Source organism: Pelagerythrobacter marinus (assembly GCF_009827515.1).
Taxonomy (GTDB): domain Bacteria; phylum Pseudomonadota; class Alphaproteobacteria; order Sphingomonadales; family Sphingomonadaceae; genus Pelagerythrobacter; species Pelagerythrobacter marinus.
This window is the reverse complement of record NZ_WTYO01000004.1, coordinates 1-110,365: the sequence shown is the minus strand read 5'-3', so window position 1 is coordinate 110,365 and position 110,365 is coordinate 1. Positions and strand designations below refer to the sequence as shown.

At 70.2% G+C, this 110,365-nt stretch carries 112 protein-coding genes and 1 tRNA gene (1 of these 113 cut by a window edge); 62 read left to right on the top strand and 51 right to left on the bottom strand.

The features are described 5' to 3' along the window. Together GRI72_RS10020 and GRI72_RS10015 are read right to left on the bottom strand one after the other, a co-directional pair. Positions 1-1,477 carry the 5' portion of a S9 family peptidase gene (locus GRI72_RS10020; protein ID WP_337191169.1) on the bottom strand. 590 nt of this gene lie to the left of the window's left edge, so only the first 1,477 of its 2,067 coding nucleotides appear in the window; it begins with the start codon at positions 1,475-1,477; its stop codon lies off the left edge, out of view. A 79-nt stretch (positions 1,478-1,556) separates the two neighbouring features. Beyond that, positions 1,557-2,174 carry a DNA-3-methyladenine glycosylase family protein gene (locus GRI72_RS10015; protein WP_160733787.1) on the bottom strand — a complete coding sequence of 206 codons (618 nt, stop codon included), beginning with the start codon at positions 2,172-2,174 and terminating at the stop codon, positions 1,557-1,559. Between the two features lie 90 nt (positions 2,175-2,264). Here GRI72_RS10015 and GRI72_RS10010 point away from each other — a divergent pair, with 90 nt between their 5' ends. The 28 genes from GRI72_RS10010 (at position 2,265) to GRI72_RS09875 (ending at position 32,327) form a co-directional block, all read left to right on the top strand. Then, positions 2,265-2,582, top strand: coding sequence for a 2Fe-2S iron-sulfur cluster-binding protein (locus GRI72_RS10010; RefSeq protein WP_160733786.1), 318 nt, complete (start codon positions 2,265-2,267; stop codon positions 2,580-2,582). A 120-nt stretch (positions 2,583-2,702) separates the two neighbouring features. Further along, the gene (locus GRI72_RS10005; RefSeq protein WP_160733785.1) at positions 2,703-3,704 is read left to right on the top strand and encodes a cysteine synthase A; all 1,002 of its coding nucleotides are present in this window, start codon (positions 2,703-2,705) and stop codon (positions 3,702-3,704) included. Between the two features lie 30 nt (positions 3,705-3,734). After that, the gene (locus GRI72_RS10000; RefSeq protein ID WP_160733784.1) at positions 3,735-4,106 is read left to right on the top strand and encodes a hypothetical protein; all 372 of its coding nucleotides are present in this window, start codon (positions 3,735-3,737) and stop codon (positions 4,104-4,106) included. Then, complete coding sequence (locus GRI72_RS09995) at positions 4,087-4,863, top strand: Gldg family protein (protein WP_160733783.1); 777 nt, start codon at positions 4,087-4,089, stop codon at positions 4,861-4,863. Before GRI72_RS10000 ends, GRI72_RS09995 begins: the two co-directional genes overlap by 20 nt. 320 nt (positions 4,864-5,183) lie before the next feature. Continuing rightward, positions 5,184-5,687 carry a division/cell wall cluster transcriptional repressor MraZ gene (locus tag GRI72_RS09990; protein WP_322295670.1) on the top strand — a complete coding sequence of 168 codons (504 nt, stop codon included), beginning with the start codon at positions 5,184-5,186 and terminating at the stop codon, positions 5,685-5,687. Continuing rightward, positions 5,684-6,634: a 16S rRNA (cytosine(1402)-N(4))-methyltransferase RsmH gene (gene rsmH / locus GRI72_RS09985; RefSeq protein WP_160733782.1), complete on the top strand. Its 951-nt coding sequence runs from the start codon at positions 5,684-5,686 to the stop codon at positions 6,632-6,634. The genes GRI72_RS09990 and rsmH overlap by 4 nt, the downstream gene beginning before the upstream one ends. Next, positions 6,631-7,140 (top strand): hypothetical protein, encoded by a 510-nt coding sequence (locus GRI72_RS09980; RefSeq protein ID WP_160733781.1) that lies wholly within the window; start codon positions 6,631-6,633, stop codon positions 7,138-7,140. Before rsmH ends, GRI72_RS09980 begins: the two co-directional genes overlap by 4 nt. Then, on the top strand, positions 7,137-8,858 hold the full coding sequence (locus GRI72_RS09975; protein WP_160733780.1) for a peptidoglycan D,D-transpeptidase FtsI family protein: 1,722 nt from the start codon (positions 7,137-7,139) through the stop codon (positions 8,856-8,858). Before GRI72_RS09980 ends, GRI72_RS09975 begins: the two co-directional genes overlap by 4 nt. After that, entirely contained in the window at positions 8,855-10,324 is a 1,470-nt protein-coding gene (locus GRI72_RS09970) for a UDP-N-acetylmuramoyl-L-alanyl-D-glutamate--2,6-diaminopimelate ligase (RefSeq protein ID WP_160733779.1), read from the top strand. Before GRI72_RS09975 ends, GRI72_RS09970 begins: the two co-directional genes overlap by 4 nt. Further along, positions 10,321-11,793 (top strand): UDP-N-acetylmuramoyl-tripeptide--D-alanyl-D-alanine ligase, encoded by a 1,473-nt coding sequence (locus tag GRI72_RS09965; protein ID WP_251105204.1) that lies wholly within the window; start codon positions 10,321-10,323, stop codon positions 11,791-11,793. The genes GRI72_RS09970 and GRI72_RS09965 overlap by 4 nt, the downstream gene beginning before the upstream one ends. Beyond that, positions 11,794-12,864, top strand: a complete 1,071-nt coding sequence (mraY, locus tag GRI72_RS09960; RefSeq protein WP_160733777.1) for a phospho-N-acetylmuramoyl-pentapeptide-transferase — start codon at positions 11,794-11,796, stop codon at positions 12,862-12,864. It abuts the gene before it with no gap. Continuing rightward, positions 12,861-14,234, top strand: a complete 1,374-nt coding sequence (gene murD / locus GRI72_RS09955; protein WP_160733776.1) for a UDP-N-acetylmuramoyl-L-alanine--D-glutamate ligase — start codon at positions 12,861-12,863, stop codon at positions 14,232-14,234. Before mraY ends, murD begins: the two co-directional genes overlap by 4 nt. After that, positions 14,231-15,457, top strand: coding sequence for an FtsW/RodA/SpoVE family cell cycle protein (locus GRI72_RS09950; protein ID WP_160733775.1), 1,227 nt, complete (start codon positions 14,231-14,233; stop codon positions 15,455-15,457). Before murD ends, GRI72_RS09950 begins: the two co-directional genes overlap by 4 nt. Then, entirely contained in the window at positions 15,454-16,665 is a 1,212-nt protein-coding gene (murG, locus tag GRI72_RS09945) for an undecaprenyldiphospho-muramoylpentapeptide beta-N-acetylglucosaminyltransferase (protein WP_160733774.1), read from the top strand. The genes GRI72_RS09950 and murG overlap by 4 nt, the downstream gene beginning before the upstream one ends. Further along, positions 16,662-18,083, top strand: coding sequence for a UDP-N-acetylmuramate--L-alanine ligase (gene murC, locus GRI72_RS09940; RefSeq protein ID WP_160733773.1), 1,422 nt, complete (start codon positions 16,662-16,664; stop codon positions 18,081-18,083). The genes murG and murC overlap by 4 nt, the downstream gene beginning before the upstream one ends. A gap of 38 nt (positions 18,084-18,121) precedes the next feature. Continuing rightward, positions 18,122-19,048, top strand: coding sequence for a UDP-N-acetylmuramate dehydrogenase (murB, locus tag GRI72_RS09935; RefSeq protein WP_237487096.1), 927 nt, complete (start codon positions 18,122-18,124; stop codon positions 19,046-19,048). Continuing rightward, positions 19,045-20,031, top strand: coding sequence for a D-alanine--D-alanine ligase (locus GRI72_RS09930; protein ID WP_160733771.1), 987 nt, complete (start codon positions 19,045-19,047; stop codon positions 20,029-20,031). Before murB ends, GRI72_RS09930 begins: the two co-directional genes overlap by 4 nt. Continuing rightward, positions 20,018-20,923, top strand: a complete 906-nt coding sequence (locus tag GRI72_RS09925; RefSeq protein ID WP_160733770.1) for a cell division protein FtsQ/DivIB — start codon at positions 20,018-20,020, stop codon at positions 20,921-20,923. Before GRI72_RS09930 ends, GRI72_RS09925 begins: the two co-directional genes overlap by 14 nt. Continuing rightward, the gene (ftsA, locus tag GRI72_RS09920) at positions 20,924-22,204 is read left to right on the top strand and encodes a cell division protein FtsA (protein WP_160733769.1); all 1,281 of its coding nucleotides are present in this window, start codon (positions 20,924-20,926) and stop codon (positions 22,202-22,204) included. It begins immediately after the preceding gene. A gap of 124 nt (positions 22,205-22,328) precedes the next feature. Beyond that, entirely contained in the window at positions 22,329-24,059 is a 1,731-nt protein-coding gene (gene ftsZ / locus GRI72_RS09915; protein WP_160733768.1) for a cell division protein FtsZ, read from the top strand. Positions 24,060-24,223: 164 nt separating this feature from the next. Then, on the top strand, positions 24,224-26,002 hold the full coding sequence (locus tag GRI72_RS14945) for an SPOR domain-containing protein (protein WP_160733767.1): 1,779 nt from the start codon (positions 24,224-24,226) through the stop codon (positions 26,000-26,002). Between the two features lie 173 nt (positions 26,003-26,175). Further along, positions 26,176-26,661: a type III secretion system chaperone family protein gene (locus GRI72_RS09905; RefSeq protein WP_419880245.1), complete on the top strand. Its 486-nt coding sequence runs from the start codon at positions 26,176-26,178 to the stop codon at positions 26,659-26,661. 101 nt (positions 26,662-26,762) lie between these two features. Beyond that, positions 26,763-27,506: a Bax inhibitor-1/YccA family protein gene (locus tag GRI72_RS09900; RefSeq protein WP_160733765.1), complete on the top strand. Its 744-nt coding sequence runs from the start codon at positions 26,763-26,765 to the stop codon at positions 27,504-27,506. A 152-nt stretch (positions 27,507-27,658) separates the two neighbouring features. After that, positions 27,659-28,792: a hypothetical protein gene (locus GRI72_RS09895; RefSeq protein ID WP_160733764.1), complete on the top strand. Its 1,134-nt coding sequence runs from the start codon at positions 27,659-27,661 to the stop codon at positions 28,790-28,792. Positions 28,793-28,925: 133 nt separating this feature from the next. Beyond that, positions 28,926-29,001 (top strand) — tRNA-Ala (locus GRI72_RS09890). A 134-nt stretch (positions 29,002-29,135) separates the two neighbouring features. Continuing rightward, complete coding sequence (gene cgtA, locus GRI72_RS09885) at positions 29,136-30,197, top strand: Obg family GTPase CgtA (protein ID WP_160733763.1); 1,062 nt, start codon at positions 29,136-29,138, stop codon at positions 30,195-30,197. Between the two features lie 73 nt (positions 30,198-30,270). Then, positions 30,271-31,404: a glutamate 5-kinase gene (gene proB / locus GRI72_RS09880; protein ID WP_160733762.1), complete on the top strand. Its 1,134-nt coding sequence runs from the start codon at positions 30,271-30,273 to the stop codon at positions 31,402-31,404. Then, the gene (locus GRI72_RS09875) at positions 31,401-32,327 is read left to right on the top strand and encodes an NAD-dependent epimerase/dehydratase family protein (RefSeq protein WP_160733761.1); all 927 of its coding nucleotides are present in this window, start codon (positions 31,401-31,403) and stop codon (positions 32,325-32,327) included. Before proB ends, GRI72_RS09875 begins: the two co-directional genes overlap by 4 nt. A 61-nt stretch (positions 32,328-32,388) precedes the next feature. On the opposite strand, the gene GRI72_RS09870 is transcribed toward GRI72_RS09875, so the two are convergent. The 10 genes from GRI72_RS09870 to purM all read right to left on the bottom strand — a co-directional run bounded on the left by GRI72_RS09870 (position 32,389) and on the right by purM (position 41,691). After that, complete coding sequence (locus GRI72_RS09870) at positions 32,389-33,183, bottom strand: phosphoadenylyl-sulfate reductase (RefSeq protein WP_160733760.1); 795 nt, start codon at positions 33,181-33,183, stop codon at positions 32,389-32,391. Beyond that, positions 33,176-33,613: a DUF934 domain-containing protein gene (locus GRI72_RS09865; protein ID WP_160733759.1), complete on the bottom strand. Its 438-nt coding sequence runs from the start codon at positions 33,611-33,613 to the stop codon at positions 33,176-33,178. The genes GRI72_RS09870 and GRI72_RS09865 overlap by 8 nt, the downstream gene beginning before the upstream one ends. Then, positions 33,606-35,240 carry a nitrite/sulfite reductase gene (locus tag GRI72_RS09860; protein WP_160733758.1) on the bottom strand — a complete coding sequence of 545 codons (1,635 nt, stop codon included), beginning with the start codon at positions 35,238-35,240 and terminating at the stop codon, positions 33,606-33,608. The genes GRI72_RS09865 and GRI72_RS09860 overlap by 8 nt, the downstream gene beginning before the upstream one ends. Next, positions 35,240-35,536 (bottom strand): DUF2849 domain-containing protein, encoded by a 297-nt coding sequence (locus tag GRI72_RS09855; RefSeq protein WP_160733757.1) that lies wholly within the window; start codon positions 35,534-35,536, stop codon positions 35,240-35,242. The genes GRI72_RS09860 and GRI72_RS09855 overlap by 1 nt, the downstream gene beginning before the upstream one ends. Next, complete coding sequence (gene cobA / locus GRI72_RS09850) at positions 35,533-36,291, bottom strand: uroporphyrinogen-III C-methyltransferase (RefSeq protein ID WP_202389055.1); 759 nt, start codon at positions 36,289-36,291, stop codon at positions 35,533-35,535. The genes GRI72_RS09855 and cobA overlap by 4 nt, the downstream gene beginning before the upstream one ends. Positions 36,292-36,390: 99 nt before the next feature. After that, the gene (locus GRI72_RS09845) at positions 36,391-37,503 is read right to left on the bottom strand and encodes a mechanosensitive ion channel family protein (RefSeq protein ID WP_160733755.1); all 1,113 of its coding nucleotides are present in this window, start codon (positions 37,501-37,503) and stop codon (positions 36,391-36,393) included. Beyond that, positions 37,500-38,723: a cystathionine beta-lyase gene (metC, locus tag GRI72_RS09840; RefSeq protein ID WP_237487049.1), complete on the bottom strand. Its 1,224-nt coding sequence runs from the start codon at positions 38,721-38,723 to the stop codon at positions 37,500-37,502. Before metC ends, GRI72_RS09845 begins: the two co-directional genes overlap by 4 nt. Then, positions 38,720-39,565 (bottom strand): sulfurtransferase, encoded by an 846-nt coding sequence (locus tag GRI72_RS09835; RefSeq protein WP_160733753.1) that lies wholly within the window; start codon positions 39,563-39,565, stop codon positions 38,720-38,722. Before GRI72_RS09835 ends, metC begins: the two co-directional genes overlap by 4 nt. Before the next feature lie 61 nt (positions 39,566-39,626). Next, on the bottom strand, positions 39,627-40,592 hold the full coding sequence (gene purN, locus GRI72_RS09830) for a phosphoribosylglycinamide formyltransferase (protein ID WP_202389082.1): 966 nt from the start codon (positions 40,590-40,592) through the stop codon (positions 39,627-39,629). Next, complete coding sequence (purM, locus tag GRI72_RS09825) at positions 40,585-41,691, bottom strand: phosphoribosylformylglycinamidine cyclo-ligase (protein ID WP_160733751.1); 1,107 nt, start codon at positions 41,689-41,691, stop codon at positions 40,585-40,587. The genes purN and purM overlap by 8 nt, the downstream gene beginning before the upstream one ends. Positions 41,692-41,763: 72 nt before the next feature. Between purM and GRI72_RS09820 the strand changes: the two genes are divergently transcribed. The 4 genes from GRI72_RS09820 to GRI72_RS09805 are packed head-to-tail and all read left to right on the top strand — an operon-like array spanning position 41,764 to position 44,787. Then, positions 41,764-43,035, top strand: coding sequence for a heavy-metal-associated domain-containing protein (locus tag GRI72_RS09820; RefSeq protein WP_160733750.1), 1,272 nt, complete (start codon positions 41,764-41,766; stop codon positions 43,033-43,035). A 9-nt stretch (positions 43,036-43,044) separates the two neighbouring features. Further along, positions 43,045-43,671: a P-loop NTPase family protein gene (locus GRI72_RS09815; RefSeq protein ID WP_160733749.1), complete on the top strand. Its 627-nt coding sequence runs from the start codon at positions 43,045-43,047 to the stop codon at positions 43,669-43,671. Between the two features lie 43 nt (positions 43,672-43,714). Further along, positions 43,715-44,419: a serine O-acetyltransferase EpsC gene (gene epsC / locus GRI72_RS09810; protein ID WP_160733748.1), complete on the top strand. Its 705-nt coding sequence runs from the start codon at positions 43,715-43,717 to the stop codon at positions 44,417-44,419. Beyond that, entirely contained in the window at positions 44,419-44,787 is a 369-nt protein-coding gene (locus GRI72_RS09805) for a DUF2794 domain-containing protein (RefSeq protein WP_160733747.1), read from the top strand. Before epsC ends, GRI72_RS09805 begins: the two co-directional genes overlap by 1 nt. A gap of 91 nt (positions 44,788-44,878) precedes the next feature. Here GRI72_RS09805 and GRI72_RS09800 read toward each other — a convergent pair whose 3' ends face one another. Then, positions 44,879-45,814, bottom strand: a complete 936-nt coding sequence (locus GRI72_RS09800) for an SDR family NAD(P)-dependent oxidoreductase (protein WP_160733746.1) — start codon at positions 45,812-45,814, stop codon at positions 44,879-44,881. Between the two features lie 153 nt (positions 45,815-45,967). Continuing rightward, positions 45,968-46,651, bottom strand: a complete 684-nt coding sequence (locus GRI72_RS09795) for an HAD family hydrolase (protein WP_160733745.1) — start codon at positions 46,649-46,651, stop codon at positions 45,968-45,970. A gap of 60 nt (positions 46,652-46,711) precedes the next feature. On the opposite strand from GRI72_RS09795, the gene glmU reads away from it, so the two are divergent. Genes glmU through GRI72_RS09780 form a run of 3 tightly spaced genes read left to right on the top strand, consistent with a single transcriptional unit; the run spans position 46,712 to position 48,922 of the window. Continuing rightward, a complete protein-coding gene (glmU, locus tag GRI72_RS09790) occupies positions 46,712-48,070 on the top strand; it encodes a bifunctional UDP-N-acetylglucosamine diphosphorylase/glucosamine-1-phosphate N-acetyltransferase GlmU (protein ID WP_160733744.1) in 1,359 nt (452 codons plus the stop codon). Further along, the gene (locus tag GRI72_RS09785) at positions 48,067-48,630 is read left to right on the top strand and encodes a hypothetical protein (RefSeq protein ID WP_160733743.1); all 564 of its coding nucleotides are present in this window, start codon (positions 48,067-48,069) and stop codon (positions 48,628-48,630) included. Before glmU ends, GRI72_RS09785 begins: the two co-directional genes overlap by 4 nt. Continuing rightward, a complete protein-coding gene (locus GRI72_RS09780) occupies positions 48,617-48,922 on the top strand; it encodes an HNH endonuclease (RefSeq protein ID WP_160733742.1) in 306 nt (101 codons plus the stop codon). Before GRI72_RS09785 ends, GRI72_RS09780 begins: the two co-directional genes overlap by 14 nt. A gap of 44 nt (positions 48,923-48,966) precedes the next feature. Here the strand turns inward: GRI72_RS09780 and GRI72_RS09775 are convergent, their stop codons facing one another. The 9 genes from GRI72_RS09775 to GRI72_RS09735 form a co-directional block, all read right to left on the bottom strand. Beyond that, positions 48,967-49,554: an SAM-dependent methyltransferase gene (locus GRI72_RS09775; RefSeq protein WP_160733741.1), complete on the bottom strand. Its 588-nt coding sequence runs from the start codon at positions 49,552-49,554 to the stop codon at positions 48,967-48,969. A gap of 139 nt (positions 49,555-49,693) precedes the next feature. Further along, complete coding sequence (locus GRI72_RS09770; RefSeq protein WP_129523147.1) at positions 49,694-49,951, bottom strand: ATP synthase F1 subunit epsilon; 258 nt, start codon at positions 49,949-49,951, stop codon at positions 49,694-49,696. 3 nt (positions 49,952-49,954) lie between these two features. Further along, positions 49,955-50,443: a hypothetical protein gene (locus GRI72_RS09765; RefSeq protein ID WP_160733740.1), complete on the bottom strand. Its 489-nt coding sequence runs from the start codon at positions 50,441-50,443 to the stop codon at positions 49,955-49,957. 61 nt (positions 50,444-50,504) lie between these two features. Then, positions 50,505-51,962, bottom strand: a complete 1,458-nt coding sequence (gene atpD / locus GRI72_RS09760) for a F0F1 ATP synthase subunit beta (protein WP_160733739.1) — start codon at positions 51,960-51,962, stop codon at positions 50,505-50,507. A gap of 22 nt (positions 51,963-51,984) precedes the next feature. Further along, the gene (locus GRI72_RS09755; protein ID WP_160733738.1) at positions 51,985-52,335 is read right to left on the bottom strand and encodes an MSCRAMM family adhesin; all 351 of its coding nucleotides are present in this window, start codon (positions 52,333-52,335) and stop codon (positions 51,985-51,987) included. 25 nt (positions 52,336-52,360) lie between these two features. After that, positions 52,361-53,236, bottom strand: a complete 876-nt coding sequence (locus GRI72_RS09750) for a F0F1 ATP synthase subunit gamma (protein ID WP_160733737.1) — start codon at positions 53,234-53,236, stop codon at positions 52,361-52,363. Between the two features lie 30 nt (positions 53,237-53,266). Next, the gene (atpA, locus tag GRI72_RS09745) at positions 53,267-54,796 is read right to left on the bottom strand and encodes a F0F1 ATP synthase subunit alpha (RefSeq protein ID WP_160733736.1); all 1,530 of its coding nucleotides are present in this window, start codon (positions 54,794-54,796) and stop codon (positions 53,267-53,269) included. Between the two features lie 29 nt (positions 54,797-54,825). After that, on the bottom strand, positions 54,826-55,380 hold the full coding sequence (locus tag GRI72_RS09740; protein WP_160733735.1) for a F0F1 ATP synthase subunit delta: 555 nt from the start codon (positions 55,378-55,380) through the stop codon (positions 54,826-54,828). Between the two features lie 237 nt (positions 55,381-55,617). Then, a complete protein-coding gene (locus GRI72_RS09735; RefSeq protein WP_160733734.1) occupies positions 55,618-57,159 on the bottom strand; it encodes a S1 family peptidase in 1,542 nt (513 codons plus the stop codon). 65 nt (positions 57,160-57,224) lie between these two features. Between GRI72_RS09735 and GRI72_RS09730 the strand changes: the two genes are divergently transcribed. The 3 genes from GRI72_RS09730 to GRI72_RS09720 all read left to right on the top strand — a co-directional run bounded on the left by GRI72_RS09730 (position 57,225) and on the right by GRI72_RS09720 (position 59,295). Beyond that, the gene (locus GRI72_RS09730; protein WP_237487048.1) at positions 57,225-57,740 is read left to right on the top strand and encodes a DUF1203 domain-containing protein; all 516 of its coding nucleotides are present in this window, start codon (positions 57,225-57,227) and stop codon (positions 57,738-57,740) included. 1 nt (position 57,741) lies between these two features. Beyond that, positions 57,742-58,779 (top strand): bifunctional DNA-binding transcriptional regulator/O6-methylguanine-DNA methyltransferase Ada, encoded by a 1,038-nt coding sequence (ada, locus tag GRI72_RS09725; RefSeq protein WP_160733971.1) that lies wholly within the window; start codon positions 57,742-57,744, stop codon positions 58,777-58,779. Positions 58,780-58,845: 66 nt separating this feature from the next. Continuing rightward, positions 58,846-59,295 carry an isocitrate lyase/phosphoenolpyruvate mutase family protein gene (locus tag GRI72_RS09720; protein WP_237487044.1) on the top strand — a complete coding sequence of 150 codons (450 nt, stop codon included), beginning with the start codon at positions 58,846-58,848 and terminating at the stop codon, positions 59,293-59,295. Positions 59,296-59,317: 22 nt separating this feature from the next. Here the strand turns inward: GRI72_RS09720 and GRI72_RS09715 are convergent, their stop codons facing one another. The 3 genes from GRI72_RS09715 to GRI72_RS09705 all read right to left on the bottom strand — a co-directional run bounded on the left by GRI72_RS09715 (position 59,318) and on the right by GRI72_RS09705 (position 63,831). Further along, positions 59,318-59,944, bottom strand: a complete 627-nt coding sequence (locus GRI72_RS09715; RefSeq protein WP_160733733.1) for a glutathione S-transferase family protein — start codon at positions 59,942-59,944, stop codon at positions 59,318-59,320. Between the two features lie 25 nt (positions 59,945-59,969). After that, entirely contained in the window at positions 59,970-61,595 is a 1,626-nt protein-coding gene (locus GRI72_RS09710) for a hypothetical protein (RefSeq protein ID WP_160733732.1), read from the bottom strand. Between the two features lie 70 nt (positions 61,596-61,665). Next, positions 61,666-63,831, bottom strand: a complete 2,166-nt coding sequence (locus tag GRI72_RS09705) for a primosomal protein N' (protein WP_160733731.1) — start codon at positions 63,829-63,831, stop codon at positions 61,666-61,668. Positions 63,832-63,981: 150 nt separating this feature from the next. Between GRI72_RS09705 and fsa the strand changes: the two genes are divergently transcribed. The 7 genes from fsa to GRI72_RS09670 all read left to right on the top strand — a co-directional run bounded on the left by fsa (position 63,982) and on the right by GRI72_RS09670 (position 71,843). Then, positions 63,982-64,635, top strand: a complete 654-nt coding sequence (gene fsa, locus GRI72_RS09700) for a fructose-6-phosphate aldolase (protein ID WP_160733730.1) — start codon at positions 63,982-63,984, stop codon at positions 64,633-64,635. Between the two features lie 103 nt (positions 64,636-64,738). Further along, on the top strand, positions 64,739-66,559 hold the full coding sequence (gene cobT, locus GRI72_RS09695; protein ID WP_160733729.1) for a cobaltochelatase subunit CobT: 1,821 nt from the start codon (positions 64,739-64,741) through the stop codon (positions 66,557-66,559). Positions 66,560-66,593: 34 nt separating this feature from the next. Beyond that, on the top strand, positions 66,594-67,265 hold the full coding sequence (locus tag GRI72_RS09690; RefSeq protein ID WP_160733728.1) for a nitroreductase: 672 nt from the start codon (positions 66,594-66,596) through the stop codon (positions 67,263-67,265). A gap of 57 nt (positions 67,266-67,322) precedes the next feature. Next, positions 67,323-68,768 carry a cysteine--tRNA ligase gene (gene cysS / locus GRI72_RS09685; RefSeq protein WP_160733727.1) on the top strand — a complete coding sequence of 482 codons (1,446 nt, stop codon included), beginning with the start codon at positions 67,323-67,325 and terminating at the stop codon, positions 68,766-68,768. Between the two features lie 147 nt (positions 68,769-68,915). After that, a complete protein-coding gene (locus tag GRI72_RS09680; RefSeq protein ID WP_237487042.1) occupies positions 68,916-69,398 on the top strand; it encodes an endonuclease domain-containing protein in 483 nt (160 codons plus the stop codon). Then, on the top strand, positions 69,395-70,333 hold the full coding sequence (locus GRI72_RS09675; RefSeq protein WP_160733726.1) for a D-2-hydroxyacid dehydrogenase: 939 nt from the start codon (positions 69,395-69,397) through the stop codon (positions 70,331-70,333). The genes GRI72_RS09680 and GRI72_RS09675 overlap by 4 nt, the downstream gene beginning before the upstream one ends. Positions 70,334-70,397: 64 nt before the next feature. Continuing rightward, positions 70,398-71,843, top strand: a complete 1,446-nt coding sequence (locus GRI72_RS09670) for an aldehyde dehydrogenase family protein (protein WP_160733725.1) — start codon at positions 70,398-70,400, stop codon at positions 71,841-71,843. Between the two features lie 92 nt (positions 71,844-71,935). On the opposite strand, the gene GRI72_RS09665 is transcribed toward GRI72_RS09670, so the two are convergent. Beyond that, positions 71,936-72,334, bottom strand: coding sequence for a hypothetical protein (locus GRI72_RS09665; protein WP_337191168.1), 399 nt, complete (start codon positions 72,332-72,334; stop codon positions 71,936-71,938). After that, a complete protein-coding gene (locus GRI72_RS09660; RefSeq protein WP_160733724.1) occupies positions 72,324-72,521 on the bottom strand; it encodes a hypothetical protein in 198 nt (65 codons plus the stop codon). Before GRI72_RS09660 ends, GRI72_RS09665 begins: the two co-directional genes overlap by 11 nt. A 124-nt stretch (positions 72,522-72,645) precedes the next feature. Here GRI72_RS09660 and GRI72_RS09655 point away from each other — a divergent pair, with 124 nt between their 5' ends. Next, on the top strand, positions 72,646-73,287 hold the full coding sequence (locus tag GRI72_RS09655) for a S24 family peptidase (RefSeq protein WP_160733723.1): 642 nt from the start codon (positions 72,646-72,648) through the stop codon (positions 73,285-73,287). A 172-nt stretch (positions 73,288-73,459) separates the two neighbouring features. After that, positions 73,460-74,101, top strand: a complete 642-nt coding sequence (locus GRI72_RS09650; RefSeq protein WP_160733968.1) for an MBL fold metallo-hydrolase — start codon at positions 73,460-73,462, stop codon at positions 74,099-74,101. Between the two features lie 51 nt (positions 74,102-74,152). On the opposite strand, the gene GRI72_RS09645 is transcribed toward GRI72_RS09650, so the two are convergent. Further along, positions 74,153-74,545, bottom strand: a complete 393-nt coding sequence (locus GRI72_RS09645; RefSeq protein WP_160733722.1) for an MAPEG family protein — start codon at positions 74,543-74,545, stop codon at positions 74,153-74,155. 275 nt (positions 74,546-74,820) lie between these two features. Here GRI72_RS09645 and rpmF point away from each other — a divergent pair, with 275 nt between their 5' ends. From rpmF to GRI72_RS09620, 5 genes are all read left to right on the top strand, one after another. After that, the gene (gene rpmF / locus GRI72_RS09640; protein ID WP_047806539.1) at positions 74,821-75,000 is read left to right on the top strand and encodes a 50S ribosomal protein L32; all 180 of its coding nucleotides are present in this window, start codon (positions 74,821-74,823) and stop codon (positions 74,998-75,000) included. A gap of 19 nt (positions 75,001-75,019) precedes the next feature. Next, the gene (gene plsX / locus GRI72_RS09635; RefSeq protein WP_160733721.1) at positions 75,020-76,078 is read left to right on the top strand and encodes a phosphate acyltransferase PlsX; all 1,059 of its coding nucleotides are present in this window, start codon (positions 75,020-75,022) and stop codon (positions 76,076-76,078) included. Beyond that, positions 76,075-77,040 (top strand): beta-ketoacyl-ACP synthase III, encoded by a 966-nt coding sequence (locus tag GRI72_RS09630; protein WP_160733720.1) that lies wholly within the window; start codon positions 76,075-76,077, stop codon positions 77,038-77,040. Before plsX ends, GRI72_RS09630 begins: the two co-directional genes overlap by 4 nt. Positions 77,041-77,156: 116 nt before the next feature. Next, positions 77,157-77,456 (top strand): integration host factor subunit alpha, encoded by a 300-nt coding sequence (locus tag GRI72_RS09625; RefSeq protein ID WP_202389054.1) that lies wholly within the window; start codon positions 77,157-77,159, stop codon positions 77,454-77,456. A gap of 4 nt (positions 77,457-77,460) precedes the next feature. After that, on the top strand, positions 77,461-77,835 hold the full coding sequence (locus tag GRI72_RS09620; protein WP_160733719.1) for a MerR family transcriptional regulator: 375 nt from the start codon (positions 77,461-77,463) through the stop codon (positions 77,833-77,835). Between the two features lie 27 nt (positions 77,836-77,862). On the opposite strand, the gene GRI72_RS09615 is transcribed toward GRI72_RS09620, so the two are convergent. Next, positions 77,863-78,315 (bottom strand): Lrp/AsnC family transcriptional regulator, encoded by a 453-nt coding sequence (locus tag GRI72_RS09615; protein WP_160733718.1) that lies wholly within the window; start codon positions 78,313-78,315, stop codon positions 77,863-77,865. A 72-nt stretch (positions 78,316-78,387) separates the two neighbouring features. Between GRI72_RS09615 and GRI72_RS09610 the strand changes: the two genes are divergently transcribed. Next, complete coding sequence (locus GRI72_RS09610) at positions 78,388-78,990, top strand: LysE family translocator (protein WP_160733717.1); 603 nt, start codon at positions 78,388-78,390, stop codon at positions 78,988-78,990. A gap of 12 nt (positions 78,991-79,002) precedes the next feature. On the opposite strand, the gene GRI72_RS09605 is transcribed toward GRI72_RS09610, so the two are convergent. From GRI72_RS09605 to GRI72_RS09590, 4 genes are all read right to left on the bottom strand, one after another. After that, entirely contained in the window at positions 79,003-82,422 is a 3,420-nt protein-coding gene (locus GRI72_RS09605; protein WP_160733716.1) for a chromosome segregation SMC family protein, read from the bottom strand. 34 nt (positions 82,423-82,456) lie between these two features. Continuing rightward, positions 82,457-83,206 (bottom strand): thioredoxin domain-containing protein, encoded by a 750-nt coding sequence (locus GRI72_RS09600; protein ID WP_160733715.1) that lies wholly within the window; start codon positions 83,204-83,206, stop codon positions 82,457-82,459. A 118-nt stretch (positions 83,207-83,324) separates the two neighbouring features. Then, on the bottom strand, positions 83,325-84,002 hold the full coding sequence (locus GRI72_RS09595; RefSeq protein WP_160733714.1) for a thioredoxin domain-containing protein: 678 nt from the start codon (positions 84,000-84,002) through the stop codon (positions 83,325-83,327). Then, positions 83,999-84,535 carry a DUF721 domain-containing protein gene (locus GRI72_RS09590; RefSeq protein ID WP_237487040.1) on the bottom strand — a complete coding sequence of 179 codons (537 nt, stop codon included), beginning with the start codon at positions 84,533-84,535 and terminating at the stop codon, positions 83,999-84,001. The genes GRI72_RS09595 and GRI72_RS09590 overlap by 4 nt, the downstream gene beginning before the upstream one ends. A gap of 29 nt (positions 84,536-84,564) precedes the next feature. On the opposite strand from GRI72_RS09590, the gene GRI72_RS09585 reads away from it, so the two are divergent. Then, positions 84,565-85,608: an NUDIX domain-containing protein gene (locus GRI72_RS09585; RefSeq protein WP_160733712.1), complete on the top strand. Its 1,044-nt coding sequence runs from the start codon at positions 84,565-84,567 to the stop codon at positions 85,606-85,608. A gap of 212 nt (positions 85,609-85,820) precedes the next feature. Here the strand turns inward: GRI72_RS09585 and GRI72_RS09580 are convergent, their stop codons facing one another. After that, the gene (locus GRI72_RS09580; RefSeq protein WP_160733711.1) at positions 85,821-86,042 is read right to left on the bottom strand and encodes a hypothetical protein; all 222 of its coding nucleotides are present in this window, start codon (positions 86,040-86,042) and stop codon (positions 85,821-85,823) included. A 104-nt stretch (positions 86,043-86,146) separates the two neighbouring features. Here GRI72_RS09580 and GRI72_RS09575 point away from each other — a divergent pair, with 104 nt between their 5' ends. Genes GRI72_RS09575 through GRI72_RS09565 form a run of 3 tightly spaced genes read left to right on the top strand, consistent with a single transcriptional unit; the run spans position 86,147 to position 89,059 of the window. Further along, a complete protein-coding gene (locus tag GRI72_RS09575) occupies positions 86,147-87,466 on the top strand; it encodes a serine hydrolase domain-containing protein (protein WP_160733710.1) in 1,320 nt (439 codons plus the stop codon). 10 nt (positions 87,467-87,476) lie between these two features. Continuing rightward, entirely contained in the window at positions 87,477-88,394 is a 918-nt protein-coding gene (gene nudC / locus GRI72_RS09570) for an NAD(+) diphosphatase (protein ID WP_419880244.1), read from the top strand. Beyond that, a complete protein-coding gene (locus GRI72_RS09565; RefSeq protein WP_237487037.1) occupies positions 88,391-89,059 on the top strand; it encodes a DsbA family oxidoreductase in 669 nt (222 codons plus the stop codon). The genes nudC and GRI72_RS09565 overlap by 4 nt, the downstream gene beginning before the upstream one ends. Positions 89,060-89,081: 22 nt before the next feature. Here GRI72_RS09565 and GRI72_RS09560 read toward each other — a convergent pair whose 3' ends face one another. The 4 genes from GRI72_RS09560 to mgtE all read right to left on the bottom strand — a co-directional run bounded on the left by GRI72_RS09560 (position 89,082) and on the right by mgtE (position 93,207). Continuing rightward, positions 89,082-89,327 carry a hypothetical protein gene (locus GRI72_RS09560; RefSeq protein WP_160733708.1) on the bottom strand — a complete coding sequence of 82 codons (246 nt, stop codon included), beginning with the start codon at positions 89,325-89,327 and terminating at the stop codon, positions 89,082-89,084. An 81-nt stretch (positions 89,328-89,408) separates the two neighbouring features. Next, positions 89,409-91,178, bottom strand: a complete 1,770-nt coding sequence (locus GRI72_RS09555; protein ID WP_160733707.1) for a methyl-accepting chemotaxis protein — start codon at positions 91,176-91,178, stop codon at positions 89,409-89,411. A gap of 145 nt (positions 91,179-91,323) precedes the next feature. Beyond that, positions 91,324-91,716, bottom strand: a complete 393-nt coding sequence (locus GRI72_RS09550) for a DUF1489 family protein (protein ID WP_160733706.1) — start codon at positions 91,714-91,716, stop codon at positions 91,324-91,326. 42 nt (positions 91,717-91,758) lie between these two features. Further along, positions 91,759-93,207: a magnesium transporter gene (gene mgtE / locus GRI72_RS09545; protein ID WP_160733705.1), complete on the bottom strand. Its 1,449-nt coding sequence runs from the start codon at positions 93,205-93,207 to the stop codon at positions 91,759-91,761. 107 nt (positions 93,208-93,314) lie between these two features. Between mgtE and GRI72_RS09540 the strand changes: the two genes are divergently transcribed. Together GRI72_RS09540 and GRI72_RS09535 are read left to right on the top strand one after the other, a co-directional pair. After that, positions 93,315-93,779, top strand: coding sequence for a peptidylprolyl isomerase (locus GRI72_RS09540; RefSeq protein WP_160733704.1), 465 nt, complete (start codon positions 93,315-93,317; stop codon positions 93,777-93,779). A 5-nt stretch (positions 93,780-93,784) separates the two neighbouring features. After that, positions 93,785-94,738: a Tle-like phospholipase domain-containing protein gene (locus GRI72_RS09535; RefSeq protein ID WP_160733703.1), complete on the top strand. Its 954-nt coding sequence runs from the start codon at positions 93,785-93,787 to the stop codon at positions 94,736-94,738. Positions 94,739-94,810: 72 nt separating this feature from the next. On the opposite strand, the gene GRI72_RS09530 is transcribed toward GRI72_RS09535, so the two are convergent. Genes GRI72_RS09530 through GRI72_RS09515 form a run of 4 tightly spaced genes read right to left on the bottom strand, consistent with a single transcriptional unit; the run spans position 94,811 to position 98,211 of the window. Beyond that, entirely contained in the window at positions 94,811-95,701 is an 891-nt protein-coding gene (locus GRI72_RS09530) for a LysR substrate-binding domain-containing protein (protein WP_160733702.1), read from the bottom strand. Next, positions 95,701-96,618: a hemolysin family protein gene (locus tag GRI72_RS09525; RefSeq protein WP_160733701.1), complete on the bottom strand. Its 918-nt coding sequence runs from the start codon at positions 96,616-96,618 to the stop codon at positions 95,701-95,703. The genes GRI72_RS09530 and GRI72_RS09525 overlap by 1 nt, the downstream gene beginning before the upstream one ends. Before the next feature lie 5 nt (positions 96,619-96,623). Next, complete coding sequence (gene ybeY / locus GRI72_RS09520) at positions 96,624-97,127, bottom strand: rRNA maturation RNase YbeY (protein ID WP_160733700.1); 504 nt, start codon at positions 97,125-97,127, stop codon at positions 96,624-96,626. A gap of 55 nt (positions 97,128-97,182) precedes the next feature. Further along, positions 97,183-98,211, bottom strand: coding sequence for a PhoH family protein (locus GRI72_RS09515; RefSeq protein WP_160733699.1), 1,029 nt, complete (start codon positions 98,209-98,211; stop codon positions 97,183-97,185). A 236-nt stretch (positions 98,212-98,447) separates the two neighbouring features. Between GRI72_RS09515 and GRI72_RS09510 the strand changes: the two genes are divergently transcribed. After that, positions 98,448-99,368: a hypothetical protein gene (locus GRI72_RS09510; RefSeq protein WP_160733698.1), complete on the top strand. Its 921-nt coding sequence runs from the start codon at positions 98,448-98,450 to the stop codon at positions 99,366-99,368. Here GRI72_RS09510 and miaB read toward each other — a convergent pair. From miaB to GRI72_RS09470, 8 genes are all read right to left on the bottom strand, one after another. Continuing rightward, positions 99,341-100,693, bottom strand: a complete 1,353-nt coding sequence (miaB, locus tag GRI72_RS09505) for a tRNA (N6-isopentenyl adenosine(37)-C2)-methylthiotransferase MiaB (protein ID WP_160733697.1) — start codon at positions 100,691-100,693, stop codon at positions 99,341-99,343. The genes GRI72_RS09510 and miaB overlap by 28 nt on opposite strands. Positions 100,694-100,763: 70 nt before the next feature. Next, complete coding sequence (locus tag GRI72_RS09500; protein WP_160733696.1) at positions 100,764-101,612, bottom strand: lysophospholipid acyltransferase family protein; 849 nt, start codon at positions 101,610-101,612, stop codon at positions 100,764-100,766. After that, positions 101,612-102,043, bottom strand: a complete 432-nt coding sequence (locus GRI72_RS09495; RefSeq protein ID WP_160733695.1) for a transcriptional repressor — start codon at positions 102,041-102,043, stop codon at positions 101,612-101,614. Before GRI72_RS09495 ends, GRI72_RS09500 begins: the two co-directional genes overlap by 1 nt. 119 nt (positions 102,044-102,162) lie before the next feature. Continuing rightward, positions 102,163-102,606: a Ros/MucR family transcriptional regulator gene (locus tag GRI72_RS09490; RefSeq protein WP_160733694.1), complete on the bottom strand. Its 444-nt coding sequence runs from the start codon at positions 102,604-102,606 to the stop codon at positions 102,163-102,165. Between the two features lie 160 nt (positions 102,607-102,766). Continuing rightward, positions 102,767-103,222: a GNAT family N-acetyltransferase gene (locus GRI72_RS09485; RefSeq protein WP_160733693.1), complete on the bottom strand. Its 456-nt coding sequence runs from the start codon at positions 103,220-103,222 to the stop codon at positions 102,767-102,769. Next, a complete protein-coding gene (gene tsaB / locus GRI72_RS09480) occupies positions 103,219-103,863 on the bottom strand; it encodes a tRNA (adenosine(37)-N6)-threonylcarbamoyltransferase complex dimerization subunit type 1 TsaB (protein WP_160733692.1) in 645 nt (214 codons plus the stop codon). The genes GRI72_RS09485 and tsaB overlap by 4 nt, the downstream gene beginning before the upstream one ends. Before the next feature lie 9 nt (positions 103,864-103,872). Continuing rightward, positions 103,873-104,493: a malonic semialdehyde reductase gene (locus tag GRI72_RS09475; RefSeq protein WP_160733691.1), complete on the bottom strand. Its 621-nt coding sequence runs from the start codon at positions 104,491-104,493 to the stop codon at positions 103,873-103,875. A 22-nt stretch (positions 104,494-104,515) separates the two neighbouring features. Beyond that, on the bottom strand, positions 104,516-105,094 hold the full coding sequence (locus GRI72_RS09470) for a NifU family protein (protein ID WP_160733690.1): 579 nt from the start codon (positions 105,092-105,094) through the stop codon (positions 104,516-104,518). 99 nt (positions 105,095-105,193) lie between these two features. Between GRI72_RS09470 and GRI72_RS09465 the strand changes: the two genes are divergently transcribed. Both GRI72_RS09465 and GRI72_RS09460 read left to right on the top strand, forming a co-directional pair. Next, a complete protein-coding gene (locus GRI72_RS09465) occupies positions 105,194-108,172 on the top strand; it encodes a M16 family metallopeptidase (RefSeq protein ID WP_160733689.1) in 2,979 nt (992 codons plus the stop codon). A 112-nt stretch (positions 108,173-108,284) separates the two neighbouring features. After that, positions 108,285-109,658 carry a class II 3-deoxy-7-phosphoheptulonate synthase gene (locus GRI72_RS09460; RefSeq protein ID WP_160733688.1) on the top strand — a complete coding sequence of 458 codons (1,374 nt, stop codon included), beginning with the start codon at positions 108,285-108,287 and terminating at the stop codon, positions 109,656-109,658. Positions 109,659-110,365: the final 707 nt, after the last annotated feature.

The following is a 110,365-nucleotide window of genomic DNA, read 5'->3' as shown; positions in this document are numbered from 1 at the left end:
CCACCGCGTCGATCAGGTCGTCGTGCATCTTGCGGCCCCATTCGAGGTCGCCGGCGGAGATGAATTCCTTGCCGAAGCCGGTCGAGCCGCGGAAATTGACGCTGAGAACGGCGTAGCCGCGGTTGGCCAGCCACTGGTGCTGCGAATCGTAGCCATAGCCGTCGCGCGCCCAGGGGCCGCCGTGGACCAGCAGGACCATCGGCACCGGCGCCTCGGGAACGCCGTCGCCATCGGCGTCGGAGCCCGGCGGCAGCGTGAGGTAGGACGGCAGGGTCAGCCCGTCGCGCGCGGTCAGCTCCAGCGGGTGCATCGGCTGCAGCGGCGCGCCTTCCAGCTCGGGCCGGCTGACGTAGAATTCCTCCAGCGTGCCCGCCTCGCGGTCGTAGATGAACGTCCGCACCGGCGCGGTCAGCGGGTCGTTCCAGACCACCCACTTGCTGTCGTCCTCGGTCCGCGACTGGATTCCGAACTCGCCCTCCAGCCGCTGGTCGAGCCAGTCGAGCGCGCTCCCGATCTCGGGATCGATCGCGGTCCATTCGGTGGTCAGGTAGGTGAAGCTGTAGGCCTCGATCTCGCCGGTCCTCGGATCGGTCAGCGCGCCGCCGATATCGGCCTTGTCGTTCTGCGCGATCACGGTCTTTTCGCCGGTTGCGACGTCCTGCGCGATCAGCGCGGCGGTGTTCCGGCCGCGGCTGTCGATCCAGTACATCGTCTTGCCGTCGGTGGTGAAACCGGCCGGCTGGGTCGTCAGCGAATCTTCCAGCCCGGTGCTTTCGGCCGGCTCGTCGGCGATCTCGCCATCGACGATCGGGAAGAAATCCATCCCGCCCGCCGCGTTGGGGCGCAGCGCCATGCGCAAGTCGAGATTGTCGTCCGCCAGGAAGCCGGCATAGGCGTCGTTCTGCAGCACCAGGGTCAGTTGGCCGGTGTTGAGATCGAGCATGTGGACGTCGTGGTAGCGCGGATCGCGATTGTTGAGGCCGACCAGGATCCGGTCGCGGATATTCTCCGACGTGCCGACGATCTGGACCCGGGTATCTTCGAACGGGGTCAGGGTGGTTTCCTTCCCGCTGGCGATGTCGATGCCGTAGAGCAGGAAGTTCTCGTCCCCGCCCTTGTCCTGGATATAGAGCAGGCTGCGGCTGTCCGGGGCCCAGAAATAGGAACGGATCGGGCGCTCGGTCGCGCTCGTCATCGCGCGGGCGGCGGCGGGATCGTCGACGGGCGCGAGCCAGACGTTCATCACCCCGTCCTTCGGCGCGAGCCAGCTCAGCCACCGGCCGTCGGGGCTCAGGCGCCCGGCGCTGCGGGTCGGGTTGCCGAAAAGATCCTCGCGCGGGATCAGCGGTGCGGCGTGGGCCGGGTTGGTCATTCCCGAGGTGGTCTCCGTTTCCTGGGCCGTGGCGGTGGTGGGCAAGGTCATTGCCAGCGCGGTGAGCGCGGCGCCTGCGGCGAGCATGTTCGAAAGCGAACGCATGGTCTTTGTCTCCCCTGTTCCTGCGTCGGCACGCTACTGCAAACAGGGGAGGGATTGCATCCGTAAACCGACGAACGGTTCACAGGGCTGGATTGTTGTAACAGTGCCAGGTCAGGATCGCGACGGCGCCGCGATGGGGCCGCCAGTCTTCGGCAAGCGCGCGCGTTTCCTTCTCCGATGGGCGTTCCGGCAGGTCCAGAATGCGGCCGATGCCGGCCTGAACGGCCAGATCGCCGGCCGGCCAGATATCGGGCCGCCCCTCCGCAAACAGCAGGTAGATTTCGGCCGACCACCGGCCGATGCCCTTGATCTGCGTCAGTTCGGCAATCGCCTCCTCGTCGTCGGCCGGAAGGTTGTCGAGGTCGAGCGCACCGCTGACCACCCTTTCGCAGAGCGAACGGGCATAACCCTGCTTCTGGCGCGAGAGGCCGCAGGCGCGCAGAGTGTCGAAATCCCGCGCCAACAGGGCATCGGGGGCAATGTCTTCGCCCAGTTCGGCTTCCAGCTTGTTCCACATCGACGTGGCCGCCGCGACCGAAACCTGCTGCCCCACGATCGTGCGCAACAACGTGCGGTAACCCCGCTCGCGGATGCGGGTATCGGGGTAGCCGACACGGCCCAGCGCCGCGCCAAGCCGCGCTTCACGCGCCGCAACGAAATCGATCCCTTCGCGCAACTGGTCGGCTGTCAGTCCCATCCGCCCGGCTTGCCTTCCCCACTGCGATTGCCTAGCAGGCCGGCGCATCCGGCCCGTTCACGGCCGCACGCCATAAGGGAAACACGCGCAATGCCCAAGCTGATCGTCGTCAATCGCAGTGGGGAAGAATCGTCGATCGACGTCGAGGATGGCCTGACCGTGATGGAAGCGATCCGCGACAACGGCTTCGACGAACTGCTGGCCCTGTGCGGCGGGTGCTGTTCGTGCGCCACCTGCCACGTCCACGTCGATCCGTCCTTCCGCGACAAGCTGCCGCAGATGAGCGAGGACGAGGACGACCTGCTGGAATCGAGCGACCACCGCGACGACAATTCGCGCCTGGGCTGCCAGATCCCGTTCACGCCCGACCTCGACGGGCTGAAAGTCGCGATCGCGCAGGAAGACTGAGCCGACACCGCGGCCCGCGGCGGGTGCGCCCGGCGCGCCCGGCCGGGCATTAGGCGCGGTATGCAGTCGCAAACCGCAAATGCGTTGCGCCGATGGGCAAGCGATCCTAGCTCGGTCACCATGACACCACCTGCATCCCGCACCGACACGCTCGATCTCATCGGTAACACGCCGCTCGTCCTGCTCAAGGGGCCGAGCGAGGCGGCCGGTTGCGAGATCTGGGGCAAGTGCGAATTCGCCAATCCAGGCGCCAGCGTGAAGGACCGGGCGGCCCTGGGCATCGTCCGCGATGCCGAGGCGCGCGGCGAGCTGAAGCCGGGCGGCTGCGTGGTCGAGGGGACGGCCGGCAATACCGGGATCGGCATCGCGCTGGTCGCCAATGCCCTGGGCTATCGCACGATCATCGTCATGCCCGACAACCAGAGCCGCGAGAAGATGGCGACCCTGCGCGCGCTGGGCGCGGAACTGGTCCTGGTGCCGCCGACCAAGTATTCGGACTGCAACCACTTCGTCCACACCAGCCGCCGCCTGGCGGAGGAGACCGAAGGCGCGATCTGGGCCAACCAGTTCGACAATACCGCCAACCGCAAGGCGCACCTGGAAAGCACGGCGCCCGAATTGTGGGACCAGATGGACGGGCGGATCGACGGTTTCACCTGCGCGGCGGGCACCGGCGGCACGATCGCCGGCGTCGGCATGGGCCTGAAGGAGCGGGACGAGAACGTCACGATCGCGCTGACCGATCCGCACGGCGCCGCGCTGTTCAACTTCTACGCCAATGGCGAGCTGAAGGCCGAAGGCAGTTCGGTCGCGGAAGGGATCGGGCAGGGCCGGATCACCGCCAACCTGGAAGGCGCGCCGATCGACACGCAGTTCCGCATCTCGGACGAGGAAGGGCTCGAATGGGTTGCCCGGCTCCTGCGCGAGGAGGGGCTGTGCCTGGGCCTGTCGTCGGGGATCAACGTCGCCGGGGCCGTCGCGCTGGGCCGGCAACTGGGCAAGGGCGCGCGGGTGGCGACGATCCTTTGCGACACCGGCTTTCGCTATCTCTCCACCCTCTACAACCGCGAATGGCTGGAATCGAAGGGCCTGCCGCCCTTCGACTGGCTCGAACGCGATTGACTGGCGGCCGCGTTGGTCTAGCCTCGGGACATGCGCGGTATCGGCGGCATCATCGGTGAAAGGCGCCCGGACCCGGCGCGGCAGCCCGTCGAGCGATCGGGCCGCGGGCGGTCGGATTCGTTCCAGCGGCTGCAGGTCGGCCTGTCGGGCCTGATCGGGATCGTCCTGGTCCTGGCCCTGGCCGATGTCATCACCGATCGGGCCAACCGCACCGAAGCGGGCAGCGTGCCCGAGGCCGCGGCCACCGTCTCGGCCGGCCCGGTGGTGCACAGCCAGCAGAACGATCCCCTCGCCGAAGCCGGCGTCGTTCCCGACCCGAAGGCGAGCGCAACGGCAACCCCGGGACCGGTCGTGCCCATGCCGCCGATGCCCGAAGCGGACGATGCGATCCCGCCGCAGTAAGCTGGCGTGGCTGGGCGGGGCCTGCGCCCTGGCGCTGGCCGTGGCGGCCTGGGCCCTGTCCGGCGGCACCCGCGCGCGGGCGGAACTGGGCCTGTTCACCACGCTGCCGATCTACTGGGCCGAAGCGGCCGGAATGTCCGAGATGCTCAGCCTGGAAACGCGCACCGGCTGGACCCGCAGCGCGCTCGAACGGCGTTTCGACCTGATGCCGATCGACACGCTTGCGGGCGGGGACGGGGCGGCCAGCCCGGCGCTCGCCGATCTCGACCTGCTCCTGCTCGCGCAGCCGCGCGCGCTCTCCCCGCACGAGAACGTCGCGCTCGACCGGTGGGTGCGCGCGGGCGGGCACGCGCTGCTCTTCGCCGATCCGATGCTGACGGCGCATTCGCGCTTCGCGATCGGGGACCGTCGGCGGCCGCAGGACGTCGCGCTCCTCTCCCCCATCCTCGGCCGCTGGGGGCTCGAAATGCGGTACGACCCCGCGCAGGACGCGGCCGAGCGCATGATCGCGACCGATCACGCCGCGCTGCCGGTGCGGCTGGCCGGCACGCTTCACCCGGTGGACGGGTATCCGACGGCGCAGGAAAAGTGCTGGATCGCCTATGACCGGGTCTTCGCCCGGTGCGAGATCGGCCGGGGGCGTGTGACGGTGATCGCCGATGCCGCGGTGTTGGAAGAGGCCGCGGGCGCGGCCCTCGATGCGCGCAAGGACGCGCTCGACTGGCTGCTCGAGAGCGCGCTCGACACCGACCGCTAGGCACGACCGGGGATTTTCGGGGAACGGGCCGCACCGGCGGCGCAACTGCGTGAAATCGCGGGGCTTTTCGCGTGGTCTGTGTGAGCCTTTGCGTCAAAAATACTTAGGAAAATCAATATATTGCAGATCAATCCCCTGTAATCCCCGAATTTTCCCTTCCTTCCCGCCCTTCTCCGCGGTAGAAATGCCTTCCATCGGACAGGCTTCCCTGTGTCGCGCCCGCGATTCGCGAGGCGATCCGCTCTCGTTTGCGCGATTGCGGCGGCGCAGAAGGCATGCCCGGAACGGAGCAAACCCTGGGGTGATTGGGGGCGGGCCTGGTGCCGGAGGCGCAGAACTTCACAGGATTTAGCGGCCAGGCCTTTTCGCTGCTCGGCGAAAAGGGGCGCTACGTCCTGCCGCCCGCGTTCCGCAACCTGGTGAAGGAATCGAGCGGCGGGCGCACCTTGTGCATCGACAAGCATCCCAAGCTCGACTGCCTGGTCGGTTTCGGCCTCTCGCGCCACGACGAGCTGGAAGCGCAGCTCGACCGCGAGGAGGACCTCGCCTGGAAGCGCCAGCAGGATTTCGATCGCGACACCCGCGCCGCCCAGCTGTTCGGTTACCTGCGCGTGCCGTTCGACGACAGCGGCCGCTTCATCATGCCGCCGCACCTGATCCGCCTGGGCAAGATCGAGGACCAGCTCTACTTCCACGGCCTCGGCCGCTTCTTCACGATCTGGAACCCGACCGAGCTTGCCCGCATGAGCGACGACTGGGCCGGGGCGAAGGAAGCCTGCGCCGATTTCGTCGCCGAGCACAAGGCGAAGGCGAAGCGCAAATGAGCGGGCCGGAGCAATCCCCGCACGTCCCCGTGCTGCTGGACGAAGTCCTGGCCGCGCTCGCCCCGCGGCCCGGCGACGTGATCGTCGATGCCACGTTCGGCGCCGGCGGCTATACCCGCGCCCTGCTCGATGCAGGCGCGACGGTCCATGCCTTCGACCGCGATCCCGACGCGATCGCCGCCGGCCGCGCTTGGCCCGAAGCCGCCGAGCAGCCGCCGCGCCTCGTGCTCCACCCGCGGCGCTTCTCCGAAATGGTCGCCGCGCTCGCCGATGCCGGCGTGGCGCAGGTGGACGGGGTGGCGATGGATATCGGCGTGTCCTCGATGCAGCTCGACCAGGCGGACCGCGGGTTCGCCTTTTCCGCCGAAGGGCCGCTCGACATGACGATGGGCCGCACCCGTCCCAATGCGGCCGATTTCCTGAACGAGGCGGACGAACAGGCGATCGCCGACGTGCTCTATCGCTATGGCGAGGAGCGCCAGTCGCGCAAGGTGGCGCGGGCGATCGTCGCTGCGCGGCCGCTGGCGACCACCGGCGACCTCGCGCGCGTGGTCCGCAAGGCGCTCGGCTATCGTCCCGGTGCCCCCAGGGACCCGGCGACGCGCAGTTTCCAGGCCGTCCGCATCCACGTGAACGCCGAGCTGGACGAGCTTTCGGCCGGGCTGTCGGCGGCCGAGGCCCTGCTGCGCGAAGGCGGGCGGCTGGCGGTGGTATCGTTCCACAGCCTGGAGGACCGGATCGTCAAGCGGTTCCTGCGCGAAGCTGCCGCCCGCACCGGCGGCGGTTCGCGCCACTTGCCGATGGAAGAACCCGCGCCCGCGCTGTTCACCGCGGTTTCGCGCGCGGTCCGCCCCTCGGAAGCGGAGATCGCGCGCAACCCGCGGGCGCGCTCCGCCACCTTGCGCCACGCGGTGCGGACCGCCGCTCCGGCGCGGGAGGCGGCATGATGATCGGGGGCAGCCGCCTGCGCCAGATCGGCTGGGCCGTGGTTCTCGCGGTGTGCCTGGCCGTGTTCATGGTGCTGACCTTCCGCGTCAACGCGGTGAAGAGCCAGGTGCGCCTGGCCGAACGGCAGATCGTCGCGCTCGAGCGCGAGAAGCTGATGCTGGAAACCGAATTCGAAACCCGTGCCAACCAGCGCCAGCTGGCCGACTGGAACCGGGTGGAATTCGGCTATCAGGCGCCGCGCGCCGACCAGTACCTGGAGAACGAGCGCCAGCTTGCCGCGCTCGGCCTGCCGCGGGCGGTCGATGCGCCCGAACCGATCCGCGTCGCTCGCGCCCCCGCGCCCGAGGAGATGGACCTGCCATCGATCATCTCCCCCCTCGTCGGCCGGGACGAGGGCGATGGCGAGGCGGACGGGCGGCGCGACTTGTCCGCGCCGCGTTCGCTGGCCGAGCGGCTTTCCGGCGGGGCGCGGCTGGGTACCGGCCTGGCGGAGGTCGCCGAATGAACGCGCTGAGCATCAGCACCGCGATTTCGACCGGCCGCGTCAACCTGATCACCACCCGCCAGCGCTCGCTCACCGTCGCGCGCTGGCGTGCGCTGTGGCTGGCGCTGGTCTTCGCCGCGATCGCCGCCGCGGCCCTGGTGCGGATCGCCGTGCTCGGCGTCAGCGACCGCACGACGACGATCGCCTCGCTGGAAGAGGCGCTGCTCCCGCCGCGCGGCGAGATCACCGATCGCAACGGCGTGCCGCTCGCGCGGGCCTTCCCCGCCTATGCCCTGTGGTACAACCCGCGCGCGCTGGGCGAGGGCGGATCGCCGCTGGTCAAGAGCGCGGAGGAAGTCGCCGCCGAGCTTGCCGCGATCTTCCCCGACCTCGACCAGGCGAAAGTCGCGCGCCAGCTGGCGGCCGGCCGGCCCGGCTACATCCGCCGTCGCGTGCTTCCCGAAGATGCCAACCGGGTCCAGGCGATCGGCGAACTGGCGCTCGAGATGCCGCAGGAAACCGACCGCTATTACCCGCAGGGTTCGATGGGGGCCCACGTGCTCGGCTATGTCGATGCCGAGGGGCGGGGGCAGGTCGGGATGGAGCAGGTGCTCGACCGGCACCTGACCGATCCCGCGCTGCGCGACCAGCCGGTCGCCCTGTCGATCGACATGCGCGTCCAGGGCGCGCTGGAGGACGAGCTGCGCCGCGGGATGCTGGCGGTCAACGCGCTGGGCGCGGCGGGGATCGTGCTCGACGTCGATACCGGCGAGGTCATGGCGCTCGCCTCCCTGCCCGAGTTCAATCCGAACAAGATCGACGCCGAGGGCGAGAAGTACATGTTCAACCGGGTGACCAACCAGGTCTACGAACTCGGTTCGACGTTCAAGCCCCTGACCGTCGCCGCCGCGATCGACGCCGGGGTGGTGCGCGATTTCGGGCGCCGCTACAACGCGGAACCGGTCGCCATCGGCGGGTTCACGATCAGGGACAGCCACCCGCTCGGCGCGACGCTGAACGTGCCGGAAAGCTTGATCCATTCGTCCAACACGGTCACGGCGCGGATCGCCGACGAGCTCGGCCCCGAAAAGCTGCGGCAGACGATGATCGACCTGGGAATGAACGAGCGCCCCTATATCGAACTGCCCGCGCGCGGCCACCCGATCTGGCCGGGCGACGACTGGCCGCGCCTGCGCAACATGACCGTCAGCTACGGCCACGGGATTGCCGTCACCCCGCTGCACCTCGCCAGCGCCTATGCCGCGATGGTCAACGGCGGCGTCTGGCGCCCGGCGACGCTGCGCAAGCTCGAACCGGGCGCGGCGCCGCGCGGCCGGCGGGTGTTCAAGGCTTCCACCAGCGCGCGGATGCGCCAGCTGCTGCGGATGATCGCGGTCTACGGCACCGGGCGCAACGCCAATGCGGCGGGGTATCGCGTCGGCGGCAAGACCGGTTCGGCCGAGAAGCCCGGCGCCGGGGGCTATCGCCGGTCCACCCTGGTCTCGACTTTCGCCGCCGCCTTCCCGATGGATCGCCCGCGCTACGTCGTGATCGCCATGCTCGACGAGCCCAAGGGCACGACGGCCAGCTCGTTCCAGCGCACTGCGGCGTGGAACGCGGCCCCGATCGTGGGCAACCTTGTTCCCCGGATCGGCCCGCTGCTGGGCGTCAGGCCCGACGACGCGCGCGACGTCGACATCAGCGACTTGCGCCCGCTGATCCGTGGAGACGGCGAATGAGGCTGGGCAGGCTGGCCGCCGCCGCGGGCATCGCGCTCGACAGCGACCCCGACCGGCAGGTCACCGGGTTCGCGATCGATCACCGCAAGGTCGCCCCCGGCACCGTGTTCGGTGCCTTCCGCGGGGCATCGTTCAATGGCGAGGGCTTCATTCCCGCGGCTGTCGCCGCCGGTGCGGTCGCTGTCGTCGCCCGGCCCGAAGTGCGGGTGGAGGGCGCGCTCCACATCGCCGATGCGGAGCCGCGCCGGGCCTTCGCGCGGCTGGCGGCGGGCTTCTTCGCGCCGGTGCCCCCCACGATCGTTGCGGTCACGGGCACCAACGGCAAGACCTCGACCGTCGAGATGACGCGCCAGCTCTGGCGCATGGCCGGCGAACGGGCGGCCTCGATCGGGACGCTGGGGGTCACGACCTCGGACGAAAGCGTTTCGACCGGGCTGACCACGCCCGACATCGTGACCTTCCTTTCGAACATGAGCGGCCTTGCGCGCGAGGGGATAACCCACGTCGCCTACGAGGCGTCGAGCCACGGCCTGTCGCAATACCGCAACGAGGGGCTGCGCGTGTCGGCCGCCGCCTTCACCAATTTCAGCCGCGACCACCTCGACTATCACGGGACGATGGAGGAATACTTCGCGGCCAAGATGCGGCTGATCGACGAGGTCGTGGCCGACGATGCCACCCTGGTGGCCTGGACCGGCGCAGGCGAGTGGGCCGGCCGGGCCATCGAGCACGCGCGCAGGCGGCAGCTGCGCGTGCTGACGGTGGGCGAGCAGGGCGAGGACATTCGCCTGCTCGCCCATAGGCCGACCCAGCTGGGGCAGGACCTGACGATCGCTCACGACGGGGCGGAGCGGACGGTCCGCCTGCCGCTGATCGGGGCTTACCAGGTCGCGAACGCCCTGGTCGCCGCGGGGCTGGTGATCGCGACCGGCGGCGCGGCGCAGGCGACGTTCGACGCGCTCGGCCGCTTGCAGCCGGTGCGCGGGCGGCTGGAACGCGCGGCCATCGCGCCCGGCGGCGCGCCGGTCTACGTCGATTACGCGCACACGCCCGACGCGCTGGAGGCGGCCATTACCGCGCTGCGGCCCCACGTAAACGGCCGGCTGATCGCGGTCTTCGGCGCGGGCGGCGACCGGGACGAGGGCAAGCGGGCCGCGATGGGCCGTGTCGCGGCGGACAAAGCCGACTTGGTCATCGTCACCGACGACAATCCGCGCGGGGAAGACCCGGCCGCGATCCGCCGGGCCGTGCTGGAAGGCGCGCCGGGCGCGCGCGAGATCGGCGACCGGCGGGCCGCGATTGCCGAGGCGATCGCGATGGCCGGTGCCCACGACATCGTCCTGGTGGCGGGCAAGGGGCACGAACAGGGGCAGATCATCGGTTCGGGAGAGACAATGCGGGTATTGCCGTTCGACGACGTGGCGGTGGCGCGCGAATGCGCCGGGTCCGGGCGGGACCGGCCGTGAACGCCCATCGCGCCTTGCGCCCCTGGCCGGTCCGGCCGCGCGACCGCCTGCCGCTGGCCCTGTGGGACGCGGAAAGCCTGGCCGCGGCCATGGGCGGCACGGCGAGCGAGCCGTTCCAGGCCTCCGGCGTCGAGATCGATTCGCGCGACGTCCGGTCCGGCGACCTGTTCTTCGCCCTGGGCGGGGAGAACACCGACGGGCACCGGTTCGTGGACAAGGCCTTTGCCGCAGGCGCGGCCGCCGCGGTGGTGGAGCGCCCGATCGACTGGCCGCATATCCTGGTCGACGACACCGGCGCCGCGCTGCGCGCGCTGGCCGCCGCGGCCCGCCGGCGCAGCGCCGCGGTGCGGATCGGGGTGACCGGATCGGTCGGCAAGACCGGCGTGAAAGAGGCGATCTTCGTCGCGCTCGACCGGGCCAGCCGCGGGCAGGCCCATCGCTCGGTCCGCAGTTACAACAACCACGTCGGCGTCCCGCTCAGCCTCGCGCGGATGCCGGCGCGCAGCCGTTTCGGGGTGTTCGAAATGGGCATGAACCACGCGGGCGAGATCGCGGCGCTGACCGACCAGGTGCGCCCCGATGTCGCAGTGATCACCACGATCGCGCCCGCCCATATCGAGAACCTCGGCAGCGAAGAGGCGATCGCCGATGCCAAGGCGGAGATCTTCGCCGGGCTCGAGCCGGGCGGCTGGGCCGTCATCCCCGCCGATTCCCCGCATTTCGAGCGCCTGGCCGGCCATGCGCGGGCCGCGGGTGCGCGCATCCTCTCGTTCGGGCGCGCGGCCCATGCCGACGTGCGCCTGCTCGACGCGATTCCGTCTGCCAATGGCGGGGCGCTGGTGACGGCCGACCTCGGCGACCGGCGGGTCTGTTACTCGGTCGCCGAGCCGGGCGAACACTGGATCGCCAATTCGCTCTGCGTCATGGCGGCCGTGCGCGCGGCCGAGGGGGACCTCGCCGCCGCGGGGCTCGCGCTCGCCGAAATGGGCGGGCTCAAGGGTCGCGGCGCGCGCCACCGGGTCCCGGCCAGCGGCGGCCATGCCCTGTTGATCGACGAAAGCTACAACGCCAATCCCGCCTCGATGCGGGCGACGCTGCACCAGCTGGGGCAGACGCCGGCCACCCGGCGGATCGCGGTGCTGGGCAGCATGAAGGAACTGGGCGATTTCGCCCCCTCGTTCCACGCCCGCCTGGCCGAACCGCTGGCGGCGGCGAAAGTCGATCACGCGGTGCTGGTGGGCGACGAGATGCGCGCGCTCGCGCGGGACTTGGGGAAAGGCGGTGCCAATGCGCTTGCGGGCGGGATGAGCTTCGCCCATTGCGATGGGCCTGCCGAAGCGATCGCGGCGCTCGAGGAATACGGTATCGCCGCCGGCGATGCGATCCTGGTCAAGGGTTCCAACTCGGTCGGCCTGGGCAGGCTGGTGACACATTTCGCCTCCAGGAATGGTGGAGGCCGGGAAGGCTGAATGCTTTACCTTATCGCCGAATGGCTGGGCTTCGAAGGCGCTCTCAATCTCGTCCGCTACCAGACGTTCCGCGCCGGCGCGACGCTGATGACCGCGCTGCTGATCGGCCTGCTGATCGGCCCGCGGTTCATCAACATGCTGCGCGTGCGCCAGGGCAAGGGGCAGCCGATCCGCGAAGACGGGCCGCAGACCCACCTGGCCAAGCGCGGCACCCCGACGATGGGCGGGCTGATGATCCTCGTCTCGCTGCTGGTCGCGATGCTGCTGTGGATGGACTTGCGCAATCCCTTCGTCTGGGCCTGCCTTGCCGTAACCGCGGGCTTCGGCATGATCGGCTTCCTCGACGATTACGACAAGGTATCGAAGGCGAGCCACCGCGGCGTTTCGGGCAAGGTCCGCCTGCTGCTCGAATTCGCGGTCGCAGGCGTCGCGTCGTGGATCGTCGTCGGGCAGATCAACACGTTTCTCTACGTCCCCTTCTTCAACGACCTGGGGTTCGAACTCGGCTGGTTCTATTACGTCTTCGCCGCGATCGTGATCGTGGGGGCGGGCAATGCGGTGAACCTGACCGACGGGCTGGACGGGCTGGCGATCATGCCGGTGATCATCGCGGCGGGCACTTTCGCGATCATCGCCTACCTCGTCGGGCGGGTCGATTACTCCGAATACCTCGGCATTCCGCACGTGGCGGGGGCCGGCGAACTGGCGATATTCTGCGCCGCGATCATGGGCGGGGGCCTGGCCTTCCTGTGGTTCAACGCCCCGCCGGCGGCCGTGTTCATGGGCGATACCGGCAGCCTCGCCCTGGGCGGCGCACTGGGGGCGATCGCGGTCGCCAGCCATCACGAGATCGTGCTCGCCATCGTCGGCGGCCTGTTCGTGGCCGAAGCGCTGTCGGTCATCATCCAGGTCTTCTGGTTCAAGCGCACGGGCAAGCGGATCTTCCGCATGGCGCCGATCCACCACCACTTCGAACAGCTCGGCTGGAGCGAGAGCAAGGTCGTGATCCGGTTCTGGATCATCTCGATCGTCCTCGCGCTGATGGGGCTGGCCACGCTGAAGCTGCGATGATCGTTTCGCCCGCCTTCGCCGGCAAGCGCTACGCCGTGCTCGGCCTCGCCCGGTCGGGGCTGGCCGCGGCGGAGACGCTGCTGGCAAGCGGCGCCGAGGTGACCGCCTGGGACCGGCAGGACGTGGCGCGCGACAAGCTGGAGGGGCGGGCCCGCCTGGCCGACCCGCTGGAAATCGACCTGACCGGCTTCGACGGGGTGGTCGTGTCGCCCGGCGTGCCGCTCAACACCCACCCGATCGCCGCCCGCGCGCGCGATTTCGGCGTGCCCGTGATCGGCGACGTGGAACTGTTCGCCCAGGCGCGCGCGGCCTTGCCGCCGCACCGCGTGGTCGGCATCACCGGCACCAACGGCAAGTCGACCACGACCGCACTGGTCCACCATGTCCTCGACAGCGCCGGGGTCCCGGCGCGCATGGGGGGCAATATCGGCCTGCCGATCCTGGCGCAGGATGCCCTGCCGGCGGGCGGGGTCTACGTGCTGGAGCTGTCCAGTTACCAGGTGGACCTGACCCGCACGCTGGCCTGCGAGGCGGCGGCCCTGACCAATATCACCCCCGACCACCTCGACCGCTATGCCGACTTCGCGGCCTATGCCGCATCGAAGGCACGGCTGTTCGCAATGCAGGCGCCCGACCAGTTCGCGGTGTTCGGCTGTGCCGACGGGCCGAGCGAGGCGGTCCGGGCGACGGAGGCCGCGCGCCGCGGCCCCGGGCGCGCGGTCTGCGCCGATCGCGCTTCGCTCGCCGCGGGCCAGCGCGACTGGCCTGCCCTGCAGGGGCCGCACAACCTCGAGAACGCGGCCATCGCCGCGGCGCTCTGCGCCGAGCTGGGGGTGGAAGAGGACGCGATCCGCGCGGCCATGGCGACCTTCCGCGGGTTGCCTCACCGGATGGAGATCGTAGCCGAACATCGCGGCGTCCTGTTCGTCAACGACAGCAAGGCGACCAACCAGGCCTCCACCGCGCCGGCGCTCGCGGCCTTTCCGCCCGATCGCGCCGGCACGCCCGCGCGCCCGCGCGTTCACTGGATCGTGGGCGGCCTGCCGAAGGAAGACGGCCTGGGCGAGTGCGAGGCGCACCTGGGCAACGTCGCCGCCGCCTACACGATCGGGGAGGCGGGCCCGCGCTTTGCCGAACTGCTCGAAGGCCGCGTGAGGGTGGAGCGGGCCGAGCTGATGTGCCAGGCCCTGCGCCTGGCCTTCGCCGCGGCGGGGCCGGGGGACGTCGTCCTCCTTTCCCCCGCCTGCGCCAGCTTCGACCAGTTCCGCGACTACGAGAAGCGGGGCGAGTACTTCCGCGAGATCGTGGCCATGATGATTGGGGAACCGGCGCCGCCTGCCGATGCCTTCCCGGGGCGGTCCGCGGCATGAGCGCGACCCAGCCCTATATCCCCCGCGCCGGCGAGCGGGCCCCGCGGCCCGACCGGTTCCGCACCTCGCGCCGGGCGGAGCTGAAGATCTGGTGGCGCGAGATCGATCGCGTTCTCTTGTTCCTGATCCTGGCGCTGATGGCGATCGGCGCGGCGGCGGTGGCGGCCGCTTCGCCGGCGAGCGCCAGCCGCCTGTCTACGTCCGACCAGCAATTGCCCGATCTCTATTTCTACTGGGCGCACTTGCGCTGGCAGCTGCTCGGCCTTGCCGCGATGTTCGGCGCGGCCATACTCTCACGCGAGAACGCGCGGCGCGCGGGCATCGTGCTGTTCGCGGGGATGTTCGCGATGCTCGTCCTGGTGCCGATCGCCGGGTACGAGGTGAACGGCGCGCGGCGCTGGATCGACCTGGGCGTATCGTTCCAGCCGTCGGAATTCCTCAAGCCCGCTTTCGTCATCACGCTCGCCTGGATCATCGCCTGGCGCGCGCGCGATCCGAACATTCCGGTGGTCGCCATCGCCACCGCGATCATGGGCGCGGTCGGCGTGCTGCTGATGATGCAGCCGAACCTGGGCGACACGGTCCTGTTCGCCGGGGTCTGGTTCGCGCTGGTCGTGCTCTCGGGCGTTTCGACCCGGCGGCTGGGCGCGGTGATCGGCGGGGGGCTGGTCGCCGGGGTGCTGGTCTACCTGTTCTACGAGAACGGCCGGAACCGCATCAACGACTTCCTCGGCGGGGGGACGGCCTTCGACCAGGTGGACCTGGCCCAGCGCACGCTGCTGGCCGGCGGCTGGACCGGCAGCGGCCTGTGGCTGGGCATTCGCAAGATGAGCCTGCCCGAAGCCCATACCGATTACATCTTCTCGGTCATCGGGGAGGAATTCGGCCTGCTCGTCTGCGCGGTCATCGTCCTGCTCTACCTCGCCATCGTCGTGCGCGTCCTCGTGCGCCTGGCGGACGAGGAAGACTTGTTCACCCTGCTCGCCGGGGCCGGGCTGGCCGTGCTGATCGGGGGGCAGGCCTTCATCAACATCCTGGTGAACCTGCAGCTCGCCCCGTCGAAGGGGATGACCCTTCCGCTCGTCTCCTACGGCGGATCGTCGACGATCGCGGTGTGCCTGACGGTCGGCCTGCTCTTGGCCATCACCCGGCGAAATCCCTTTCTCAAGCGCGGCAGGCCCGGTGTATGGCAGCGTCTTTTCGGGCGGGAGTCACGGCAATGACTGGCGGAGCGAACCGGCACTATGTCCTCGCGGCAGGCGGCACGGGCGGGCATCTCCTGCCCGCTTTCGCCCTGGCGGCCGAGCTGGAGCGGCGCGGCCACCACGTCGCCCTGATCACCGATCGCCGCGGGGCCGAGATTCCCGGCAAGCCCGACTTCCTGCCCGCCCACGTCCTGCCGGCCGGGCGGTTCGGCAAGAACCCGCTGCGCTGGCCAGGCGCGCTGCGGGCGGTGCTGGAAGGGCGCAAGATGGCCCTGCGCCTGTTCGAAAGCTTCGAACCGAGCGCGGTGGTCGGCTTCGGCGGCTATCCGGCGCTGCCGGCACTTCTGGCGGCGACGTCCGCCGGCGTCCCCAGCATCGTTCACGAGCAGAACGCGGTCCTGGGCCGGGTCAACCGCCTCCTGGCCGGCCGGGTCGAGGCGATCGCCACCGCCTATCCCGAGATCACGCGCCTCAAGGGCCGCCACGCGGACAAGGTCCACCTCGTCGGCAACCCGGTGCGCCCGGCGGTCCTCGCCCTGCGGGAGGCGGAGTTTCCGCCGCTGGCCGAAGACGGCGTGCTCAAGGTCCTGGTGACCGGCGGCAGCCAGGGCGCGCGGGTCTTGAGCGAAGTCGTGCCCGACGGCCTCGCCATGCTGCCCCCCGCCTTGCGCCAGCGGCTGCAGGTGACGCAGCAGTGCCGGGCCGAGGATATCGAGGCCGTGCGCGAACGCTATCGCGGGCACGACATCCCGGCCGAGCTGGGCACTTATTTCGAGGACATGGCCGCCCGCCTTGCCGGCGCCCATCTGTTCATCGGGCGCGCGGGCGCCTCCACGATCGCCGAGCTTACCGCCGTGGGCCGGCCGGCGATCCTCGTGCCCCTGCCGATCGCGACCGACGATCACCAGGCGGCGAACACGCGCGAGGTGACGAAGGCGGGCGGGGCCCGGATGATCCGGCAGGACAAGTTCACGCCGAAGGAACTGGCCAAGCAGATCCAGGTCCTGGCGCAGGATCCCCGGGCGCTGGCCAATGCCGCCCACGCAGCGTGGAATTGCGGCCGGCCCGACGCGGCGAAGGACCTGGCCGACCTGGTCGAAAGCTTCGGCGGGGCGGAAATGATGGACGTTATCCGCGTCGGCGCCGGTTCGGCCCGGGCCGGCGCGCAGACGGCGGCCGCCGGGCAGGGCACGGCGCGTGGCAGCCTGGGGAAATCGACGGCATGAAGGGCGTGGCAACCGATATCGGGACGATCCACTTCGTCGGCATCGGCGGGATCGGCATGTCCGGCATTGCCGAGGTCATGCACAACCTGGGCTATAGCGTCCAGGGATCGGACCTCGCCGAAAGCGCGACGGTGGAGCGCCTGCGCGCGCGCGGGATCAGGGTCGCCATCGGCCAGGCGGCCGAGAACGTCGAAGGGGCCGCGGTCGTCGTCATCTCGACCGCGGTGAAGCGGACCAATCCGGAAGTCGTCGCGGCGCTGGAAAACCGCATCCCCGTCGTCCGCCGGGCGGAAATGCTGGCCGAGCTGATGCGGCTGAAGAACACCGTCGCCGTGGCCGGGACGCACGGCAAGACGACGACGACCAGCATGGTCGCGGCGCTGCTCGACGCCGGCGGGATCGACCCGACGGTGATCAACGGCGGGATCATCGAACAGTACGGATCGAACGCGCGGCTGGGCGACAGCGACTGGATGGTGGTCGAGGCCGACGAGAGCGACGGCAGCTTCCTGCGCCTCGACGGGACGATCGCGGTCGTGACCAATATCGATCCCGAGCACCTCGATCACTACGGCGATTTCGACGGGGTGAAGGACGCTTTCGTCGAATTCATCCACAACGTGCCGTTCTACGGCGCGGCGATCCTGTGCATCGACCATCCCGAGGTCCAGGCCGTGACCGGCAAGGTGCGCGACCGGCGGGTTGTCACCTACGGCTTCTCGCTCCAGGCCGATGTCTGCGCGGTCAATGTCGAGCCCGATCGCGGGGGCAACCGCTTCGACGTGGTCGTGCGCCAGCGCAGCGGGGAAGCCCGGCGGATCGAGGGGGTCCACCTGCCGATGCCGGGGCGGCACAACGTGCAGAACGCGCTCGCCGCGATTGCCGTGGCGATCGAGATGGGCTGCGACGACGAGACGATCTGCAACGGTTTCGGCCAGTTCGGCGGCGTGCGACGGCGCTTCACCCGCGTGGGCGACGTGGCCGGCGCGACGGTGATCGACGATTACGCGCACCACCCGGTCGAAATCCGCGCCGTCCTGTCGGCCGCGCGCGAAAGCGTGGCGAGCCAGTCCGCGGGCCGAGTGATCGCGGTTATGCAGCCGCACCGCTATTCGCGCCTCGGCGACCTGATGGACGACTTCCAGAACTGCTTCAACGATGCCGACAGGGTCTATGTCACCCCGGTCTATGCCGCGGGAGAGGAGCCGGTGCCGGGCGTGGATTCGCAGGCGCTGGTCGCCGGCCTGAAATCGCGCGGCCACCGCGCAGCGACGACGGTCGCCGACGCGCACGAACTGGCCCGCGTGCTCGCGGGCGAGATCGGCGAGGGCGACCTCGTGGTCTGTCTTGGTGCGGGCGACATCACCCGCTGGGCGGCGGACCTGCCCGAGGCGATCGCGCGGGAGCGCGGCGAATGAGCGACCGCGCCCCCGACTGGCCCGAACCGGATACCGGCATGGCGCCCGATTGCGCGGTCGAAGGGGGCGTGTCCGCCCCCGTGCCGGCTGGCAGCGTGCGCGGCAGCCTGACCGCGCAGGCGCCGCTGGCCAAGCTGGTCTGGTTCAAGACCGGCGGGCCGGCGGACTGGCTGTTCGAACCGGCCGACCTCGACGACTTGCGCGAGTTCCTCGGCCGCCTGGGCGGCGAGCTGCCGGTCATGGCGCTCGGCCTCGGGTCCAACCTGATCGTGCGCGACGGCGGCGTGCCCGGGGTCGTGGTGCGCCTGGGCAAGCCTTTCGCCGGGGTCGCGGAAGAAGGCGATTCGATCCTGCGCTGCGGCGGCGGGGCAAGCGGCATCCTCGTCTCCTCCACCGCGCGCGATGCGGGGATCGCGGGGCTGGAGTTCCTGCGCGGCATCCCGGGCACCGTCGGCGGCTTCGTGCGGATGAACGGGGGCGCCTATGGCCGGGAAGTGGCCGACATCCTGCTCGATTGCGACGTGATCCTGCCCGGCGGGGAGCTCGTGCGTCTGCCGGTGGCGGACTTGCGCTACAGCTATCGCCACTCGGCCCTGCCCGAAGGGGCCGTGGTCGTCTCCGCCCGGCTTCAGGGCGTCCCCGGCGATCCCGCGGCGATCGGGGCGGAGATGGACCGGATCGCGCAGGCGCGCGAGGATTCGCAGCCGCTGCGAACCAAGACCGGCGGCTCGACCTTCAAGAACCCCGATGGCGACAAGGCCTGGCGGCTGGTCGATGCCGCCGGTTGCCGCGGCCTGCGCATGGGCGGTGCGCAAGTGAGCGAGAAACATGCCAATTTCCTGATCAACACCGGCGATGCGACCAGCGCCGATATCGAGGGGCTGGGCGAGGAAGTGCGCCGCCGCGTCTATGCCGACAGCGCGATCATGCTCGAGTGGGAAATCCAGCGGGTGGGCCGGCCATGAGCGGCAGTACGACCACCGGGCGCGCGCTGCACGTCGCCGTGCTGATGGGCGGCTGGGCCAACGAACGGCCGGTCTCGCTGATGTCGGGCGAGGGCGTGGCCGAGGCGCTTGAAGCGCGCGGCCACCGGGTGACGCGGATCGACATGGACCGCCAGGTGGCCGCGCGGATCGCCCAGGCCGCGCCCGACGTGGTCTTCAACGCGCTGCACGGCGTACCGGGGGAAGACGGCACGGTCCAGGGGATGCTGGACCTGATGGGCATTCCCTATACCCATTCGGGCCTCGCCACCTCGGTCATCGCGATCGACAAGGAACTGACCAAGCAGGCGCTCGTGCCGCACGGCATCCCGATGCCCGGCGGGCGGATCGTCGAAAGCGCCAGCCTGTTCGAACAGGACCCGCTGCCGCGCCCCTATGTCCTCAAGCCGGTGAACGAGGGCAGCTCGGTCGGCGTCGCCATCGTCACGCAGGAAGGCAATCACGGCAACCCGATCGCGCGCGATGCGAAAGGCCCCTGGCAGGAGTTCGAGCGGCTCCTGGCCGAACCCTATATCCGCGGGCGGGAGCTGACGGTGGCGGTGATCGACGGTGCGGCCGGGCCGCGCGCGCTGACGGTGACCGAGCTGGTGCCCAAGTCGGGCTTCTACGATTTTGACGCCAAGTACACCGACGGCATGACCGAACACGTCTGTCCGGCCGAGGTGCCGGACGAGATCGCCCGGCTGTGCATGGACCTGGCCCTGCGCGCGCACCGCGTGCTGGGCTGCCGCGGGTGCAGCCGGACGGATTTCCGCTGGGACGACGAACATGGCGAGGATGGCCTGTTCGTGCTGGAAACCAATACCCAGCCGGGCATGACCCCGCTGAGCCTGGTGCCCGAGCAGGCGCGCCAGTGCGGCATGAGTTACGAAGACCTGGTGGAGGCGATCGTGGCGGAGGCGATGGACCGCGCGGCCCGGGGGGGCGGCAGTGGCGACGGTTAACCGCAAGGCCAAGGGGGTGCGCCGCTCGACCGCGGCCAAGGGACGCGCGCGGACCGCGCGGGCGGCGCGGGCCAGGACCGGATCGGTCCTCGATTCGCTGGTCTCCGCCCTGCCTTTCACCGAGGAGCAGCTGCATCGCATCTTCCTCGCCATCATCCTGGGCGGCGCTGTCGCGCTGACGCTGTTCGTCGCCAGCCTCGCCGGGGTTCCGGCAATGGCGCAGCAACAGGTCGCGCTGCTGGCGGCCGATGCCGGCTTCGAAGTCCGCAAGGTCCGCGTCACCGGGGTCGAGCGGATGAACGAGATGAAGGTTTACGAGCGCGCGCTGGCGCGGCGCGACCGGCCGATGCCGCTGGTGGACCTGGAGGCGCTGCGCGCCGAACTGCTCGAGCTGTCGTGGGTGAAGGACGCCCGCGTCTCGCGCCAGCTGCCCGATAGCCTGGTGATCGACATCGTGGAGCGCAGGCCCCATGCCGTCCTGCGCAAGCCCGACCGGCTGATGCTGATCGACGACAGCGGGGTCGAGCTGGAGCCGATCGCGGCCGACAAGGCGCAAGGCATGCTGATCGTCGCCGGGCCGGGCGCCGGCCGGCAGGTGGGCGCGCTGGCCGACCTGCTGGCGGCGGCCCCGGCGCTCGGCCCCCAGGTGGCGGAGGCGGAGTGGATCGGCAACCGCCGCTGGAACCTGACGTTCGACACCGGCCAGGTGCTCGCCCTGCCGCAGGGGGAGGACGAATCCGCCGGCGCGCTGGTCGCCTTCGCGCGGCTCGACGGGGTCAACCGCCTGCTGGGCGGCAAGGTCGCGACATTCGACATGCGCGCGCCCGATCGGATCTACATGCGCGTGCCCGGGCGCGCGGCGCAGGCCATGGCAACGCAGGAGGGGGAATAGATGGGGCTGCCGCGCATCACCCGCGTCTTCGGGGCGGTCAACATCGGCTCGTTCCGCATCTCGGCCATGATCATGGGGCTTTCCGAAACCGGCGAGATGATCGTCCTGGGGTCGGGGCACCGGGCCAGCCAGGGGATCAAGCGCGGTTACGTGACCGACATGGCCGCCGCGACATATGCCATTCGCGACGCGGTGGAACGGGCGGAGAAGAACGCGGGGACGAGCGTTTCCAGCGTGTGGATCGGCTGCGCCGGGGCGGGGCTGGCGAGCCAGGTCGCGAAAGTGGAAATCGACATCGGCGGGCGCCGGATCGAGGAGGAGGACATCGAGCTCCTGCTCGTCACCGCGCGCGATTCGATCGAGCCGGACGGGCGCATGGTCCTCCACGCCCAGCCCGCGCATTACACGCTCGACGGGGCGCACGGGGTCGCCAACCCCAAGGGCCTCCATGCCGAGCAGCTGGGCGTCGACGTCCACGTCATGCTGGCCGACGGGGCGCCGGTCCGCAACCTGATCGAGGCGGTGCAGAACGCGCACCTCGACGTGGAGGCGGTCGTCGCCGCGCCGATCGCGGCCGGTTACTCGTGCCTCACGCACGAGGAGCGCGAACTGGGCACCGCGCTGATCGAGATCGGGGGGGAGGTGACGAACGTCTCGCTCTATGCCGGCGGGATGCTGCTCGGCCTGGCCGCGATCCCCTACGGCAGCGCCGACATCACCGACGCGATCGCCTCCAGCTTCGGCATTCGTCGGTTCCAGGCCGAACGGCTGAAGTGCGTGGCAGGCTCGGCCATCGCCAGCCCGACCGACCACCGCGAGATGGTGCCGGTCAACGGGCCGGACGACGGATCGGTCCAGCCGGCCGCGCGCGGCGCGGACGACCGCAACCGCATCCCCCGGGCGGAGCTGGTTTCGGTAGTGACCGAGCAGCTGGCCAAGCTGACGGGCGAGATCGCCCGGTCGCTGAAGGCGATGGGCTTTTCCGGGTCGAGCGGGAGCCAGGTCGTCCTCACCGGCGGGGGCGCGGAACTGGCGGGCATTGCCGAATTCACCCAGAGCGCGCTCGGCCGCCCGGTCCGGATCGGCAAGCCGCCGGCGCTGCGCGGCTTGCCCGAGGCACATTCCACCGCAGGTTTCGCGACGCTGGCCGGATTGTGCCTCTATGCGGCCGACGACCCGGTTGACATTCGCTCGGTCGGTCCGAGCTACCAGCCGACGATGCGATATTCCGGCCTCGGCCTGGTCAACCGCGTCGTTCGCGCGGTGCGCGAGTATTTCTGACGCGATGGCCCGGAGGTTTAACCACTGTGGATAAGCGGTTGCGCCCTATGCAACGCCGATTCCGTTTGTGCCAGACTGTGTGGCCAGTAACCAAAGCGCATACCATCCCTTGGAGCGACACCCCATGAGTATCAATATCGGCCCCGCAGCATCCGACGATCCGCGCCCCCGCATCGCGGTGATCGGCGTGGGTGGCGCCGGCGGAAATGCCATTGCCAACATGATGGCGGCGAAGATCGAGGGGGTCGAATTCATCGTCGCCAACACCGATGCCCAGGCGCTCAGCAATTCGCCCGCGCCTACGCGGATCCAGCTCGGGCCCGACATTACCGGCGGCCTGGGCGCGGGCGCGCGCGCCGAAGTGGGCAAGGCCGCGGCCGAAGAAACGGTGGCCGAGATCGAGGAGGCGCTGGAAGGCGCCAACATGTGCTTCATCGCCGCCGGGATGGGCGGGGGCACCGGTACGGGCGCCGCGCCTGTCATCGCCGAGGCCGCACGGCGCAAGGGCGTGCTGACGGTCGGCGTCGTGACCAAGCCGTTCCTGTTCGAGGGGACGCGCCGGATGCGCGCGGCCGAATCCGGGATCGTCGAACTGCAGAAGCACGTCGATACCCTGATCGTCATCCCCAACCAGAACCTCTTCCTGATCGCCAAGGCGGAAACGACCTTCAAGGAAGCGTTCCAGCTGGCGGACGAGGTCCTGCAGCAGGGCGTCCGCTCGATCACCGACCTGATGGTCATGCCCGGCCTCATCAACCTCGACTTCGCCGATATCGAATCGGTCATGCAGGAAGCCGGCAAGGCGATGATGGGCACGGGCGAGGGCGAGGGCGAGAACCGCGCGCTCGAGGCGGCGGAGCGCGCGATCGCCAACCCCCTGCTCGACGGTGTCTCGATGCAGGGCGCGAAGGGCGTGATCATCTCGATCATCGGCGGCGAGGACATGAAGCTGCTCGAAGTGGACGAGGCGGCGAACCATATCCGCGAACTGGTGGACGAGGACGCGAACATCATCTGGGGTTCGGCCTTCAACGCCGAACTGGAAGGCAAGATCAGGGTTTCGGTGGTGGCCACCGGGATCGACGCCGCGGCCGAGGCCAGCCAGCCGGAAAACCGCTCGATGTCGCTCGGCGCGGCACGCGCGCCCAAGCGCCCGGTGCTCGAACTGCCGAGCGAGGACGAATTCGGCGACGGCGATGGCGACGGCGGCGCGCCCGCGCCTTCCGCTCCGCCCCCTGCGCCGCAGGGCGATCGCTTCGCGGCCCCGGCCGATGCCCCTTCGGCAGACCATGACGAGGAAGGCGAGGACGACGACGTTGACGGGATCGTCGATCCGCTCGCCGGCCTGCGCAACGAGATGGCCGAGGCGCAGCGCGCCGGCCAGGGCGACACCGACACCGGCGTGGCCGAGCCGGCCGACGATTCCGGCCACGCCGTGGTCGGCGAGGATGGCGGCTTCGCGTCCGACGAGGGCGCCCAGCGCGCCGAGCCGGCCGGGCGGAAGGAACCGCTCGACCTCGGTGCCGGTGCCGGGGCCGGGGCGGATTCCGGGGCGGGCGACCGGGGCGCGCAGTCGCGGCAGGACGAGCTGCTTCTCGATGCCGATCGCCTGGCGGAAGAAGACGGCCCGGTCCAGCCGCGCGTCGGCCCCGGGCGCCGCCGCGGGCTCGTCTCGGGTGAAGAGGGCGGCTCCGGTGGCGGATCGACCCTGTTCGAGCGGATGGCCAATCTTTCCCGCGGTTCGGGCGACAAGGGGGGCGGCAAGCCCGCTCCGCGCGATGCGGAGGACGACGGCGACGACGATGGCGGTTCGCTGAACATCCCGCGTTTCCTGGGGCGCCAGAACAACCAGTAACGCCGCCCGGCGTTGCTGGGCCACGCCTTGCCGGTCATTTCCGCCCGCGGCCCTATGAAGGCGTGGCGTCACGGGCTAAGTGCTGCTTCACGGCAATGCGAAACCGACCTCTCCAGATCCCGTTTGGCCGCCGCGCGCCCGGCTCCTCCCCGATCGGGCCACGTGTGATCGGGGCCGCCCTGCTCGGCCTCGCCGGGCTGGGTTTCGCCGCGCCGGTCGCGGCGCAGTCCGGCGATGCGGTGTCGCGTCCGGTGGTCCAGCCGCTGCCGCCCGCGGGGGTCAGCGATCTGACGTCCGCGCTCCAGCGGCTGGCGCGCGATTCGCGCGATGTCGATGCGCTGATCGATGCCGGCAACGCCTCGCTCGCGCTCGACGACATCGACGCCGCGATCGGCTTCTTCGGCCGCGCGCAGGAACTTTCGCCGCAAAATCCCCGGATCAAGCTGGGGCTGGCAGGCGCTTTCGTCCGCTCCGAGCGGCCGCTGGAGGCGCTGCGCCTGTTCGAGGAGGCGGAGCGTGCCGGCGTGTCCACCCGCGCCTTTGCCAGCGAGCGCGGTCTCGCCTACGACCTCGTCGGCGATTCCGCCGCCGCCCAGGCGCAATATCGCCTCGCGCTGGCCAGCGGCGCGGACGACGAGACCACGCGGCGGCTGGCGATCAGCCAAGCGATCGCCGGCGACAGGGAAGGGTTCGAAGAGACGCTCTACCCGCTCCTCGAAAGCCAGGACTTCGCCTCGTTCCGCGCCCGCGCCTTCGGCCTCGCGATCCTGGGCGAAGAGGACGAGGCGGTCGCCATTGCCGAGGCGGTCATGCCGCGCGACCTTTCGGCGCGGATCGCGCCTTACCTGCAGTACATGGGCCGCCTGACCCGGGCGCAGCAGGCGGCTGCCGCCAATCTCGGCATGTTCCCGCGCGCGGCGCAGATCGGGCGCGACGATCCGCGCATCGCGCAATATGCCGCGCGGCGCGGGTCGCCCGCCGCGGCCCCCGATGCCCGGCTGGCCCCGCAGGGCGAGCCGCTGGGGCCGCGCGCGCAGCGCCGGGCGGAGGAACGGCGCGAAGCGGCCACCACGCGCGAGAGCCGCCGTGCCGCGCGCAATCGCGGCCGCGCCGCCGCGGCGGCCCCCACCGAACCGCCGGCAGACGGCCCGGCACCGGGGCGGGTGGCCGCGACCTCGCAGGCGTCGCCGGGGGCGGGGCCCGAGCCGGCCGAACTGCCGCCGGCCGCGCAAGCGCAGGCGCCGGTTCCCGTCGTCTCGCAGCCCGTGGTCCAGCAAATCGCGGCGTCCACCGACGACGCGGGCGAGGGCGGCGCACCGGGCGCCGGGGCCAATGCGGCATCACCGGCCATGCCCGACGCGGCTCCGGCGGCGCTGGCCGCAGCCAGCGGCATCCCCGCCGCGCCCGGTTTCGACCTGGCGGCCGTGCCGGGCGCCGTGGCGGCTGGAGCCGAGCGAGGCGGGGCCGAACAAGGCGCTGCGACCGGCAGCCCGACCGCCCGTCCAGCCTCCGGCGCGACTCCGGGGCCCGCGGCGCGGGTGGAGGATGCCTTCGCCGATTTCCGCCTGCTCCCGCGCGCGAATGCGCCGCAGTCGCCCGACGTGGTCGATATCCGAACGATCGAGCCGCCGCGCGAAGTCGAGGAAAAGCCGGCCGCCGAACCCGCGCCGCCGGCCCATCCGCGGCGTTTCTGGGTCCAGGTGGCGACTGGCCGCGACCTCGAGGCGTTCCGTTTCGACTGGCGCCGGATCAGCCGCAAGGCACCTGAAATCCTGGGCGAATTCAAGCCGATGACCGCGCCCTGGGGCCAGGCGAACCGCCTGCTGGCCGGGCCTTTCCCCAGCGCCAAAGCCGCCGCGGACGCCGTCACCGCGCTGCGCGAGGCGGGGCTGGACAGCTTCCCCTTCACCAGCGCGCAAGGCGAGGAAATCTCCCCGCTCTAGGCCTGGCGGCGGGCCGCCGGCGCGTTCTTTTTTACACAAGCTTTGAACAGTCTTGTTCGGTTCTCCCCAGCAGCCGCACGGCGCGCGATTGCAACGCTGCCCCGTCTCACTGCATCCAGCGCATCGTAATTGCTAACCGGGATTTAACGGCGATGGGACGTGGCGCGAAAAGCATGCAGTTGAGCGACGACGCCGCACCGGTGGACATGCTGGCGGCCCTGTTCGAGGCGCGCGGCTGGCCCTGCCAGTCGGTTTCCGAGGAAGAGATGCTGGGCGAGATCCAGGGCAGCTGGGGCACGTACCAGCTGCGCGGGGTCTGGCGCCCGGAAGACCGCGTCCTCCAGCTTATCAGCCTGCCCGACATCCGCCTTTCGCGCGACAAGCTGCGCGACGCCTACGAATTGCTGGCGCTGGTCAACGAACAGCTCTGGCTCGGGCATTTCGACATCTGGTCGCAGGGCGACATGCTCGTCTATCGCCACGGCGTCATGCTCGGCGACGACGGGCTGCTCAGCCTCGACCAGGCGCAGGCGCTGGTGGAAATCGCGATCGACGAATGCGACCGGTTCTACCCCGCGTTCCAGTTCGTGCTCTGGAGCGACAAGTCGCCGCGCGATGCCCTGGCCGCCGCGCTGGTCGATGCCGCGGGCGAGGCCTGAGCGTCGCGGCGCAGCGATCCCTTGAAAAACCGGGCCCGGCAAGCGATATTGGCCGGTGAGCCGGCGGCCATTCCGCCGCCGGGAATGGAGAGCTGATTACAATGGCTGACTGGAACGAACCCCGCCGATCTCAGACGGGATTCGGCGCCTCCCCCGCCTACGGCGGCCAGGTTGCCGCCGGCGAGACCTTCGATGCGGGTCTGCGGCAGCACATGCTGTCGATCTACAACTACATGACCTCGGGCATCCTGCTGACGGGGATCGTGGCCCTGCTTACGTTCATGAGCGGGCTGGCCTACGATCTCTTCTCTGGCCCGATGCGCTGGATCGTCGCGCTGTCGCCGCTGGCGATCGTCTTCGCGATGAGCTTCGGCGCGAACCGCTTCGGCAAGACCACGCTTCAGGCGATGTTCTGGGCCTTCGCCGTGCTGATGGGCCTGTCGCTGTCGTCGGTCTTCGTGGTCTACACCGGCCCGTCGATCGCGGTGACCTTCTTTGCCACCGCGGCGGCCTTCGCCGGGCTGAGCCTCTGGGGCTACACCACGAAGAAGGATCTCAGCGGCTGGGGCAGCTTCCTGATCATGGGCGTCATCGGCCTGATCGTGGCGAGCCTGCTCAACCTGTGGCTGCAATCGCCCGCGCTGCATTACGCGGTGGGCGCGATCGGCGTGCTGATCTTCGCCGGCCTCACCGCCTACGACACGCAGCGCCTGAAATCGCAGTACTTCCAGGTCCGCGGGACGGACTGGGCCGGCAAGGCGGTCGTCCTCGGCGCGCTGAGCCTGTACCTCGATTTCATCAATATGTTCATGTTCCTGCTGCAGTTTCTCGGCAACCGCGAGTAATCGCACACAGGACTCGATTCATCGTGCCCGGGGCGCCTCGTGCGTCTCGGGCATTTTCTTTGCCCGTGCCTGCGACTAGGGTCGCGCGCTTAATGTTGCCGCAAGCCGCGATGGCGCACCGGTGCCGCGCGGGCGAAGGAGGATCTGCAATAATGTTCGGACTGACCACCGGTCGGATTCAGCTACTGGCGATTGCCGGCGGCATGGCCATGCTGGCGGGTTGCGCCACCCCGCCGCCGCCGCCCCCGCCGCCGCCCCCGCCGGTCAAGGTCGTTCCGCCGCGCCCGACCCCGCCCGACGGCGCGACCGCCTCGATGGCGATCCCCCCGGTCGGCCCGGACGGCGTGCGGCGCACGGTCAATTACGGCCTGTCCACCGCGCAGACGATCTGGAACGTGCGCTCCGCGCTCAACGTGGCCGCGCTCAATTGCCTCGAGCCCGAACACGCGGAAATCCTCCCCGCGTACAAGTCGCTGCTCGAACGGGGCGAGAAGGCGCTGGCGCGGACCAATCGCAATCTCCTGGCCCAGTACCGCGAGAGCTACGGCTCCGAAGGGCGCGCGGCCTACGACCGCTACATGACGCAGGTCTACAACTACTTCGCCCTGCCGCCCGCGCTGGACGAGTTCTGCGACGTCTCGCAGCAGGTGGCGCGCGAATCGCTGCTGGTCGCGCCGGACGAGATCGACAGCTTCGCGCTGCGCAGCCTCCCGGTGCTCGAGGCCGTTTTCGAGGATTTCTTCAGCTCGTACGAACAGTATCGCACCGCCGTGGCTTCGTGGGATGCCGAATATGGCCCGCCGCAGCCCGCGGCCACGCTGGTCTCGGGTCCCGGTGCGGCCGACACGGGCACCGCCGCCACAGGCTCGATCGGCACGGCCTCGATCGGAGCGGGCGTCGCGAGCGCGGACGGCACCGCGCAGGCCGCCGGTGGGACCGATGCGGCCACCGTCCAGGCGATCCCCACGTTCGACCCGTCCCCCAGCCAGGTGGCCCAGCCGGCCGCGCCGACCGTGCCCGCCCCCGGGCAGCCCGGCGCGGTGCAGCAGGCCGCGATCCCGCCGGCGGGCGAGGCGGTTCAGGCCGTGTCGCAGCCCGTCGTCCAGGGGGAGGCGAACGTCGCGGCGCAGCCTGGTTTCGGCGCCGACCTGACCGGCACGGTTGCCGAGGAGCCTGCCGAGACGCCGACGATCGTTCTGACCCCGGAGCCCGAGGGCGCCGATGACGACGCCGAGGACAAGGCCGGCGACCGCGCGAACGACAGCGCCGGCGGCACCGGCGCCTGACCGGCGCGACCGGCCACCGCCGGCACAGGGGCCGGGCCGCGCGGGATGCGAATTTGCCCTTTGCACCGCGCGCCGGTTTCGCTAAGGGGCGCGCTCGCCGGCGCGAACCGCAGCCCGGCAAGAGACCTGGAACGGGGCCGTAGCTCAGTTGGGAGAGCGCGTCGTTCGCAATGACGAGGTCAGGGGTTCGATTCCCCTCGGCTCCACCAGGCACAGCGCCGCCCGATCGATCGCGGCGCCAGGCACCGGCATGGATAGCGCGGCGCACCGCTTGCTTTCGCGGCCGAATGCGCAAGGATAGCCACGGGCACTGGGCTCAACGGCGCTTGAGGCTGAAAAGACTATGCATTTCCTCGACCAGGCCAAGATCTTCCTCAAGTCCGGCGCGGGCGGCCCCGGGGCGGTGAGCTTCCGGCGCGAGAAGTATATCGAATATGGCGGGCCCGACGGCGGCAATGGCGGCCGCGGGGGCGACATCGTGTTCGAGGCGGTGGCCGGCCTCAATACCCTGATCGATTTCCGCTATACCCAGCATTTCAAGGCCCAGCGCGGCGGGCACGGCATGGGCAAGGACCGGACCGGGGCGGGCGCGCCCGACCTGGTGATCGAAGTCCCCGTGGGTACGCAGATCCTGTCGGAAGACAAGGAGGAGATCCTGGCCGATTTCACCGAGGTCGGCCAGCGCATCGTGTTCCTCGAAGGCGGAATGGGTGGCCGGGGCAATGCCAGTTACAAGACCAGCACCAACCGCGCCCCGCGCCAGCACCAGCCGGGCGAGCCGGGGCAGGAAATGTGGGTCTGGCTGCGGCTGAAGCTGCTCGCCGACGTGGGCCTGCTGGGCCTGCCCAATGCCGGCAAGTCCACCTTCATCAACCAGGTGACCAATGCCCGGGCCAAGGTCGGCGACTATGCCTTCACCACGCTGATCCCCAAGCTGGGCGTCGTGCGGCACAAGGGGCGCGAATTCGTGCTGGCCGACATTCCCGGCCTGATCGCCGGCGCGGCCGAAGGCGCGGGGATCGGCGACCGGTTTCTCGGCCATATCGAACGCTGCCGCGTGCTGATCCACCTGGTCGATATCGCGGGGCAGGACCCGGCCGGGGCGATGCAGACCGTGCGGGCGGAACTGGCCGCCTATGGCGAAGGCCTGGCCGAGAAACCGCAGCTGGTGGCGCTGAACAAGGTGGACCTTGCCGATGCCGAGCTGGTGGCCGGCTTTGCCGAGGAACTTCGCGCTGCCGGAGCGGACGAGGTCTTCGGCGTTTCGGGCGCGACGGGCGAAGGGATCGAGCCGCTGCTCGACGCCGTCCTGGCCTACCTGCCCGATCGCACGGCGACCGAGACCAAGGGCAGCGAGGTCGAGGATGATCCGGGCGCCGAAGGCGACTGGTCGCCGCTCGGCTAGGGCCCCGGCCGCGCGGTCGCGGCGCAGGCAGGTAGTGGATGACGGAATCGAACCGCTCGGCTAAGCGCGCCGCATGGCCATTGCCGCGCTCCAGCACCTGACCGATCCCCGGCTTGCCGGGCGAATCGTGCTCAAGATCGGCTCCTCCCTCCTGGTCGACGGGGCCGGCTGCGCGCGTGCCGACTGGCTGCGTTCGATCGCCGGCGAAATCGCGGACTTGCGCGCCGGCGGGCAGGAGGTGGTCATCGTCAGTTCGGGTGCGATTGCCCTCGGCGCGGCGAAGCTGGGGCTGGACAAGGGCGGCCGGGCGACGCTGGCCGATGCCCAGGCGGCGGCCTCGGTCGGGCAGATCGCGCTCGCTTCGCTCTGGTCCCGATCCCTCGGCACGCACGGGCTCACCGCCGCCCAGCTGCTCCTGACGCTGGAGGACCTCGAGGATCGGCGGCGCTACCTCAATGCCGCGTCCACGCTGGCCCGCCTGCTCGAAAACGGCGCGGTGCCGGTGATCAACGAGAACGATTCGGTCGCGACCCAGGAAATCCGCTTCGGCGACAACGACAGGCTCGCCGCGCGCGTCGCCCAGGCCGCGCGGGCGGACGCGGTTCTGCTGCTGTCCGACGTCGACGGGCTGTTCGATCGCAACCCGGCAGAGGCCGGCGCGCGGCTCGTCCCGGTGGTCCAGGGGATCGACCAGTCGATCCGCGCCATGGCCGATGGCGGCTCCGCCTCCGGCCTCGGTTCGGGCGGGATGGTGTCCAAGCTCCAGGCGGCCGAGATCGCCGAGCGGGCCGGCATTGCGCTTGCGATCGTGAACGGCACCCACCGGGCGCCGATCGCGCGCGCGGCGGGGGAAGGGCAGGGCACGCTCTTCCTGCCGCGGCGTCGCGACGGTGCGCGCAAGGCATGGCTGGGCGGGCGCCTGCGGGTGAAGGGCGTGGTGCGCGTCGACGGGGGCTGTGCCGCCGCCCTGGCGGAAGGCGGCAGCGTGCTCGCCGCCGGGATCACCGCGGTCGAAGGCGCGTTCGAGCGTGGCGACCTGGTCGAGATCCGCGACCCGGCGGACGGGGCCCTGGCCCGCGGGCTGGCCGAATACCGGGCGGAGGAATGCCGCGCGCTGATCGGCCGGCGCAGCGCCGAACAGGCGGCGGTGCTGGGCTATGCCCCGCGGGCGGCCGTCGTCCACCGCGATCACATGGTGATGCTATGACCCGCAATGCAGCGACCCTGGCACTGACCGGAGGGACCGGGTTCGTCGGGCAGGCGACGCTGGACGCGATCGCGCAAGGCGGGCTGGCCGCGCGCGCGCTGGCGCGCAAGGTTCCCGCCGAATCGCGGCCCGGGATCGACTGGGTCCGCGGCAGCCTGTCCGACCGCGAGGCCCTGGACCGGCTGGTCGAAGGGGCCGAGGCGGTGATCCACATCGCCGGGCTGACCAGCACGCTCGTTCCCGAAGAGTTCGAGGCGGCCAACGTCGCCGGCACGCTGGCCCTCGTCGAGGCGGCCAAGGCCGCCGGCGTGCGTCGTTTCGTGTTCGTATCCTCGCTCGCCGCGCGCCGGCCCGACCTTTCGGCCTACGGCGCGTCGAAGGCGCGGGCGGAGAAGATCGTCGCGGCCAGCGGCCTCGACTGGACGACCGTGCGCCCGCCGGCCGTTTACGGCCCGCGCGATCGCGACATGTTCGAACTGTTCCGCGCCGCCCGCCGCGGGGTCGTGCCGATGCCGCCGCCGGGCCGCGCCTCGATGATCCATGTCGAGGACCTGGCCCGGCTCCTCCTCGCGCTCGTGCCGGGGGGCGAGGACGTGAGCGGGGCGACGTTCGAGCCCGACGACGGGCGCGAAGGCGGCTGGCCGCATCGCGCGCTGGCGCTGGCGATCGGCCAGGCCGTGGGGCGGCGCCCGTGGGTGCCGCACCTCTCGCGCCCGGTGCTCGACTGGGCATCGCGGATCGATTGCAGCGTGCGCCGGGCCAGGGCGCGCCTGACGCCCGACCGGGTCGGCTACATGTGCCACCCCGACTGGGTGGCGGACCCCGCGCGGGCGGTTCCGCGCGATCGCTGGCAGCCGCGCATCGCCACTGTCGAGGGGCTGGCCGCCACGGCGCGCTGGTATCGCGAGCAAGGGTGGCTCTAGGCCGCGCCTGCCCGGGTCGTCTCATCGCGCCGGGCCCGGCGTGCGCGCGGGCGCGGGACCGCTAGAACGCGGGATCGTATCCGGGCGGCAGCTCGCCGTCGGGGGTCAGCGGGGTGTGAATGCCGCACTCGGTCTTGTCCCAGCCTTTCCACCGGCCGGACCGTGGGTCTTCCCCGGGGGCGACCTTATGGGTGCAGGGGCTGCATCCGATCGACGGGTAGCCTTCGGCCACCAGCGGGTGCGGCGGCAGGTCGTGCTCTGCGATATAGGCGGCCAGGTCCTCTGCGCTCCAGTCGATCAGCGGGTTGATCTTGAGCCGCCCCTGCGCGTCGGAGCTGTCGACCTCGAACCGGGGCAGGTTGGCGCGGGTGGCGGACTGGAACGCCTTGCGCCCCGTCAGCGTGGCATCGAAACCGGCCAGCGCCGCGGCGAGCGGCAGGACCTTGCGGATCTCGCAGCAGCCATCGGGGTCGTAGGACCAGCGCAGCCCGCTCTCGTCGCGCTTGGCCAGCAGCGCGGGATCGGGCGTCAGGTTCACCAGCCCGGTCAGGCCGAGCTGTTCGACCAGCTGGTCACGGTAGGCCAGCGTCTCGGGAAAATGCTTGCCCGTTTCGAGGAACAGGACCGGCAGCGAGGGATCGACCTGGGCCACGAGGTGAAGCAGGACAGCGCTTTCCGCGCCGAAGCTCGAAACCGTGGCAAGACGGCCGACCAGCCCTTCGTCGATGACGGCGCGCAGCATCTCGGCCGTGTCGGCGCCGCGGAACCGGCGGTTCAGCCGGATCGCGTCGGCATCGGTGAACCGCGGCCCCGTCTCGATCCGGTCGCGCAGGCGGATCGGGTCGGCGTCAGCCATTGTCCGTCCCGTGGCGCAGGTTCCAGATCGGCACGCGCCCGTCGGCAGCCGGCTGGTAGACATGGGGCCAGTGGCGGAAGGCGGCGTCGGCATCGGCCGGGTCGAACGGACGATCGGGGGCGAAGGAATCGAACCCGCACCGGCGCATGGCCGAAAGCTGGTCCACCAGCACGTCGCCCACCGCGCGCAGTTCGCCGGCATAGCCCGCTTCGCGCAGCACGCGCGCCGCGGAATAGCCGCGCCCGTCGGTGAAGGCGGGGAAGTTCACTTCGACCAGGCGGACATGGTCGAGGTGCGGGATCAGCGCGCGCGCGTCGTCGCCCGGCTCGATCCGCACGGCCGCGGCGTTCGACTGGTCGAGGAAGGCATCGACGGTCACCGCCGGGTGATCGACCGGCTCGTCGTCGCGAAAACGCAGCAGCTCAGCCATAGAGCGCCTCCTTGAACGGTTCCATGCCGATCCGGCGATAGGTGTCGAGGAAGCGTTCCCCGTCCTGGCGCCGCGCGAGATAGACGTCGGTGGCCTTTTCCACCGCGTCGACGATCCCGGCCTCGTCGAAGCCCGGGCCGGTGATCTTGCCGAGCGAGGTATCGTCCGCCTCGCTCCCGCCCAGCAGGAGCTGGTAGTTCTCGACCCCCTTGCGATCGACCCCCAGGATGCCGATGTGCCCGGCATGGTGATGGCCGCATGCGTTGATGCAGCCGGAGATCTTCAGTTTCAGCTCGCCCAGGATCTTGCCCTTGCCGTTCGCTGCGAAGCGTTCGGAAATCTGCTGCGCCACCGGGATCGAGCGGGCATTGGCGAGGCTGCAGTAATCGAGGCCGGGGCAGGCGATGATGTCGTCCACCTGGTCGAGGTTGGGCGCGGCAAGCCCGGCCTCGTCCAGCGCGCTCCACAGCGCATGGAGATCGGCCTTGCGGACATGGGGCAGAACGATGTTCTGCGTGTGCATCACGCGCAGCTCGTCGAAGCTGTAGCGCTTCGCCAGGTCGGCGATCAGGCGCATCTGTTCGGCGCTGGCATCGCCCGGGATGCCGCCCACCGGCTTGAGGCTGATGACCGCCGAGACATAGCCGGGCGCCTTGTGCGCCACGCAGTTGCGATCGACCCAGAGCGCGAATTCCGGGTCCGACCGGTCGATGTCTTCCGGCAGGTCGGTTTCGAAAGCGGGATCGGCGAAGAAGGTCTTGATCCGCTCCAGCTCCGCCCGGGGCGGCTCGATGCCCTGGTCGAGGAGGTGGGCGAATTCCTCTTCCACCTGGCGCGTATATTCGTCCGCGCCGAGTTCGTGGACCAGGATCTTGATCCGCGCCTTGAACTTGTTGTCGCGGCGGCCGTGGCGGTTGTAGACCCGCAGGCACGCCTCGGCATATGTCACCAGCTGGTCGAGCGGCACGAATTCGCGGATGCACGGGGCGATCATCGGCGTGCGGCCCATCCCGCCGCCGACGTAGAACGCAGCGCCCAGTTCGCCCGCGTCGTTCTTCACGATGCGAATGCCGATATCGTGCAGCTTCATCGCCGCGCGGTCGGCCTCGCTGGCGATCACCGCGATCTTGAACTTGCGCGGCAGGGCCAGGAACTCGGGGTGGAAGCTCGACCACTGGCGCAGCAGCTCGGCATAGGGCCGCGGATCGACCAGCTCGTCGGCCGTGGCACCGGCGAAGTGATCGGAACTGATGTTGCGGATGCAATTGCCGCTGGTCTGGATGGCGTGCATTTCCACCGCGGCCAGGTCGGCCAGGATGTCGCCGGCATCCTCCAGCTTGATCCAGTTGTACTGGATGTTCTGGCGGGTGGTGAAATGGCCGTAACCGCGATCGTACTTCTCCGCGATATCGGCCAGCGCGCGCATCTGCCGCGAATTGAGCGTGCCGTAGGGCACGGCGACCCGCAGCATGTAGGCGTGGAGCTGGAGATAGAGGCCGTTCATCAGCCGCAGCGGCTTGAACTGGTCCTCGCTCAGCTTGCCTTCGAGCCGGCGACGCACCTGGTCGCGGAACTCGGCGACGCGGGCATCGACCATGGCCTGGTCGTATTGGTCGTACTTGTACATCAAATCACCCAGTTGCCGGCCGTCGGATCGGCGGGTTTGAGCGTGAGGTCGGGGCGAACGGTCGGGCCCAGCGCGCGGATCCGGTCCTTGATATGGGCCGGGCGAACGCCCTCGGCGGTCTTCTCCCCCTCGATCACGTAAGGGGCGTTGACGCGGCGGGCGGCCTCTTCGCGGGTGGCGATGTCTTCAGCCTGTTCGCCGGCATCGACCGCGTCCTCGACATGGATCGACCAGTCGACGCCGGTCCACCACACGACGGCCCCGGTCTTGAGGTCGTTTCCGGTAACGATCTTCATTCTGCTGCCTCCGCCGCCAGCGCGGCCACCTGTGCATCGTCGCGTGCCGTGACCTCGCCGATCACGATCAGCGCCGGGCTCTTCACGCTTTCGCGCGCGACCAGTTCGGGGAGCGCGGCGAGCGGGCCGCGCAGGACCCGCATCGCGGGCCGGCATGCGTTCTCGATCACCGCCAGCGGCATGTCGGGCGCGAGCCCGTCCGCCATCAGCTTTTCCGCGATCCGCGGCGCGGTCTTCACGCCCATGTAGATCACCAGCGTCCGCCCCTTGCCCGCCAGGCCGGCCCAGTCCTGGTCGGACAGGCCCTTGCACTGGCCGGCGACGAAACTGACCACGCTGGCCGCGTCGCGGTGGGTCAGGGCGATGCCGGTGGCCGCGGCCGCGCCGTTCGCGGCGCTGATCCCGGGCACGATCTCGACCGGGACGCCGGCCGCGCGGCAGGCTTCCGCTTCTTCCCCGCCGCGACCGAAGATGAACGGGTCGCCACCCTTCAGCCGCACGACGGCGCGGCCCTTGCGCGCCTCGCGCACCAGGAGCTCGCAGATCGCCTCCTGCGGCAGGGTGTGGTGGGCCCGGCGCTTGGCGACCGAGATCATCTGCGCGTCGCGCGCGGCCAGCGCGAGCACGGCGCGGTCGACCAGGCCGTCGTGGACGACCACTTCGGCCCGTTCCAGCAGGCGCGCCGCGCGCAGGGTCAGCAGGTCCGGGTCGCCCGGGCCGGCGCCGACCAGGTAAACGGTTCCGACAGTATCCATGCGGCGCAAGATGCGCGGCCGCGCCGCGCCGCGCCAACGAGAATGCATGTCAGTGCCGCTAGGATTGGTTTTGATAGCCGCGGTAGCGGCCTCGCAAGCCTAGCTTTCGCGGGTTTCCAGGCGTTGTGAGATGGCCGCGATAAGCTGTTCGAACTGCTCGTTTCCGCGCAAGTTGATGTCGCGCTGGGGGAAGGGGATCTCGATCCCTTCGCGCTGGAACAGGTTCCACAGGTTCTTCAGCACCTGCGATCGCACGTTGCCGATCCCGGCTTCCGGGTCGGTGATCCAGCAGTGGATGACGAAATCGACCGAGCTTGCGCCGTACTGGTCCAGCCAGACCGTCGGCGGCGGGGTGTCGAGCACCCGCGGGGCGGCGCGCGCGGCCTCCAGCATCAGCTTCTCGGCCAGGTCGAGATCGCAGTTGTACGACACGCCCACCGGCACCTGGACCCTGACGTTGCGCGAGGAATAGGACCAGTTTTCAACCTGGTTGATCATCAGGTTCTCGTTCGGGATCAGGTATTCCTTCTGGTCGCGCGTGGTCAGCGAGACCGCGCGAATGCCGATCTTGCGGATCTGCCCGAAGGTCGAATTGCCTGCCTGGTCGGCGATCGCGATCACGTCCCCCGGCTTGATCGACCGGTCCATCAGCAGGATGATCCCGGCGATCAGGTTGCCGAAGGTCTTCTGCAGGCCGAAACCGATCGCGAGGCCGAACGCGCCGGAGAAGACGGCAAGCGCGGTGAGGTCGATCCCGAGAACGTCGATGCCGAGCAGGACGGCGATGGTCCAGACCGTGATCGAGACCAGCTTTTCCGCCAGGAGCTGCTGCGTCGAATCGAAGCGCGAGATCCGGCGCAGCACGGCGCGCGCCAGCTTGCTGCCGAACAGCGCGAGCAGGTAGATGCCGACGATCACCGCGGTCACCACCAGCGCGTCCCACAGCGAGATGCGCATGTCGCCCACGCTGAGGGCGAGCGCATCGAGCGTCTCGACCACGCCGCCGACCGTCTCGCTCTTCGACGCCACGGCCTGCGCGAGATCCTCGGCCGCGCCGACCGGCTCGGCGGGGGCCGGGCTCGGGACGGGCGCCGCGGCAGCCGCGGTGGCGGGCGCATCCGCCGCGGCGGTGCCCCCGGCGGGGTCGGGCAGGGCGGCGCCGTCGGTCGCGGCTTCGGCCTCGGGCGATGCGGTGGGAAGGGGCTGGGTCATGCTTGCCTCGTGCCGGTAAATGCCTGCTCCATGTCCGCGACGAGGTCCGCCGGGTCCTCCAGCCCCACCGACAGGCGCACGCCGCGGCGGTGGCCGGGCGCCCAGCCGGCGGGCGGCCAGGCGCTGGCGGTGCGGACTTTCGCGGGGTCGATCGGCAGGGCGAGACTTTCGAACCCGCCCCAGCTGAACCCGATCCCGAACAGCGAAAGCGCATCGACGAAACGGTCGGCCGCTTCCGCGTCGTCGGACGCGAAGATGAAACTGAACAGGCCGCAGCCTCCGGCGAAGTCGCGCCGCCACAGCTCGTGGCCGGGTGAGCCGGGCAGCATCGGGCAGAGCACGTGGGCCACTTCGTCCCGGCCTTCGAGCCATTCGGCAAGCGCCAGCGCGGTGGCGGCGGAGCGTTCGAGCCGCAGGCCCATCGTGCGCAGCCCGCGCAGCGCGAGCGCGGCGTCGTCGGGCGAGACGACCTGGCCGAGGGCCTGCGCGGTCTGGCGCAGGCGGCGATACCACCGCTCCCCGCCGCTGGCCGCGCCCATCATCAGGTCCGAATGGCCGCCGACATGCTTGGTCAGGCTGGTGATCGCGATGTCGCATCCCCGTTCGAGCGCGGGAAAGCCGAGGGGGGAGGCCCAGGTGTTGTCGATCAGGCTGACCGCGCCTTTCTCGCGCGCGATGGCGGCCAGTGCCGGAACGTCGCAGACTTCCATCGTCAGGCTGCCCGGGCTTTCCAGCAGCACCGCTTTCGTCCGCTCGCAGAACTGCGCGGCGAAGCCGTCGACGTCGCGCGGGTCGAAGAAGCGTGCCTCCACCCCCATGCGGCGAAGCAGGCCATTGGCCATGACCCGGCTGGGTTCATAGGCATTGTCGGTCACTAGCAGGACGTCGCCGGGCTTGAGCACGGCCAGAAGCGCGCCGGCAATCGCGGCGACCCCGCTGGGATAGAGAACCGTGCCCGCCGCGCCCGGTTCGATCGCGGTCAGCGCCTCTGCCAGGGCCCACTGGGTGGGCGCGCCGCGCCGGCCGTAGAAGAACCGGCCGTCCTCGTTCGTCCTGCCGCCTTCCTTCAACGCCGCGGTGTCGGGATAGAGGTGCGTGCTCGCGCGCCAGACGGGCGGGTTGACCACCGGGCCGGTCCATTCCGGCCGCCGCCCGGCCGCCGCGAGGCGGGTGTGCGGCCCGCCCTTGCCGCTCGCGCCGCTGTCGTTCTTCGCGCTCATGCCGGGGCCCCCGTTTCGCGCGGCAGATCGGGATCGGCCGCCCATTCGCTCCAGCTGCCATCGTAGAGCGCGGCGTCCTCCTTGCCCAGCAGGGCGAGGGCGAAAAGCACGACCGCCGCGGTCACCCCGCTGCCGCAGCTGGCCGTGACCGGGCGATCGAGATCGACGCCTGCCGCATCGAAGGCGGCGCGTAGATCGTCGCGCGGGCGGAATGTCCCGTCGTCGTTCAGCAGGTCGCGGTAGTGCAGGTGGCGCGCGCCGGGGATGTGGCCGCCGGGCAGGCCGTGGACGGTGTCCTGCGCCGCCCCGGTGAAGCGGTCCGCGTCGCGCGCGTCGACGATCTGCTCGCGCGGGTCGGCCAGGCTGGCGAGGACTTGCGCCCGCGTTCGCAGGCGGGCGGCATCGGGATCGCGCGGTGCGCCGGCGGGGCAGGGCGCATGGTTCGCCTCGCCGGTTTCCAGCGCGCGCCCTTCGGCCCGCCATTTCGCCAGCCCGCCATCGAGGATCGCGACCTCGGCGCATCCGAAGAGGCGGAACAGGAACCAGGCCCGCGCCGCGCTGCGCAGGGCGCTGTCGTCGTACAGGACGACCGGGCACCCGCTTTCCACCCCCAGCGCGGCCAGCCGCTGCGCGAACTGCGCCCCCCGGGGCACGGCGGCCGGCACGGGGGAGCTATCGTCCTGCAGGCTCGCGAGGTCGAGGAAGCGCGCGCCGGGAATGTGCCCTGCGGCGAATTCCGCCCGGGCATTGCGTCCGGCCGCGGGGAGGTGCTTGCTGGCGTCGATCACGGCCACGCGGGCGAGGTTGTCCGCCAGCCAGCCGGTCGAAACGAGAATATCCATGGCAGCGGTGGGTAGCCTTGCCGGCCGGCCCCGTCGAGAGGGGGCGGGCCGGGGCGCGATGTCAGAACGCGTCGGCCGCGTCGATCAGGCCGGTGAGCGACCTGGGCGCCACCGCGCGCCAGCTGCGCCGGATCCAGCCGTCGACCGCGTCCCAGTCGGTATCGCCCAGGTCCAGCCGGATCCCGATCCAGCCGTCGCCGAAATAGGGCGGCCGGTAATAGCGTCGCGGATCGTTCTCGATCAGCTGCTCCTGCTCGTCGGCGCCGCTGATCTTCGCCAGCAGCGCGGTCGCCGCGTCGCCGTGGCGATCGACGCTGACCCAGGCGAATTTCTTGCCCTTCTCGATCCCGAAACAGGGCATTCCGTGGCTCACCGTCTCCTCCGCGCGGGGCAGGGCCATCGCGCGTTCGCGCACTTGCGCCACCAGCCATTCCGGGTCGAACGGGCGCGCGACATAGTCGCCCAGGACGCGGGGATAGAGCTGGTGTTCGGCGAGCTTGACCCGCTCGGCCAGGGTTTCCGCCGTGTCGCCGGGCAGGATCGCGACTTCGGCCCGGCCCAGGACTTCGCCCATGTCGAGATCGTCGGTCACGAGATGGACCGAGGCGCCGGCGTGGCTGTCGCCCGCCGCGATCGCGCGGGCATGGGTGTCGAGCCCGGGATAGCGGGGCAGGAGCGAGGGGTGGATGTTGAGCATCTTCCCCTCCCACGCGGCGACGATGGCCGGGCCAAGGATGCGCATGTACCCGGCCAGGACGACATATTCGGCCCCGGCTTCGCGGATCGCCGCGTCCATCGCCGCGTCGTGCTCGGCGCGTTTCATGCCGCGGTGGGCGAGGGCGAAAGTCGGCACGCCCTCCGCCTCGGCCAGGGCAAGCGCTTCCGCCGCCGGGTCGTTGCTGGCGACGAGGACGATCTCGTAGGCTGCCCCCGGCAGGCGCGAGGCGTAGAGCAGGGCGGCCATGTTGGTCCCCTTGCCCGATACGAGCACGGCGACCCGGGCGCGGGGGCGCGTGTCGTCAGGCAATGTGGCGCGCCTCCCACGCCTCGTCCGCCTGCCAGGTCCCCGCGCTGCCGCGCACGGTGCAGCCGCGTTCGCCCGCCTCGATCGTGCCGACCCGCACGACGCGTTCCCCCGCATCGGCGAGTTCGCGGGCGACCTGGTCGGCCGCGCCTTCTTCCACGACCAGGACCATGCCGACGCCGCAGTTGAACGTGCGCGCCATCTCCGCCGGGGCGATCGCGCCTTCGGCCTGGAGGAAGGCCATGACCGGCGGCTGTTCCCAGCCATCGGCATCGACCGCCGCATGGGCGCCCGCGGGCAGGACGCGGGGAATGTTCTCCAGCAGGCCGCCGCCGGTGACATGCGCGAGCGCGGCGATCTTCCCCGCGCGGATCGCGGGCAGCAGCGCCTTCACGTAGATCCGGGTCGGCGCGATCAGCGTTTCGACCAGCGTGCGCTGCGCGTCGAAGGGCGCGGGGGCGTCGAGCTTCCACTGCTTGTCGGCCGCCAGCCGGCGGACGAGCGAATAGCCGTTGGAATGGACGCCCGAACTGGCCAGCCCCAGCAGGACCTGGCCCGGGCGCACGCCTTCGCCGGTCAGCTGTTCGCCGCGCTCGACCGCGCCGACGCAGAAACCTGCCAGGTCGTAATCGCCGGGGGCGTACATGCCCGGCATTTCGGCGGTCTCGCCGCCGATCAGCGCGCAGCCAGCTTCGCGGCAGCCCGCGGCAATGCCGGCGATGACCCGCTCCGCCACGCCGGTCTCCAGCTTGCCGGTCGCGAAATAGTCGAGGAAGAACAGCGGCTCCGCGCCCTGGACGATCAGGTCGTTGACGCACATGGCCACCAGGTCGATGCCGACCGTGTCGTGCAGGTCGTGATCGATCGCCAGTTTCAGCTTCGTGCCGACGCCGTCGTTCGCGGCGACCAGCAGGGGATCGCGATAGCCGGCCGCGCGGGGATCGAAGAACCCGCCGAAGCCGCCGATCTCGCCATCGGCGCCGGGGCGCGCGGTCGCCTTGACCAGCGGGCCGATAGCCTTGACGAGGGCATTGCCCGCGTCGATCGAGACACCGGCCTGGGCATAGGTGTAGCCGCCGGACGTGTTTTCTTGCTCTGACATCGGCTAAGCGCTTTAGACTTTCGCGCTTGGATTTCCATGCCCGTTTCGGCAAAAGGCCGCGAGTTTTCCCCTATGGCCCATACCCTTTCGCTCTCCCGCCTCCCGCGCCCTTCGCTGATCTTCGCGGCCGTTCTCGCCTGCGCGGCGGGCGGCGCGGCGCTGTGGGCGCAGGTCGAGGGGGAACGCGGCATCGCGCCGATCGCCAGCACCGGCGATATCGACATTGGCGGGATCGAGGTGGACGTGCGCGGCGACAATGCCGAGGACGCGCGCGAGAAAGGCTGGCGCGAGGCCCAGCGCAAGGCCTGGGAAAAGCTGGGCGGGCCGAGCATTTCGGACAGCCAGCTGCAGGGCCTGGTCGTCGCCATGGTGATCGAAGACGAGAAGATCGGCCCGCGCCGCTATATCGCGCGGCTCGGCGTCACGTTCGACCGTGGCCGGGCCGGATCGATGCTGGGGGCGAGCGGGCGCGGCCCGGGATCGGCGCCGATGCTGCTGGTCCCCGTCACGCGTTCGGCCGGGGCCTACACCGTTTACGAGGCGCGCAACCCGTGGCAGCGCGCCTGGGCCGAGTACCAGACCGGGTCGAGCCGGATCAATTACGTCCGCCCGTCCGGGGCAGGGGGCGATTCGCTGCTGATCAACTTTGGCCAGACGGGGCGGCGCAGCCGCCTGTGGTGGCGCAACGTGCTCGACCAGTTCAGCGCCGCCGACGTCCTGGTGCCGGTCGCGCATCTCGAATACCAATGGCCCGGTGGCCCGGTGGAGGGGACCTTCACCGCCCGTTACGGCCCCGACAATACATATCTCGACAGCTTCGCCATGCGGGCCGAGAGCCCCGAGGAACTGCAACCGATGCTGGAGCGCGCGGTCGCGCGGTTCAACACGATCTTCGAACGCGCGCTGGCCGAAGGCAAGCTGAAGCCCGACCCGACGCTGGACCTCGGATCGGTGGAGGCGGAGCCTGCCCTGCAGCGCCTGATCGAGATCGGCCGCACGGCCCTCGCGCGCGAGCGGGCCGCGGCCGCCGCGCGCGAACAGGCCGCGACGCAGGAAGCCGCGGGCGAGACGCCGGCCGCCCCCGACCAGCCGGAACAGCCGGTCCAGGCGACGACTTACTCGGTCCAGTTCGCCACGCCCGACGCGGGCGCCTTCGACGCCTCGCTGGCCGGTGTTCGCGCGGCGCCGGGCGTGCGCGGAACGGCGGTCACCAGCACCGCGATCGGGGGCAGTTCGGTCATGGCGGTCACTTTCACGGGCACCCTCGACCAGCTCGCCGCCGCGCTGCGCGCGCGGGGCTTTGCCGTGCGCCAGTCGGGCAATTCGCTGGCCATCAGCCGCTAGGCCCGGGGCATGTCGCAGATTGCCCTGCCCCTGGTGGTGCGCAGGCGCGGCGATCCCGCGCGGATCGTGCTGGGCAATGCCAACCGCCACGTGGCCGACGCCTTGCAGGAACCGGCCGGCTGGCCGTTCGGCACCGCGGTCCTGCTCGGCCCGCCGCGCGCGGGCAAGTCGCTGTTCGCGCGCTGGTTCGCCGCCAGCGGGCAGGGCGAGGCGATCGACGATGCCGACCGGCTCGACGAGACCGCCCTGTTCCACCGCTGGAACCGCGCGCAGGAGGAAGGCCGGCCCTTGTTGCTGACGGCGCGGGCGCCGGCATGGACCATTGCCCTGCCCGACTTGCGCAGCCGCATCGGTGCCGCGCTGACGCTGGAGATCGGCGTGCCCGACGATGCCATGGTCGCCGACCTGATAGAGGCCCATGCCGCCCAGCGCGGCCTTGCGCTGGGCGAAGGCGCGCTTACCTATCTCGTGCCCCGGGCCGAACGCGGCTTCGCGGGTATCGAGCGGCTGGTCGCGGCGATCGACCGGCTTAGCCTCGAGCGCAAGGCGCCGGCGACGATGTCGATCTGGCGCGATGCGCTCGCGGCGGTAATGGGGCCGGAGCAGCAAAAGCTCGACTTTGACCCCCCGAACTAGCCCCGGCTTGCCTCGCCGGGCCGGAAATGGGACTATCGGGCCGATGTTCGACCGCCTGCTTGCCTATCTCGACTCGATCCAGGCGCGCGATCCCGCGCCGCGATCGCGCTGGGAGGTGCTGCTCTATCCCGGCGTCCTGGCCGTGGGCCTGCACCGCCTGGCGCACTGGCTGTTCCAGGCGCGGCTCTATTTCCTCGCCCGGCTGGTCAACCACTTCTCGCGCTGGCTGACCGCGATCGACATCCATCCCGGCGCCAGGATCGGCCGCAACCTGTTCATCGACCACGGCTTTACCGTGATCGGCGAAACGGCGGAAATCGGCGATGACGTGACGATTTACCAATGCGTGACGCTGGGCGGGACGAACCCTGCCAACGGCAAGGGGGGCAAGCGCCACCCGACCGTGCGCGACGGGGTGATCATCGGATCGGGCGCGCAGATCATCGGCCCGATCACGCTGGGCGAACGCGCGCGCATCGGCGCCAATGCCGTGGTTACCGACGACGTGCCCGACGGGGCGACGATGATCGGCCTGAAAGCCCGCTCCACCCTCGTCCCGGCGGAGGAATGGCTGCGCGAGTTCATCCCCTACGGCACCCCGTGCGACGAACCTTGCGAGGAAATCGGCGCGAACGGCGCCGGCCGCATGGCCGAACTGGAACGCCAGGTGGCTGACCTGCGGGCCGAGCTGGACCAGCTGCGCGCAGGCGGGGGCGAGCCTGCCCGGCGCAGCGGGACGGACAGCTGATGGCGCCGCCGGGGGCAGGGGGCGCGGCCCCTGCCAATATCGTCGCCTTTCCCGGGCGCCAGCCGAACCAGGTGGCGTTCCACCGCGACGAGCTGCAGCGGATACTCGACCTCTATGGCCGCATGGTCGCCGCCGGCCAGTGGCGCGACTACGCGATGGATTTCGCGCGCGATGCCGCGACCTTCGCAGCCTTTCGCCGCGCGACCGAGCGCCCGCAGGCGCGGATCGAGAAACGCCCCGCGCTGCGTAACCGGCAGGGGATGTGGACCCTGTTCGGCGAACACGGCCAGGTGCTGAAGCGCGGTCACGAGCTGGCCGGCGTGCTCGCGCCGATCGAGCGCAAGCTGCTCAAGCCCGTTTCCGGCTGACCTGCGCCCGCGCAGCGGCGCGGGCGGCGAAAGTCGCGGCGACGGGCGCACCTGCCGGCCAGCGCCCGTCGCCGATCTTCGCGAGAAGCGGTTACCCGCGGGCGGAGGAGGGGGCCGCGTCGCCGCCCAGAACGCCCTGCATCGCCTTGAGGATCGCGCCCGACTGTTCGGAGCCGGACTGCGGGGCCTGGAGGTTGTTCATGCCCGAGATCCTGTCCCAGTTTGCGGCGAAACCTTCGACGGTCCGCTCGTCTTCCTTCAGCCAGACGGCGTCGTTCATCACGACCCAGGCCGAGTGGAACCCGCCGGCGCCCGCGCCGACGATGGCATTGGTCGGGGCATCCTCGCTCACCAGGAAGAGCGCGGCGGGGACCACGTTGACCGGGTCGAACAGCTTGAACGCCTCTTCGGGGAAGAGATCTTCGGTCATGCGCGTCCCGGCAACCGGGCTGAGCGTGTTGACCTTGATGTTGTACTTCGCGCCTTCGAGCTGAAGCGTCTTGGTGAGGCCGGCCAGGCCCAGCTTGGCCGCGCCGTAGTTGGCCTGGCCGAAGTTGCCGAACAGGCCGGTGGAGGACGCGGTCATCAGCACGCGGCCATAGGCCTGCTCGCGGAAGGTTTCCCAGCAGGCCTTGGTCGCGAAGGCGGAACCGGTCAGGTGGACCTTGACCACGAATTCGAAATCGGCCGGGTCCATCTTGGCGAAGGTCTTGTCGCGCAGGACGCCCGCGTTGTTGATCAGCACGTGCACGCCGCCCCACTTCTGCTTGGCGTCGGCGACCATCTTTTCCATCTGTTCGTATTCGGTCACCGATCCGCCGTTCGCCATCGCGGTGCCGCCGGCCTTCTCGATTTCCTCGACCACCTGGGCTGCCGCGTCGGACGACCCGGTGCCGTCGCGCGATCCGCCCAGGTCGTTGACGACGACTTTCGCCCCGCGCCGCGCCAGCTCCAGCGCATATTCGCGGCCCAGCCCGCCGCCGGCGCCGGTGACGATCGCGACCTTGTCCTTGAAATCGATGCTCATGAGCTCTCTCTCCTGTGCAACAGCCCTCGCGGGCCTTACGTTTGCGTCAATCTGGCGCGGGGTGGCAGGTTCCGCGCGGCGATGCAACCGTGTCCGCGGCAGAGCGTGTTGCCGTAGGGTCACCGGCCGCAGCGGGCCGCCGGCGCGGCCGGGTCAGAGCGCTTCCAGCGCCGGGATCAGCTCCGCGAACGAATCGATCATCGCGTCTGCGCCCAGTTCCTCGCGCGGGAGATCGCAATAGCCGTAACAGGCCGCGACCACCGGCACCCCCGCCGCGCGCGCCGCGCGCACGTCGTAGGAACTGTCGCCGACGTAGGCCATGCGCCCGCCGCCGCAGCACGCGCGCGCTTCCAGAATCGGGTCGGGCGCGGGCTTGGCCCGCCGCCGCCCCGCCGCATCGCGGCCCAGGCTGTCGCCCCCGATCACGCAGTCGAACCGGTCGGCAAGGCCCAGCGCCCCCAGGATATCGCGGGCGAAGCCTCCGAACTTGTTGGTCACCACCCCCACGCGCACGCCGCGCGCGGCCAGTTCGTCCAGCACCTCGACCGCGCCGGGATAGGGGCGCGTGTGGACCGCGCTGTTGGCACCGTAGAAGGCCAGCATCTTCTTGTAGAGCGCGTGAAAATCGTCGTCCGCCATGCCGCCCTGGTCGTCGATCGCGCGCCGTAGCATGATCTTGGCGCCGCCGCCGATCAGGTCCTTCGCGCTGTCCGCCGGGGCGACTTCGAACCCGCCCAGCGCCAGCGCGTGGTTCACCGCCGCGCCGAGATCGCGATGCGTTTCGAGGAGCGTGCCGTCGAGATCGAAGCCGACGACGTCGAAAGGAAAATCCGCCATGGCGGGCGGGGTGGCGCAAGGTTCTTCAAACCGCAAGCGTTTGCTGGCAAGGGGCAGGGCATGAGAGAGTTTGCAACGGTCATCCTTGCCGCGGGCAAGGGCACGCGCATGAAGTCGGGCCTGCACAAGGTCCTCCACCCGATCGCCGGGCGGCCGATGATCGATCACCTGATGGCCTCCGCGGCGGAGCTGGGGCCGGCGCGCACGGTCGTCGTCGTCGGCAGCGGGCGCGACCAGCTGGAAAGCGCGCTGGCCGGGCGGGCCGAGACCTGCCTGCAGGAACCGCAGCTGGGCACCGGCCACGCGGTGCAGCAGGCGCAGGGTAGCCTCGACGGGTTCGAGGGCGATGTCCTGATCCTTTACGGCGACGTGCCTTTCGTGCGGGCGGAGACGATGCGCGCCATGCTCGACCGGCTCCATGCCGACGATGCGCCGGCGGTCGTCGTCCTCGGGTTCGAACCCGTCGATGCCCTGCAATACGGCCGCGTGATCGCCGACGCGGATGGCCGGATCGAGAAGATGGTCGAGCACAAGGACGCGACCGAGGCGGAGCGGGCCTGCCGCCTGTGCAATTCGGGCCTGATGGCCGCGCGGGCCGCCGACATGTTCGACCTGCTCGGGCGGGTCGGCAACGACAACAGCCAGGGCGAATACTACCTGGTCGACGTGGTCAACGTCGCCCGCGAGGACGGGCGCCACAGCGCGGTGGTCGTGACCGACCGGCCGGACGAAGTGGCCGGCATCAACAGCCGCGCCGAGCTGGCGCGGGCCGAGGCGCAGTGGCAGGAAATGAAGCGCGAGGAGGCAATGGCGAACGGCGCCTCGCTCCGCGCGCCCGAAACGGTGTTCTTCAGCTACGATACCGAGATCGGCCGCGACGTGACGATCGAACCCAACGTCGTGTTCGGCCCGGGCGCGAAAGTCGCCGACGGCACCACGATCCGCGCCTTCAGCCATATCGAGGGGGCGGAGATCGGCCCCGGCTGCGAGGTCGGCCCCTATGCCCGCCTGCGCCCCGGCGCGGTGATGGAAAGGGGGAGCAAGGTCGGCAACTTCGTCGAGATGAAGAAGGCCGTGCTGGGCGAAGGGGCCAAGGCCAATCACCTGACCTACCTTGGCGATGCCGAAGTGGGGGCGGGCGCCAATATCGGCGCCGGCACGATCACCTGCAATTACGACGGCTATTTCAAGTACAAGACCGTGATCGGCCCGCGCGCCTTCATCGGCAGCAACAGCGCGCTGATTGCCCCGGTGCGGATCGGGGCCGACGCGATCGTCGCCGCCGGCAGCGCGGTGAGCCGCGACGTCGACGACGGTGAACTGCGCATGGTGCGCGCCGAACAGCTGGTGAAGCCGGGCTGGGCCGACCGCTTCCACGATACGATGAAGAAGAAGAAGAAGGCAGGCGAGGGCAAGTGATCCGCCTGCCGGCCCTGCTCGCGCTGCCGGCCCTCGCGGCCTGTGGCGGCGCGGGCCAGGGCGAGCGGGTCGAACCGGCCCCGGCGCTGGCCGCGCGCTGCGGGGCGCAGGCCGAACCGATATTCCACTGCACGGTGGCGGACGGGCGCGTGCTCTCCGTCTGCGTGGCCACCGGCGACGGCGGCGTGCCCCGGGTCCGCTATTCCTTCGGGCGGGGCGCCGCGCACCTCGTCCTTCCCACGCCCGAGGGGCCGCCCCCGCGCTTTGCCACCGTGCCCTATTCGGGGGGCGGGGAGGCGCAGATCGCGTTCGACGACGGCCCCTGGCGCCATGTCGTCTTCAGCCGCATGGTGCGGACCAATTTCACCGCGGGGGAGCCCAATTATCCCGCGATCCGCGACGGCCTCGTCGTCCTGCGCGAAGGGCGGTTCGCGCAGATGCATGTGTGCCAGGGGGGCGCGGCCGACCTGCCCATCCAGTACGAGGCGGCCGGGCGCGCGATGACGCGCGAGGACGAGCTGTTCACCGAAGAGACGGCGCGCGCCGATGCCGGGGGATGACGAGGGCGCGACCTGCTGGCTTTGCCACCGTGCGATCGCGAGCCGCGTCCAGTGGCATCACCCGGTGCCCAGGGCCAGGAAAGGGCGGGCGACCGTTCCCGTCCACCCGATCTGCCACCGCACGATCCATGCCCATTTCACCAATGCCCAGCTGGCCCGCATCGGCGACGACCGCGACCGGCTGGTGCGCGAGCCGGCCGTGGCGCGGTTCCTCGAATGGATTGCCGACAAGCCGCCCGACTTCCATGCCCCGACGCGCGGCGGCCCGGTGCGTGGCGGACGCCGGCGTTGATGGGGCGCGCCAGGGCGTTTCGCTGCAACCTCGCTTGAAAGCTCTCAATCGACCCCGCCGAAGCCGGGGATGAAGGTTTCGGGCACGGTCCACTTGTAGACCGGCCGGTTGGCCACGATCCGTTTCTCGTCCGGGGGCCAGTCGCCCATGGCGAAATCGTGGCTGACCACGCGGTCGCCGGGCTCCAGTTGTTCGAGCAACTGCGGGCGCAGGCGCAGGTTCAGCGTGTCGCCGAGATAGAGCGTGACGACGTCCGCGTCGGAAAAGTCGGTTGCGAACAGGTCCGCCTCGCGAAACTCGACGAGGTGCGCGACACCCGCGGCCTTCGCATTGGCGCGCGCCTCGCGCACCAGGCGCGGATCGATCTCGATCCCCACCGCGCGCACGCCGAACTGGCGCGCGGCGGCGATCGGGATGCGCCCGTCGCCGGACCCGAGATCGTAGAGCACGTCCCCTTCCTCGATCGCGGCCATGTCCAGCATGGCATCGACCACCGGCTCGGGCGTGGGCACGTAATGGATATCAACCCGCGGCCCGCAGCCCGCCAGCACGGCGGCGGCCACGGCCAGCAGCGCGGCGACGACCGGGGCCAGGGCCCGGCGCGCGCGGAGGGCAGGGAATCGGGCGATCATCGGCCCCTGGGATGACGGGTTCGAAGTGACGTCACGCTGAATGGCCGCCTCAGGGTGCAATACGGCCGGGCCGGCCCCCGGCCACGAAAAAGGGCGGCCCTCGCGAGCCGCCCCTCCATCTCGCGCCGGTGCGACGGGCTCAGCCCTCGACATGCTCGGCAAGGACGGTGAGGCCGTTCTCGCCCACTTCGGCAAAGCCGCCGCGCACCTGGATTTCCTCGGGCGCGGCGCCTTCGGTCTTGTAGACCTGGACCGCGCCGTCGCGGATCGTGGACATGAAGGGGGCATGCCCTTCAAGCACGCCGAATTCCCCCTCCGCGCCGGGGACGACGACCATGTGGACGTCTTCGCTGCGGACGAGCTTGGCGGGAGTCACGAGTTCGAAATGCAGTGCCATCGTTCAACTTTCTTTCACACGGACGACCAGGGTGCCGCCATTCGCCTCGGCGGTCGCCACTGTCTCGCCCTTTTCCACGCTCCGGTAAACCGCGACCGGGGCCGGGCCCTTGCCGGCGGCTTCGGCCCGTTCGCGCGCGCCGCCTTTCCGCACGCCGACCTTGGCGTAATAATCACCCACCGCGTCCAGCGCGTCGTCGGCGTCCATTTCGGGCAGCATGACGCGGCAGCGCGGCGTTCCGGCCTCCTCGTCCAGCTCGACCGCGACCAGACGGGCGCCGTCGTGCTGCATCCGGATCAGGTAGTCGCCGGGGGCGGGGGACACGACGAAACCGTGATCGGTCCAGTAACGCAGGAAGGCGGGATCGACCGCGCCGTCCTGCCCCAGGGCTTCGCCCGCCAGGAAAGTCGGGCAAAGCTCGCTCAACGCGGGGCCGAGCGCGTCGGGCTTGGCCGCCTGTGCCGTGCCCGCCACGCCTGCGCCCGTTGCCACGAAGAGGGCGAACGGAAGAAGGCGGAAGGCGGGCATGGCGGTCGGTCCGGCGATCGGGCGATCAGGCCTCGTCGGCCAGCTTCTTCGCCTTGGCGACCGCCTGGTCGATGCCGCCGACCATGTAGAAGGCGGCTTCGGGCAGGTGGTCGTACTCGCCTTCGACGACGGCCTTGAACGACTTGATCGTGTCTTCCAGCTGCACGAACTCGCCCGGGATGTTGGTGAACACCTCGGCCACGTGGAACGGCTGCGACAGGAAGCGCTGGATCTTGCGCGCGCGGGCGACGGTCAGCTTGTCCTCTTCCGACAGCTCGTCCATGCCCAGGATGGCGATGATGTCCTGCAGGCTCTTGTACTTCTGCAGCGTTTCCTGGACCTTGCGCGCCGTTTCGTAGTGCTCCTGGCCCACGACGCGCGGTTCGAGAACACGCGAAGTCGAATCGAGCGGGTCCACCGCCGGGTAGATGCCCAGTTCGGAAATCGCGCGGCTCAGCGTGGTGGTCGCGTCGAGGTGGGCGAACGAGGTGGCCGGGGCCGGGTCGGTAAGGTCGTCGGCGGGAACGTAGATCGCCTGGACCGAGGTGATCGAGCCCTTGGTGGTCGAGGTGATGCGTTCCTGCAGGTTGCCCATGTCGGTCGACAGCGTCGGCTGGTAGCCCACGGCCGAGGGAATGCGGCCGAGCAGCGCCGACACTTCCGAACCCGCCTGGGTGAAGCGGAAGATGTTGTCGACGAAGAACAGCACGTCCTGCCCTTCCTGGTCGCGGAAGTATTCCGCCATCGTCAGGCCGGAGAGGGCGACGCGGGCACGGGCGCCCGGCGGCTCGTTCATCTGGCCGAAGACGAGCGCCACCTTCGATCCGTCCGAAGTGGCATTGCCTTCGGCGTCCTTGGCGATGACGCCGGCGTCGAGGAACTCGTGATAGAGGTCGTTGCCTTCGCGGGTACGCTCACCCACGCCGGCGAAGACCGACACGCCGCCGTGGCCCTTCGCGATGTTGTTGATCAGTTCCTGGATCAGCACGGTCTTGCCCACGCCGGCGCCGCCGAACAGGCCGATCTTGCCGCCCTTGGCGTAAGGGGCGAGAAGGTCGATGACCTTGATCCCGGTGACGAGGATGGCCGCCTCGGTCGACTGGTCGACGAACTCGGGGGCCTCGGCGTGGATCGGCGCGGTCTGCTCGGCACCGATGGGGCCGCGCTCGTCGATCGGTTCGCCGACGACGTTCATGATGCGGCCGAGCGTCTTCGGGCCGACCGGGACCGAGATCTGCGCGCCGGTGCTGATCACTTCCTGCCCGCGGACGAGACCGTCGGTGCCGTCCATCGCGATCGTGCGGACGGTGTTCTCGCCGAGGTGCTGCGCGACCTCCAGCACCAGCGTGCTGTCGCCGTTCTTCGTTTCGAGCGCGGTGAGAATCGCCGGCAGTTCGCCTTCGAAGGTCACGTCGACGACGGCGCCGATGACCTGGCTGATCGTGCCGTTGGTTGCCTGGTTGAGTACGGGTGCGGTGGCCATGATGCTATGTCCTGCCTTGCAGTTATTCGGCGCCGGGAGCGCAGATCGAAGCGGGGTCGGCGAGCGTCCATTCCCCGTCGCCGGGGGTCAGGGTCGCCTTGTTGCGGAGGTACGAATCTTCGCCGAGGCCATATTCGCAGATGACGTCGCTGGAGCCGAAGCCCGCGCGCTTGCACACGGCGGTGTTGACCGGCTTCAGTTCGGGGCACGCCTCTGCCAGCAGGCCGGAGAACAGTTCCTGGTCCGGGGCCGGGAGCGAGGGTTCCGGGGCCGGTTCGGGCGTCTGCACCGGTGCGGGCTCGGGCGCAGGCTCTTCGCCGCAGGCGGCGAGGGAGAGGGCGAGGGCGGGGACGAAAAGTGCGATCTTCTTCACGATTGATATTCCGGTAGCTGGGGGCTCAGAGCGCTTCCGCGCCGGCGATGATTTCGATGAGCTCGGTGGTGATGGCGGCCTGGCGGCTGCGGTTGTACTGGATGGTGAGCTTGTTGATCAGCTCGCCCGCGTTGCGCGTCGCGTTGTCCATCGCGGTCATCGACGCGCCCTGCTCGGAAGCGGCGATTTCCAGCAGCGCGCCGAACACCTGCGTCTTCACGTAACGCGGCAGCAGTTCCTCGAGGATCGCTTCCTCGTCGGGCTCGTACTCGACGACCGCGTCGCCGCCGGTGCCCGCTTCGCCCTGGGGGGCGGGGACGGGGATCAGCTGCTGCACCGTCGGGTCCTGCGCCAGCGCGGACTTGAAGATCGGGTAGACGAGGTGCGCGACGTCGAACTTGCCCGCTTCGAACAGCTCGACCAGTTCGTCCGCGATCGCCTCGGCTTCCTCGAAGCCGGGGTTGCGCACGGTGCTGGTGTCGAACTGCTGCCCGATCCGGTCGGCATGGTCGCGCTTGATCGGGGCGCGGCCTTTCTTGCCGACGAGGTAGAACTGCACGTCCTTGCCCTCGGCGATCAGCGCGCGCGCCTTGGCCTTGGCAGCCTTGACGATATTGGCGTTGAGGCCGCCGCACAGGCCCTTGTCGGTATTGACCACGACCAGCAGGTGCCGCTGGTCCGAGCCGGTGCCCGCCAGGAGACGGGGCGCGCTGTCGCCGCCGACTTTGCCGGCGAGCGATGCCATGACCGCGGAAAGACGCTCGGCATAAGGGCGCGCAGCCTCGGCCGCGGCCTGTGCCTTGCGCAGCTTCGCCGCGGCGACCATCTGCTTGGCCTTGGTGATCTTCTGGGTCGACTTGACCGAGTTGATCCGGCCCTTGAGTTCTTTCAGCGAGGCCATTTCGGCTCCCTAGCTAGTGTCTCGCGGGGCTCAGGCGAACTGCTTGGCGAACGTGTCGAGCGCGGCGACCGTGCGGGCCTTCACGTCGTCTTCGAACTTGCCGCTTTCGCGGATGTCCTTGAGCACGTCGGCGTGTTCGCTGCGCATGTAGCTGAGCATGGCCGCCTCGTACTCGGTCACGCGTTCGACCGCGACGCTGTCGAGATAGCCGTTGGTGCCGGCGAAGATCGACACGGTCTGCTCCTCGAACGGCATCGGCGAGAACTGCGGCTGCTTGAGCAGCTCGGTCAGGCGCGCGCCGCGGTTGAGCAGCTTCTGCGTGGCGGCGTCGAGGTCCGAGCCGAACTGCGCGAAGGCCGCCATCTCGCGGTACTGCGCCAGCTCCAGCTTGATCGAGCCGGAGACCTTCTTCATCGCCTTCGTCTGGGCGGCGCCGCCGACGCGGCTGACCGAGAGGCCGACGTTGATGGCCGGGCGGATGCCCTGGTAGAACAGGCCGGTTTCGAGGAAGATCTGCCCGTCGGTGATCGAGATCACGTTGGTCGGGATATAGGCCGAAACGTCGCCCGCCTGGGTTTCGATGATCGGCAGCGCGGTCAGCGATCCGCCGCCGTTCGCCTGGCTCATCTTGGCCGCGCGCTCGAGCAGGCGGCTGTGGAGGTAGAACACGTCGCCCGGATAGGCTTCGCGGCCCGGCGGGCGGCGCAGGAGGAGCGACATCTGGCGATAGGCGACGGCCTGCTTCGAAAGGTCGTCGTAAACGATCACGGCGTGCATGCCGTTGTCGCGGAAGAACTCGCCCATCGCGCAGCCGGTGTAGGGCGCGAGGTACTGCAGCGGGGCCGGCTCGGACGCGGTCGCGGCGACCACGATCGAGTATTCCATCGCGCCGTTTTCTTCGAGCTGGCGGACGATCTGCGCCACGGTCGAGCGCTTCTGGCCCACGGCGACGTAGATGCAGTAGAGCTTCTTCGATTCGTCGTCGCCGGCGTTGACTTCCTTCTGGTTGATGAAGGTGTCGATCGCGACGGCGGACTTGCCGGTCTGGCGGTCGCCGATGATCAGCTCGCGCTGGCCGCGGCCGACGGGCACGAGCGCGTCGATCGCCTTGAGGCCGGTCTGCACCGGTTCGGAAACCGATTCGCGCGGGATGATGCCCGGGGCCTTCACCTCGACCCGGCGGCGCTCGGTCGTCTCGATCGGGCCCTTGCCGTCGATCGGGTTGCCCAGCGCGTCGACCACGCGGCCCAGCAGGCCCTTGCCGACCGGAACGTCCACGATCGTCTCGGTCCGCTTGACGCTGTCGCCTTCCTTGATCTCCGCGTCGGAGCCGAAGATCACGACGCCGACGTTGTCGGCTTCGAGGTTCAGGGCCATGCCCTGCACGCCGTTGGCGAATTCGACCATCTCGCCGGCCTGGACCTTGTCGAGGCCGTGGATGCGGGCGATGCCGTCACCGACCGAAAGGACGGAGCCGACTTCGCTGACTTCGGCCTCGGTGCCGAAGTTGGCGATCTGGTCCTTGATGACCTTGGAGATTTCTGCGGCGCGGATTTCCATGTGCGTGTCTTCCTTCGAGCCTTGTGGCGTCAGCCCTTCATGGCGTGGGCGAGAGAATTGAGGCGGGTGCGGATCGAACCGTCGATGCGCTTCGAACCGATGGTGACGACGAGCCCGCCCAGGAGATCGGGATCGACCTTCGCGTCGAGCTTGACCGTGCGGCCTTCGCGCGCGGTCAGTTTTTCCTTGAGCGCGGCGAGCTGCGCGTCGGTGAGCGCGTGGGCGCTGGCGACTTCGGCCGATACCTCGCCCCGCTGGGCGGCGGCGATGGCGCGGAAGGCGCGGACGATCGCGGGAAGGGCGCCCAGCCGGCGATTGGCGGCGAGCACGCCGAGGAAATTGCCGGTCAGGTCGGACAGGCCGAGCAACCGGGCCACGCCCTCCATGGCCGCGCCCTGCGCCTTGCGGCTCAGTTCGGGATTGGTCGTCACGGCGCGCATGTCGGCCGATTCGGCCAGGGCGGCGGAAAGCTTCTCCAGGTCCGATTCGACCGCAGTGACCGTGCCCTTTTCGGCGGCCAGATCGAACAGGGCCGAAGCATAGCGCCCTGGCAGGCTAGCCTGAATACCGGCGGAAATCTCCACGCGTCTCTCGTCCTTTGAAGGTCCGGAAAATAGCGGTGCATCGCCCATGCCGATGCGGGCGGAACGAGCCACCCCGGCAAGGCTGGCGCGCGACTAGCACCCGGTTTCCTACTATGCAACCCGCCCGATGCAGCGCGCGCGGCCCGGGGGGGGCGGATTTGCCCCTGTCGCGCCGGTGCGATGCACGGGCATCGGCCCGGCCGCGTGCGATCGCGCGCAACCGCCGCCGGGCGCCCGTCACTCGGCGGCCTTGCAGGAATAGACCAGCCGCTCGTTCGGCGCCTGGGGGAGGAGCGCGACGACGCCCGATTGCAGGTCGCCGAGCCGCGCGGCCGCCCCCACGGCATCGCAGGCGGGCGGCGAATATTCGCCCCGTGCGGCGCGGGCCGCGGCCATTTCCGCCCGGCCGAGCAGGTAGCGGTCGGTGCGGAAGGTGCCGCTCGCGGGGTCGAAGCGGTTGACGGACACGGCCTGTTCCTCGTTCGGCACGAAGACGCGCGACCACTCGCCGCCGGCAAAGCCGTATTGCGTGCGGCCGTTGACGCAGCCGTCCTCGCGCCAGGCGAACTCCAGCTCGCGGTCGGGCGCGCCGACCACGCGGCTGCGGGCCAGGTCCAGGGTGCAGGTGAGCAGGCCCTCGCCGGTGCCGCCGGCCCCAGGCGCCTCGGGGTCCGCCTCGGCCTCGCCCATGGCGGCGGCGACGCGGCGTTCCACTTCGTCGAGCCCGGGGCGGGTGAGCCACAGCGCCAGTGCGGCGATCGCGGCCACGAGCGCGACCGTGCCGGCGATCATCATGCGCCGTTCGCCGCCTTCGCCCGCCTGCCGGGCCTGCCAGGCGAGGGCCAGGCCGCCCGCCGCGACGAGGGCGAGGACGAAGGCCAGCGCCATCGCGTTCTCGCGGTCGATCCGGACCGATTCGCGCGCCTCGTCCTCCGCCCGCTCGCGGCGTTCGCGCGCTTCCTGCGCGCGGGCGGCCATTTCGCGGCGCGCCTGGGCCTGCTGCCGTTCCAGTCGCGCGCGTTCGGCCGCGTCGAGTTCCTCCAGGCTGCGGCAGGGCAGGTCGGCGACGCGGGCATCGACATCGTTCGCGCGCAGGAACGGCAGCAGCTCGCGGGTCGAAACGGCGAAGTAGAACTCGCCGTCCGAACCGCCCGAATCGGTGCCGAAGCTGTTGACCCCGATAACCCGCCCGCACCCGTCGAGCAGCGGCCCGCCGGAATTGCCGCGCGCGATCGGCGCGGTGTGCAGGATCGTGTCGAACAGGCGGCTGGGCCGCTGGCCGGACAGGAAGCCGCGGCTCTTCACCGGTGGCTGCGAACGGAAGATGTCGCCCATGTCGAGCCCCTGGGCGCGATCGACGTTCATCGGGTAACCGACGGCGGAAACCTGCCCGTCGCGCATCGGCCCGGCCGCTATCGTCAGCGGGGGCAGGCGAAGCGTGCCGGTGATTTCCACCAGGGCAAGGTCGTTGGCCGGGCTGACCGCGACCGCGCGGGCATAGTCGGCCGCCTCGCCGCCTTCGCTGGGCACGATCCCGATTCGCAGCGTGTCGTCCTGCAGCGCCTCGCGCACGACGTGGGCGTTGGTGACGATCCGGCGCGGCGCGACGGCAAACCCCGTCCCGTGGCTGACGGGGAAGACTTCCTGCCCGTCGGTGCCCATGATCACCACCCGCACGACCCCGCGCGCGGCGGCGTCGATGTCGGCTGGGTCGGCCTGCGCCGCCGGGGGCAGGACCAGCGCGAACAGCGCGGCGAGAAGGCAGGACAGGCGCGTCATCGGGCGACATCTAGGCGAGGGCCGCTTTTGACCGCAAGCGGCGGGATGCGGCTGTCCGCGAGCCGATGCATAGCGAGCGGGCAATCGAACAGGAGCGGTTTCTCATGACATATCGCATTCGCGGGCTCGACCCCGCACAGTTTGCGGATCGTTTCGCAATGGATGGGGACGCGCTGGCCGCAACGCTTTCGCAGCGGCTGACCGCGCGGCCCGAAGGCTACTATGCCTGCCGGGTGAGCCTGCAGGAAGCGGCACCGGGCGAGGAGGTGCTGCTGACCAATTTCACCCATCACGATCCGGCCAACCCCTATCGCAGCGCCTTTGCCATCTACGTGCGCAGGGATGCCGATGAACCGGCGGAGTTCGTGGACAGCCTCCCCCCGGTGCTGCGCCGCCGCCCGATCGCGCTGCGCGGCTATACCGCGGACGGGTGCCTGCACCGGGCCTCGCTGGCGCTGGCGGACGACGTCGACGCCGCGATACGCGCTTTGCTCGAAGACCCGGACATCGCCTATATCGATGCCCACAACGCCGCGCATGGCTGTTTCGCAGCGCGTGTCGAACGGTATCGAGGGCTGTGAGATGGTGAGCGACGATCATGCCTGGGCCGCGGTCAAGCGGCGCGACAGGAGCTTCGACGGTCGCTTCGTGACCGGGGTGCTTTCGACCGGCATCTATTGCCGCCCGTCCTGCGCCGCGCGCCATCCCCGGCGCGAGAACGTCCGCTTCTTCGCCAGCGGGGCGGAGGCGCGCCGGGCCGGCCTGCGCGCCTGCAAGCGCTGCCTGCCCGACGACGTCGCGCGCGACGAAGCGGCGGTGGCTGCCGCGATCGACGAGATCCGGCAGGCCGTCGGCGATGCCGCGGGCCCGCCCTCGCTCGATAGCCTGGCGCAGCTCACCGGCTATTCGCCGGGCCACTTCCAGCGGGTGTTCAAGCGCGCGATCGGCCTGTCGCCGGCTGCTTACGCCCGCGCCTTGCGCGACGAGCGCGTCCGCGACGCCTTGAGCGAGGGGGAAAGCGTGACCGGCGCGATTTACGACGCGGGCTTTTCCGCCCCTTCGCGGTTCTACGATTCGACCGGGGGGAGACTGGGCATGACGGCGAGCGCGTGGGTCAACGGCGGGGCGGGGGTGACGATCCGCTGGGCCCTGGTCGAAACGACGCTGGGGCCGATGCTGGTCGCCGCGACGGACAAGGGCGTGTGCCGCCTGTCGTTCGGCGAAGGCGAGGACGACTTGCGCCGGCGTTTCCCCAATGCCGACCTGGTCGAAGGCGGCGGGGCTTTCGCCGGGCTGCTGGCGGATGTCGTGGCGACGGTCGAATCGCCCGGCGATTTCGCCCACATCCCGCTCGACGTGAAAGGCACCGCCTTCCAGGAAGCGTGCTGGAAGGCGCTGCGCGAGATCCCGCCGGGGGAAACGCGCACTTACGCCGATATCGCCGCGGCGGCGGGCAATCCGAAGGCCGTGCGCGCCGCGGGCAGCGCCAATGCGCGCAACAATGTCGCCATCCTGATCCCCTGCCACCGCGTGGTCCGGTCCGATGGCGACCTGGGCGGCTATGCCTATGGGCAGGACATCAAGCGGGAACTGCTCAAACGCGAAGGAGCGAAGACATGAGCAAGATCGACGAACTGCGCGGCCTGCATGTTCCCGGCGATCCGCTGGTGCTGTTCAACGTCTGGGATGCCGGGTCCGCCCGCGTCGTGGCAAGGGCCGGGGCAGGACGCGCTCGTACCCGTCGCGCAGCAGGCCGAGCGCCTGGCCGCCGCCGCATCCAGCGGCGTCTTCGTCAATGCCCGCTGCGACGTGTTCCGGGGCCGGGACGTGGCCAGCGAAGGGGATGCGCTGGTCGCCGCAACGCTCAACCGTGCGCGCGCTTACGCCGATGCCGGCGCGGGCGGCCTGTTCGTGCCCTTCCTTTCCGATGCCGGCTGCATTGCCGCGATCTGCGAGGCATCGCCGCTCCCGGTCAATATCCTGTGGTCACCGGCCTGCGGCGACCGGGCCGCGCTGGCCCGGCTCGGCGTGGCGCGGATCAGCCACGGGCACCAGCCCTGGGAAGCCGCGATGGCCATGCTGGAGCGCGAGGCGCAGACCGTCCTTGCCGGGGGAACGCCCGGCTACGCGGCCTAGGGCCGGCGTTACTGAAGCGGCCCTAGTCCAGCCGCGGCGCCATGCCCGGTTCGCACTTCTCCATCGCGCGGCGATAGGCCTCGCGCCGGCCGATGCGCTGGAGGTAACCGGCGATATTGGGATAGGGGTCGAGGCTCGTCCCGCCGAACGTGCGCGCGGTGGTGAGGTTGAAACCCATCATGATGTCGGCCGTGGTCAGCTGCGACCCACCGAAGAACTCCGCCTCTCCCAGCCGCGCCTCGGCCAGGGCCCAGGCCTTCGCCGTCCGGCCGGTCACGAACTCGGGCACTTCGCCCATGCGCCCGGTGACGAGCGCCATCATGCCGTTGGTCATGAACGTGGCATTGGCGAAGTGGAACCAGAACAGGTGCTCGGCAAAGTCCGGGTGGTCGGGGCCCGGCGACAGCTTCGCCCCGCCGTACTTGCGGTCGAGGTAGTCGCAGATCGCCCCGCTTTCGCCCAGCGCCAGGTCGCCATCGGTGATGACCGGGGCAATGCCCATCGGGTGCAGCGCCTTGTACTCGTCGGGCGCGAGGTTGTTGTCTTCGCGCCGGGCATAGAGGCGCAGCGCATAGTCCAGCCCCAGCTCCTCGCACAGCCAGGCGACCCGCTCCGACTGCGAGATGCGAAGGTGATGAACGGTCAGCATGGGGCTTCTCCTCGCGGCACGGGGTTCACGGCGCGGTCGGTTCTGTCTGCTGGCCGGTGCCGGTCTCGGCCGAAGTGCGCTCGGCGAGATGGTCTTCCAGTTCCTCCAGGAACTCCAGGGCTCCGCCCCCGCCGTGGGGGTTGTAGGCGAGAGCCTTCAGCAGGGCGATGGCCCGTGGGATCTCGTCGTGTGCAACCAGATCGTTGACATAGGCCATGCGCAGGCGGGACGATTCCGGAGCGAGCGTGAACGCCTGTCCGATCGCCGTGCGGGCGATGTCGGGCGCGGCCAGGCCGGTTTGGCGGAAGCTGTCATAGAACACGAACAACGGTTGCGGATCGCGCGGATCGGTTCGGTGCGCCTCCAGCAAGGCCTGGCGCAACGGGCTCCACGACCGGGTGGTCAGGTCGTCGGCCCGGGTAAGATCGCGCATCTGGAAGCGCACTTGTTCGACCCTTGCGCGCACATGCTGCGGGTCGGCGGCGAGCGCCTTCTCGATAGCCTGGCGGGCGGCCGCCTCGTGGACAAGCTGCTGGGGCGACGGGGCGTCGGGATCGTCGCCAACCTCTTCGCTCTCGCTTCGCTCGTCTCCGCCCTCCTTGTTCCCGTCCGCCGCGTCGACCGAGCGGGACAGCGCCAGTTCGGTCAGTGCCAGTTCGTACCAGACACCGGCATGGGCAGGCGACTCGGCGGCGAGTTCGAGCAGCTCCTCGCGCGTTCGCTCCAGGTCGGTTTCCATCAGCCGCTCCAGCCTCAGATCGACCAGGTCGCCTTCGGGACCCGACAGCGTCCGGATGTCCAGCCGTCCTTCATAGGGCAGCGGGGTCGAGGACGACCGGAAGCGCAGCGACTCGTTGACGTAGTTCTCCAGCGTCTCTTCCAGTTCGTCGAGCGAGCCGAAATTGCGCTCGGCCGCTACGCGCGGCTCCACGCCATTGGCGAAATCGCGCAAGTAGCCCTGCAACTGGCGGCCTCTTTCCGGGTCGCTCATCGCCATGTGCACGAGCATCCAGGCCCGGCCGTAGTAGAGATCCACCTCGATGCGGGTCATCCCCTCGGTCGTTCCGAACAGGAGCTGGTCCAGATCGAGGCGATGGTTGCCCAGCAGCGAACGTGCGCGGTGGTAGGCGGGCTTGCCGAGATCCCAGCGGCCCTGCTTGTCGAACTCGACGGTCGAAAAGTACTCGGCGAAGCCTTCCACGTACCAGGCGGGATAGGCGGCCGTCAGATGCCGGAACATGAAGTGGTGGGCATATTCGTGGAACAGCGTGGTCTGGCCCGACAAGGCGAACTTGGTGTTGGTCCGTTCGCGGTTGGTGACCGCAAAGCTGCCCTCGCCGCGGCTACGGTAGAAGCCGGCGATCGACGTTTCCCCCCGCCCCATCAGCCGGGCGATCTCGTCGGTCGAGCGCACCGCATAGATCGTCAGGCGGTTCTCTCCGCCGGCCGATGCGGGAAGGCGAAAGAACTGCCGTAACAGCGCATCGAACCGCTCGGTGTCCTGGGCAAAGCGTTCGAGTTCGCGCGCCGAACCGTCGGAAAAGATGACGAAGTGATCGGTATCGGCGCGGTGCCAGTCTGCCCGGGCGCCGGCGGCTGCAAGACCGGCCAGGGCCAGGGTAACGGCGATGCGCAGGCATCTTGCGAACACGACTTGTCTCCCCCCGTTGCGCGTGTTTCGTCCATCATGCCCGAAACGCATGATCGCGCAAGTCGATCGGTCAGACGAACGAATAGGGGTCGATGTCGATCGATACGCGCACGCCGCGGGGGAAGGCGAGGGCGTCCAGCCAGCTGCGGATCGTTTCCTGCAGACGCGCGCTGCGGCGGGCGTTGATCAGCAGGCGGTAGCGATAGCGGCCGCGCAGCAGCGACAGCGGGGCGGGCGCCGGGCCGTAGATTGCGATGTCGGCCAGGTCGGGGCGCGTGCCGCCGATCGCGCGGGCGGCCTCTTTCGCTTCCGCCTCGTCCTCGCTCGACACGATGATCGCGGCCCAGCGGCCGAAGGGCGGGGCGCCGGCGTGGCGCCGTGCCTCCGTCTCCGCGGCATAGAAGGCATCGCGGTCGCCGGCGGCCAGCGCCGCGATCACCGGCGCTTCGGGATGGCGGGTCTGGATCAGCACCTGGCCCGGCTTCTCCCCGCGCCCCGCGCGCCCGGCGACCTGGGCGACCTGCTGGTAGGTCCGCTCCGCCGCGCGCAAGTCGCCCCCCTCGAGCCCCAGGTCCGCATCGACCACGCCGACCAGCGTCAGCTCGGGGAAATGGAAGCCCTTGGTCACCAGCTGGGTGCCGACGATCACGTCGATCGCCCGTTCCTCGACCTGCGCGACGAATTCGGCCGCGCGTTCGGGCGAATTGAGCGTGTCGCTGGTGGCCACGGCCACGCGCGCGCCGGGCAGGATCTCGGCCACTTCGTCGGCGATCCGCTCCACCCCGGGGCCGCAGGCGACGAGGCAGTCGGGCTCCCCGCATTCGGGGCAGGTCGCGGGCGGCGCGGTCTCGTGGCCGCAATGGTGGCAGGCGAGGCGGCGGGTGAAGCGATGCTCGACCAGCCAGGCCGTGCAATTGGGGCATTCGAAGCGGAACCCGCAGTTGCGGCACAACGTCAGCGGGGCATAGCCGCGCCGGTTGAGGAACAGCAGCGACTGTTCCCCCTTGTCCAGCCGCTCGGCCAATTCCCGCGCCAGCCGCGGGGCCAGCCAGCGGCCGCGTTCGGGCGGGTCCTCGGTCAGATCCACGGTGTCGATCGCGGGCAGTTCCGCCGCGCCGAAGCGGCTGGGCAGCTCGAGCCGTTCGTAGATCCCGCTTTCGGCCATCTGCAGGCTTTCGAGCGCGGGGGTCGCGCTGGCGAGAACCACGGCCAGCCGTTCGAAATGCGCGCGCATCACCGCCACGTCGCGCGCGTTGTAGCGCACGCCGTCGTCCTGCTTGAAACTGACCTCGTGCGCTTCGTCGACCACGATCAGGCCCAGCCGGGCATAGGGCAGGAAGAGGGCGGAGCGCGCGCCGACGACGACTTGCGCCTCCCCGCTGGCGATCGCGCGCCAGGCGCGGCGGCGCTCGGTCGACTTGAGCGAGGAATGCCAGACGACCGGCGGCGCGCCGAAGCGATCCTCGAACCGGCGGAGGAAGGCCTGGGTCAGCGCGATCTCGGGCAGGAGGACGAGGACCTGCCGATCCGCGTCGAGCGCGGCGGCAACCGCTTCGAAATAGGTTTCGGTCTTGCCCGATCCGGTCACGCCGTCGAGCAGGAAGGGCGCGAAGGCCCCTTCGTTCACGGCCTCCACCAGCCGCGCCGCGACCGCGGCCTGTTCCGGGTTGAGGTCCACCGTCGCGTGACCGGGCCGGGCGCGGGGATAGGGGCGGTCGCAATCGACGGTGACCGCTTCCATCGCGCCCTGGTTGACCAGCCCGCGCAGCACGCCTTCGGAAACGCCGGCGATCTCCGCCAGCTCGCGGATCGTCGCCTGTTCGCCCTCCAGCCGCTCCATCGCGCGTTCGCGCTGCGAGGTCATGCGTTCGGGCATTCCGCCGCTCAGCCGGTACTCGGTCATCGTCGCCGGGCCGCGCAGCGCGCCGCCGCTGGAGATCACCATCCGCGCGACCGCCGACAGCGGGGCGCAGTAATAGTCGGCGGTCCATTCGATCAGGCGGCGCAGCTCGGCGCGCAGCGGGGGCACCGGGAGCACTTCGGCCAGCGGCCGCAGGCGCGCGTCGGGCACCGATTCGCCCGGCAGCCGCTCTTCCTCCCACACGATGCCGACGATCTGGCGCGGGCCGAGCGGCGCGACCACGACCGATCCCGCTTCCACCGCCATGCCTTCGGGCACGCGGTAGTCGAGCGCGCCGAGCGCGGCGTTGAAGACGAGGAGACGGACACGGTTCATCGGCCCCGCCATATGAGAGCGCGCCCCCGCGCCCGGCAAGGCGCGGGCCGAGAAATCCTGCGAATTGTGCCGCCGCGCGCGTGCGATGGCCTAGCTCCGCCGGCCTGCCTTCGTTAGAGCGGGACGGGAATCGCCAATCGGAGCCGACCCATGAAATTCTTCGCCGACACTGCCGACACTGCCGAGATCGAGGAACTGGCTGCGACCGGCCTGCTCGACGGGGTCACCACCAATCCCTCGCTGATCGCCAAGTCCGGGCGCGACTTCATGGAAGTGACGAGGGAAATCTGCGCCCTCGTGGACGGGCCGGTGAGCGCCGAGGTCGTCGCGCTCGACCACGAGACGATGATGAAAGAGGCCGAGACGCTGCGCAAGATCGCGGACAACGTCTGCATCAAGGTGCCGCTGACGATCGACGGGCTGAAGACCTGCAAGGCGCTGACGGGCGACGGCACGATGGTCAACGTCACGCTGTGCTTTTCCGCCAACCAGGCGCTGCTGGCGGCCAAGGCGGGCGCGACGTTCGTTTCCCCCTTCGTCGGCCGGCACGACGACAACGGGTTCGACGGGATGGAGCTTATCCGCGATATCCGCCTGATCTACGACAATTACCTGTTCGATACCGAGATCCTCGTCGCCTCTGTCCGCCACGCCACCCACGTGCTCGAAAGCGCGCGGATCGGGGCCGACGTGGCAACGATGCCGCCCGCGGTGATCAAGGGGCTGGTCAAGCATGTCCTGACCGACAAGGGCATCGAAGGCTTCCTGGCCGACTGGGCGAAGACCGGGCAAAAGATCGTATGATGATCTTTTGTCCGTCTCCCCGCGCAAGCGGGGACCTCGCGCCACTGGCGCTCCGCCTGTGGCCTGAGGCCCCTGCCTTCGCGGGGGCAACGAAGGGATAGCATTGGCCGACCAGACCCCCCTCGATCGTTTCAAGCGCGCGCTGACCGGCACGGCGCGCGCGCTTGCGCGCGAGAGCGAGGTGGAAGTGGCGTGGAGCGCCGATGCCCCGTCGGCATCGGGTCGCAACTTCCGCGTCCCGCTGCCGGGCCGCGACCTCCCGCCCGAACAGGCGCGCGAGGCGCGCGGCTTCGCCGACAGCTTCGCGCTCCGCCTGCGGCACCACGACAGTGCGCTCCATGCCCGCAACGCCCCGGCGGAACCGGTCGCGCGCGCCTGTTACGACATGGCGGAACAGGTCCGTTACGAGGCGCTGGGCGCCAATGGCTACGGCGGCATTCGCGAAAACCTCGACGCGGCGGTCGAGCTTCGCACCGCGGCCGACCCGATCGCGCGGGCGCAGGGGGAGAACGAGGTCCCGCTGCAGACCGCGCTCGGCCTGATCCTGCGCGAGCGGCTGACCGGGGCCCCGGTGCCCGAACGCGCGCGGGCCGGCGTGGACATGGTGCGCGAGTTCATCGAGGCGCGGGCCGAACCCGATTTCGAGGCCCTGGCGCTCTCGCTCGACGACCAGAAGGCGTTCCAGTCGCTCGCGCTCGACATGTTGCGCCACCTCGAACTCGTCCGCCCGGAGGAGAACGAGGGCGGCGAGGACGAAGAGGGCGACGACGAGGACGGCGGCGAGCAGGACGAGGACGAGAGCGAGGGCGACGAAGGCGGCGAGGCGGAGCCGCAGGCGACCCAGATCACCGGCGAGCCGGGCGAGGGCGAAACCGACGGCGAGACCGAGAGCGAGGCCGAAGCGAGCGAGGAGACGGCCGACGGCGAGGCGGCCGACGACGGGGAGGAGGGCATGTTGCCAGTCCGCCCCAACCGCCCGTGGACCGACATCCCCGGCGATTTCGAGTACAAGCATTTCACCGACCGTTTCGACGAGGTGATCGAGGCGCCTGAGCTGTGCGACGCGGAGGAGCTGGACCGGCTGCGCAGCTATCTCGACAGCCAGCTGGCCGGGTTGCAGTCGGTCGTCACCAAGCTTGCCAACCGGCTCCAGCGGCGGCTGATGGCGCAGCAGAACCGCAGCTGGGATTTCGACCAGGAAGAGGGGCTGCTCGATGCCGCGCGGCTGGCCCGCGTTGTCATCAGCCCCGGGCACTCGCTCAGCTACAAGGTCGAACGCGATACCGAGTTCAAGGACACGGTCGTCACCCTGCTGATCGACAATTCGGGCTCGATGCGCGGGCGGCCGATCTCGATCGCCGCGATCAGCGCGGACATCCTCGCGCGCACGCTGGAACGCTGCGGGGTGAAGACCGAGATCCTCGGCTTCACCACCCGCGCGTGGAAGGGCGGGCAGAGCCGCGAGGCCTGGCTGGCCGACGGCAAGCCGCCGCATCCCGGGCGGCTCAACGACTTGCGCCACATCGTCTACAAGAAGGCGGACGAGCCCTGGCGCCGTGCGCGCCGCAACCTCGGCCTGATGATGCGCGAGGGGCTGCTGAAGGAGAACATCGACGGCGAGGCGCTGCTGTGGGCGCACCAGCGCCTGCTCGGCCGGCCGGAAGACCGCCGCATCCTGATGGTGATTTCCGACGGCGCGCCGGTGGACGATTCGACCCTGAGCGTGAACAGCGCCGGCTACCTCGAAAGCCACTTGCGCCGGGTGATCGACTGGATCGAGAAGCAGTCCCCCGTCCAGCTGGCGGCGATCGGCATCGGCCACGACGTCACGCGCTACTACCGGCGCTCGGTCACGATCATGGACGTCGAGCAGCTGGGCGGCACGATCATCGAGCAACTCGCCGACTTGTTCGAGGTGGAGTGACCCGGGCGAGGGGGCCGGCAAAGGGGGGAGCCGAATGACCATGACCGAAGCCGTCCGCTCGCGCCGCTCGGTGCGTGCGTTTCTCGACAAGCCGGTCGATCGCGAGACGCTCACCCGCATTCTTGAAAAAGCGCAGCGCGCGCCGTCGGGCGGGAACACGCAGCCGTGGCACGGGATCGTGCTGACGGGCGCGCCGATGCAGCGCCTGTTCGACCGGATCGCGCGGGAGTTTCCCAAGGGGCGCGCCGCCCATGCGCCCGAGTACCACATCTATCCGCCCGGACTCGACGGCCCCTACGAAGCGCGCCGCCGCGGGGTGGGGGAGGACATGTACGGCGCGCTCGAGATCGCGCGCGAGGACAAGGCGCAGCGCCTGGCCTGGTTCGCCAACAATTTCCGCGCTTTCGGGGCGCCGGTGCTGATGCTGGTCCACACCCCGCGATACATGGGCCCGCCGCAATGGAGCGATATCGGCATGTGGCTGCAGACGATCATGCTGCTCCTGCGCGAAGAAGGGCTCGATTCCTGCGCGCAGGAAGCCTGGGCGGTCTATTCCCCGCAGATCCGCGAGGTGGTCGATATCCCCGCCGATCACACGTTCTTCTGCGGTCTTGCCGTCGGCTATCGCGACCCGGATGCGCCGGTGAACCGTTTCCCGGTCGCCCGCGCGCCGCTGGAAGAGAGCTTGCGCTGGGAAGGCTGGTAATCCCCGCCCCCCCGCTCGCGGCTTGCGCTGCGGTGACGCGACTGTATCAGGCTCGCCATGACCGAAACGCCGCTCATGCTGTTCAACTCGCTCACCCGCGAGCTTGAGGAATTCGTTCCCGTCCATCCCGGCGAGGCGCGCGTCTATTCCTGCGGGCCGACGGTCTACAATTACCCGCATATCGGCAACATGCGCGCCTATGTCTTCGCCGACGTGCTCGGCCGCACGCTCTCGTGGAAGGGTTACGACCTGACCCACGTGATCAACATCACCGATGTCGGCCACCTGACCGACGACGGCGACGCGGGCGAGGACAAGATGGAGAAGATGGCCGCGGAAAAGGCCCAGTCCATCTGGGACATCGCGAAGCACTATACCGAGGCCTACTGGGCCGACGTGAAGGCGCTCAACATCCGCGAACCTGCCAAGTGGTCGGTGGCGACCGACTATATCGACGAGATGATCGATTTCGCGAAGTCGATCGCCGACCGGCACTGCTACGAGCTCGACAGCGGGCTCTACTTCGACGTGTCGACCGTCGAGGATTATGGAAGGCTGGCCCGCGCGGTCACCGAAGAAGGCGAAGGCCGGATCGAGACGGTCGAGGGCAAGCGCAATCCGGCCGATTTCGCGATCTGGCGCAAGACGCCGCCGGGCGAAAGGCGGCAGATGGAATGGGATTCGCCGTGGGGCAGGGGCGCGCCGGGCTGGCATCTCGAATGCTCGGTCATGGGCGAAAAGCTGCTCGGCTTCCCGTTCGACATCCACACCGGCGGGATCGATCACCGCGAGATCCACCACCCGAACGAAATCGCGCAGAACCAGGCCTTCTGCGGCTGCGGCGGGCTGTCGCAGGCGACCAATTCGGGCGCGAAGATCTGGATGCACAACAACTTCCTGGTCGAGCGCAGCGGCAAGATGAGCAAGTCGTCGGGCGAGTTCCTGCGGCTGCAACTGCTGATCGACAGGGGCTACCACCCGCTCGCCTACCGGATGATGTGCCTCCAGGCGCATTACCGCAGCGAGCTGGAATTCAGCTGGGAAGGGCTGGGCGCCGCAATGACGCGCCTGAAGCGGATCGTCATGGCGGTCGAGCGGCTGAAGGATGCCGCCCCGGGCGCTCCCGACCATCCCAGGTTCGCCCCGATGCGCGAGAAATTCGCCGCCGCCATGGCCGATGACCTGAACACCCCGATCGCGCTCGTCGCGCTGGAAGAGGCGCTCGCGGTCAAGAAAGTCGATGCCGGCGCGAAGCGCGCGGTGATCGAGGAGATGGACGCGGTGCTCGGCCTCGGCCTGCTCGACCTCTCGCGCGACGACTTGCGGCTGCGGCCGCAGGGCGCGACCATCACCGAAGAGGAAATCGAGGCCGAACTGATCCGCCGCAAGGAAGCGCGCGCGGCCAAGGATTTCACGACTTCCGACGCGATCCGCGACGAACTGTCCGCGAAAGGCGTGGAGGTAATGGACGGCGATCCGCTCGGCTGGGACTGGAAGCTGTGAGGGAAGGCCCCTCCGTCAGCCGCTTGGGCGGCTGTCACCTCCCCAACGCAAGTCGTTGGGGAGGAACGATCGAGGCCGGGACCAGTCCTCCCCATCGTCTTGCGATGGGGAGGGGGACCGCTCGCGAAGCGAGTGGTGGAGGGGGCCTTGAACCGCCCCGCCAAACCCAAACGCACCGTCGCGCGCGCGAAACGCCTGCGCCGTGAAATGTCGCTGCCGGAAATACTCCTGTGGCAGCAGTTACGCGGCTCGCCGCGCGGCATTCGTTTCCGCAAGCAGCACGCCGCCGGTCCATATGCTCTCGATTTCTTCTGCGCGCGGGCCAACCTTGCGATCGAAATCGACGGCCTGGCGCACGACATGGGCGACAGGCCTGCTCGCGACGAAGATCGCGACGCTTGGCTGCGCGAGCGCCGGGTCGAAACGCTTCGCATTCCTGCCAGAGAGGTGATGACCGACGCGGTGCAGGTTGCCGAAGGAATTCTGGCCTTGGTGGAGGAACGGCTGATGGCGATGGGGAAGAAGGCCCCTCCGTCATCGCTGCGCGATGCCACCTCCCCATCGCAAGTCGATGGGGAGGACTTGAGCGCCGGTCCACCCGCAAACGAACCGAAGGAGCGAAGCCGATGACCGTTGCCGTGCTATCCGGGCTTGTCCGGCCGTTGGTGGAGGGCAAGTTGCCGGCGGGGATCGAGCCGCGCTGGTACACCTCGGTCGAGGAGCTTCACGCGCTTGCGCCCGAGGCGGAGATCGGCTGGTTCGACCTCGACGCGAAAGAGCCGATGGCCGAGGCGGTCCGGCGGGCGGAGAAGCTGCGCTGGCTCAGCTCGATCTACGCCGGGCTCGATTTCCTGCCGCTCGACCTGCTGCAGCGGCGCGGGGTCACGATCACCAATGGCGCGGGGATCAACGCGATCACGATCGCCGAATATGTCGCGATGGGGATGCTGACCATGGCCAAGGGCTACCGCGAGGTCGTGCGCGCGCAGGACCGGCGCGAATGGCTGGCCGATTCGCCGGGCAAGCGCGAACTGGCGGGCAGCCGGGCGCTGCTGCTGGGCTATGGCGCGATCGGCCGGTTGATCAGGCCACGGCTGGAAGCCTTCGGGGTCGAGGTATCGGTCGTCCGCCGTTCGGGTGGGGAAGGGGTGCTGGGCCCCGACGAATGGCGCGCGCGGCTGGGCGAGTTCGACTGGGTGATCCTGGCCGTGCCCGCGACGCCGGAAACCGACGCGATGATCGGCGCGACCGAACTCGCCGCGATGAAGGCGGATGCCGTCCTGGTGAACATCGCGCGCGGCGCGGTGGTGGACCAGGACGCGCTTGTCGCCGCGCTGGAGGAACGGCGGATCGGCGGCGCCTTCCTCGACGTGACGACGCCCGAGCCGCTGCCCGCCGATCACCCGCTGTGGCGGCTCGACAATGCCCATGTGACGATGCACCTTTCCGGGCGGGCGCAATCGAAGATGTTCGCCCGTTCGGCCGAGCGCTTCCTGGCCAATTGCCACCGGTTCGTCGCCGGCGAGCCGCTGGAGCCGATCTTCGACCCCGCGCGCGGATACTGACGGGCGGCAGGGCCGGACCTTTCGCCCGCCGGCGGGATTGTTGGGGGAGGAGGACCCGATTCCCATGCCCACGCCCACGCTCCACGAGACTTACCCGCTCTACCTGAACAACCGGCCGCAGCAGCCGAACGCCGATCTCGCCGTGACCGACAAGTACTCCGGCGAGGTCGCCTTTCGCACCGCGCTCGCCACGCCGGAGATCATCGATGCGGCGATTGCCGGGGCGGTGCGCGCGGCGGGGCCGATGGCGCGCCTCGCCGCGTTCGAGCGCCAGGCCGTGCTGCAGCACTGCGTCGATCGCTTCCGCGAACGTTTCGACGAACTCGCCCATGCCCTGTGCGTCGAAGCCGGCAAGCCGATCCGCGACAGCGAGGGCGAAGTCACCCGCCTGATCGACACGTTCCGCATCGCGGCGGAGGAAGCGGTCCGAAATTACGGCGAAGTCATGCCGCTCGACATCTCGGAGCGGGCCCGCGGCTACCAGTCGATGTGGAAACGATACCCGATCGGGCCGTGCAGCTTCATCTCGCCGTTCAACTTCCCGCTGAACCTCGCCGCGCACAAGATCGCCCCGGCCATCGCCATCGGCTGCCCTTTCGTGATGAAGCCGGCGAGCAAGACCCCGCTCGGCGCGCTGATCGTCGGCGAAGTCCTGGCCGAATGCGACATGCTGCCCGAAGGGGCGTTCTCGATCCTTCCCGCCAGCCGCGACGGGGCGGACCTGTTCACCGAGGACGAGCGGCTGAAACTGCTCAGCTTCACCGGTTCGCCCAAGGTCGGCTGGGCGCTGAAGGCGCGCGCGGGGAAGAAGAAGGTCGTGCTCGAACTCGGCGGCAATGCCGCGGTGGTGGTCGATCGCGACGCCGATCTCGACGATGCGCTGGAACGGATCGTCTTCGGCGCCTTCTACCAGTCGGGGCAGAGCTGCATCGGGGTGCAGCGTATCCTGATCCACGAGGACATCTACGGCCGCTTTCGCGACATGCTGGTAGCGAAGACCCGCACGCTCAGGGCCGGCGACCCGAAGGACCGGGAAACCTTTATCGGCCCGATGATCTCCGAGGACGAGGCCTGCCGGCTGAAAGGCTGGATCGACGAAGCGGTCGAGGGCGGCGCGCGGCTGCTGTGCGGCGGCGGGCGCGAAGGCAACATGCTGGAGGCGACCCTGCTCGAGAACGTCGATCGCGACGCGCGCGCGCTGAACGAGGAAGCCTTCGGCCCGCTCGCGATCCTGCAGCCGTTTTCCGATTTCGATGCCGCGCTGGACGAGGTGAACCGCAGCGAGTTCGGCCTCCAGGCCGGGGTCTTCACCCGCGACCTTTTCAGGATGTTCGACGCCTGGGACCGGCTGGAAGTCGGCGGGGTGATCGTCAACGACGTGCCCAGCTACCGCGTGGACAACATGCCTTACGGCGGGGTCAAGGATTCGGGCCTCGGGCGCGAGGGGATCCGCTTCGCGATCGAGGACATGAGCGAGATCCGCAACCTCGTCGTCCGGCGCGGCGGCTGATCGCGCCGGGGCCGGGACCCGGGGCTGGGCGCACGCCGGCGCGCGGGCGGGAATCCACCCGCGGGGCGCCCGGCGGCGCGGATAGAGCGTGATCATGCATCCTCCAGCAGCAGGAGCTCGCATTCCAGCGACAGGCGCGGATGCGGCAGCAGGGCGTGATCGACCCGCGTCACGCGGGCCTCGGCGACGATCTGGCCGGGAATGGCGAACTCGTGCTCGGGCAACTCGGCGATGAAATGCTCGGCCGCGGCGACCGCCCCGGCCCCGTCGAAGTCGATTTCCAGCGTGTGGCGCGCACCCTCGAAAGTGATGCTGGCCCAGGCTTTCTCCGCGTGGCGGCGGACCTGGCCCTGCTCGGCGGCCAGCGCGCGCAGCGCGGCGCGCAGGCGGTCGGCGTTCGTGCGCCGGACCGGGCGCGGGGCCGGACGCGGGGCCGGGCGCGGGGTTTCGGGCGGGCGCGATCGCCGCGGGGGATGGCGATCATGCAGCACGGCCGGTCTCCCGCGCGGCCTCGTACCCGGCCATGAAGCCGCGGATGCGCGCCTCCATGACGCCGCGCGGCTCGCGCCCGTTCCTCAGGTCGAGGACGAGGCGCGGGTCCTGCGCGGCGAGGCGGCCGAAGCTGGTGGGCGCGATGGCATGGGCGCGAAGGAACTTCTCGACGGATCGGATCAGCATGGCTCTCCCCGTGGCTGGTGTGGCGAATCGGGCGGTGTTCCCGATTCGTTCCATTTCAAATCCTACTTGTCTAGGAAAAATACATCGTCTAGGAAGGAAAAATGTCACCGGGGCGATCATCAGCATGAGCGACGCGCGCCAGCGCCTGCTGGAGCTTGCCCGCGAAGGCGGGGCGAGCCTGGCCGGCCTGTCCCACCTGATCGGCCGCAATCCCACCTACCTCCAGCAATTCGTGCGCAAGGGCAGCCCGCGCAAGCTGGAGGAACGCGACCGGCGGACCCTGGCCGAATTCTTCGGCGTACCCGAATCGGACCTCGGCGCGCCGGAGGATAAATCCTATCCGCAAGTTTCCGCGCCGGTCCGGGGCGACTGGATCGAGGTGCCGCGGCTGTCGCTCGACGCCTCGGCCGGGTCCGGGGCGCTCGGCGCGCGCGAAATCCCGTTCGACGCCTTCCGCTTCTCGCGCCGCTGGCTGCGCGAGATGGGGCTGGAAGGCGCCGATCTCACCGCGATCCGGGTCGAGGGCGATTCGATGGAGCCGCTCCTGCGCTCGGGCGACGAGATCTTCGTCGACCGGCACAAGCGCGGGGGGGAGGGGATCCACGTCGTGCGGATCGGCGACGCGCTCCACGTCAAGCGGCTCCAGGCGGCCGCGCCGGGCCGGGTCAAGCTGGTCAGCGAGAACGAGGCCTATCCCCCGATCGACCTCGCGCGCGAGGAGATCGAGGTGATCGGCCGCGTCGTGTGGAAGGGCGGGCGGGTGTGAGCCGGCCCCTCCCCGGCGACTCGCGGTGGGGAGGTGGCAGCGGCGCCAGCGGCTGCCGGAGGGGCCGGCCGCCGGGCGCCGGGCAGGATGGAACCGCGCCGACGCGCCGCTTGCAACCGGCCCTGTTCCCCGCCATCTCGCGCAGATGACCGATAGTGATACCCAGCCGCCGATGCGGGCCGCGATCATGCCCGTCACGCCCCTGCAGCAGAACTGTTCGCTGATCTGGTGCACCAGGACGATGCGCGGGGCGCTGGTCGATCCGGGCGGCGATCTCGACAAGCTCAAGGCCGGGGTGGCCAGGGCCGGGGTGACGCTGGAAAAGCTGCTGATCACGCACGGCCACCTCGATCACTGCGGGCAGGCCGGGGTCCTGGCACAGGAACTGGGCCTGCCGATCGAGGGCCCGCACGAGGAAGACCGGTTCTGGATCGCCCGGCTCGACGACGACGGGCGGCAATGGGGCATGGAGGCAAGGAGCTTCGAGCCCGACCGGTGGCTCGACGATGGCGACACGGTGACCGTGGGCGACCTCACGCTGGACGTGATTCACTGCCCCGGCCACACGCCGGGGCACGTCGTGTTCCACCACGCGCCGAGCCGCTTCGCGATCGTCGGCGATGTCCTGTTCAAGGGTTCGATCGGGCGGACCGATTTCCCGCGCGGCAACCACCAGGACCTGATCGACGCGATCACCGGCAAGCTCTGGCCGCTGGGCGACGAGGTGACCTTCATTCCCGGCCACGGCCCGACGAGCACCTTCGGCCACGAACGGCGCACCAATGCCTTCGTCGGCGACGCCGCCCTGGCCTGAGCCGCACCAGGCGGCAGGCGCCCGGCCGGGCCTGGGCGCCCCGCCGCCCGGCTAGAACTGGCGCAGCATCACGCCCACGGCGACGCCGGCCAGAAGCAGCTGGACCGCGATCGTCACCAGCACGCCGACGACGCGCCCGGCCTGGGCCTTGCCCCCGTCCATCCCGAAGCCGTGGGCGACCCGCGCGAGGATGAAGGCGCCGGCGACATAGGCCAGCCAGCCCCCGCCGATCCCCGCGATTTCCAGCACCGCGATCAGCAGCAGCGTGATCGGCACGTTCTCCGCGAAGTTGAGCTGCGCGCGCATCCGGCGTGAAAGCGGCTCGTTCCCGCCGTCGCCGATCGAGACCTTGAATGCGCGCCGCAGCGCGGCGACGCGCAGGCCCAGCCAGATATTGACGATCACCGCGGCGGCCACCGCGCTCAAGGTTACCGGAAGTATCATCGTGGCGTCTCCCCCTTCGTGTCCTGTCGCCCGGCCGGCACCCGCGGCATGGGCTGGCCCCGGCCTTGCCGCGGTGTTACGGACGCCGCGCGGGGCGGGCAACGGCCAATCGCCGGGCCGCGGCCCGCGACGCCGCTTGCAACCGCGCGAATATGCGCTATAGGGCGCGCCTTCCCGCCATGGCCGGGTCCACGATTACGCGCGCGCTTGTGCGTTGCCGGACCTTGGCCTAGAGCGGCCCGCAACACACGGATTTTACTGGAACAGGTGCCGCAATGGCTGTCCCGAAGAGAAAAGTATCGCCCCATCGCCGCGGCAACCGTCGCGCGCACGATTCGCTGAAGGTCGAGGCATTCCACGAATGCTCGAACTGCGGCGAGCTGAAGCGTCCGCACAACCTCTGCCCGCACTGCGGGCACTACAACGGCCGCGAAGTCATCGCCGTCGGCCTCTGACGGCCGGCCGGGGAACGTCATGAGCCTGCCGCGTATCGCCGTCGACGCGATGGGCGGCGACGAGGGCGTGCGCGTCATGGTCGAAGGCGCGGCGCTCGCCCGCCGCCGCCATGACCGGTTCAAGTTCCTGCTGGTGGGGGACGAGGCGCGGATCAAGGCCGCGCTCGATACCCACCCGGGGATGCGCGACGCATCCGAGATCCTGCATTGCGACGATGTCGTGGGCGGCGAGGAAAAGCCGACCCAGGCGCTTCGCCGTGCCCGCACGACCTCGATGGGCCTCGCGGTCAACGCGGTGAAGGCCGGCGATGCCGGGGCCGCGGTCAGCGCGGGCAATACCGGCGCGCTGATGGCGATGAGCAAGCTGGCCCTGCGCACCCTGCCCGGGATCGACCGCCCGGCGCTGGCCGCGCTGATGCCGACGCTGGGCGACAACGACGTGATCATGCTCGATCTCGGCGCCAATACCGAGGCCGATGCCCGCAACCTGGTCCAGTTCGCGATCATGGGCGCGGCCTATTCGCGCATCGTCACCGGGCTTGCCGAACCGCGCGTGCGCCTGCTGAACATCGGGACCGAGGAAACCAAGGGCACCGACGCGCTGCGCGTCGCCGCGGCGCAGCTCCAGGCCGCGACCGGCCTCGCCCTCTCGTTCGACGGCTTCGTGGAAAGCGACAAGATCAACCGCGGCGAAGTGGACGTGGTCGTCACCGACGGCTTTTCCGGCAATATCGCGCTGAAGGCGATCGAGGGGGCGGCGCGCTTCGTCACCGACCTGCTGCGCAGCGCGTTCACCAGCTCGCTGCGCTCGAAGATCGGCTTCCTCGTCTCGCGCCCGGCGACCGAACTGCTCAAGCACCATCTCGACCCCAACAATCACAACGGCGCGGTTTTCCTCGGCCTCAACGGGGTCGTCGTGAAAAGCCACGGCAGCGCCAATGCCGCCGGGGTGGCCAATGCCGTGACCGTGGCCGCGCGCCTGCTGGAGGACGACCTGACCAACCGCATCAGCACCGATCTCGCGGCGCTCGGCGAAGCGCGCCTGCGCACCGGCGGGCAGCCGGGGGATGCCAAGTGATCCGTTCGCAGATCAGGGGCAGCGGGTCGGCGCTTCCGCGCACGGCAGTGACCAACGCCGAACTGGCCGAGCGCGTCGATACCAGCGACGAATGGATCGTCGAGCGGACGGGCATTCGCCAGCGCTACATCGCCGAAGACGACGAGACGACGTCGTCCCTCGCGATCGAGGCTTCGCGCAAGGCGCTCGAGGCGGCGGGGATCGAGGCGAAGGATATCGACCTGATCGTGCTGGCCACCGCCACGCCCGACCAGACTTTCCCCGCCACGGCCACGATCGTCCAGCACGCGCTGGGCTGCAACGGCGGGATCGCGTTCGATGTCGGGGCGGTCTGCTCCGGCTTCCTCTACGCGCTGGCGACCGCCGATTCGATGCTGCGCAGCGGCATGGCGAAGCGCGCGCTGGTGATCGGGTCCGAAACGTTCAGCCGCATCCTCGACTGGGAAGACCGCGCGACGTGCGTCCTGTTCGGCGACGGGGCCGGCGCGATCGTGCTGGAGGCGCAGGACGTGGCCGAAGACGGTCCCGGCGTCCTCGCCTGCAAGCTCCACGCCGATGGGGAGCACAACCAGCTGCTCTACGTCGATGGCGGCCCCTCGACCACGCAGACCGTGGGCCACTTGCGGATGCGCGGGCGCGAGGTGTTCCGCCACGCGGTCGTCAACCTCGCCGCGGTGCTGGAGGAAACGCTGGCCGCGACCGGTTTCGTCCCCGCCGATATCGACTGGGTCGTGCCGCACCAGGCCAATGCCCGCATTCTCGACGCGACGGCGCGCAAGCTGGGCCTGCCGTCGGAAAAGGTGATCGTGACGGTCGATCGCCACGCGAACACCTCGGCCGCCTCGGTCCCGCTGGCGTTCGACGCCGGGGTGCGCGACGGGCGGATCAGGCCGGGCGACCTGGTGATGTTCGAGGCGATGGGCGGCGGCTTCACCTGGGGGGCCAGCCTGGTCAGGCTGTAATGCCCGACGCCGGTCGGCCAATTTCGTCGTTTGGCCTGCAACACGTTGCGAAGGCGCGATATCATCGTTAGGGCGCGCAGAGTCCGAAATCGGGTCGCGATGGAGGAGAATGCCGCATGATGCGTTCGGTGGGCACGCTGACACGCGCCGATCTCGCGGAAACGATCAATCGCAAGATGGGATTGTCGCGCGCAGAGTCGCTCGATCTCGTCGAATCGATCCTCGCGCACATGTGCGGGGCGATGGCCGATGGCGAAAACGTGAAGATTTCGGGCTTTGGCAGCTTCGTGCTACGCGACAAGAAGGAACGGATCGGGCGCAACCCCAAGACGGGGGTGGAAGTGCCGATCACGCCGCGGCGCGTGATCACATTCCGCGCAAGCCAGCTCCTCAAGGACAGGATCGCGAAAGGCTGAAACGATGGCGGCGGAATTCGACGATGGCAAGGATGCGGGCGCGCTCAGGACCATCGGCGAGGTCGGCCAGGCGCTGGGCATAAAGCCGCACGTCCTGCGATATTGGGAACAGCAGTTTCCCATGCTCCGCCCGCTCAAGCGCAGCGGGGGGCGCCGCTATTACCGGCCGGAAGACGTCGCGCTGGTCGAACGGATCGACCGGCTGGTCAACCGCGAAGGCTATACGCTGAAAGGCGCGCTGGCCGCGCTGAAGGGTGGCGATCGCGAGGCGGCTGGCAAGGCCCCGCCCGCCCGGGGCGAAACCGCGCCGCCGCCGGCCGAACTGGCCGCGCGCCTGCGCGCCGTGCGCGACGACCTGGCCGCGGCCCTGTCGGACTGACCGCCGGCCGCCCCGCGCGCGCCCGGTTCAGGCGCGCAAGTCCTTGGGCGAACCCATGACGACATAGGACGTGATCGACTGGACCTGCTCGACGGTTCCCAGCGTCTCGGTGTGGAACCGCTTGTAGGCCGCGAGATCGGCCGCCTCGACGCGGAGGAAATATTCCACCGCGCCGGCGACGTTGTGGCATTCCTTCACTTCCGGGGCCGCGGCCATCTTGCGCTCGAAATCCTCCTGCGCGGCCTTGGTATGGCGGTTCAGCCCGACCGCGACGATCGCGGTGAAGCCGATGCCGAGCTTGCGCGGATCGAGCACCGCGCGATAGCCGCGGATCACGCCCGACTGCTCGAGCTCCTGGACCCGCCGCAGGCAGGCGGAAGGCGACAGGCCGACCCGCGCGGCCAGCTCGATATTGCTGATTCGCCCGTCCTGCGACAGCTCGTGCAATATCCGTTCGTTGATGCGGTCCATCTTCGGCATATGTTGCATATCGTCGGGCCGGCGGCGGATATTTGCAACCCCGTGCGGCGGGGAATCGAATATTCCTGGACCATGTCCAGCGATCTTCTCCTCGCCCTCGTCGCCTTTGCCTTCGCCGCCTCGATCACCCCGGGGCCGAACAACCTGATGGTCATGGCGTCGGGCGCCAATTTCGGCCTGCGCCGGACGGTGCCCCACCTCGCCGGGATCCTGGTCGGCTTCGTGGTCATGGTGGTGCTGGTCGGCCTCGGCCTGTCGCGCGTGTTCGAGGCCTGGCCCGCGGTGCGCCAGGCGCTGGTGGCGGCGAGCGCGCTCTACCTCGCCTGGCTGGCGTGGAAGATCGCCACCGCCGCGCCGCCGGCGGAGGGGGAGCAGGCGGGGCAGCCGATCACCTTCCTCCAGGCGGCGCTGTTCCAGTGGGTCAATCCCAAGGCGTGGATGATGGCGCTGACCGCGGTGACGCTCTACGCCGCCGACCGCTCGATGGCGGCGGTCGCGCTGGTCGCGCTGGTGTTCGGCGCGGTCAACGTGCCGTGCGTTTCGGCCTGGGCCGTCCTCGGCCGCCAGGCGCGCCGCTGGCTGGCGACCGGCGCGCGGCTGCGGCTGTTCAACCGCGCGATGGCCGTGTTCCTGCTCGCATCGCTGGCCCCCGCGATCGCGGGCGAGCTTGCCTGAGCGCGCCCGCGCTCACTCCGCCGCCAGCAGTTCTTCCGCCGCGCCTAGATCCACGCTGACGAGGCGGCTGACGCCCTTTTCGATCATTGTCACCCCGAACAGGCGGTGCATCCGGCTCATCGTCACGGCGTTGTGGGTGACGATCAGGTAACGGGTGTCGGTCTCGCGCACCATGGCGTCGAGCAGGTCGCAGAAGCGGTCGATATTGGCATCGTCGAGCGGGGCATCGACTTCGTCGAGCACGCAGATCGGTGCGGGATTGGTCAGGAACAGGGCGAAGATCAGCGCGATCGCGGTCAGCGCCTGTTCGCCGCCCGAAAGCAGGGTCAGCGATTGCAGCCGCTTGCCCGGCGGCTGGGCGAAGATTTCCAGCCCGGCTTCCAGCGGGTCGTCGCTGTCGACCAGCGCGAGGTGCGCCTGCCCCCCTTCGAACAGGCGGGTGAACAGGCGCCGGAAATGGGTATCGACCTGCTCGAAGGCGGTGCGCAGCCGTTCGCGCCCCTCGCGGTTGAGGTTGCCGATCGAACCGCGCAGGCGGGCGACCGCCTCGGCCAGCTCGGCCTGTTCGGCCGCGCTGTTGCCGTGTTCTTCCTCGATCTTCGCCAGTTCCTCGGCCGCGACGAGGTTGACCGGGCCGATCCGCTCGCGGCTGGCGGTCAGGCGTTCGAGCGCCTCGGCCTCGGCCGGCGAATCGCCGACATCGTCCTCGTCGAAGTCGAACCGGCCGGCGAGCAGGGGCGGCGGGCACTGGAAACGCTCGCCCGACAGGCGCGCCATCTCGCCGCGGCGGGCTTCCTCGTTCTCCGCCCGGGCGGCCAGGGCGGCGCGGTTCTCGCGCGCGGCGGCGAGCGCCTCGTTCGCTTCGGCAAAGGCGCGGTCGGCGGCTTCGGCCGCTTCCTGCGCCGTGGCCACGGCCGATTCCGCCGCCGCCAGCGCCTTCCCCAGCCGTTCGCGCACGACATCGCCCTGTTCGATCTCGCGCATAAGCCCTTCGGGTCTGGCCGCGGTAACGGCGCGTTCCTGGGCGATCTCCTCGAACCGCTGCTCCATGCCCGAAAGGCGCTGCGCCGCCTCGCCCGCGCGCGCCTGCCAGCCGGCCATGTCGCTGCGCTGGGCGGCGGTTCGTTCGCGTGCGACCGCCAGGGACTGGTCGTGCGCGGCGAGTTCGGCCGCGGCGGCCTGCTGGGCGGAGCGGGCGGCCTCGTTCTTCGCCTGGGCCGCCTCCAGCGTGGCCCGGCCGGTCGCCGGGTCGGGCAGGGCGTCCTTGCGCTCCTGTGCGCCGGCCAGCTCGGCGGCTGCCTGGGCGCGCTGTTCGGCCAGTTCGCCGGCGGCTTCCTCCAGCTCGGCGCGCCGCGCGGCGAGCCGCTCGCGCTCCCCTTCCGCCTGGTCGAGTGCGCGCAAGGCCTGCCGCTCGCGCTCGCCCGCCTCGGCGATTTCGCGCTCGGCGGCGACGAGTTCGCGCTGGAGCGTGGCCAGCTCGTCCTGCGCCGCGGCTTGCGCGGCTTCGGCCTTTTCGACCGCGGCGCGCAAGCCGGGGAGCTGGCTTTCCAGCTCGGCGAAGCGGTTCTCAGCCTCCAGCCGGGCGGCTTCGGCGGCCCCTTCGCCGCGCGCGACGAACCCGTCCCAGCGGCGCAAGTGGCCGGCCGTGGTCACCAGCCATTCGCCCGGGCCCAGCGCGCGGCCGTCGTCGGCCTCGGCGACATGGACCAGCGCGAGGCGGGCGGCCAGTTCGGGCGGGCAATCGGGAACGTGGCGCGCGAGGGTGCCCGCCACCGGGTCGGGGGGCGCGCCGCCGGTCCAGAAGCGGCCGTCGCCTTCCGCCTCCCCCAGCGGGGCCCGGGCATCGCGCCCGAGCACTGCCGCCAGCGCCCGTTCGTAGCCGCGGGCCGCGCGCACCTTGTCGAGCGCGGCCGGCCGTCCCTTGCGCCCGGCGGTCTGGCGCTCGCGCGCTTCGCGGTCGCGCTTGAGCGCGGTCCATTCGCGCTCCGTCCCCGCCAGCTCCGCCCGGGCGGAGGCAAGCGCGCTCGCCGCCTCGTCGCGCGCGCCCTGAAGGCTCTCTTTCCGCGCACGCCGCTCGTCGAGCGCCGCGCGGAGGGCGGCCAGTTCCTGCCCGGCGCGTTCCGCCGCCGCGCGCGCGTTTTCCACTGCGGCTTCCGGATCGCCTGCCTCGGCCAGCGCGGCGCGCGCCGCCTCCTGCCGCCGGGCCTCCCCGTCGAGCCGATCGAGCCGTCCGCGCGCCTGTTCGATCGCCGCCTCGGCCACGCGCCACTCGGCCTCCACCCCGGCGTGGTCGGCGGTCGCGCGCGCCAGCGCGAGTTCGGCCGCGCGCCCTGCGCTTTCGCTGTCCTCCAGCCGGCGGGCGAGCGCGGGGCGCGCTTCCTCCGCCCCGGCCAGGGCTGTCTCGTTGGCGGCCAGTTCCTTCTCCAGCCGGGCGAGCGCCTCGGCCGCGTCGCGCGTCAGGCGGTCGGCATCGGCCCGGTCTTCCTCCAGCCGCGCCTTCTGCCGGTCGAGGTCGGCCAGCCGCTGCTCGGCCGCTTCCAGCTGGCTGGCGAGCGCGGCCATGCGGTGCCCGTGGGCGGAGGCGTCGTCGCGCCGGTCGGCCAGTTCGTCGCGCGCCTCGGCCAGCGTGCGGGCGGCGGCATGTTGCGCCTTCTGCGCCGCATCGCTCGCCGCCTGGGCCTCGGCCACGCGCGTCTCTGCGGCCCGGGCCTCGCCGCGCGCCGCCTCCGCCGCGGCGGCGGCATCGCGCCAGCGCGCGAAGAGCAGGCGCGCCTCCGCCACGCGGATCTCGTCCGAAAGGCGGGTATAGCGCTCCGCCTGCCGGGCCTGCCGGCGCAGCGACGCGATCTGCGAATCGAGCCCCGCCATCAGGTCTTCCAGCCGGGCGAGGTTTGCCTCGGTCTGGCGCAGCTTGCTTTCCGCGTCGCGGCGGCGGACGTGGAGCCCGGCAATGCCGGCCGCTTCCTCCAGCATCATGCGCCGCTCGGCCGGCTTGGCCGCGATCACCTGGGCGATCTTGCCCTGGCTGACCAGCGCCGGGCTGTGCGCCCCGGTGGCCGCGTCGGCGAAAGTCAGCGCGACATCCTTGGCCCGCACATCCTTGCCGTTGACGCGATAGGCGCTGCCTGCGCCGCGTTCGATCCGGCGCATGACCTCGAAATCGCTGCCGTCGTCGGCTTCTGCCTGGAGAGAGACTTCGGCGAAGTCGCGCGGCGGGCGGCTGGCGGTGCCGGCGAAGATCACGTCTTCCATCCCGCCCGAACGCATCGATCGGGGCGAGTTCTCGCCCATGACCCAGCGGATCGCCTCGAGCAGGTTGGACTTGCCGCAGCCGTTGGGGCCGACGACGCCGGTCAGGCCGGGCTCGATGGTCAGGGTCGCAGGCTCGACGAAGCTCTTGAAACCGCTGAGCCGGAGCCGCCTGATCTGCATCGCCGTTCCCTTGCTCCCCCTCCCGCGCGGCGGCTTACCTCGCGCCGGCGTTCTGCAGCATGGGTTCCAGCGTCGCCCAGCTCTGCGTGCCGACGTTGCGGCCGTTGATGATGAAGGTCGGCGTCCCGGTCACGTTCAGTTCCTGCGACTGGGTGTCGGAATTGGTCACGATCGCCTCCACCGAATCGGCATCGGACAGGCACTGGCGCGCCTGGTCGCGGCTGACCCCGCGGGCGGCGAAGAAATCGAGGAACCCGGCGGCTTCGGCGACCGCCACGAAGCGCTGGTCTTCCGGCTGCTGCATCGCCGCGTCGAGCGCCTGCGGATCGGCCTGCGCCCCTTCCATCAGGCTGGGCAGGTTGAGCCAGACCTGTTCGGACAGCGGGTGATAGCTTTCCGGCGCGCCGCACCGCACGAGGCGGGCGAGGGTGAGGTCGAAGGCGTTGTGGATCTGGTTGCGCAATTCGTAGCTGACGCGGCCGGTGGCGACGTATTCTTCCTTCAGCGGCTCGATCCCGGTGGCCGCGAAATTGGCGCAGGCGCCGCAAGTGAGCGAGCCGTATTCGATCAGCTTGATCGGCGCGTCGGGGTTGCCCATCAGGTAGCCGTCGGCCTCGGTCACGGTGACCGTGTCGACCCATTCGGTGCCTTCGGGCGGGGCCACGTTCTCGACCGGCTCGCCTTCGGGCGCTTCCCCGTCGGCCGGCTGCGATCCGCACGCGGCAAGGCCGAGCGCGAGCGGCGCGGTGAACGAGGCGAGGGCGATCTGGCGAAGCGTGGTCATGGCAATCCTGGTCCTTTGGGCCTGGTCCTGGGCGGAATTGAACGAAGCTATACCAAGCGGGGGCGGGATTGAAGCGGGCCGGGCCCCTTTCCACAGGTTCCCGGCATCGCGCGCGCGGCTAGAAACGGGCCGCGAGCTGGGGGGACAGCATCGACCAGTCGTGCGTGCCGGCCAGGGTCACCCCGTCCACCACGAAACTGGGCGTGCCGTGCACGTCGTGCTTCAGCGCCGCAGCCTGGCTGCTGGCGATCAGCGCCCGGGCGGCCGCGTCGTCGGCCAGGCAGCGATCGATCTCGACCCGCGAATAGCCTCGGCTTTCCATCAGCTTGTAGAAGCCCAGGTCGGAAGCGATCGCGCGCCGGCGCGAAGGCTGGCTGCCGCTCTGCCAGCGGGCGCGCTGGGCATCGGTCGCGCCGACGTAGCGATCGAGCCATTCGCCCTGCTTGTGCATGATCAGCGTGTGGTTGCGCATGAATTTCGACGGGGCTCCGCACCCGGCCAGCATCGTCGCCACGAGGTCGGCCGAATTGCGGATCATCGGCTGGACTTCGAGCTCGACCCGCCCCGGGCCGACATAGGCGAGCTGGAGCGCGGGATCGCCCTCGGTCGCGAAGCGCGCGCAGGCCGGGCAGGTATAGCTGACGAAGGCGATCATGTGGATCTTGGCATCGGGGTTGCCGATCCGGTGCGCGCCGTCTTCTTCCACCACGCGGGTGTTCCAGTTGCCCGCATTGCCCAGCGCCAGCAGGGCGGCGGCCGCGACCATGCCCGAACGGGCGAGGCGTGAAAGCTTCATGATTCCTCTTCCTCCTTGCCGCCCAGGCTGCGGGCGAGCGATTCGAGCACGGTCCGCAGCTCCGGGTCGCCGATGTCGCGCAGGCTGTCGCCCAGTTCCATCGGGATCGGCTTGAGCGAAGGCGGCGCCTTGGCCCGCTCGTGGCCACGCGGCGGCCTGACCTCCCCCTGCCGCAGCTTGACCCGCGATACCGCCTTGTAGCCGAAGAAACGGTTCACCCGCTCCATGATCTCGGGGATCACGTGCTGGATCAGCGGGGCATGGGCCGGCAGGACCACGAGTTGCAGGATCCCTTCCGCTTTCTCCCCCGGGGGAAACCGGATCGCTTCCGGCATGCACACGCGGGCGTGCTGCTCCCCGACGATTTCGGGCCAGCGGGTGACCACGCTCGACTGGACGAACCCGAAGCGGCGGAAGGCGGTGCGGCCGATCTGCGGCATGAGGTCCGCGATCTGGCGCGCGGGTCCGCCCCGCGGCCGTTCGTAAGTGCGCGGCCTGGCGCGCGAGGTTGCTGGCTTGCCGTCCCGTTCCATTGCGCCCATGCCCATGCCATAGGCGGGGCGTGACTGCCAGCGGGGAGAGATCGGAAACGGACGTGGCGAGCCTCCTGCTCGCCTGGTACGACCGCCATGCTCGCGCGCTCCCCTGGCGCGCCCCGCCGGGCGAGCCGCCGCCGGCACCCTATCGCGTGTGGCTGTCCGAAGTGATGCTGCAGCAGACGACGGTCGCCGCGGTAAAGCCCTATTTCGCCGAATTCACCCGCCGCTGGCCGACCGTGGAGGCGCTCGCCGATGCGCCGGAGGAGGAGGTCATGGCCGCCTGGGCGGGGCTGGGCTATTACTCGCGGGCGCGCAACCTGGTGAAATGCGCCCGCGCCGTCGCCGAACGGGGCGGCTTTCCCGATACCGAGGCGGGCCTGCGCGCCCTGCCGGGGATCGGCGACTATACCGCGGCGGCGATCGCCGCGATCGCCTTCGGCCGGCGCGCGGTGGTGGTCGATGCCAATGTCGAGCGGGTGGTCGCCCGGCTCTTCGCGGTGGAGGAGGCCCTGCCCGGCGCGCGCAAGGCGATCCGCGCGGCGACCGGGGCAATCGCGCCCGCGGCGCGGGCCGGCGATTTCGCGCAGGCGATGATGGATCTCGGCGCCGGTGTCTGCACCGCGCGCGAGCCCCGCTGCCCGCTCTGCCCGCTGGCGGCGCTATGTGCCGGCCGGCGCACCGGCGATCCGGCGCGCTTTCCGCGCAAGGCACCGAAGAAGGCGAAGCCTGCGCGCACCGGCACGGCCTGGTGGATCGAGCGCGACGGACACGTCTGGCTGGTGCGCCGGCCGGGCCGGGGCATGCTCGGCGGGATGCGCGCGCTGCCCGATGACGGCTGGTCCGCGCGGGCCAGCGGCGACGGCACACCGCCGGTGGCGGGCGCGTGGCGTCCGGCGGGCGCGGTGCGCCACGGCTTCACCCATTTCGATCTCGAGCTGCAGGTCATGGTGCTGGAAGGCGGCGCGCCGCCGCCGGGGGAGGGGGAATGGTGGCCGCTCGACGCGCTGGACGCGGCGGGCCTGCCGACCCTCTTCGCCAAGGCCGCGCGCCGCGCCAGAGCGGGCTGAGCGGCGCTTTTCCGGAGCAGGGCGGGGCAGGCGATCGCGCGCGACCGCAAGGCCTCGTGCCGGAAAAACTCAACCGTGGTTGAGGGTTCTCGGCGGGAAATACATCAATCTCACTTGAAGTTTCACTTGGCGCCAGAGCTCACTTGGCGCCAGAGCCGCGTTCCCGGGCGCGCGCGCGCACCGCCGCGATCGCGAACGGCCGGACGGCCCGGTCAGATAATGCCGCCGCCCAGCATCAGGCGGATCACCGCTATGGCGAAGACGATCAGGCAGAAATTGCGCCCGCCGTTGGACGAAGAGAGCGCGCCCACCCCGATGCCGACCACGACGATCGGCAGGGCGAACCAGTTGCCCCAGCCGAGCAGGGGGATCGTGGAGGGGATCACGATCACGAGCGCGACGATCCCGAAGAGGATGGAAAGCAGGTTCAGCATGTGTCCTATATTGGCAATACAGCGCGGTGCCGCAAGGGGCAATTGACCGTTCAGGCGCGATGCCGCACACCGGCGGGCAACCGATTGCGAAAAGGGACCGTTCGATGGGATCGAGGACGATCGAGACTGCGGCGCTGTCGCGGCGTGCGCTGCTGCGGGGCGGGGCGATGCTGGGCGCGGGCGCGACGCTGGCCGGCCTGCCGTTCGGGCGCGCCGCCCTGGCCCATGCCGGGCACTGGCCGTCGGTCATCGCGCTGGCGGAAGAGCACGTATCCGCCCGCAAGGTGGCGAACATGGTCGCCGTGCTCGGCTGGCAGCAGCGCGCGCCCGACGTGATCGCGCGCGGCACGCTGGCGATCGGCCAGGCGGCGCCGGCGGGGATCGACAGCCTTTACCGGATCTATTCGATGACCAAGCCGATCACCGGCATGGCGGCGATGGCGCTGATCGAGGACGACCGGCTGGCCCTCGACCAGCCGCTGGCGGAGATCCTGCCCGCTTTTGCCGACATGAAGGTGCAGAAGACCTACGACGGGTCGATCACCGACCTCGAACCGGCCGAACGGCCGATCACGATCCGCCACCTGCTCACCCATACCGCCGGGCTCGGCTACTCGATCGTCCAGAAAGGGCCGATCAGGGCCGCTTACGAGCGCGCGGGCGCGGTTCCCGGGCAGGTGACCCGGCTGCCGCTGGGCGCGGTCTTCGGCCGGGGCGAGCCGGCCGCGAGCCTCGAAGCCTTCGCCGACAACCTCGCCCGCCTGCCGCTGGTCGCGCAGCCGGGCACGCGCTGGAGCTACTCGGTCTCGCTCGACCTGCTCGGCCGCGTGATCGAGGTCGTCGCGGGCAAGCCCTTCGACGTGTTCCTGAAGGAACGCCTGTTCGATCCGCTGGGGATGACGAGCACCTGGTTCCGCGTGCCGCCGGGCGAAGCGGGGCGGCTGACGACCAACTACGGCGTGATGAACGGGCGCCTCGTGCCGCTCGACCCGGCGCGCGTCTCGGTCTTCCTCGATGCGCCTGCCTTCCCCTTCGGCGGGGCCGGGCTGGTCTCGAGCCCGCGCGATTACGACCGGTTCCTGCAGATGCTGGTCGGATATGGCCAGGTCGGCGGCAAGCGCGTGCTGAGCGAGGCGGCGGTGCGGCTCGGCACCTCGAACCTCCTGCCCGACGGGGTCAGCACCCGCGGCACGTTCGCCGACGGGTCGGGCTTTGGCGCCGGCGGGCGCGTCGGGCTGGGCGACCAGGCGGGCACGTTCGGCTGGGGCGGGGCCGCGGGCACGGTCGCCTTCGCCGACTTGCGCCGGGGCCTGCGCGCCGCGCTGTTCACGCAGTACATGCCGTCGGAAGCCTATCCGATCCACGGCGCCTTCCCCGCTGCGGTGGTGAAGGACCTCGCGGCCATGGCGACGGCCCAGGGATGAGGGCGCAGGGGTGAGGGTTCAGGCGGCAGACAAGGTGCTGGCCTTCACCGGCTGCGCGCTCGACCGGGCGGACAACGTGCGTGCCGACCGGGAGGCGCTGGCCGGCCACATGAACTGGCGCGCGCGGCTCCTCGCGCTCGACGGGATGATGCCCGCGCTGGACGGAGACGGGCGGCTCGCCTGGGGCACGCTGGCCGATGCGCCCGAGGATGCGGAGCTGGTCTTCCTCGGCTTCGACCGGGGGGAAGGCGGGGGCACGGGCCGCGCCTGCTTCGCCGCCGTGCCGCCGCAGGGCGATCCGCGCCCGCGCATGGCGAACCCGCAGCTGTGGAACCTGATGGCCGCGCTCTCGCCCGAGGACCTGGCGCTCTACGGCGGCGCGCGCAGCCTGGTCGACTGGCACGCGCGGCACCGGTTCTGCCCGGCCTGCGGCGGGCCGACGCGGATCGCCAAGGGCGGCTGGCAGCGCGACTGCGTGGCGGACAGCGGCGGCTGCGGCGCCCCGCAGTTCCCGCGGACCGACCCGGTCACGATCATGCTGGTCGAACATTCCGGGCGGCTGATGCTGGGCCGCGGGCTGGGCTGGCCGGAGGGACGCTATTCGGCGCTGGCCGGGTTCGTCGAGCCGGGCGAGAGCATCGAGGAGGCCGTGGCGCGCGAAGTGCTGGAGGAATCGGGGGTGCGCGTGCGCGACGTGACTTATATCGCCAGCCAGCCCTGGCCTTTTCCCAGCCAGCTGATGATCGGTTGCCACGCCCATGCCGACGACGACGCGGTGACGATCGACGAGACCGAGCTGGCCGACGTGCGCTGGTTCACGCGCGAACAGGTCGCCGCGGCGCTCGACGGGGCGGCCGACGCGCCCTTCGGCGCGCCGCCGCCGCACGCGATCGCGCATCATCTCCTCGAATGGTGGATTTCCCGATGAAGACGCTGACGATCGATATCTGGTCCGATGTCATGTGCCCGTGGTGCCTGGTCGGCTGGGGCAACCTGCGCCAGGCGCTGGACCGGCTCGACGGCGAGATTGCCGCCGAGATCCGCTGGCGCCCGTTCGAGCTCAACCCCGACATGCCGCCCGGGGGCGAGGAACAGGAAGCGCACTTGCGTCGCAAGTACGGGCGCAGCGCGGCCGAGGGGCAGGCCGTGCGCGAGCAGATGCGCGCGATGGCGCAGGAGGCCGGCGTCTCGCTCGAGTGGCAGGGGGACGGGGAACCGCCCCCGGCGATGATGTGGAACACCTATGCCGCGCACCGCCTGCTCGCCTGGGCGCTCGACAGCGCCGGGCCGGAACGCCAGGGCGCGCTCAAGCTCGCGCTGTTCGCCGCGCACTTCCATCACCGCCGGCCGATCGGCGACGAGGACGTCCTGCTCGACGTGGCGGAGGAAGCCGGGTTCGACCGCGCGGCCGCCCGCGCCGCGCTGGACGACGCGGCACTGGCCGCGCGGGTGCGCGCGGAACAGCGCCAGGCGCTCGACCTCAACATCACCGGGGTGCCGGCGATGGTGATCGCGGGCAAGTTCCTGGTCCCCGGCGCGCAGCCGGTGGACAGTTACGTCAACGCGCTGCGCCGGGTGGCGGCGAAGGCCTGAGCGCGCGCCGCGCCGGCCCGCGTCAGCTCTCGCGGTCCTGCTGGATCGCGGCCCGCGTCTTCGGGCCCTTCTTCGCGTCTTCGCCCGGGTTGTCCGAGCCGACGACCGGCTCGCGGTTCTCGGGATCGGTCGCGCGGGCTTCCTCGCCCCGCTTGCCGACCCGGCGATTGACCTCGCCCCCGGCGGAGCTTTGCTGCGAGGGGGTTTCGCCCTCGGTCAGTTCGTCGATCAGGTCGTTGTCGGGATGGCGCGACTGGCGCTCGGTCATGGTCGATCTCCTTCTTGCCCCGCCAGCGGCGGGGGCTCCTGTTACCCCACCAACGGCGGGGGGCGCCCCGGCGTTCCGGGATCAGGCGCGGCGCACGTAGGCGAGGAAATCGTCGACCTGCGCGCGCAGCCGCTCCGCCTGGCGGTGCAGGTCGCCGGCGGCGGCGAGCATCTGTTCGGCCGAGCGGTCGGTCGTGCGGACCATGCCGCGCACGCGGTCGAGGCTGACCCGGATCGAATCGGTGCCGCTGGCGGCGAGGTCGAGGCTGTGCGCCAGGTCGCGGCTGGCGATCCCCTGTTCCTCCACCGACCGGGCGATCGCGCTGGCATTGCCTTCCACGTTGCGGACATGTTCGCCGATCTCGCGCAGGGCGCCGATATTGGCGGTGCTCGCCTGCTGCACCGCGGATACCTGGCCGGCGATCTCGCCGGTCGATTCGCGAGTCCGCCGGGCGAGGTCCTTGATCTCGTTGGCGACCACCGCGAAGCCCGCGCCGACCTGGCCTGCGCGGCTCGCCTCGATCGTGGCGTTGAGCGCTAGGATATTGGTCTGTTCGGCGATCGAATCGATCAGGCTGACGATCTCGCCGATCTGCGTCGCGGCCTGCGACAGCTCGCCGGTCGTCGCATCGACCGCGTCGACCGATCCGAGCGAGTGGCGCGCGCGTTCGGCCGAGCCGGCGGCCTGTTCGCCGATCTCGCGGATCGAGGCGGCGAACTGCTCGCCCGTCGCGGCCGCCATCGCGACCCCGCGGCTGACCTCCTCCATCGAACCGGCCACGCCATCGACGTGGCTCGCCGCCTGTTCGGCGGAGCGGGCCATTTCGCCGGCCGCGCCCTCGAGCTGTTTCGAGGCGGCGGCGATCCCGCCGACGACTTCGCCCACCGTGCGTTCGAACCGGCTCGCGAGATCGCGCAGCACCTCGGCCTGGCGGTCGCGCGCGGCGAGCTTCTCTTCCGACCGGCGGGCCGATTCCTCCTGCAGCGCGGCGAGTTCGCGCGCGTCCTCGCGGAAGACGACCAGCGCGCGGGCCATTTCGCCGATCTCGTCGCCGCGGGTCGTGCCCGGGATCGGCACCGTCTGGTCGCCCGCGGCCAGCCCGCTCATCGAGGCGGTGAACTCGCGGATCGCCCCGGCCACCTGGCGCACCAGGAAACGGGCGGCGAGAAGCGCGGCGACGACGCAGGCCGCGATCAGCACGATCACCGCCCCGGTCAGCGTGCGGTTGAGGTCGGCCAGGCGGGCATGGGCCTCGCGCGTGCGCCGCGCCAGCGTGCTTTCGACCTCGCGCGCCTGGCCGGCCAGCAATTCGCCGCTGACGTCGATCGCCGCGGCGAGCCCGACCGCGCTGTCCGACGGGCCATAGGCGGCGATCGAGCTTTCCAGCGCGTCGAGCTCCGCCTCGAACCCGTCGACCTGGACATCGAGCCAGGAAATCGCCTCGATCGCCTCGGCGCCGATGTCCCCCGCGCCGTCGCGCGTCTCGGTCAGGCGCTGGCGCGCGTTGGCCAAGGTCTGCCGCGCGCGGGCGATCTCCTCCGGCGCGCCGGTCACGGCATAGCGGGCGGAGTGATAGCGGCTTTCGGCGATCGCCGTGGTCAGCTCGGACGCGGCGAGCGAGCCGCGGGCATAGACGGAGGCGGCGTGGTTGCTCGCGGTCAGCTGGTAGAAGGCGGCGCCGAGGACGAGGCCGAGCGCGACCAGCAGGGCGACGAAGAACATCGCGAAGAGGCGAATGCGCCCGGCGATCGTGGCGGTCGCGCGTTCCCACGCCCCGCGCAAGGCGGTCGCCAGCTGCGAGGGCCGGGAAACGGCGGTGTCGGAGGCCCAGAGGCCTGGGGTCTTGAGCAAGGCGGGCGGTCCTGGTTCTGCGGCCCGGTTCGGGCAACCGGCTGCGGCGCCATGGCCGCCCATCTTTGCCGCAGTGTGACGCCGGCGTTAACCATTCGGTCACGCCTGGCCCGTCCGGCGCGCCAGGCGGCCCGGGGGAACCCGGTTACACGAGGCCCAGGCGGATCAGCTTGTTCATCATCTTGCCGGGCAGGACGTCGCCGTGGTCCTCCCCCTCGGGCAGGTCGCGCGGGGCATCTTCGTCGGCCAGGTAGCGCCAGCCCTGGTGCGCCCGCTTCGGCCGCGGCTCGACCCGGACCAGCCGCGGCGCGAGGCGGATCGTCCAGCGCCCGTCGTCGCGCTTCTCGAAGCCGAGGATCTCGCTGCGCGCGACGAGCGCGTGGTCCATGATCCAGTAGAGCGATCCGCCGACCATCTCCTCGTGCCGCTTGGGCAGGTAACGGGTCGTCATGTGCGCTTCCGGCCCCTTCTCCACCCAGGCGCGCAGGGTGTCGAGGTTCTTCGAGCGGAAGGCGATCTTGGTCATGTGCAGCGGCATGGGCCGTGCGATATGGGCGCTGGGGCCGCCCGGCTCAAGCCGTCATCCGGCGACCCCGCTGGCGACCGCGAGGCCGAGGAAGGCGAGGAAGCCGATCGAATCGGTGATCATCGTGACGAAGACCGAGCTGGCGACGGCCGGGTCCTGCCGCAGCCGTTCGAACATCACCGGGACCAGGACCCCGGCCAGCCCGGCCACCGCGACGTTGACCACCATGGCCGCCGCGATCACCGCCCCCAGCGGGGGGCCGAAGATCGCCGCCGTGGCCGCGCCGAGGACGAGCGCGACGGTGGCGCCGTTGAGCAGGGCGACGCGCATCTCGCGCCACAATATCCGCCCGGTATTGGCGCGGGTGAGCTGGTTGATCGCGATCGCGCGGACGGTGACGGCCATCGTCTGGGTCCCGGCATTGCCGCCGATGCTGGCGACGATCGGCATCAGCACTGCCAGCGCGACGAGTTCCTCGATCGCGGCGCCGAACATGGCGATGATGAAGCTGGCGACGAGCGCCGTGCCGAGGTTCGCGATCAGCCAGCGCACGCGCGCGGTATAGGCGTCGCGGATCGGTTCGTTGATGTCGCCTTCGCCGGCGCCCGAGAGCAGGAGCACGTCCTCGCCCGCTTCTTCGGAGATGATGTGGACCACGTCGTCCACCGTCATCTGGCCGACCAGGCGCCCGCTGGCATCGACCACCGCGGCCGAGATCAGCGCGTATTTCTGGAACATCAGCGCGACTTCTTCCTGGTCCATCGTGACCGGGATCAGCGTCTGGTCGCGCTTCATCACGTCGGTCAGCGCGACCGAGCGCGGGGTCCGCAGGATCCAGCTGAGCATGCAGGTGCCGACCGGGTGGTGGGCATGGTCGACGACGAAGATTTCCCAGAAATCGTTCGCCAGGTTGCCTTCCTCGCGCAGGAAATCGATCAGGTCGCCCACGGTCATGTGCTCGGGCACGGCCACGAAATCGCGGCTCATCAGGCGCCCGGCGGTTTCTTCCGGGTAGGCGAGCGCGCTCTCGATCGCCGCGCGGTCCTCGGCGTCGAGCGCGTCGAGCACGGCGCGCTGTTCGGCCGGCTCGAGATCCTCGATCAGCTGGACCGCGTCGTCGGTCTCCAGCTGTTCGGCAATGGCGGCGACCGCGCCCGGGGGCAGGGCCTCCATCATGTCGTCGCGGACGTAGTCGTTGAGCTCGGCGATCACGTCCGAGCTGACGAGGTCGGCGATCGCGGCGGCCAGTTCGCGCCGCTCGTCGCGTTCGAGCAGCTCGAGCAGGTCGGCGATGTCGGCCGGGTGGAGCGGTTCGACGAGGTCGTGGGCGGCCCCGTCATCGCCGCGTTCCAGCGCGTCGCGCACGGCCCGCACGAAGTCGGGTTTCAGCCGGTTTTCCTCGTCGTGGCGCTCGTCGTCGACCCGGTCGTCGGGGTGCGCGCCATCCTCCGCCGGCAGCGGATCGGCCAGAATGGTCTCGTCCTCGCGCGTGTCCTGCGGCATCGGCCTTGCTCTACGGCCCGGGCAGGCAAAAGCAAGCGCGCGCCGGGGTGACATTGCGCGCCAGCGGCCTATACCGGCGCTGAATTCGAACAGGAGACAGTTTCGCCATGACCGATCAGACGCTTACCTTCACGCTCGACACCGGCGACGGGGAGGGCGGCGATGTCGTGATCAAGCTGCGCCCCGACCTGGCACCGGGACATGTCGAACGCATTACCGAGCTGGCGAAGGAAGGGTTCTACGACGGGGTCGTGTTCCACCGCGTGATCCCCGGCTTCATGGCGCAGGGCGGCGATCCGACCGGCACCGGCATGGGCGGCAGCGACCGGCCCGACCTGAAGGCGGAGTTCAACAGCGAACCGCACGTGCGCGGAACCTGCTCGATGGCGCGGACCCAGGTGCCCGACAGCGCGAACAGCCAGTTCTTCATCTGCTTCGACGATGCCCATTTCCTCGACGGGCAATATACCGTCTGGGGCCAGGTCGAGAGCGGGATGGAACACGTCGATGCCCTGCCCAAGGGCGAGCCGCCGCGCGCGCCGGGCAAGATCGTCAAGGCCACGGTGAGCTGACCGCGGTGGCCCGTTTCCTGCGGGCCCTGGTGGCCGTGGGCGCGGCGGCGATGCTGCCCGCCTGCGCCACCGACCTGACGCAGGCCCGCGCGCCCTGCGTCTACGAGCCGGGCGGCTGGTGCGGCTTCACCCGCGCCATGGCGGAAGAAAGCTGGGCCTATGCCCAGCTCGCCAACAACAGCTACAAGGACGACGAGGAATTTCCCCGGCCCCCCGCCGGGTTCCGGCAGGCCGGCCCCGCGCACGAGGGGGAGGCCGGATATGCCTATGTCGTCTACGACCGGTTCGGCCCCGAAGACGACCCCGAAGACGGCCCTGAAGACGGCGGGCACGGCGGGGACGCCGGGGGGCAGCGCACCCTGGTCGAGCGGGTGATCGCCTTCCGCGGGACCGAGATGGACAGCTTCGACGACTGGGTCTTCGGCAATATCCGCGCCCAGCACAACGATCGCGGCTGGGACACTTATGCCGAACAGCGCAAGACGCTCGACGCGCAAGGGCTGGACGCGGTGCCGATCACGCTGACCGGCCATTCGCTGGGCGGGGCGATCGCCACTTACGTCGCCCTGCGCGAAGAGCGGGCGCGATCCTACGCCTTCAATCCTTCCCCGCGCTTTTCCGCGCCCGAGACGCCGGCGGGCAACCGGCGGCTGGCGGTTGCCGAGCGGGGGGAGGCGCTGCGCGGCTTGCCGACGGGCAGCGCGATGTTCCTGCAGGACATGCTGGTCGTGAACTGCCGCCCGCGCGGCGCGCCGTGGAAAGACCACTCGGTCCGCAAGCTGGCCGAATGCCTGACCTGGATCGCCGCCTATGGCGACCCGGACGCCCTGGCCTCGCTGGACGCGAACGCGATTGCCAAGCCGGCGGTCGAATGCGGCCCGCCGGGCAAGGGCCACCCGGGGGTGGACCCGCCGCCGCAGGGCGTCTGCCGGCACAAGCGGCGGATCGACGAGGACTGAGGCAGCCAGCGGCCCGCCGGCCGCCTTTGTGCAGGGCCGGCCTGCGCGCAGGAAGCCGGCCGGCCGAGGGGCCTAGAGCTCGGCCTTGACCAGCCAGTCGTGGAACAGGCGCACCGGGCGTTCTTCCAGCGCGGCGGGCTTGCACACGAACCAGTAGCTGTACGGGCTTTCGACTTCGGCCCCGAAGAGGTTGGTCAGCCGCCGGTCGGTCGCGCGGCGATAGTGATCGTCGTGCATGATCGCGATGCCCAGCCCCTGGGCCGCCGCCTCGAGGATCAGCTGGCCCGAATCGTAATGGTCGATCGCCGCCGGCTCGAGGTCGTCGAGGTCGAGCGCGCGCTTCCACGCCTCGAAGCTCGCCGGCAGCTCGGTGTGGACGAGGAAGGTCTGCTTCGCCAGCCGTTCGATATCGGGCTCCGCCCCCAGGGTATCGGCCAGTTCCTGGCGGCAGATCGCGTGGACCCGGTTGTAGTCGAGCCGCACCGCGTGGAGCGAACGGTCCGGCCCGCGCGAGAGGATGATCGCCGCGTCGAGCGTGTCGCCCACGCGCGTTTCGAGATGGGGCCCGGTGTCGATGTCGATATGCAGCCGCGGGTGCAGTTCGCGCAGCTCGGTCAGCCGCGGGAACAGCCGCTGGGTGCCGAACAGCGGCAGCACGCCGAGGTGCAGGCGCAGGAGCGAGAGGTTTTCCGACTGCCCTTCGACCGCGCGGGCCAGCGCCTCGAAATGGGGGCTGACCGCCTCGTAGAACTGATGCCCTTCGTCGGTCAGCTGCATCGCCTGGCGGGCGCGGGTGAACAGCTTCTTGCCGACGAATTCCTCCAGGTTGCCGATCCTGCGCGAGAGGGCCGAGGGGCTGAGGCCGATTTCCTCGGCCGCCGCGCGCGCGGAGCCCAGGCGCACCGTGCGCATGAAGGCTTCCAGCGCGCGCAGTGGCGGCAGGCGGCGGATGGGCTTGGGCATCAGGCTTCGACCGGCATGTCTTCGGGCGGGTGCAGGCGCAGGCGCGTGACATGGGTGGCGTCGCCCGCGGTCACCTCGATCCGCCAGCCGCTGGGATGGCTGACGACCGTCCCCACCGGCGGCACCTGTTCGGCGAGGATGAAGGTCAGCCCGCCCAGGGTATCGACCGATTCCTCGACTTCGGCGAGGCGCGGATCGACCTGTTTGGCCACGTCCTCCAGCTCGGCCCGGGCGTCGCAGTCCCACATGCCTTCGCCGATCGGCACGATCCACTGTTCGGGCGTCTCGTCGTGCTCGTCCTCGATCTCGCCGACGATTTCCTCGACCAGGTCCTCGATCGTGATGATCCCGTCGGTGCCCGAAAACTCGTCCACCACCACCGCGAGGTGGGTGCGCTGCGCGCGCATGTCGGCCAGGACGTCGAGCGCGCCGCGCGCCTGGGGCACGTAGAGCGGCTGGCGCATCAGCACGGTCCAGTCGTCTGGCGGGGGCTTGCCCTGCGCGAGATAGGGGAAGACGTCCTTGATGTGGATCATCCCGATCACGTCGTCGAGCGTGTCGCGATAGACCGGCATGCGCGAATGGCCGTTCTCGGAAAAGGTCGCGACCAGCGCGTCCCAGCCGATCGTCGCCTCGACCGCGACGATTTCCCCCCGCGGCACGGCCATGTCGTCGGCATCGTGTTCGCTGAAGTGCAGGATGTTGCGCAGCATCTGGCGTTCGACGAGCGACAGGTCGCCATCGGTGCGGGTATCGTCCCCCCCGTTGGCGGTTTCCTCGTCCTCGTGCTCGTCGATCGCCTCTTCCAGCTGCGCACGCAGCGAACGGTCGCCCTCGCTATCGAAGAACCTGCGGATCGCGAGCCACAGCCCGCTTCTACTGTCCACATCTCCGGCTGAATTTTCGGAATCGGGCATGGCCCTCAAGCGTGCTCCTGGTTGTCCCGGTCGCCATATGGGTCCGGGAGGCCCAGAATCGCAAGCGCCTTTATTTCCAGCGCCTCCATCGCGTCGGCATCGCGGTCGGAAATCTCGTGGTCGTACCCGGCGAGATGCAGGAACCCGTGGACCAGCAGGTGCGCGGTGTGGTCCTCGGTCGCGATTCCCTTTTCCGCTGCCTCGCGCCGGCAGGTTTCCCAGGCAAGTGCCAGATCGCCCAGCATTTCCGGGCCGCCTTCGGGCGCGAGGCCGGTCAGCTCGTCGCGCAGGAGCATGGGAAAGGACAGGACATTGGTCGGCTTGTCCTTCGTGCGCCATTCGCGGTTCAGGCGGCGCACGTCCTCGTCCACGGTGAACAGGACGCTCGCGGTCAGGCGGCGGTTGGCCAGTTCGGGGGCGACCTTTTCCGCCGCCTCGGCCGCGCGGTAGGCCAGCTCGGCCCAGTCGTGGGTGCCGGGCCAGCCGTCGATCTCTATGTCGAGGTCCATCAGCGTGCCGCCTTTCCCGCGCGCCGCCCGGTCGCCGGGCCCGGTTGCCGCGCGCTCATTCGGCCGGGCCCTCGTAAGCCTCGACGATCCGGCCCACGATCGGGTGGCGCACGACATCGGCGGCGGTGAAGCGGCTGACGGCGACCCCTTCGACCCCTTCGAGCCGCGAGACCGCGTCGGCAAGGCCGCTGGTCGCGTCGCCGCCGGGGATGTCCACCTGCCGGGGATCGCCGCACACGACCATGCGGCTGTTCTGCCCGAAGCGGGTGAGGAACATCTTCATCTGTTCGCGCGTGGTGTTCTGCGCCTCGTCCAGGATCACGAAGGCGTCGGCCAGCGTGCGCCCGCGCATGAAGGCGATCGGGGCGACCTCGATCACGCCCGACATCAGGTGCCGCTCGACCTGTTCGGGGGGCATGCAATCGTACAGCGCGTCGTAGAGCGGGCGCAGGTAGGGATCGACTTTCTCCTTCATGTCGCCGGGCAGGAAGCCGATCCGCTCGCCCGCCTCGACCGCCGGGCGGCTGAGGATCAGGCGCTGGACATTGCCGGTGATCAGCTGGCTGACGGCCTGGGCCACGGCGAGGTAGGTCTTGCCCGTCCCCGCCGGGCCGAGCGCGAAGATGATCTCGTCCCGCGCGAGCTGGCGCATATAGGGGATCTGCCCGGCGGAACGCGGCACGATCGTCTTGCGCCGGGTGCGGATCATGATCGGCGGGCCGTCGCTGTCGCCCGAGATGATCCCCTCCAGCGTCGGTTCGTTCGACATCGCGACGAGCGATTCGATCGCCCCGCTGTCGAGCTCCTCCCCGCGGGCGAGGCGGCTGTACATGGCCTGGAGCACGTCGCGCGCGCGGGCGACCGAATCCTCCGGCCCTTCGACCAAGACCTTGTCGCCGCGCGCCGAAATGAACACGCCCAGCCGGTTCTCCACCTGCACGAGGTTGGCGTCGAACTGGCCGAACAGGGGAACGAGCAGCGACTGGTCGTCGAAGCTCAGCTCGGTCCTCGCCCGCCGGATCTCCCGCTGCGGGCTGGGCGGCGGGGAGATCGGCCTGTCGGCGCTATGCGGTTTGCGTCCCATGCAATCCTTTCGTCGCTGCCCCGAATCTAGATGGCAACGCGCGGGAGGCAAGCTCGGTCCCTGCACGCGGCAGTGGATTGTTATCGAACTGTCGCCAAAGTGGCGCGATTATGCCGCGCGGCGGTGGCGCCGGGCGGCCAGCGGCGGTAGAACGGCGCACGGCTGGCCGGCTGTCCAGGCCGGATGCTGTTCAGGCCGGATGCTTTTCAGGCCGGATAGAAGGAAAGGGACCGGGCATGGTCATCGCAAGGTGGGGGCAGGGTGCAGTGGCGGGGATCGTCGCGATCCTGCTGGCAGGCGGCGACGCCCGGGCGCAGGAAGGGACCGCGTCGTCTCCGCCGTCCGGGGAGATCGTGGTCGAGGCCCAGCTGGAGGAGGTGGAGCGCAAGGTCGAGACGCTGACTCGCCGGATCACGCGCCGCCCGCGTACCGACAAGCCGATATCGCGCCGCTATTCCGCCATCTGCGTGGGGGTTCACGGGCTGACCGAAAGCTTCGCCCATGTCCTGATCGATCGGGTGGAGGACAATGCGCGCGAGCTGGGCATCCCGGTGCTGGGGCCGGGATGCCAGGTGAACACCCTGATCGCGTTCACCAGCGATAGCCGGGCGGAGATCGAGCGCCTGCGCAAGGCCGAGCCCTGGCTGTTCGATACCCTGCTCGATTACGAGTACGATCGGATCATGCGCGGCAACGGCGCGGTGCAGGCCTGGCAGGCGACCGAGGTGAAGGGCGCCGACGGCAAGGAATTCGCGACGATGGTGGTCGGGAATCCCCCGCGCGAGGTGCAGATGAACAAGCAGCCGTTCGCGAGCAATATTTCGCAGCAGCTACGGGTGGACATCGAGGGGTCGATCGTCGTTTTCGACAATGCCCACGTGCCCGGCAAGTCGCTGCAGCAACTGGCCGATTACGCCACGATGCGCCTCTTCGCGCCGACCGACGACGTCTCGGAAGGCGGTGGGGCGGGCGTGCCGACGATCCTTTCGCTCTTTGCCGAAGCGGGCGACGCGCCCGACGGGCTGACGTCGTTCGACCGGGCCTATCTCGGCGCGCTCTACAAGCTGCCGCCCACCGCGCGCGGGGCGGCGATCCACGACGCGACCTGGTCGGCCTATCGCTCGGCCAATTACGAGGTGGCGGAAACCGCCGACTGAGGCAGCCTGCCGGCGAGCGAGTTGGGGCCCGCTTCGGCGAGTTCGAGGGTCACGAGGTCGCCGATCGCCGCCTCGCCTTCGAACCAGACCGATTGCAGCCAGGGGGACTTGCCCAGCCACTGGCCCGGGTGCTTGCCCCTGCGTTCGACGAGGACCGCGCAGGTCCGGCCGACCGAGGCGCGGTTGAAGGCGAGCTGGTCGCGGTTGAGCGCGGCCTGGAGCCGCTGCAGCCGCTCGTCCATCACCTCGCGCGGGACCTGGCCTTCCATCGCCGCCGCGGGGGTGCCGGGGCGCGGCGAATACTTGAAGCTGAAGGCCTGGGCATAGCCGACCGCGTCGACCAGGTGCAGCGTCTCCTCGAACTCGGCATCGGTTTCGCCCGGGAAGCCGACGATGAAGTCGCCCGACAGCGCCAGGTCGGGCCGCGCGGCGCGGAAGCGTTCGAGCAGGCGGAGGTAGCTTTCGGCCGTGTGGCTGCGGTTCATCGCCTTGAGCACGCGGTCGCTGCCCGCCTGGACCGGCAGGTGGAGAAACGGCATCAGCTTGTCGATCTCGCCATGGGCGGCGATCAGCGCGTCGTCCATGTCGGCCGGGTGGCTGGTGGTGTAGCGGATGCGGGCGAGGCCGTCGATTTCGGCGAGGTCGCGGATCAACCCGGCCAGCCCGATCGCGCGGCCGCGCGCATCCTCCCCGCTCCAGGCCGAAACGTTCTGGCCGAGCAGGGTGATTTCGCGCGCGCCGGCCTCGACCAGGCGGTGCGCTTCGGCCACCAGGTCGCCGTAGGGGCGGGAAATTTCCGCGCCGCGGGTATAGGGCACGACGCAGTAGGTGCAGAACTTGTCGCACCCTTCCTGCACCGTCAGGAACGCGGCCGGCGGGCTGGTGCGCCGGGCGGGAAGGGCATCGAACTTGGCGATCGGCGGCATGTCGGTATCGGTCGCGCGCTCGCCGGCGACCGCGCGGTCGATCATCGCGGGCAGGCGGTGGTAGGCCTGGGGGCCGACGACCATGCTCACCGCCGGGGCGCGGGCCATGATCTCCTCGCCTTCGGCCTGGGCGACGCAGCCGGCGACCGCGATCATCGGCTTGCGCCCGCGCGCCTCGCCCGCCTTGGCCAGGCGGCCGATGTCGGAATAGACCTTCTCCGCCGCCTTCTCGCGGATATGGCAGGTGTTGAGCACGACGAGGTCCGCCTCCTCGCCCTCGGGCGCGGGGGCGATCCCTTTCGCGGCCAGCAGCTCGGCCATGCGCTCGCCGTCGTAGACGTTCATCTGGCAGCCGAAGCTCTTGACCCTGTAGGTCCGGGGAGGGGCACTCTGTCGCATGGCGCGCGCCTATAGCCGAGGTGAGGGCGGTTTGAAACTCCCGCGCGGGAAGGGGCGGGCGGCAGGGCGCCTAGTCGCGCGGCGCGTGGTAGCGCACGGGCACGACGTCGTGGGCAAAGGGGCGCAGCGGCTCGCCCAGCGTGGTCAGCAGCGCGGCCTCGATCGCGGCCCGGGCGCGCGCGCCGATCGCCTTGCGGCCGCGGAATTCCTCGGGGCTGAAGGGTTCGAGGAAATGGAGCCGGACCGTGAAGGTCCCCTTGCGCGCGAGCACGCGGCGCGCATTGTTCAGCCCGCCTTCGTCGCCGATCCAGCCGATCTCTTCCGCCACCGGGCCGTAATCGACCAGGACCGGCTGGACGAGGACGCCGGGCGGCGGCGGTTCGAGGACCGAGAGCATCGAGGTCTTGAACGGCAGGAGCGAGCGCCCGTCGGTGGTGGTCCCTTCGGGAAAGACGGTGATCGACCAGTTGTCCTGCAGCGCCTCGCGCAGGGCGTTGATCTGTTCGGCGACGCCGAGCCGGTTCTCGCGCTCCACGAAGACGGTGCGGTTGAGCCGGCTGAGCCAGCCGACCACCGGGGCGCGGCCAAGTTCCGCCTTGGCGACGAAGGCCGTCCCGCTCGCGCCCGCCAGCGCGAGGATGTCGATCCACGATACGTGGTTGGCGACGAAGAACACGTCGCGGCGCAGCGGGACGCCGATCCGTTCGACCCGCGCGCCGGCGATCCGCGCGGCGAGGCCCAGGAACAGGCGCGGGAAGGGGGAGCCATAGGCGAACAGGCGGTAGAGGTAATGCAGTGGGACGCAAACGAGCAGCGCCACCAGCAGCGCCGCCAGCCGCAGCGCAAAGCGCAGCCAGCCGGCGAGCGAGATCGGTGTGCTTTCCCCGCGTGCCGCCGCCTCGCGCAGCGCGCGGTCCATCAGTCGGCCTTGTCGCCGCGGTCCAGCTTGACGCCGTAGAGTTCCATCCGGTGATCGACGAGGCGATAGCCCAGCCGTTCGGCGATGACTTTCTGCAGCGCCTCCAGCTCGGGATCGACGAATTCGACCACCTTGCCGCTTTCCACGTCGATCAAGTGATCGTGGTGCGCCTCGGGCGCGGCCTCGTAGCGGGCGCGCCCGTCGCCGAAATCGTGCCGGTCGAGGATGCCGGCTTCCTCGAACAGGCGCACGGTGCGATAGACGGTGGCGATCGAGATCTTCGGATCGATTGCCGAGGCGCGCTGGTGCAGCTGCTCCACGTCGGGGTGGTCGTCGCTCTCGGAAAGGACGCGCGCGATGACGCGGCGCTGTTCGGTGATGCGCAGCCCGCGGTCGGCGCACAGTTGTTCGAGGTCGATCCGCTGGGACACTGGCTACCCTATGACAGAAAACAAGAAACGCCCGGTTGCCTTAACGGCACCGGGCGTTCTTCTCAAGCTCCCGCTCGGGCGCCCTTACGAGCGTCTGTCCGGGCGCCTGGCGCAGGGCCTTATTCGGCGTCCTTCTTGCGCCGGCCGCGCTTCTGGCCGGGCTTGCGGCCGAGGCCGATCTTCTTCGCCAGTTCGCGCCGCTTCTCGGCATAGTTGGGCGCGACCATCGGGTAGTCGGCGGGCAGGTTCCAGCGCGCGCGGTATTCTTCCGGCGACATGTCGTAATTCGTCCGCAAGTAACGCTTGAGCATTTTCAGCTTCTTGCCGTCTTCGAGGCAGACGATGTAATCCGGCTTGACCGAGGCGCGCACCGACACCGCCGGTTCGGGCGGGGTCTCTTCCTGCGTCTCGCCGCCGCCGAGCCCGGCCAGCGCGCCGTAGACGTTGGAGATCAGCGAGGGCACTTCGTCCACGGATACGCTGTTGTTGCTGACATGCGCTGCGACGATGTCCGACGTCAGCGTGATGAGCGTTTCCGCCATGTCGTTTTCGATGTTGTCCATATTTTCCTCACACAGGCCAGTTGGCCGAAATTGTATTTCTACAACCCGTGGACTTTTACCACGGTGCGCCCTTGAACGAGCAAGTGCAACATTTCAATAACATTTCAAAGGGCCTGCTGCACGTGCCCATAACAAATCTTGGGTCGTCCTGAATCAAAGGTTATAGTTTACAGCCGAACGTAATCGCATCGAGAAACCGCCCGTCGGGCAGGCGGTAATAGGATGAACGCCGCCCGATCGGCTCGAACCCCATCTGCCTGTAAAGCCCCTCCGCCGGGTTGTTGTGCCGCATTTCGAGAAACATCCTTTCCGCCCCGCGTTCCCGCGCGGCGTCGAGCGCGCGGCGCAGCAGCGCCCGGCCGACCCCGCGCCCGCGCCATTCGGGGCGCACCGCGATCAGCAGCAGTTCTTCCTCCCCCGGCGCGTGGCGGGTGAGGGTGAAGCCCGCCGCCGGCGCGCCCGGCGCGGGCAGGCCGCCGCGCGCGTCGGCCAGGGCATAATGGGTCGAGGGCAGGGCCAGCGAGTCGCCGACCTGGCGCCGCGTCCAGGCCTCCGCCCAGGCCGGGTCGAAGGCGGCGTCCATCACCGCCATGATCCGGTCCAGATCGTCGTTCATCCGCGCGCTCCTGCATGGCCGCCCTTTCCTGTCGGTGCGGGGCGCGCGTCGGGCGGGCGGCCATAGGCGGGGCGAATGGTCGCCTCGAGCGCGGCCGGCGGGATCGCCAGCGCATGGCGCGCATCGGGGTGGAGCGGCAGGGCCTGGCCGTGCCCGCGCAGGGCGACGAGTTCCTCGGCCCGCGTCCCGCCGACCAGATCGGCGTCCAGCGCGCGCGCGGCTTCGTCCGGCACCAGCGAGCGCGCCTCGCCGCGCGGCAGGCCGTCGGGGCCGAAGGACTGGACGAACCATTCGCCGTGCCCGCCGACCGTGCAGGCGCCGACCGCGCGGCCGGGGTGCTGCGCGCGGACCATGGCCGCGACCAGCGCGAGCGTGGGATAGCCGGCGATCGCGGCGCCCCAGGCATAGGCGAGCGCGCGGGCGGTGGCGATGCCGATCCGCACCCCGGTAAAGCTGCCGGGGCCGAGCGAGACGAGGATCCGCGCCGCCTTGCCCCGATCGGGCAGGTCGGCGATCATCGGCACCAGCCGTTCGGCATGGCCGCGCCCGAGCACGCGGTGATCGTGCGCGAGCAGGTCGTCGCCTGCGAAAAGCGCGACCGAACAGGCTTCGGTCGCGCATTCGATCGCCAGGGTCCGCATGGCCGGCCGTCAGGCGATGGTGCAGAACGTCTCGAAATCGGGGCGCGGGCTGCGGTCGAAGATCGTCGACGCATCGCCATAGCCGATTCCGCAGATGAAGTTGCTGCGAACGCGCGGGCCGAACTTGGGATCGTCGGCGAAGAAGGCCTTGTCCACCGCCGCGTTGTCGAACCCCGACATCGGCCCGCAGTCGAGGCCCAGCGCCCGCGCGGCAAGCATCAGGTAGGCCCCCTGGAGCGAGGAATTGCGGAAGGCGTGGCTGCGCCGCCCGTCCTCGTCGTCCGCAAACCAGCTTTTCGCATCGGTATGCGGGAACAGCCAGGGCAGGTTCTCGTGGAAATCGATGTCGTAACCGACGATCGCGACGACCGGCGCGGTCTCGATCTTCTCGCGGTTGCCTTCCATCGCCAGCGCCGAAAGCTTCTCGCGCGCTTCGGCCGACCTGGCCCAGACGATCCGCGCGGGCTGCATGTTGGCCGAAGTCGGCCCCATCTTCATCAGCGCGTGGATCGCCTCGATCTGCTCGTCGGACACCGGCTTGTCGAGCCAGCCGTTGTAGCTGCGCGCTTCGCGGAAGAGCTGGTCCAGCGCCTCTTCGGACAGGGCGTGGCCGTGGAATTGCTTGGTCATCGTCATTCCCCCGTGGTTGCGGTCAGGCCGCGCGAACCTCGGTCACTTCGGGCACGTAGTGCTTCAGCAGGCCCTCGATCCCGTGCTTGAGCGTCGCGGTCGAGCTGGGGCAGCCCGAACAGGCGCCCTGGAGCTGGAGATAGACGACCCCGTCGCGGAACCCGCGATACTGGATGTCGCCCCCGTCGCCCGCGACCGCGGGGCGGACGCGGGTTTCGAGCAGCTCGTTGATCTGCGCGACGACGTCGGCGTCGGCCGGGTCTTCCTCCACCAGCATGTCCGCCTCGCCCGGCACGGCGATGCCGCTGGCGTCGCCGCCGGCGAACAGCGGCGCCTCGGACACGAAGTGGTCGAGCAGGATCGAGACGACCTGCGGCTTCAGCGTGCTCCATTCCACCCCGGGGGCGGCGGTCACGGCCACGAAGTCGCTGCCGAAGAAGACATTGGTCACTTCGCCGGTGTCGAAGATCGCCTGGGCCAGCGGGCTCGCCTCGGCCGCCTCGGGCGAGGCGAACTCGCGCGTGCCGGTGGGCATGACCTGCCGGCCGGGCAAGAACTTCAGGCTGGCCGGGTTCGGCGTGGTTTCGGTCTCGATGAACATGGGGGCGATGTAGGGGCGGGGCCGGGCATGAACAAGGCCGCCGGGCCGCGCCGCGCGCATTCACTATCCCTTCAGGCCCCCGGCCCCTATAAGCCGGGCATGATTCATCTCCCGCGCGCCGTCCGGCCCCTCGCGCTCCTCCTCCCCCTGGCCCTGTTCGCGCCCGCTGCCTCGGCGCAGGCGCCGGTACCGGCATCGGTGCCGACAGGGGCCCCGCTGGAACGCGAGATCCCCGAATCGCTGCAGACCGGGGACGAGGTGCCGTGGATCTATCGCGGCAGCGACGTCCCGCGCGACGAGGAATGGCTGTTCGGCGAAATGGACAACGGCCTGCGCTACGCCGTGCGCCGCAACGGCGTGCCGCCGCGCCAGGTCTCGATCCGCATCCGCATCGACGCCGGATCGCTGCACGAGCGCGACGACGAGCGCGGCTTTGCCCACCTGATGGAGCACCTGAGCTTCCGCGAGAGCAAGTATCTCGGCCCGGCCATGGCGATCCCGACCTGGCAGCGGCTGGGCGCGACCTTCGGCAGCGACACCAATGCCGAGACGACGCCGACCCACACGGTCTACAAGCTCGACCTGCCCAACGCCACGCCGGAAGCGCTGGAGGAAAGCTTCAAGCTGCTTTCGGGCATGATGCGCGAGCCGGTGCTGACCGAGGCGAACCTCGCCGCCGAAGTGCCGATCGTCCTCGCCGAGAAGCGCGAGCGCGGCGGCGCGGCCGAGCGGGTGGTCGAGGGGACGCGCAAGACGCTGTTCGCCGGCCAGCCGCTGGCGGAACGGATGCCGATCGGGACCGAGGCGACGCTGACCGGCGCCACGGCCGAGGCGATGCAGGCCTTCCACGCGCGCTGGTACCGGCCCGAAAACACCGTGATCGTCGCCGCTGGCGACGTCGATCCGATCCGCCTGGCGCAGCTGGTGGAAGAATGGTTCGGCGACTGGCAGGGCAAGGGTCCGCACGTCGAGGCGCCGAGCTTCGGCGACCCGGTCCCGCCGCCCGGCGCGACGGGGAAGAACCCGGTCGGCGAAACCGCGGTCCTGGTCGAACCCGACATGCCGCGCACGCTGACGTACGCGATCATGCGCCCCTGGCGCCAGGTCGACGACACGATCGTCTACAACGAAGGGCTGCTGACCGACGCGCTGGCCCAGGCCCTGATCAACCGCCGGCTGGAGGCGCGGGCGCGCGCCGGCGGGTCCTATCTCTACGCCCAGGTCCAGCAGGACGACGTCAGCCGCTCGACCGACGCGACGTTCGTCACCGTCGCGCCGCTTTCGGGCGACTGGCAGGCGGCGGTGGCCGACGTTCGCGCGGTGATCGCTGACGCGCTCGCCACGCCGCCTTCGGAAGAGGAGATCGCGCGCGAAGTGGCCGAGTTCGACGTGGTCTTCGCCAGCATGGTGGAACAGCGCGCGGTCATGGCCGGTTCCAAGCTGGCCGACGACATCGTCAACGCGGTCGATATCCGCGAGACGGTGGCCGCGCCCGAAACCGTGCTGACCGTGTTTCGCGGGATGCGCGACAAGCTGACCCCGGCCGCGGTGCTCGAACACACCCGCGCGCTGTTCGACGGCGATGTCGTGCGCGCCGTCTATGTCACCCCGGCCCGGGGGGAAGCCGACGCCGCGGCCATCCGCGCCGCGCTGGCGCGCGATGTCGCGCCCGATTCCAGCGCGCGGCTCGACGCGACGCCGATCGCGTTCGAGGACATGCCCGCGATCGGCGATCCGGGGCAGGTCGCCAGCGTCGAGCCGCTCGGCCTGCTGGGGATCGAGCGGGTCGAGCTCGACAACGGCGTCACCGCGATCCTGTGGGCGAACGAGGCCGAACCGGGCCGCGTCGCCGTGCGGGTGCGCTTCGGCGCCGGGATGCGCGCCTTCGACGCAGGCGACGCGGTCTATCGCGAGCTGGGCGAGCGGGCGCTGGTCCAGTCGGGCCTCGCCGATCTGGGGCAGGAGGAGCTGGACCGCATTTCCACCGGGCGCAAGATGGCGTTCGATTTCGGGATCGAGGAATCGGTGTTCACCTTCGCCGCGCAGACGCGCAAGGCGGACCTCGACGACCAGCTCTATCTCTTCGCCGCCAAGCTGGCGATGCCGCGGTGGGACGAGAACCCGGTGATGCGGGCCAAGGCGGCCGCGCGGCTGGCCTATGAAAGCCTCGCCACCAGCCCGGGCTCCGTGCTCGGCCGCGACCTCGAGTATTACCTGCGCGACCGCGATCCGCGCTATGCCACGCCGGACCTCGCGACGCTGGAACAGGCGACGCCCGAAGGCTTCCGCGCGGTGTGGGAGCCGCTGCTGGCCCAGGGGCCGGTCGAAGTCGCGATCTTCGGCGAGTTCGACCGCGAGGCGACGCTGGAAGCGCTGCGGCGCACGTTCGGCGCGCTGCCGCCGCGCACCCCGATCCCGGCCGAGGTTGCCGCGCGCACGCCCGATTTCCCCGCCCCTTCGGCGGATACGGTCGTGCTGCACCATCGCGGCGATGCCAACCAGGCGGCGGCGGTAATCGCCTGGCCGACCGGCGGCGGGGTCGAGCGGCTGCCCGAATCGCGCCAGCTCGAAATCCTCGCCAACCTGTTCAGCAACCGCCTGATCGATGCGATGCGCGAACGCGCCGGGGCCAGCTATGCCCCGCAGGTGACCAATTCCTGGCCCACCGACCTTGCCGACGGCGGCCGCATCGCCGCGATCGCGCAGCTTCGGCCGGAAGACGTGCCCGCCTTCTTCGCCGCGGCGGACGAGATCGCGAGCGACCTCGTCGCCAACCCGCCGACCGCGGACGAGCTGGCCCGGGTGACCGAGCCGCTGCGCCAGCTGATCAACCGGGCATCGACCGGAAACACGTTCTGGATGTACCAGCTCGAAGGCGCGACCCGCGATCCGCGCCGGGTCGCGCTCGTGCGGTCGCTGCTCAACGATTACACGGTCACCACGCCCGAGGCGATGCAGGCGCTGGCGCGCAAGTATCTCGCCGTGCGGCCCGGTTTCCGCCTCGCGGTGATCCCCGAAGGGCAGGAACTCGTGCGCGGCCCGGCGGCCGCCCCGGCGCAGGCCCCGGCGGGCCGGTAGGGGGCGCGCTGCGTAGCGCAACCATCACCGCCCGAAAGTTATTTGCCCTTGCCGCGCGGCCCGCTGTCGCGTTCAATGGCGCTTTCCCTCGATTACGAAAGAGTACGATCACGTGGCGCGCAACTGGACACCCGATAGCTGGAAGTCGCACGAGGCCCGGCACCTGCCGGCCTATGACGACGGGCAGGCGCTCGAATCGGTCGAGGCCACGCTGCGCAGCTATCCCCCGCTCGTCTTCGCCGGCGAAGCGCGCGCGCTGAAGGCGGAACTGGCCGAAGTTGCCCGGGGGCAGGGGTTCCTGATCCAGGGCGGCGACTGCGCGGAAAGCTTTGCCGAGTTCCACCCGAACAACATTCGCGACACCTTCCGCGTGCTGTTGCAGATGGCGGTCGTACTGACGTTCGCGGGCAAGCTGCCGGTGGTGAAAGTGGGCCGCATGGCGGGCCAGTTCGCCAAGCCGCGCAGCGCGCCGACCGAGACCAAGGACGGGCTGACCCTGCCGAGTTACTTCGGCGACAACGTCAACGGGATCGAGTTCACGCCCGAATCGCGGCGCAACGATCCGCAGCGCATGGTGCGCGCCTATTCGCAGGCGGCGGCGACGCTGAACCTGCTGCGCGCCTTCGCCGGCGGCGGCTATGCCAACTTGCGCCAGGTTCACCAGTGGACGCTCGATTTCATGGGCCGCAGCCCGTGGGCGGAAAAGTTCGCCGAAACCGCCGACCGGATCGGCGAGGCGCTCGATTTCATGGAAGCCTGCGGGGTCGATCCGGCCACCGTGCCGCAGCTGCAGGGCACCAGCTTCTACACCAGTCACGAGGCGCTGCTCCTGCCCTACGAGCAGGCGATGACGCGGCAGGATTCACTGACCGGCGAATGGTACGACACCAGCGCGCACATGGTCTGGGTCGGCGACCGGACGCGCTTCGAAGGCAGCGCCCACGTCGAGTTTGCGCGCGGGATCGGCAACCCGCTGGGCCTGAAATGCGGCCCCAGCCTCGAACCCGACGTGCTGCTGGGCCTGCTCGACACGCTCAACCCCGCGCGCGAGCCGGGGCGGATCACGCTGATCAGCCGCTTCGGACACGAGAAGGTCGAATCGGGCCTGCCGCGGCTGGTGCGCGCGGTGGCGCGCGAAGGGCACCCGGTGGTGTGGAGCTGCGACCCGATGCACGGCAACGTGATCAAGTCCGAAAGCGGGTTCAAGACGCGCCCGTTCGACCGGATCCTGAGCGAGGTGAGGGGCTTCTTCGCGGTCCACCGGGCCGAGGGGACCCATGCCGGCGGCATCCATATCGAGATGACCGGGCAGGACGTGACCGAGTGCACCGGCGGCGCGATCGCGATCACCGACGAGGCGCTGGGCGACCGCTACCACACCCATTGCGACCCGCGCCTCAACGCCGCGCAATCGCTCGAACTGGCCTTCCTCCTCGCCGACATGATCCGCATGGAAACCACCGACCGCCAGGCCGACGCCGCCTGAGAGCGATCCGTTCCACCTTCCCGGCAACGTGCGCTCCTGCGAAAAGCAGGAGCCCAGGCCGGCGGGCGCTGGGGCTGTGTCTGGGTTCCTGCTTTCGCAGGAACTCGGGAGGGTCGAGACATCCTCCCAGCAGGCAGGGAGCGGCACCCCGTTCCCCTCTCCCCGCAACGCGAGCTCCTGCGAAAGCAGGAGCCCAGGATAGCGGGCGCTGTGGCTGCCTCTGGGTTCCTGCTTTCGCAGGAACTCACGGGTGAAGTATCGTCCCCTTTGGAGGGTGCCCACGCCCGGTCATCCGCTGGCGCGTGCGGACGGTTACGCCGGGAGGAAAGGCAAGCGGACGGAACCGGCCGGTGCCGCCTGGGCATCACAGGATTGCCACCTGGGCGTCACAGGGTTGCCTTGGCAACATCCTTGCGAGTGGCGGGAGGGGTTGCCTTCAACCTCCCGCTCGGCCCTTCGAGGAATGCGAGGCGCGGACAGGGCCAGGGCTCGCGCTTGCCCTGTCCGCCAGAGGCTATCGCGGGAGCGGGCCCTTGAAAGGCTCGCGGCGTTGAGGTCCGCCGCGGGCCGGGCAAGGGAAGCGCCTTAGATAGTCCTCGCATCCCGGCACAGGGGTGCTTTATCGAGCGGTCACTAGCCCCCCGAGGCACCGGCCGTATGGACGAAGCGGCCAGACGTGACGCGTACACGCTTTGCCCCCGTCGCTG

Bases quoted from the DNA above. Each gene is read 5' to 3' on its own strand.
- GRI72_RS09650 (WP_160733968.1), top strand. From the start codon at position 73,460: ATGCGGGCCGCGATCATGCCCGTCACGCCCCTGCAGCAGAACTGTTCG.
- metC (WP_237487049.1), bottom strand. From the start codon at position 38,723: ATGAGCGCGAAGAACGACAGCGGCGCGAGCGGCAAGGGCGGGCCGCAC.
- GRI72_RS09615 (WP_160733718.1), bottom strand. From the start codon at position 78,315: ATGCCGAAGATGGACCGCATCAACGAACGGATATTGCACGAGCTGTCG.
- GRI72_RS09470 (WP_160733690.1), bottom strand. From the start codon at position 105,094: ATGTTCATCGAGACCGAAACCACGCCGAACCCGGCCAGCCTGAAGTTC.
- GRI72_RS09475 (WP_160733691.1), bottom strand. From the start codon at position 104,493: ATGACCAAGCAATTCCACGGCCACGCCCTGTCCGAAGAGGCGCTGGAC.
- GRI72_RS09820 (WP_160733750.1), top strand. From the start codon at position 41,764: ATGGCCCATACCCTTTCGCTCTCCCGCCTCCCGCGCCCTTCGCTGATC.
- GRI72_RS09720 (WP_237487044.1), top strand. From the start codon at position 58,846: ATGCCGGGTCCGCCCGCGTCGTGGCAAGGGCCGGGGCAGGACGCGCTC.
- GRI72_RS10000 (WP_160733784.1), top strand. From the start codon at position 3,735: ATGCGCGGTATCGGCGGCATCATCGGTGAAAGGCGCCCGGACCCGGCG.
- fsa (WP_160733730.1), top strand. From the start codon at position 63,982: ATGAAATTCTTCGCCGACACTGCCGACACTGCCGAGATCGAGGAACTG.
- GRI72_RS09860 (WP_160733758.1), bottom strand. From the start codon at position 35,240: ATGTACAAGTACGACCAATACGACCAGGCCATGGTCGATGCCCGCGTC.
- GRI72_RS09510 (WP_160733698.1), top strand. From the start codon at position 98,448: ATGGTCATCGCAAGGTGGGGGCAGGGTGCAGTGGCGGGGATCGTCGCG.
- mraY (WP_160733777.1), top strand. From the start codon at position 11,794: ATGCTTTACCTTATCGCCGAATGGCTGGGCTTCGAAGGCGCTCTCAAT.
- murD (WP_160733776.1), top strand. From the start codon at position 12,861: ATGATCGTTTCGCCCGCCTTCGCCGGCAAGCGCTACGCCGTGCTCGGC.
- GRI72_RS09750 (WP_160733737.1), bottom strand. From the start codon at position 53,236: ATGGCCTCGCTGAAAGAACTCAAGGGCCGGATCAACTCGGTCAAGTCG.
- GRI72_RS09550 (WP_160733706.1), bottom strand. From the start codon at position 91,716: ATGCCGCTGCACATGACCAAGATCGCCTTCCGCTCGAAGAACCTCGAC.
- GRI72_RS09580 (WP_160733711.1), bottom strand. From the start codon at position 86,042: ATGCTGAACCTGCTTTCCATCCTCTTCGGGATCGTCGCGCTCGTGATC.
- GRI72_RS09530 (WP_160733702.1), bottom strand. From the start codon at position 95,701: ATGCCCAAGCCCATCCGCCGCCTGCCGCCACTGCGCGCGCTGGAAGCC.
- GRI72_RS09795 (WP_160733745.1), bottom strand. From the start codon at position 46,651: ATGGCGGATTTTCCTTTCGACGTCGTCGGCTTCGATCTCGACGGCACG.
- GRI72_RS09845 (WP_160733755.1), bottom strand. From the start codon at position 37,503: ATGACCCAGCCCCTTCCCACCGCATCGCCCGAGGCCGAAGCCGCGACC.
- GRI72_RS09735 (WP_160733734.1), bottom strand. From the start codon at position 57,159: ATGACGCGCCTGTCCTGCCTTCTCGCCGCGCTGTTCGCGCTGGTCCTG.
- GRI72_RS09515 (WP_160733699.1), bottom strand. From the start codon at position 98,211: ATGGGACGCAAACCGCATAGCGCCGACAGGCCGATCTCCCCGCCGCCC.
- GRI72_RS09620 (WP_160733719.1), top strand. From the start codon at position 77,461: ATGGCGGCGGAATTCGACGATGGCAAGGATGCGGGCGCGCTCAGGACC.
- GRI72_RS09980 (WP_160733781.1), top strand. From the start codon at position 6,631: ATGATGATCGGGGGCAGCCGCCTGCGCCAGATCGGCTGGGCCGTGGTT.
- GRI72_RS09975 (WP_160733780.1), top strand. From the start codon at position 7,137: ATGAACGCGCTGAGCATCAGCACCGCGATTTCGACCGGCCGCGTCAAC.
- glmU (WP_160733744.1), top strand. From the start codon at position 46,712: ATGAGAGAGTTTGCAACGGTCATCCTTGCCGCGGGCAAGGGCACGCGC.
- GRI72_RS09930 (WP_160733771.1), top strand. From the start codon at position 19,045: ATGAGCGGCAGTACGACCACCGGGCGCGCGCTGCACGTCGCCGTGCTG.
- GRI72_RS10015 (WP_160733787.1), bottom strand. From the start codon at position 2,174: ATGGGACTGACAGCCGACCAGTTGCGCGAAGGGATCGATTTCGTTGCG.
- GRI72_RS09775 (WP_160733741.1), bottom strand. From the start codon at position 49,554: ATGATCGCCCGATTCCCTGCCCTCCGCGCGCGCCGGGCCCTGGCCCCG.
- GRI72_RS10005 (WP_160733785.1), top strand. From the start codon at position 2,703: ATGACACCACCTGCATCCCGCACCGACACGCTCGATCTCATCGGTAAC.
- miaB (WP_160733697.1), bottom strand. From the start codon at position 100,693: ATGCGACAGAGTGCCCCTCCCCGGACCTACAGGGTCAAGAGCTTCGGC.
- rpmF (WP_047806539.1), top strand. From the start codon at position 74,821: ATGGCTGTCCCGAAGAGAAAAGTATCGCCCCATCGCCGCGGCAACCGT.
- plsX (WP_160733721.1), top strand. From the start codon at position 75,020: ATGAGCCTGCCGCGTATCGCCGTCGACGCGATGGGCGGCGACGAGGGC.
- ftsA (WP_160733769.1), top strand. From the start codon at position 20,924: ATGGGGCTGCCGCGCATCACCCGCGTCTTCGGGGCGGTCAACATCGGC.
- ada (WP_160733971.1), top strand. From the start codon at position 57,742: ATGGTGAGCGACGATCATGCCTGGGCCGCGGTCAAGCGGCGCGACAGG.
- GRI72_RS09950 (WP_160733775.1), top strand. From the start codon at position 14,231: ATGAGCGCGACCCAGCCCTATATCCCCCGCGCCGGCGAGCGGGCCCCG.
- atpD (WP_160733739.1), bottom strand. From the start codon at position 51,962: ATGGCCACCGCACCCGTACTCAACCAGGCAACCAACGGCACGATCAGC.
- GRI72_RS09500 (WP_160733696.1), bottom strand. From the start codon at position 101,612: ATGGACCGCGCGCTGCGCGAGGCGGCGGCACGCGGGGAAAGCACACCG.
- GRI72_RS09805 (WP_160733747.1), top strand. From the start codon at position 44,419: ATGGCGCCGCCGGGGGCAGGGGGCGCGGCCCCTGCCAATATCGTCGCC.
- GRI72_RS09645 (WP_160733722.1), bottom strand. From the start codon at position 74,545: ATGATACTTCCGGTAACCTTGAGCGCGGTGGCCGCCGCGGTGATCGTC.
- GRI72_RS09590 (WP_237487040.1), bottom strand. From the start codon at position 84,535: ATGGAACGGGACGGCAAGCCAGCAACCTCGCGCGCCAGGCCGCGCACT.
- GRI72_RS09730 (WP_237487048.1), top strand. From the start codon at position 57,225: ATGCATAGCGAGCGGGCAATCGAACAGGAGCGGTTTCTCATGACATAT.
- cgtA (WP_160733763.1), top strand. From the start codon at position 29,136: ATGCATTTCCTCGACCAGGCCAAGATCTTCCTCAAGTCCGGCGCGGGC.
- GRI72_RS09670 (WP_160733725.1), top strand. From the start codon at position 70,398: ATGCCCACGCCCACGCTCCACGAGACTTACCCGCTCTACCTGAACAAC.
- GRI72_RS09600 (WP_160733715.1), bottom strand. From the start codon at position 83,206: ATGACCACGCTTCGCCAGATCGCCCTCGCCTCGTTCACCGCGCCGCTC.
- GRI72_RS09540 (WP_160733704.1), top strand. From the start codon at position 93,315: ATGACCGATCAGACGCTTACCTTCACGCTCGACACCGGCGACGGGGAG.
- GRI72_RS09895 (WP_160733764.1), top strand. From the start codon at position 27,659: ATGTTCGGACTGACCACCGGTCGGATTCAGCTACTGGCGATTGCCGGC.
- murB (WP_237487096.1), top strand. From the start codon at position 18,122: ATGGCGCCCGATTGCGCGGTCGAAGGGGGCGTGTCCGCCCCCGTGCCG.
- GRI72_RS09905 (WP_419880245.1), top strand. From the start codon at position 26,176: ATGCAGTTGAGCGACGACGCCGCACCGGTGGACATGCTGGCGGCCCTG.
- purM (WP_160733751.1), bottom strand. From the start codon at position 41,691: ATGTCAGAGCAAGAAAACACGTCCGGCGGCTACACCTATGCCCAGGCC.
- rsmH (WP_160733782.1), top strand. From the start codon at position 5,684: ATGAGCGGGCCGGAGCAATCCCCGCACGTCCCCGTGCTGCTGGACGAA.
- GRI72_RS09780 (WP_160733742.1), top strand. From the start codon at position 48,617: ATGCCGGGGGATGACGAGGGCGCGACCTGCTGGCTTTGCCACCGTGCG.
- murG (WP_160733774.1), top strand. From the start codon at position 15,454: ATGACTGGCGGAGCGAACCGGCACTATGTCCTCGCGGCAGGCGGCACG.
- proB (WP_160733762.1), top strand. From the start codon at position 30,271: ATGGCCATTGCCGCGCTCCAGCACCTGACCGATCCCCGGCTTGCCGGG.
- GRI72_RS09835 (WP_160733753.1), bottom strand. From the start codon at position 39,565: ATGGATATTCTCGTTTCGACCGGCTGGCTGGCGGACAACCTCGCCCGC.
- epsC (WP_160733748.1), top strand. From the start codon at position 43,715: ATGTTCGACCGCCTGCTTGCCTATCTCGACTCGATCCAGGCGCGCGAT.
- GRI72_RS09560 (WP_160733708.1), bottom strand. From the start codon at position 89,327: ATGACCGAGCGCCAGTCGCGCCATCCCGACAACGACCTGATCGACGAA.
- GRI72_RS09705 (WP_160733731.1), bottom strand. From the start codon at position 63,831: ATGAACCGTGTCCGTCTCCTCGTCTTCAACGCCGCGCTCGGCGCGCTC.
- GRI72_RS09870 (WP_160733760.1), bottom strand. From the start codon at position 33,183: ATGGCTGACGCCGACCCGATCCGCCTGCGCGACCGGATCGAGACGGGG.
- GRI72_RS09595 (WP_160733714.1), bottom strand. From the start codon at position 84,002: ATGAAGCTTTCACGCCTCGCCCGTTCGGGCATGGTCGCGGCCGCCGCC.
- GRI72_RS09970 (WP_160733779.1), top strand. From the start codon at position 8,855: ATGAGGCTGGGCAGGCTGGCCGCCGCCGCGGGCATCGCGCTCGACAGC.
- GRI72_RS09465 (WP_160733689.1), top strand. From the start codon at position 105,194: ATGATTCATCTCCCGCGCGCCGTCCGGCCCCTCGCGCTCCTCCTCCCC.
- cobA (WP_202389055.1), bottom strand. From the start codon at position 36,291: ATGGATACTGTCGGAACCGTTTACCTGGTCGGCGCCGGCCCGGGCGAC.
- GRI72_RS09855 (WP_160733757.1), bottom strand. From the start codon at position 35,536: ATGAAGATCGTTACCGGAAACGACCTCAAGACCGGGGCCGTCGTGTGG.
- GRI72_RS09690 (WP_160733728.1), top strand. From the start codon at position 66,594: ATGACCATGACCGAAGCCGTCCGCTCGCGCCGCTCGGTGCGTGCGTTT.
- GRI72_RS09715 (WP_160733733.1), bottom strand. From the start codon at position 59,944: ATGCTGACCGTTCATCACCTTCGCATCTCGCAGTCGGAGCGGGTCGCC.
- GRI72_RS09605 (WP_160733716.1), bottom strand. From the start codon at position 82,422: ATGCAGATCAGGCGGCTCCGGCTCAGCGGTTTCAAGAGCTTCGTCGAG.
- ybeY (WP_160733700.1), bottom strand. From the start codon at position 97,127: ATGGACCTCGACATAGAGATCGACGGCTGGCCCGGCACCCACGACTGG.
- cysS (WP_160733727.1), top strand. From the start codon at position 67,323: ATGACCGAAACGCCGCTCATGCTGTTCAACTCGCTCACCCGCGAGCTT.
- GRI72_RS09625 (WP_202389054.1), top strand. From the start codon at position 77,157: ATGATGCGTTCGGTGGGCACGCTGACACGCGCCGATCTCGCGGAAACG.
- GRI72_RS09655 (WP_160733723.1), top strand. From the start codon at position 72,646: ATGAGCGACGCGCGCCAGCGCCTGCTGGAGCTTGCCCGCGAAGGCGGG.
- GRI72_RS09565 (WP_237487037.1), top strand. From the start codon at position 88,391: ATGAAGACGCTGACGATCGATATCTGGTCCGATGTCATGTGCCCGTGG.
- GRI72_RS09815 (WP_160733749.1), top strand. From the start codon at position 43,045: ATGTCGCAGATTGCCCTGCCCCTGGTGGTGCGCAGGCGCGGCGATCCC.
- atpA (WP_160733736.1), bottom strand. From the start codon at position 54,796: ATGGAAATCCGCGCCGCAGAAATCTCCAAGGTCATCAAGGACCAGATC.
- GRI72_RS09660 (WP_160733724.1), bottom strand. From the start codon at position 72,521: ATGCTGATCCGATCCGTCGAGAAGTTCCTTCGCGCCCATGCCATCGCG.
- mgtE (WP_160733705.1), bottom strand. From the start codon at position 93,207: ATGCCGCAGGACACGCGCGAGGACGAGACCATTCTGGCCGATCCGCTG.
- GRI72_RS09490 (WP_160733694.1), bottom strand. From the start codon at position 102,606: ATGGACAACATCGAAAACGACATGGCGGAAACGCTCATCACGCTGACG.
- GRI72_RS09610 (WP_160733717.1), top strand. From the start codon at position 78,388: ATGTCCAGCGATCTTCTCCTCGCCCTCGTCGCCTTTGCCTTCGCCGCC.
- GRI72_RS09575 (WP_160733710.1), top strand. From the start codon at position 86,147: ATGGGATCGAGGACGATCGAGACTGCGGCGCTGTCGCGGCGTGCGCTG.
- GRI72_RS09485 (WP_160733693.1), bottom strand. From the start codon at position 103,222: ATGAACGACGATCTGGACCGGATCATGGCGGTGATGGACGCCGCCTTC.
- GRI72_RS10010 (WP_160733786.1), top strand. From the start codon at position 2,265: ATGCCCAAGCTGATCGTCGTCAATCGCAGTGGGGAAGAATCGTCGATC.
- GRI72_RS09800 (WP_160733746.1), bottom strand. From the start codon at position 45,814: ATGAGCATCGATTTCAAGGACAAGGTCGCGATCGTCACCGGCGCCGGC.
- GRI72_RS09995 (WP_160733783.1), top strand. From the start codon at position 4,087: ATGCGATCCCGCCGCAGTAAGCTGGCGTGGCTGGGCGGGGCCTGCGCC.
- GRI72_RS09875 (WP_160733761.1), top strand. From the start codon at position 31,401: ATGACCCGCAATGCAGCGACCCTGGCACTGACCGGAGGGACCGGGTTC.
- ftsZ (WP_160733768.1), top strand. From the start codon at position 22,329: ATGAGTATCAATATCGGCCCCGCAGCATCCGACGATCCGCGCCCCCGC.
- GRI72_RS09770 (WP_129523147.1), bottom strand. From the start codon at position 49,951: ATGGCACTGCATTTCGAACTCGTGACTCCCGCCAAGCTCGTCCGCAGC.
- GRI72_RS09900 (WP_160733765.1), top strand. From the start codon at position 26,763: ATGGCTGACTGGAACGAACCCCGCCGATCTCAGACGGGATTCGGCGCC.
- GRI72_RS09675 (WP_160733726.1), top strand. From the start codon at position 69,395: ATGACCGTTGCCGTGCTATCCGGGCTTGTCCGGCCGTTGGTGGAGGGC.
- murC (WP_160733773.1), top strand. From the start codon at position 16,662: ATGAAGGGCGTGGCAACCGATATCGGGACGATCCACTTCGTCGGCATC.
- GRI72_RS09525 (WP_160733701.1), bottom strand. From the start codon at position 96,618: ATGCCCGATTCCGAAAATTCAGCCGGAGATGTGGACAGTAGAAGCGGG.
- GRI72_RS09865 (WP_160733759.1), bottom strand. From the start codon at position 33,613: ATGGCTGAGCTGCTGCGTTTTCGCGACGACGAGCCGGTCGATCACCCG.
- tsaB (WP_160733692.1), bottom strand. From the start codon at position 103,863: ATGCGGACCCTGGCGATCGAATGCGCGACCGAAGCCTGTTCGGTCGCG.